88 protein-coding genes, 4 tRNA genes and 1 riboswitch are annotated in these 89,408 nt (G+C 58.6%); of the genes, 46 read left to right on the forward strand and 46 right to left on the reverse strand.

What is annotated here, in order from left to right; translation table 11 throughout:
• Positions 1-488 precede the first annotated feature (488 nt).
• Positions 489-1,700 carry a site-specific integrase gene (locus BFP96_RS10850; protein WP_065936202.1) on the forward strand — a complete coding sequence of 404 codons (1,212 nt, stop codon included), beginning with the start codon at positions 489-491 and terminating at the stop codon, positions 1,698-1,700.
• Here the strand turns inward: BFP96_RS10850 and BFP96_RS10855 are convergent.
• Positions 1,697-2,221 carry a hypothetical protein gene (locus BFP96_RS10855; RefSeq protein ID WP_065936200.1) on the reverse strand — a complete coding sequence of 175 codons (525 nt, stop codon included), beginning with the start codon at positions 2,219-2,221 and terminating at the stop codon, positions 1,697-1,699. The two genes, BFP96_RS10850 and BFP96_RS10855, sit on opposite strands and share 4 nt — an antisense overlap.
• Before the next feature lie 137 nt (positions 2,222-2,358).
• Here BFP96_RS10855 and BFP96_RS10860 point away from each other — a divergent pair, with 137 nt between their 5' ends.
• The 3 genes from BFP96_RS10860 to BFP96_RS10870 all read left to right on the forward strand — a co-directional run bounded on the left by BFP96_RS10860 (position 2,359) and on the right by BFP96_RS10870 (position 3,703).
• Entirely contained in the window at positions 2,359-2,562 is a 204-nt protein-coding gene (locus BFP96_RS10860; RefSeq protein ID WP_065936199.1) for a helix-turn-helix domain-containing protein, read from the forward strand.
• A gap of 118 nt (positions 2,563-2,680) precedes the next feature.
• Positions 2,681-2,917 carry a helix-turn-helix domain-containing protein gene (locus BFP96_RS10865; protein ID WP_026067396.1) on the forward strand — a complete coding sequence of 79 codons (237 nt, stop codon included), beginning with the start codon at positions 2,681-2,683 and terminating at the stop codon, positions 2,915-2,917.
• A gap of 42 nt (positions 2,918-2,959) precedes the next feature.
• Positions 2,960-3,703 carry a hypothetical protein gene (locus BFP96_RS10870; protein ID WP_256548930.1) on the forward strand — a complete coding sequence of 248 codons (744 nt, stop codon included), beginning with the start codon at positions 2,960-2,962 and terminating at the stop codon, positions 3,701-3,703.
• 210 nt (positions 3,704-3,913) lie between these two features.
• Here BFP96_RS10870 and BFP96_RS31220 read toward each other — a convergent pair whose 3' ends face one another.
• Together BFP96_RS31220 and BFP96_RS10880 are read right to left on the reverse strand one after the other, a co-directional pair.
• Complete coding sequence (locus BFP96_RS31220) at positions 3,914-4,279, reverse strand: hypothetical protein (RefSeq protein ID WP_256548929.1); 366 nt, start codon at positions 4,277-4,279, stop codon at positions 3,914-3,916.
• A gap of 145 nt (positions 4,280-4,424) precedes the next feature.
• Positions 4,425-4,643 (reverse strand): hypothetical protein, encoded by a 219-nt coding sequence (locus BFP96_RS10880; protein ID WP_065936198.1) that lies wholly within the window; start codon positions 4,641-4,643, stop codon positions 4,425-4,427.
• 288 nt (positions 4,644-4,931) lie between these two features.
• Between BFP96_RS10880 and BFP96_RS10885 the strand changes: the two genes are divergently transcribed.
• Positions 4,932-5,594: a DUF4145 domain-containing protein gene (locus tag BFP96_RS10885; protein ID WP_065936197.1), complete on the forward strand. Its 663-nt coding sequence runs from the start codon at positions 4,932-4,934 to the stop codon at positions 5,592-5,594.
• A 20-nt stretch (positions 5,595-5,614) separates the two neighbouring features.
• Here BFP96_RS10885 and BFP96_RS10890 read toward each other — a convergent pair whose 3' ends face one another.
• The gene (locus BFP96_RS10890) at positions 5,615-5,818 is read right to left on the reverse strand and encodes a hypothetical protein (protein ID WP_065936196.1); all 204 of its coding nucleotides are present in this window, start codon (positions 5,816-5,818) and stop codon (positions 5,615-5,617) included.
• Between the two features lie 312 nt (positions 5,819-6,130).
• Here BFP96_RS10890 and BFP96_RS10895 point away from each other — a divergent pair, with 312 nt between their 5' ends.
• Positions 6,131-7,537, forward strand: coding sequence for a PIN-like domain-containing protein (locus tag BFP96_RS10895; RefSeq protein ID WP_065936195.1), 1,407 nt, complete (start codon positions 6,131-6,133; stop codon positions 7,535-7,537).
• Between the two features lie 261 nt (positions 7,538-7,798).
• On the opposite strand, the gene BFP96_RS10900 is transcribed toward BFP96_RS10895, so the two are convergent.
• On the reverse strand, positions 7,799-8,800 hold the full coding sequence (locus tag BFP96_RS10900) for a restriction endonuclease (RefSeq protein ID WP_065936194.1): 1,002 nt from the start codon (positions 8,798-8,800) through the stop codon (positions 7,799-7,801).
• 687 nt (positions 8,801-9,487) lie between these two features.
• Here BFP96_RS10900 and BFP96_RS10905 point away from each other — a divergent pair.
• From BFP96_RS10905 to BFP96_RS10925, 5 genes are read left to right on the forward strand one after another with little or no spacing between them, the layout of a single operon-like run.
• Positions 9,488-9,904 (forward strand): DUF5681 domain-containing protein, encoded by a 417-nt coding sequence (locus BFP96_RS10905; RefSeq protein WP_017138405.1) that lies wholly within the window; start codon positions 9,488-9,490, stop codon positions 9,902-9,904.
• Positions 9,901-10,332 (forward strand): hypothetical protein, encoded by a 432-nt coding sequence (locus BFP96_RS10910; RefSeq protein ID WP_065936193.1) that lies wholly within the window; start codon positions 9,901-9,903, stop codon positions 10,330-10,332. Before BFP96_RS10905 ends, BFP96_RS10910 begins: the two co-directional genes overlap by 4 nt.
• On the forward strand, positions 10,319-10,528 hold the full coding sequence (locus BFP96_RS10915) for a hypothetical protein (RefSeq protein ID WP_139113388.1): 210 nt from the start codon (positions 10,319-10,321) through the stop codon (positions 10,526-10,528). Before BFP96_RS10910 ends, BFP96_RS10915 begins: the two co-directional genes overlap by 14 nt.
• A 4-nt stretch (positions 10,529-10,532) precedes the next feature.
• Positions 10,533-11,366 (forward strand): hypothetical protein, encoded by an 834-nt coding sequence (locus BFP96_RS10920; RefSeq protein ID WP_065936192.1) that lies wholly within the window; start codon positions 10,533-10,535, stop codon positions 11,364-11,366.
• A gap of 53 nt (positions 11,367-11,419) precedes the next feature.
• Entirely contained in the window at positions 11,420-12,016 is a 597-nt protein-coding gene (locus tag BFP96_RS10925; protein WP_065936191.1) for a tail assembly protein, read from the forward strand.
• A gap of 150 nt (positions 12,017-12,166) precedes the next feature.
• On the opposite strand, the gene BFP96_RS10930 is transcribed toward BFP96_RS10925, so the two are convergent.
• Positions 12,167-13,366, reverse strand: a complete 1,200-nt coding sequence (locus BFP96_RS10930) for a hypothetical protein (RefSeq protein WP_065936190.1) — start codon at positions 13,364-13,366, stop codon at positions 12,167-12,169.
• A 227-nt stretch (positions 13,367-13,593) separates the two neighbouring features.
• On the opposite strand from BFP96_RS10930, the gene BFP96_RS10935 reads away from it, so the two are divergent.
• On the forward strand, positions 13,594-14,205 hold the full coding sequence (locus BFP96_RS10935) for a recombinase family protein (protein WP_065936189.1): 612 nt from the start codon (positions 13,594-13,596) through the stop codon (positions 14,203-14,205).
• Here BFP96_RS10935 and BFP96_RS10940 read toward each other — a convergent pair.
• Both BFP96_RS10940 and BFP96_RS10945 read right to left on the reverse strand, forming a co-directional pair.
• Complete coding sequence (locus tag BFP96_RS10940) at positions 14,202-15,500, reverse strand: hypothetical protein (protein WP_065936188.1); 1,299 nt, start codon at positions 15,498-15,500, stop codon at positions 14,202-14,204. The two genes, BFP96_RS10935 and BFP96_RS10940, sit on opposite strands and share 4 nt — an antisense overlap.
• A gap of 146 nt (positions 15,501-15,646) precedes the next feature.
• Positions 15,647-15,723: transfer RNA gene (locus BFP96_RS10945), tRNA-Arg, on the reverse strand.
• Positions 15,724-16,042: 319 nt separating this feature from the next.
• Here BFP96_RS10945 and BFP96_RS10950 point away from each other — a divergent pair.
• The 3 genes from BFP96_RS10950 to BFP96_RS10960 all read left to right on the forward strand — a co-directional run bounded on the left by BFP96_RS10950 (position 16,043) and on the right by BFP96_RS10960 (position 17,181).
• Positions 16,043-16,270 (forward strand): hypothetical protein, encoded by a 228-nt coding sequence (locus tag BFP96_RS10950; RefSeq protein WP_065895870.1) that lies wholly within the window; start codon positions 16,043-16,045, stop codon positions 16,268-16,270.
• An 11-nt stretch (positions 16,271-16,281) separates the two neighbouring features.
• Positions 16,282-16,461 (forward strand): PA3371 family protein, encoded by a 180-nt coding sequence (locus tag BFP96_RS10955; RefSeq protein ID WP_065884436.1) that lies wholly within the window; start codon positions 16,282-16,284, stop codon positions 16,459-16,461.
• A gap of 393 nt (positions 16,462-16,854) precedes the next feature.
• A complete protein-coding gene (locus tag BFP96_RS10960; protein WP_065884435.1) occupies positions 16,855-17,181 on the forward strand; it encodes an Arc family DNA-binding protein in 327 nt (108 codons plus the stop codon).
• A 96-nt stretch (positions 17,182-17,277) separates the two neighbouring features.
• Here the strand turns inward: BFP96_RS10960 and mgtE are convergent, their stop codons facing one another.
• The 8 genes from mgtE to ltaE form a co-directional block, all read right to left on the reverse strand.
• Positions 17,278-18,720: a magnesium transporter gene (mgtE, locus tag BFP96_RS10965; protein ID WP_065892684.1), complete on the reverse strand. Its 1,443-nt coding sequence runs from the start codon at positions 18,718-18,720 to the stop codon at positions 17,278-17,280.
• A gap of 348 nt (positions 18,721-19,068) precedes the next feature.
• Positions 19,069-19,145 (reverse strand) — tRNA-Arg (locus BFP96_RS10970).
• A gap of 73 nt (positions 19,146-19,218) precedes the next feature.
• Positions 19,219-19,295: transfer RNA gene (locus tag BFP96_RS10975), tRNA-Arg, on the reverse strand.
• 108 nt (positions 19,296-19,403) lie between these two features.
• A tRNA-Ser gene (locus BFP96_RS10980) sits at positions 19,404-19,494 on the reverse strand.
• Positions 19,495-19,556: 62 nt separating this feature from the next.
• Positions 19,557-19,745 carry a carbon storage regulator CsrA gene (gene csrA / locus BFP96_RS10985; protein ID WP_003175645.1) on the reverse strand — a complete coding sequence of 63 codons (189 nt, stop codon included), beginning with the start codon at positions 19,743-19,745 and terminating at the stop codon, positions 19,557-19,559.
• 174 nt (positions 19,746-19,919) lie between these two features.
• Positions 19,920-21,161, reverse strand: a complete 1,242-nt coding sequence (locus BFP96_RS10990) for an aspartate kinase (protein WP_057723714.1) — start codon at positions 21,159-21,161, stop codon at positions 19,920-19,922.
• A gap of 97 nt (positions 21,162-21,258) precedes the next feature.
• Complete coding sequence (gene alaS, locus BFP96_RS10995; protein WP_065936187.1) at positions 21,259-23,877, reverse strand: alanine--tRNA ligase; 2,619 nt, start codon at positions 23,875-23,877, stop codon at positions 21,259-21,261.
• 146 nt (positions 23,878-24,023) lie between these two features.
• The gene (ltaE, locus tag BFP96_RS11000; protein WP_065936186.1) at positions 24,024-25,028 is read right to left on the reverse strand and encodes a low-specificity L-threonine aldolase; all 1,005 of its coding nucleotides are present in this window, start codon (positions 25,026-25,028) and stop codon (positions 24,024-24,026) included.
• 190 nt (positions 25,029-25,218) lie between these two features.
• Positions 25,219-25,388: riboswitch (FMN riboswitch) on the forward strand.
• Positions 25,389-25,485: 97 nt separating this feature from the next.
• On the opposite strand from ltaE, the gene BFP96_RS11005 reads away from it, so the two are divergent.
• Positions 25,486-25,995, forward strand: a complete 510-nt coding sequence (locus BFP96_RS11005; RefSeq protein WP_057723717.1) for a 6,7-dimethyl-8-ribityllumazine synthase — start codon at positions 25,486-25,488, stop codon at positions 25,993-25,995.
• Between the two features lie 131 nt (positions 25,996-26,126).
• On the opposite strand, the gene astE is transcribed toward BFP96_RS11005, so the two are convergent.
• The 7 genes from astE to BFP96_RS11040 all read right to left on the reverse strand — a co-directional run bounded on the left by astE (position 26,127) and on the right by BFP96_RS11040 (position 33,873).
• Positions 26,127-27,131, reverse strand: a complete 1,005-nt coding sequence (astE, locus tag BFP96_RS11010; RefSeq protein ID WP_065936185.1) for a succinylglutamate desuccinylase — start codon at positions 27,129-27,131, stop codon at positions 26,127-26,129.
• Positions 27,132-27,142: 11 nt separating this feature from the next.
• Positions 27,143-27,430: a topoisomerase II gene (locus BFP96_RS11015; RefSeq protein ID WP_065884430.1), complete on the reverse strand. Its 288-nt coding sequence runs from the start codon at positions 27,428-27,430 to the stop codon at positions 27,143-27,145.
• Positions 27,431-27,456: 26 nt separating this feature from the next.
• Complete coding sequence (gene astB / locus BFP96_RS11020; RefSeq protein WP_065895867.1) at positions 27,457-28,803, reverse strand: N-succinylarginine dihydrolase; 1,347 nt, start codon at positions 28,801-28,803, stop codon at positions 27,457-27,459.
• Positions 28,804-28,891: 88 nt separating this feature from the next.
• The gene (gene astD / locus BFP96_RS11025) at positions 28,892-30,361 is read right to left on the reverse strand and encodes a succinylglutamate-semialdehyde dehydrogenase (protein ID WP_163001579.1); all 1,470 of its coding nucleotides are present in this window, start codon (positions 30,359-30,361) and stop codon (positions 28,892-28,894) included.
• Positions 30,358-31,383 carry an arginine N-succinyltransferase gene (astA, locus tag BFP96_RS11030; RefSeq protein ID WP_065884427.1) on the reverse strand — a complete coding sequence of 342 codons (1,026 nt, stop codon included), beginning with the start codon at positions 31,381-31,383 and terminating at the stop codon, positions 30,358-30,360. Before astA ends, astD begins: the two co-directional genes overlap by 4 nt.
• Before the next feature lie 51 nt (positions 31,384-31,434).
• Entirely contained in the window at positions 31,435-32,454 is a 1,020-nt protein-coding gene (gene aruF, locus BFP96_RS11035) for an arginine/ornithine succinyltransferase subunit alpha (RefSeq protein ID WP_065884426.1), read from the reverse strand.
• Between the two features lie 198 nt (positions 32,455-32,652).
• Complete coding sequence (locus BFP96_RS11040; protein WP_065884425.1) at positions 32,653-33,873, reverse strand: aspartate aminotransferase family protein; 1,221 nt, start codon at positions 33,871-33,873, stop codon at positions 32,653-32,655.
• Between the two features lie 295 nt (positions 33,874-34,168).
• Here BFP96_RS11040 and BFP96_RS11045 point away from each other — a divergent pair, with 295 nt between their 5' ends.
• A complete protein-coding gene (locus tag BFP96_RS11045; protein WP_065936184.1) occupies positions 34,169-40,054 on the forward strand; it encodes a leucine-rich repeat domain-containing protein in 5,886 nt (1,961 codons plus the stop codon).
• A gap of 6 nt (positions 40,055-40,060) precedes the next feature.
• On the opposite strand, the gene BFP96_RS11050 is transcribed toward BFP96_RS11045, so the two are convergent.
• The 7 genes from BFP96_RS11050 to acs all read right to left on the reverse strand — a co-directional run bounded on the left by BFP96_RS11050 (position 40,061) and on the right by acs (position 48,006).
• Positions 40,061-41,041, reverse strand: a complete 981-nt coding sequence (locus BFP96_RS11050; RefSeq protein ID WP_065884423.1) for a GlxA family transcriptional regulator — start codon at positions 41,039-41,041, stop codon at positions 40,061-40,063.
• A 144-nt stretch (positions 41,042-41,185) separates the two neighbouring features.
• Positions 41,186-41,950, reverse strand: coding sequence for an ABC transporter ATP-binding protein (locus BFP96_RS11055; RefSeq protein WP_065884422.1), 765 nt, complete (start codon positions 41,948-41,950; stop codon positions 41,186-41,188).
• A 27-nt stretch (positions 41,951-41,977) separates the two neighbouring features.
• On the reverse strand, positions 41,978-43,090 hold the full coding sequence (locus BFP96_RS11060) for a succinylglutamate desuccinylase/aspartoacylase family protein (protein WP_065936183.1): 1,113 nt from the start codon (positions 43,088-43,090) through the stop codon (positions 41,978-41,980).
• Between the two features lies 1 nt (position 43,091).
• Positions 43,092-43,790: an ABC transporter permease gene (locus BFP96_RS11065; RefSeq protein ID WP_065892692.1), complete on the reverse strand. Its 699-nt coding sequence runs from the start codon at positions 43,788-43,790 to the stop codon at positions 43,092-43,094.
• Positions 43,787-44,476: an ABC transporter permease gene (locus tag BFP96_RS11070; RefSeq protein WP_053257623.1), complete on the reverse strand. Its 690-nt coding sequence runs from the start codon at positions 44,474-44,476 to the stop codon at positions 43,787-43,789. The genes BFP96_RS11065 and BFP96_RS11070 overlap by 4 nt, the downstream gene beginning before the upstream one ends.
• A gap of 92 nt (positions 44,477-44,568) precedes the next feature.
• A complete protein-coding gene (locus tag BFP96_RS11075; protein WP_065892694.1) occupies positions 44,569-45,354 on the reverse strand; it encodes an ABC transporter substrate-binding protein in 786 nt (261 codons plus the stop codon).
• A gap of 696 nt (positions 45,355-46,050) precedes the next feature.
• The gene (gene acs / locus BFP96_RS11080) at positions 46,051-48,006 is read right to left on the reverse strand and encodes an acetate--CoA ligase (protein ID WP_065892695.1); all 1,956 of its coding nucleotides are present in this window, start codon (positions 48,004-48,006) and stop codon (positions 46,051-46,053) included.
• Positions 48,007-48,406: 400 nt separating this feature from the next.
• Here acs and BFP96_RS11085 point away from each other — a divergent pair, with 400 nt between their 5' ends.
• Positions 48,407-48,676, forward strand: coding sequence for a DUF2790 domain-containing protein (locus BFP96_RS11085; RefSeq protein ID WP_065884417.1), 270 nt, complete (start codon positions 48,407-48,409; stop codon positions 48,674-48,676).
• A 148-nt stretch (positions 48,677-48,824) separates the two neighbouring features.
• Here BFP96_RS11085 and vapB read toward each other — a convergent pair whose 3' ends face one another.
• A complete protein-coding gene (gene vapB, locus BFP96_RS31230; protein WP_065936201.1) occupies positions 48,825-49,058 on the reverse strand; it encodes a type II toxin-antitoxin system VapB family antitoxin in 234 nt (77 codons plus the stop codon).
• Positions 49,059-49,559: 501 nt separating this feature from the next.
• Here vapB and BFP96_RS11095 point away from each other — a divergent pair.
• The 4 genes from BFP96_RS11095 (at position 49,560) to BFP96_RS11110 (ending at position 53,239) form a co-directional block, all read left to right on the forward strand.
• Entirely contained in the window at positions 49,560-50,810 is a 1,251-nt protein-coding gene (locus BFP96_RS11095) for a ribonucleotide-diphosphate reductase subunit beta (protein WP_065936203.1), read from the forward strand.
• Positions 50,811-51,127: 317 nt separating this feature from the next.
• Positions 51,128-51,706, forward strand: a complete 579-nt coding sequence (locus BFP96_RS11100) for a BRO-N domain-containing protein (protein ID WP_065894992.1) — start codon at positions 51,128-51,130, stop codon at positions 51,704-51,706.
• A 99-nt stretch (positions 51,707-51,805) separates the two neighbouring features.
• Entirely contained in the window at positions 51,806-52,519 is a 714-nt protein-coding gene (locus tag BFP96_RS11105) for an HNH endonuclease (RefSeq protein ID WP_065936204.1), read from the forward strand.
• 72 nt (positions 52,520-52,591) lie between these two features.
• Entirely contained in the window at positions 52,592-53,239 is a 648-nt protein-coding gene (locus tag BFP96_RS11110; protein ID WP_065936205.1) for an HAD-IB family hydrolase, read from the forward strand.
• A 123-nt stretch (positions 53,240-53,362) separates the two neighbouring features.
• Here BFP96_RS11110 and BFP96_RS11115 read toward each other — a convergent pair whose 3' ends face one another.
• The 3 genes from BFP96_RS11115 to BFP96_RS11125 form a co-directional block, all read right to left on the reverse strand.
• Entirely contained in the window at positions 53,363-53,650 is a 288-nt protein-coding gene (locus tag BFP96_RS11115; RefSeq protein WP_370737809.1) for a type II toxin-antitoxin system RelE family toxin, read from the reverse strand.
• Positions 53,640-53,927: a type II toxin-antitoxin system Phd/YefM family antitoxin gene (locus BFP96_RS11120; RefSeq protein WP_065936206.1), complete on the reverse strand. Its 288-nt coding sequence runs from the start codon at positions 53,925-53,927 to the stop codon at positions 53,640-53,642. Before BFP96_RS11120 ends, BFP96_RS11115 begins: the two co-directional genes overlap by 11 nt.
• Before the next feature lie 253 nt (positions 53,928-54,180).
• Positions 54,181-55,140: a LysR family transcriptional regulator gene (locus BFP96_RS11125; protein WP_065936207.1), complete on the reverse strand. Its 960-nt coding sequence runs from the start codon at positions 55,138-55,140 to the stop codon at positions 54,181-54,183.
• A 193-nt stretch (positions 55,141-55,333) separates the two neighbouring features.
• Here BFP96_RS11125 and argH point away from each other — a divergent pair, with 193 nt between their 5' ends.
• The 7 genes from argH (at position 55,334) to BFP96_RS29075 (ending at position 62,171) form a co-directional block, all read left to right on the forward strand.
• Positions 55,334-56,761: an argininosuccinate lyase gene (argH, locus tag BFP96_RS11130; RefSeq protein WP_065936208.1), complete on the forward strand. Its 1,428-nt coding sequence runs from the start codon at positions 55,334-55,336 to the stop codon at positions 56,759-56,761.
• A gap of 145 nt (positions 56,762-56,906) precedes the next feature.
• Positions 56,907-57,785 carry an amino acid ABC transporter permease gene (locus tag BFP96_RS11135; RefSeq protein ID WP_065896444.1) on the forward strand — a complete coding sequence of 293 codons (879 nt, stop codon included), beginning with the start codon at positions 56,907-56,909 and terminating at the stop codon, positions 57,783-57,785.
• Between the two features lie 25 nt (positions 57,786-57,810).
• The gene (locus tag BFP96_RS11140) at positions 57,811-58,575 is read left to right on the forward strand and encodes an amino acid ABC transporter ATP-binding protein (protein ID WP_065887758.1); all 765 of its coding nucleotides are present in this window, start codon (positions 57,811-57,813) and stop codon (positions 58,573-58,575) included.
• A gap of 25 nt (positions 58,576-58,600) precedes the next feature.
• The gene (locus BFP96_RS11145) at positions 58,601-59,422 is read left to right on the forward strand and encodes an ABC transporter substrate-binding protein (protein ID WP_065894998.1); all 822 of its coding nucleotides are present in this window, start codon (positions 58,601-58,603) and stop codon (positions 59,420-59,422) included.
• A gap of 89 nt (positions 59,423-59,511) precedes the next feature.
• Positions 59,512-60,681: an MFS transporter gene (locus BFP96_RS11150; RefSeq protein WP_065936209.1), complete on the forward strand. Its 1,170-nt coding sequence runs from the start codon at positions 59,512-59,514 to the stop codon at positions 60,679-60,681.
• A 54-nt stretch (positions 60,682-60,735) separates the two neighbouring features.
• Complete coding sequence (locus BFP96_RS11155) at positions 60,736-61,683, forward strand: hypothetical protein (RefSeq protein ID WP_065936210.1); 948 nt, start codon at positions 60,736-60,738, stop codon at positions 61,681-61,683.
• 107 nt (positions 61,684-61,790) lie between these two features.
• Positions 61,791-62,171, forward strand: coding sequence for a helix-turn-helix domain-containing protein (locus BFP96_RS29075; protein ID WP_083208132.1), 381 nt, complete (start codon positions 61,791-61,793; stop codon positions 62,169-62,171).
• Here the strand turns inward: BFP96_RS29075 and BFP96_RS11165 are convergent.
• The 4 genes from BFP96_RS11165 to BFP96_RS11180 all read right to left on the reverse strand — a co-directional run bounded on the left by BFP96_RS11165 (position 62,101) and on the right by BFP96_RS11180 (position 66,350).
• Complete coding sequence (locus BFP96_RS11165) at positions 62,101-62,658, reverse strand: AAA family ATPase (RefSeq protein ID WP_065936212.1); 558 nt, start codon at positions 62,656-62,658, stop codon at positions 62,101-62,103. The two genes, BFP96_RS29075 and BFP96_RS11165, sit on opposite strands and share 71 nt — an antisense overlap.
• A gap of 136 nt (positions 62,659-62,794) precedes the next feature.
• Positions 62,795-64,246 (reverse strand): amidase family protein, encoded by a 1,452-nt coding sequence (locus tag BFP96_RS11170; RefSeq protein WP_065936213.1) that lies wholly within the window; start codon positions 64,244-64,246, stop codon positions 62,795-62,797.
• A 199-nt stretch (positions 64,247-64,445) separates the two neighbouring features.
• On the reverse strand, positions 64,446-65,183 hold the full coding sequence (locus BFP96_RS11175; RefSeq protein WP_170876000.1) for a hypothetical protein: 738 nt from the start codon (positions 65,181-65,183) through the stop codon (positions 64,446-64,448).
• A gap of 108 nt (positions 65,184-65,291) precedes the next feature.
• Positions 65,292-66,350, reverse strand: a complete 1,059-nt coding sequence (locus BFP96_RS11180) for an MBL fold metallo-hydrolase (RefSeq protein WP_065936214.1) — start codon at positions 66,348-66,350, stop codon at positions 65,292-65,294.
• 121 nt (positions 66,351-66,471) lie between these two features.
• On the opposite strand from BFP96_RS11180, the gene BFP96_RS11185 reads away from it, so the two are divergent.
• The 3 genes from BFP96_RS11185 to BFP96_RS11195 all read left to right on the forward strand — a co-directional run bounded on the left by BFP96_RS11185 (position 66,472) and on the right by BFP96_RS11195 (position 69,288).
• Positions 66,472-67,092, forward strand: a complete 621-nt coding sequence (locus BFP96_RS11185; RefSeq protein ID WP_065936215.1) for a TetR/AcrR family transcriptional regulator — start codon at positions 66,472-66,474, stop codon at positions 67,090-67,092.
• Positions 67,093-67,375: 283 nt separating this feature from the next.
• Positions 67,376-68,695 carry a methyl-accepting chemotaxis protein gene (locus tag BFP96_RS11190; RefSeq protein ID WP_065936229.1) on the forward strand — a complete coding sequence of 440 codons (1,320 nt, stop codon included), beginning with the start codon at positions 67,376-67,378 and terminating at the stop codon, positions 68,693-68,695.
• Positions 68,696-68,769: 74 nt separating this feature from the next.
• Positions 68,770-69,288 (forward strand): DUF1003 domain-containing protein, encoded by a 519-nt coding sequence (locus BFP96_RS11195; RefSeq protein WP_065895005.1) that lies wholly within the window; start codon positions 68,770-68,772, stop codon positions 69,286-69,288.
• On the opposite strand, the gene BFP96_RS11200 is transcribed toward BFP96_RS11195, so the two are convergent.
• On the reverse strand, positions 69,285-70,169 hold the full coding sequence (locus tag BFP96_RS11200) for a LysR family transcriptional regulator (RefSeq protein ID WP_065895006.1): 885 nt from the start codon (positions 70,167-70,169) through the stop codon (positions 69,285-69,287). The two genes, BFP96_RS11195 and BFP96_RS11200, sit on opposite strands and share 4 nt — an antisense overlap.
• Before the next feature lie 80 nt (positions 70,170-70,249).
• Between BFP96_RS11200 and BFP96_RS11205 the strand changes: the two genes are divergently transcribed.
• Together BFP96_RS11205 and BFP96_RS11210 are read left to right on the forward strand one after the other, a co-directional pair.
• Positions 70,250-70,957 (forward strand): CTP synthase C-terminal region-related (seleno)protein, encoded by a 708-nt coding sequence (locus tag BFP96_RS11205; RefSeq protein WP_065936216.1) that lies wholly within the window; start codon positions 70,250-70,252, stop codon positions 70,955-70,957.
• Complete coding sequence (locus tag BFP96_RS11210) at positions 70,954-71,274, forward strand: antibiotic biosynthesis monooxygenase family protein (RefSeq protein ID WP_065936217.1); 321 nt, start codon at positions 70,954-70,956, stop codon at positions 71,272-71,274. The genes BFP96_RS11205 and BFP96_RS11210 overlap by 4 nt, the downstream gene beginning before the upstream one ends.
• A gap of 45 nt (positions 71,275-71,319) precedes the next feature.
• Here BFP96_RS11210 and BFP96_RS11215 read toward each other — a convergent pair whose 3' ends face one another.
• Positions 71,320-71,643, reverse strand: coding sequence for a DUF2025 family protein (locus tag BFP96_RS11215; RefSeq protein WP_065895009.1), 324 nt, complete (start codon positions 71,641-71,643; stop codon positions 71,320-71,322).
• A 232-nt stretch (positions 71,644-71,875) separates the two neighbouring features.
• On the opposite strand from BFP96_RS11215, the gene BFP96_RS11220 reads away from it, so the two are divergent.
• The 5 genes from BFP96_RS11220 (at position 71,876) to BFP96_RS11240 (ending at position 77,599) form a co-directional block, all read left to right on the forward strand.
• Positions 71,876-73,027, forward strand: coding sequence for a glycerophosphodiester phosphodiesterase family protein (locus BFP96_RS11220; protein WP_065887746.1), 1,152 nt, complete (start codon positions 71,876-71,878; stop codon positions 73,025-73,027).
• A gap of 91 nt (positions 73,028-73,118) precedes the next feature.
• Entirely contained in the window at positions 73,119-73,427 is a 309-nt protein-coding gene (locus BFP96_RS11225) for a PepSY domain-containing protein (RefSeq protein ID WP_065936218.1), read from the forward strand.
• Positions 73,428-73,574: 147 nt separating this feature from the next.
• Positions 73,575-74,747: a sensor histidine kinase gene (locus tag BFP96_RS11230; protein WP_065936219.1), complete on the forward strand. Its 1,173-nt coding sequence runs from the start codon at positions 73,575-73,577 to the stop codon at positions 74,745-74,747.
• 121 nt (positions 74,748-74,868) lie between these two features.
• On the forward strand, positions 74,869-75,897 hold the full coding sequence (locus BFP96_RS11235; protein WP_065887744.1) for a transporter: 1,029 nt from the start codon (positions 74,869-74,871) through the stop codon (positions 75,895-75,897).
• A 97-nt stretch (positions 75,898-75,994) separates the two neighbouring features.
• A complete protein-coding gene (locus BFP96_RS11240) occupies positions 75,995-77,599 on the forward strand; it encodes an inorganic phosphate transporter (RefSeq protein WP_065895012.1) in 1,605 nt (534 codons plus the stop codon).
• Between the two features lie 177 nt (positions 77,600-77,776).
• On the opposite strand, the gene BFP96_RS11245 is transcribed toward BFP96_RS11240, so the two are convergent.
• Positions 77,777-78,673 carry a LysR family transcriptional regulator gene (locus tag BFP96_RS11245; RefSeq protein ID WP_065936220.1) on the reverse strand — a complete coding sequence of 299 codons (897 nt, stop codon included), beginning with the start codon at positions 78,671-78,673 and terminating at the stop codon, positions 77,777-77,779.
• 105 nt (positions 78,674-78,778) lie between these two features.
• Here BFP96_RS11245 and BFP96_RS11250 point away from each other — a divergent pair, with 105 nt between their 5' ends.
• Positions 78,779-79,540, forward strand: a complete 762-nt coding sequence (locus tag BFP96_RS11250) for an SDR family NAD(P)-dependent oxidoreductase (RefSeq protein WP_065936221.1) — start codon at positions 78,779-78,781, stop codon at positions 79,538-79,540.
• An 11-nt stretch (positions 79,541-79,551) separates the two neighbouring features.
• Here the strand turns inward: BFP96_RS11250 and BFP96_RS11255 are convergent, their stop codons facing one another.
• Positions 79,552-79,989, reverse strand: coding sequence for a multidrug/biocide efflux PACE transporter (locus BFP96_RS11255; protein ID WP_065936222.1), 438 nt, complete (start codon positions 79,987-79,989; stop codon positions 79,552-79,554).
• Positions 79,990-80,077: 88 nt separating this feature from the next.
• Here BFP96_RS11255 and BFP96_RS11260 point away from each other — a divergent pair, with 88 nt between their 5' ends.
• From BFP96_RS11260 to BFP96_RS11270, 3 genes are all read left to right on the forward strand, one after another.
• Positions 80,078-80,932, forward strand: a complete 855-nt coding sequence (locus BFP96_RS11260) for a LysR family transcriptional regulator (protein ID WP_065936223.1) — start codon at positions 80,078-80,080, stop codon at positions 80,930-80,932.
• Between the two features lie 93 nt (positions 80,933-81,025).
• Complete coding sequence (locus BFP96_RS11265) at positions 81,026-81,520, forward strand: GNAT family N-acetyltransferase (RefSeq protein WP_065895140.1); 495 nt, start codon at positions 81,026-81,028, stop codon at positions 81,518-81,520.
• A 156-nt stretch (positions 81,521-81,676) separates the two neighbouring features.
• Positions 81,677-82,852: a hypothetical protein gene (locus BFP96_RS11270; RefSeq protein ID WP_065896433.1), complete on the forward strand. Its 1,176-nt coding sequence runs from the start codon at positions 81,677-81,679 to the stop codon at positions 82,850-82,852.
• 60 nt (positions 82,853-82,912) lie between these two features.
• On the opposite strand, the gene BFP96_RS11275 is transcribed toward BFP96_RS11270, so the two are convergent.
• Entirely contained in the window at positions 82,913-83,395 is a 483-nt protein-coding gene (locus BFP96_RS11275; RefSeq protein WP_065936224.1) for a GyrI-like domain-containing protein, read from the reverse strand.
• 195 nt (positions 83,396-83,590) lie between these two features.
• Here BFP96_RS11275 and alaC point away from each other — a divergent pair, with 195 nt between their 5' ends.
• Positions 83,591-84,808 carry an alanine transaminase gene (gene alaC, locus BFP96_RS11280; RefSeq protein ID WP_065895020.1) on the forward strand — a complete coding sequence of 406 codons (1,218 nt, stop codon included), beginning with the start codon at positions 83,591-83,593 and terminating at the stop codon, positions 84,806-84,808.
• A gap of 345 nt (positions 84,809-85,153) precedes the next feature.
• Here alaC and BFP96_RS11285 read toward each other — a convergent pair whose 3' ends face one another.
• The 3 genes from BFP96_RS11285 to BFP96_RS11295 all read right to left on the reverse strand — a co-directional run bounded on the left by BFP96_RS11285 (position 85,154) and on the right by BFP96_RS11295 (position 87,558).
• A complete protein-coding gene (locus tag BFP96_RS11285; RefSeq protein ID WP_065936225.1) occupies positions 85,154-85,480 on the reverse strand; it encodes a hypothetical protein in 327 nt (108 codons plus the stop codon).
• Positions 85,481-85,589: 109 nt separating this feature from the next.
• Positions 85,590-86,942 (reverse strand): GntP family permease, encoded by a 1,353-nt coding sequence (locus BFP96_RS11290; protein ID WP_065887726.1) that lies wholly within the window; start codon positions 86,940-86,942, stop codon positions 85,590-85,592.
• An 82-nt stretch (positions 86,943-87,024) separates the two neighbouring features.
• Positions 87,025-87,558: a gluconokinase gene (locus tag BFP96_RS11295; RefSeq protein ID WP_065887724.1), complete on the reverse strand. Its 534-nt coding sequence runs from the start codon at positions 87,556-87,558 to the stop codon at positions 87,025-87,027.
• 213 nt (positions 87,559-87,771) lie between these two features.
• Here BFP96_RS11295 and BFP96_RS11300 point away from each other — a divergent pair, with 213 nt between their 5' ends.
• Positions 87,772-88,803: a LacI family DNA-binding transcriptional regulator gene (locus BFP96_RS11300; protein ID WP_163003364.1), complete on the forward strand. Its 1,032-nt coding sequence runs from the start codon at positions 87,772-87,774 to the stop codon at positions 88,801-88,803.
• A 312-nt stretch (positions 88,804-89,115) separates the two neighbouring features.
• The gene (locus tag BFP96_RS11305; protein WP_065936227.1) at positions 89,116-89,355 is read left to right on the forward strand and encodes a DUF6124 family protein; all 240 of its coding nucleotides are present in this window, start codon (positions 89,116-89,118) and stop codon (positions 89,353-89,355) included.
• The last annotated feature ends 53 nt before the right edge of the window (positions 89,356-89,408 follow it).

Genomic DNA, 89,408 nt, shown 5'->3' on the forward strand with positions numbered 1-89,408 from the left:
TGCTGTCAAGCGGTAATTTTCAGAAGTTTTCGAAGATTTCTTCAACAACTTCAACCACTTGCGCTTGCGATCTCTCGTAAGCGGGAGGCGAATTCTACAGAATCCACCAAGGGCGTCAAGCGCCTAAACCAAAAAAATGGAGATTTCCTTCCAGTTCGCCGTCCCTCTATATAGAAGAACAAACCAGACGTATCAAAAAGCGGTAGTTTCCGGCCCCATGAGCTGAATACCTCCCCTCTTTTCGGGAGAGATGATGGCCAGGCAAGGGAGCGAAGGTCTTGTGTATGGCGAACGCCAATAACATGAAGCGCAGAAGATGGTGTCCCAGGGCCGGTTCGAACGGCCAACCTTCCCCTTAGGAGGGTCAATTTAGACCCAACAGGTACAGCCACAAGCCCATGATTACTGGGCCTTTTAGTCCCATTGAGTCCGTGAATATCGAGCGGTATAGTGCTTTTTGCTGCCACCCTGCTGTCACGGTCGAACCCTTGAAAACCAAAATCACTCAGAAGCTTATTGGCAGCCTAGCCGCCGAGGCGAAAGCATACCGCGTGCATGACACCGCGCAACCCGGTTTCTTTATTCGCGTACTGCCCAGCGGTCATAAGTCCTACATGGTCACGTGGGGCCGAAACAAGAACGCCACCCTTGGGCGTGTCGGCGTGCTTACTCTTGACCTAGCCCGAACCGAGGCCGCCCAGTACTTAGCCGATGCCCACGCCCACGGCGAGCCCCTGGCCATCGCCCAGGGCCGTAAGGGGTCAGCCCTGCCCTCACTGCGCGATTTCATCGACGACACCTATATGCCGTGGTTTAAGGCTCATCACAAAGGCCACGAGAAGACGCAGCACACCCTCAGCAATAACTTCGACCCAATCATGTCCCAGCGCCTGGACGCGATCACCGGACGAGACCTGGAGCAGATCCGCACCGGATGGATGCAGGCCGGCAACAAGGCCTCGACGGTGAATCGAAAAATGGGCTCGATCAGTGGTGTTTTCAGTCGTGCCGTTGAGTGGGAGTACATCGACACACACCCGCTTGCCAAGCTGAAACAGCTCAAAGTCGATTCAAAGGGGGTGATTCGCTACCTGGCTGCCGACGAGACCAAGCGCCTACATGAGGCCTTGGACGCTCGACAGGATGAAATGAGGGTCGAGCGTGAGAGTGCGAACACTTGGCGGACAGACCGCAACAAAGAGCCGATGCCAAGCCTCCTGCAACTGCCCTTCACCGATCACCTGAAGCCAATGGTGTTGATATCGTTGAATACCGGCATGAGGCGCGGAGAGCTGTTCGACTTGGAATGGTCAGCGGTGAACTTCAACACGAAGACAATCACAGTCGCCGGGGCCACCACCAAAACAAGCGATACGCGCCACATCCCGATGAACAAGGAGACTATTGGTGTGCTGGAAGCCTGGAAGAAGCAGGTGAGCAAGTCGACGTATGTCTTCCCAGGTCAGGGCGGCGGTCGATTTGAGGACATCAAAAGCGCCTGGCTCAAGTTGCTTGAGCGGGCGCAGATCGACGGATTCCGCTGGCACGATATGCGTCACGACTTTGCGTCACGCCTGGTAATGGCCGGCGTACCGCTCAACACGGTACGGGATCTACTGGGGCACGCCGATATCAAAATGACGCTGCGCTACGCGCACTTGGCGCCAGGCACCAAGGCCGCCGCGGTAGAGCTGATTTAGAGAGGCGGCTCAAAGGGCACGATGGTGCGGCTTTCTTTGTTTTCCTCAACGTGAGCCAGCAAATCAGGCCACCAAATTCGGACGCTATGCTTGTCAATGTATCCAACCCCTGGAACATCCCAAAACTGAGCGTTTTCTTCGATGCCATCGGTTAGAAAGACTTTGGACGCTTTAATCGTTTCCCAAATCCGCTGCTCCTCGTAAGTAATCAGAGAAGGAAGGTGGGTGCATAGGTGGATAAAGCGCTCACTTTCATCTGTCGACCATATTTCGCTCACTGCGCTCAGCAGAGACATAGGCCATGGCTCGCCCGCCGATACGACCGGGGCGTCTAAATCAAAAGCGATTTCCTCGATCGCAGCTTCCACCACGCCGGTGATGGACTGTCGTCGAATGCGAGAGATGAGCTCGATCATCAGCTTAACCTTGGGGTCGAGACGTAAAGTCAAGGTCTCTGTCTTCCGTGCGCCCTGGTTGGGCTTGTTCTTAGCCATCTCATCTGCACTCATCAATTTACGCATAAATCGAATCGTACCTTTTGCGTCCGCCGAAGTCCATGCGTTCACAATCAGCTTATGATTGCAGTTGACTACATGCAAATACCGCAATAGGATTCTCACATTGCCCAATCACTCTCGATGGGCATTTGGAGAATCCTATGGAACAAGCACCTCAAAAAATGGCGCCGCTGTCGTTGAGCGTCGAGGAATCTGCCCGAATCTTGGGCATCTCTCGCTCCGCCACATACGAGCTTATCGCCCAAGGCGAAATCAAGACTTTCAAGATCGGGCGCCGGCGCCTGGCTTTGGCATCCGAGCTGAAGGCGTTCGTCGAGCGCGCAGCAAAGGTCGGCGCACGGTGAAGTGCGAAAAGAATAAGGAGTGGGGATTGCGCAGGACTGCGCGGGAGATTGCCAAGGCGGTGCTAGAACACCGCCTTAGCGAAAACACACTGGATAGCACCAACGTGAAGGGCAAACTATGACACGCCATTCTTCAACTGAGCAAGACCGCAAGATGATGGAGGCCCTGCGAAACGGGCCGGTATCGACCATCGAGGCCGCAAAGGACCTGGATATTGTCCAGCCACCAAACACCATTCGCCGACTCAGGAAAAAGGGTCACGAAATCCGCACCTACTGGACGCATCAGTCCACTGAGCCAGGCCGGCCGCCACACCGCGTTGCCAAGTACATCCTGATGCGCGAAGCGTCGTAATCCGGAGACCACAAAGGACGCCGCTAAATTGCGGCGTCCTTTGTGCCTGCCTGCGAGCTGCTGGCGGGCTTCGGCCCGTTGTTTATCCAGCCGAATTACGCGGAGGTCGATTCAGTGGAATGCCTAGCCACAAAACTACTTAGCCGCGGTGACGCGGTGAGCATTGAGCTTGGGCAGCTCGTCATTCAACCGGCGAGCGGCAAGCCTGTACCGCCTGAGTGGATGAACGCCAATGCGCGGGAGATCTGCCGATCGGTATTGGTTGCGGCAGGCATTGACGCCTACGAGTACGTGGGACACCGCACTGGTCACTACGGGAAGCGCAGAGCTGCAGGTTTGACTCTAATTTTCGCATCGGTGATCACAGGTGAACCCGCATACGCCATCTTCAACGTGGACCTGGCTAGAAAGCGGACCACGGCGGGCGGCAAGGCCGGTGATCCTCTTCCTGCTGGCGAGTTCCGTGTGGGTGAGCGGAGCCACTTCTACAAGTTCTGGCTGGCCATGGGTTTGCAGATGCCAGATCGGATGCAGCGGTTCCACAAATGCATGGGCAAGCTATCCAGTTTCTTGCTGGCGGGCAGCGTAACCAATGAGCGCCTTGACGTGCAGTCAATCCGACACGTGACCATCGATGCTGATCAAGCGCGGTCGGCGATTTTAGGGCACAAGGAGGGCACAAGGAGGGCACAACTCCAGGGCACAAGGAACCTGCTACAGAGCACGATCTACAAGGGTTTCAGCCGAATTCAACTACGTGCGTTGAAAACCACGGAAACAAGGTAATAAGGGAGGACGGTAACAAGGTACGTCCTCACTCCCCCATACACACACCTAAGCCACCACAGGACCAGAGTGTTGATGAGTGGTTGGAGGCATACAGCTCGACCTGACCACCTTGCTGAGAATTCACCCGCCGCCCACAAATGAAAAAGGGCACCACCCTGTTTCGGGGTAGTGCCCTCGATGCTGCAAAGGTTTCGTTGCTTACCTGCCCTACTCCAACATCACCGCGCGGTATTGCTGATCGCCGCCCAGGTCATCCGAGCCGAACAGAGCCTGATTGACGGCCTTCCTACTCTCAAGCAGAAGGTCATGCTCATCATGACTGCCAATGTCCGCCGCAACCCACTCAGGGAGCTCCTGACGCCGCCGCATCTCACTTAGGTGCGTCCACCACCGGGTAGCGTGGCGACGCTCTGCCAGGATGAGTTCAACCACTAAGGTTCGTTGATTGTCGGTGAAGATAGGCAGGCGTAAGACGCTAGAGTCTTCCGCCTCCATGCCTACCGAGCCCTCTCCGTCAAATTCGGACTTATCTTGGCCTTTAAGAGTGTTACTGGTACTTTGGTAAAGTTGCATGACGTGTGCCTCTAAGCTTCGTCGTGTGATCGCCAGGCCGCTGTTGACGCAGCGGCTTGGCACCTCTTTTGAGATGGCCCAAATCAGGACCATCGATTCAATCGGCTACGGCTTAAGCCGATCGACATACGGGATTTCCCCGTATCTACTGCTTACTCTTCTCGCTGATCCAGCCTGCCGCCCAACTCAAGGGGTCTTTCGACTCCATCGGCTCAAGTGGCTTCCCATCGCGTGCCGCCTGCTTGCCTTCCTGCTCCGTCTCTGTGTGAATCCACACCGTGGTGTTCTTGTAGCCCCCTGCTTTCTGACGCTCCTTGAATGCTCGCTGGCGCAACGTGTTCGGGCTTTCGGGTTTGTCTGCCATCTGAATTCCTCATTACCGGTAACGTGAATCATACCGTCACGGCATTACCGGTAACGCAATGGGGTGTGCAAAATAATTGCATCCCCCAAATCTGGGGTATCTGCACGGCCGAGATAACACGGGTTCGCGTGGCCTCTACTGAAATCCCGGTAGTTTTGCGAGGGAGTCGTAAAAGGGTTCCGCTCCCACAATCAACACCAGCTAGGAAATTCAGCGCTATTGCTAATACACAGGAAGGCAAGCGAGTATCGATGCAGAAAAATCGCCAAGACGGAAAGGGAATTGAACATGACGAGGCTTTTGGAAAAACGGTTCGGCGAACTTGAGGTGCAACTCGAAGCTATCGAGGCGACCAAGCGGATGGAGCAAGGCGCTCTGAGCGGATCCCCATACCCGCACATTAACGCCGACCTAATTCTCAACTGGACTGTCAAAGCGAAGTCGCTTTTATCAAATGCGTGTGGCGAAAAATCGTATCATTTGTCCGCTTTCGTCGAAGCAGAGAGGCCGCGCCCCTACTCAAACAATTTCGAAACGCTTCAGCGCGTTAAGGCCGTCTTTCTGGCAGCCAAAGAAGATTATGAAGGTGGCTACCTCAACAGCGTTCGCAACCTGGTGCAGGCAGAAGTGTTCACCAGCGAACTGGAGCAAGCCGAGGAGCTGCTCAAATCTGGGTATGCAACAGCTGCAGCGGTCATTGCAGGAGTTGTGCTTGAGACGACCCTGCGCGATCTATGTACAGCGCACGGGATAGAGCACGGCAGCCTCAACAAAATGAATGACGATCTGGCTAGAGCGAACGCTTACAACGCCACTCAGAAAAAACGAATCACGGCCTTGGCAGGAACTCGCAACAGCGCGGCTCATGGCAAGCCGGAAGAATTTACGGCTGCAGAGGTGAAGGGGATGATTGACGACGTTGAGAGATTCTTGGCTATGGCCCTGCAATGAGCTCTCGGACGGCATGGGCGTTATAATCTCAGCTGCCTGATCACCTGGCGCGGATCGGCGCCGGCGGATATTGCTGAGATAGCGTCCTTGGTCAACTGGTCCAGGGCCTGCTGTTCGAACGCCTCGGCCATAGGTGCAGCCTTGCGCACGATCAGCAGCGCCAGTTCGGGCGGGAATGTGGTCTTGGATGGGTCGGGCAGGTAATCGCAATCGATGACTGACATAGGGGCTCCGGAGATGTCCTGACTTCTCAGGGTATCTCGACGCCGTGCCAGGTGAAAACCCTACATACACGCGAAAAGGCAGTGAATTATCTCACTGTGTGACGATTTGGTCTCACTGGGACATCGAAAATTTCGCGAATTGCCTTGAAAGCCATTTGCCATCCTCATACCGTGGCTCGAGTCAGGGACGCCCCTGTCGCAAATTGATGAGTCAGACCAAACGGTCCGACTCGGACGAAATGGACTGTCTCAAACAGAGCAACAATTTAGCAGCGTAATCTGAACGCTTTATCGATATCGCCTGGAGGGCAAATGAAAGGACTCTTTCCACAATATGACCAAAACAACTCGGCTGACTATGCTGACATTTGGAAACATGCAATTTTTGTTTTTGACACTAACGTTCTCCTTAACCTGTACAGATACCAAACCAGTACATGCGAAGAACTCTTAACTGTCCTAGCGCAGTTATCCGAACGCATTTGGATACCACACCACGTAGCACTAGAATTTCAACGTAACCGCTTAAAAGTTATTGCTGGCCAAGGAAAGCGATTTTCTGAAATCCGAAATATCATTGACCTATCAAAAACAACTCTTTCGAAAGAGATTGAAAAACTTAGACTGCACAAAAGGCACGCATTGATCAATCCAGATCCTCTTATAAATGGATTTGAAACACTTACTGAAAACTTTTTAAGCGAACTGAATAAATTACAGCAAGCGCAACAAACCCTTACATCTCCAGACCCACTGAAAGAACGAATTGAAACATTATTCAATGAAAAAGTCGGAGCTGCATACACATCCCAACAAGACATTGACAACTTAAACAAAGAAGCAGAGAACAGGTATAAACTGAAAATCCCTCCTGGCTATAAAGATGAAGGAAAGGACAAAGACGGACCTGACGATTTCATACATGAAGGAATAATATATAAGAGAAAATATGGCGATTATATCGTCTGGAGCCAAATTTTAAAAAAAGCAGAAACTTATGCATCCAAAAAGCTAATCTTTGTAACTGACGACTCCAAAGAAGACTGGTGGTCGCAGATTGATTTCGAAGGAATCAAAACAACTGGTCCTCGCCCAGAGCTAATTGATGAAGCAATAAGAATCGGAAAGCTCGAGTCATTTTTAATGTATAAACCTGAAGGATTCTTACAGTATGCAAAAGAATTCCTAAAAGTAAAAATTTCCGAAGATGCTTTAAACGAAGTAAGAGAGGTCTCTTCAGAAAACAAAGCTTTTCTCGCACGAAGGCTGCGCATTCTTGAAAGCAAAAAAGACGTATCCGTAATCATTCAAAACTGGTTAACAAATAGACATAGCATCCTAGAGATACACGACGATGGCTTTTTTGACGCCATAGGAATAGATAATCACGAGCGCAACGCTTATGATATAAGATTCACAAGTAGCATAGACTCAGAAAGGGTGGAGAAAATTATAAACCAATCTCTCCGCATGCGAGACGCCTCAAACTTTACCAAGATTTCAATTTTATTCGTAACCGACTCAGCAGAAGAGGCTGAAATCCTATTAAGCACGATAAAATCAATAAAGGCAGATATCAACACCAATAAAATAAATATAATAGTCTCCTTCTACGAACCTCCATCTGACAAAATTCAAATATTCATTGAGGCGCCGCTCAAAGACCTCGTTGTAAATACCTCTTCAGATTTAGAACCCGGTGCGACACCGCCCCTGTAGCGATTGCCGACAAACTCTTCAGTTAGGGCAAAGACCGCATTTCAGTATATTCTGCAAAAATGCGGTCTTTGTTTAAATTTTGGTGCTAAACCCTGAGTCGCCTCTACGTGTAAAAATCCGCGTATGATTTAGCAATCAACACGGTCAGGCCCCCTCAGATCGGAGATATTCTCTGACTCCAGGTCAAACTACCAATTCTGGTAATTTCGATTGTTTCGAGACAGTCGGGATGTTCTGTCTCGGCTCAGATAATCGGTTTGATCAACGAGGAAGTAGAAAGTCCGGCATGGTCTCCGGTTGCTGATTGAAGATATGGGATACAAATTTTTCCCGAAACGCCGCCTCCAAAGCGGCGGAAAAGCTCTTAACGTTTGCAGTAATCTGTTCCCTCCGCAAGAAGCCTCTCCAGTGCAGTCGATCGTCACTCGGCGACTCCCAACCCAGCAACTGAACTAAAGCCTTATGAGCGAACTGTATACCTTCTTTCCCTGCAACAAATCGCAGGTGAATATGGGTGTCGGTATGCTCCTCTTGCGACTCTAAATTCCAAGCGGTAATCAGCGATTGGACTTCACCATCTACGTCTTTGCGGCGGTTGCCGTCACGATCGGTGAAAACCACGTCGTCAATTGTCATCATCCATTGCTCCGTGCTGCCGTCCTCGGTCTGCACCGTATTGACTAGCTTGTCTTTGCGGAATCGAAGATGCAAGCCAACACCGACGCCAAACCTATACGCAACATCGCCAGCTAGAACACCGAGAAGATTTTCCCGCATGGCCGAACTAAGCGTGATGTTGAAATTCGTTTTGGCCTTCGTCATATGGCGCACTTCGAATAGCATCCAGACGCTATGGAATTTCCAAGCAACCAACAAAGGCATCGCCATCAGATCTGCATAGTTCTGCAAACGTTTTAGGTAGTCGGGCGTGAAAGAAAGGACATTGGCCTTTTTCGACTTCACTTCAATCAGGATGGGAGATTGGTTGGCCTGAGTCGAGAACCTGGCTATAAGATCAGGCACCTGATATTCCTGCTTTGAGGCGACCGGCACCTGCTGCTGGTCAAGTTTGTGCATTAGCTGGCATTTTCCCAGCCATGCGCAGACTACTGAGAACTCGTCCTCTGCCGGCAGACCAATATCGAGGCGTCGGACCCCTTCGGCGACAGACGCAGCGTCTGCATCCCACCCCAGTTCTGCCACCACATCCTGAATTAGTCTGGCCCCATCCACTGGCATTGGTTTCTTATCGTCTATCGGCATCGCATCGTGCTCAGTAATAGAAAATGAAAAGATAATAGCTGCAGGTGAGATAACAATTCGGACTTTTCGGCGAGGTATACCACTGCATTCCACTGCTTCGCAACCGACCTGACAGCAGGCTGGAACAGGTGTTGCGATGACAGGAACACCCGATTGAACTGACTAGGATTGCTCGGTAGTTACGCCGCGGCATCAGATATCCGTGCCACGTTTTCACATCTCGCAAAACGTGGCGCGGATACCTGAGATACCAAAATGGTAGGTCAGCCCTCCCTGCTCCATCCTCAATCTGAGTTCGGACTGAGCTGAAATCCCAGCCCTGTATCACTTTGCCTACCCTCGATTTACTGCAACAAAAACACCCTCTCCAATCCCGTCAAAATCAACTATTTCAGTCCCATTCAATCCCGTTATGTGTAGCACATTAGGTTTACCTAAAAAGCACTGGATAAATGATCAGATCATGCCTAATGTGAGTTTTTGAGCCACTCAAAAACCATTCGAGGCAGCACCTATGAACACAGCTAAGCCCGCCCGAGGACGCCAGCACAAACCAACTCGCTCCGAAGTTGCTGCCGCCTGGGGCCGCCTTCGCGAAGCCGCAGCAGACGGAAGCGTTCAAGCATCCGCCCTGCTGATAGCGCTCGCTGAAAACAAACCGGTCATCGCTATGGAATCGCCCACCGCATGACTGATCGCGATAAAGCCGGCAAATGGAAGCCGGGGCAGTCAGGTAATCCCGGTGGTCGCTCTGGCCAAACGCAGGAGCTGCGCGCCCGGCTCGCAGAAGGTGCGGACGCCGTGACAAAAAAGGTTCTGACAGCAGCCAAGAAGGGCGATATGCAGGCTTGCCGACTGATCCTTGAACGCCTGGTGCCGCCAATCAAGCCAACTGCCGAGACAGTGTGCTTCGAGCTCGACGATACCGACCTACCCAGCGCAGCCAAATCAATCCTACGCGCAGTTGCCGCCGGCGAGCTACCGCCCGACCAGGGCAAAGCATTAATCGAAGGGCTGGGCGCTGTTGCCCGGGTTATCGAAGTTGCAGAGCTACAGAAGGCCGTCGAAGAACTCCGCGAACAGATGGAGGGAATGCGGCAATGAGCATTAAGTGGATGCGGGCCGAGCTCAAGCGAATTGCAGAGAAGATCGGCACCGAAGACGAAGAGACAGTGCTCGTTATGTTGACGGTGGTGGACTGCAGGGTTGACGCGGTTGAGGAGGAGATGGACTACCCCAAGACAGTAGGCCATTCGTTCAACTATCCCGTCCTGGGCGTACAGACGGTGATGCACTTCCCACTCTGCACCATGAACAGCTATGACGCGGCCAATCTAGCAGAGGCGTTCATTCTCCACGTCCGCGCAATTGAAAGCCTCCGCCGTCCCGCTCCAGTAGGTGTGATGGATATGCGGCCATTCCCAAGCGCTAGCGCTTGGATCTTCCCGCCATTGGCTGATGGGCAAGACATCAAAGACCACGTCGCAGAACAGTACCAACTGATCATCGAGGCCCGCCATGAACATCCGTAGCCAGGTGGCCAAGCTGCGTCAGCAATCCGGGCTCACTCAATTCAATCGTGACGTGCGAGAGATCAGCGCCCTTATGGATGAGTTGCACCTAGCAGCAGCCGGCGGTGGCACCCGACAAAACGTTTCCCTACTCGAGATCCTGAGCGAAGCCTCAGACCAAAACCGGCCGAACCACGGCCAAACAATCAAAAGGTAACTCAATGAAAATCGGCAAACGATCCGTCCTCAAAGTTGGCTTGGCCAACCTCCATTACTCCGAATACGAGCACTCCCAGGTAGAGGCAAGAACCTTCAATATTCAGCGCCCCGATGGCACCAAAGGAACCTGGCAGGCCGGTGGCTTGCTGAAGTCGGTTCGCCATTTGCAGGGCTTGTCGCTAGAGGCGTTCAAGGACCTCGGAGAAGAAATCCTCTCGATTCGCGAGAACAAGGACCTCAACGCCGCTGCCATTGAGCGCAAGGGCAAAGAACAGATTGATGGAATCATCCCCGCCCTGATGCCTGCGATGGAGAAGGCGGCAAAAGATATGCTCACGTTGGCCCAAACAGTGGCCAGCGGCTTTGCAGCGGTCACGCCACGCGCTAGCTCGGACGTTGTTGGTTTCCTGGCCGACCAGGAGCTACGAGCCATTGTGCGTAGCCTCAAGCCGGAAGAGCGCCAGCGATTAGTCGCTGAAGCGCGCGCAGGCAGTCACCCTGATGTTGTAGAGGCGGTGCTAAGGGCAAACCCAATGCTCTCCGGACTATCACCAGAGGCGGCTGACAGTCTTTCGCGCGCAGGTATTGCCGCGTCCCGCGCCGAAGACATTGAAGGGCTCAAGCAGATGCTAGCGATCTACGATGACGTGCTGGCCACCGCCTCCAATGCCGGTGTCGCACTGAGCGGTATGGTCGCCAATTCGAATGGGTACACCGGTCGGTTCGAGAAGTGGAGGTCGGGCTGCGAAGGCTCCGAGGCGCTTCGGGAATGGCTGGCGAAAATGCCCACTCGCAGCTCCGCGAAAGCGTCTCCTGATCAATCCGAAGCGGGCTAACTACCCATTCGCCTTGGGCTTCCAACCCCTTCGCCCAATCCATAGGAGGCCGCATGGCCGCTACAGCAATCGAATACGCCCCGCTCACCACCATCAAACTGTACGGGCAGCTACGGCAGTTCGGTAAGTCCTACCAGTTCTCCGTCCGAACGCCGGCCGAGGCCATCAAAGCACTGTCAGTGCAGATCCCTGGGTTTGAAAGGTTTCTGTCTAACGCGAAGTCTCGCGGGCTTGTATTCGCGGTCTTTCGAGGCAAGAAAAATATCGGTGAGGGCGAGCTTGGGTTTCAAGGCAAAGGCGACATCATCATTGCCCCTGTAATCGTAGGCAGCAAACGCTCGGGAGTTCTGCAAACCGTCATCGGCGCCGTGCTGATCGCAGCGTCATTCTTCACGTTCTGGGCGCCTCCAGTATCAGCCGGCCTGTTTGCATCTGGCGTGGGCATGGTCGCAGGCGGCGTCATTCAAATGCTCAGCCCCCAGGCTGGCGGCCTGAAGACCAGCGCCGCTCCAGAAAATACGCCTGGCTACGCCTTCGGCAGCGCGAAGAACACCACGGCATCCGGAAACCCGGTACCGCTGTGTTACGGCAAGCGGCGGGTAGGAGGCGCGATCATCAGTGCCGCGATCTACGCCGAAGACCAGATGTAGGCCAAAACGCCCTACGCCTTGGGCGGCACTAATAACACCGCGGCCAGCGGCGAGCCAATACCAATCTGCATCGGTAAGCGCCGCTGGGGGGGGATGATAATCTCGACTCTGATCCACACTAAGGATCAAGCTTGAAAACCTCATCTATGTTCAGGAGGCGGTACCAAAAATCACCTTTTCCGCAACAAACCTAACGATCGGCAAATATTCCTCGATGATACTTTCAGAGTCTGTTAATGGTATGTGGCAGTCTTCACGCTTGTAACGATCTGTTGAGTGGACAATTGCGTTTCTGACTTGCTTGAGAACTTTTGCCGTATTCGCCAACGCATGCGACTTATTAATAACAGCGTCCTTCTGCCCAAACAAAGTACGTGATTTCGTGTAGACTTTGTCGCCACACTTCTCCTCAAAAGTTGTTATAAACTCGACTAAATCCTCTTCAGAAATATATCGCGCAAGCACGTTACGAAGCATTTCCGTCTCATCATTACGCGAATCATGCCCTCGAATTGCAGATATAACCTTATCTAGATTATTCCGAGTTGCGCGAAATTTGGTCTCATTCAGTATAGATGCCAAGCGATCATGAACCACCAGCTCTGAGACCTTAAGGAATTGATATTCCAAAACATGATAAAACGCTAGGAAACTTTGACTCGGAAAAGGACTCGCTTTAGCAAGCTTGTAATAATTTACAACAGTCTCATCATAATCCGCCTCCGACAGGCACTCGTCATCGACCACATCCCCCCAGAATATCGAGCGATTTCGCTTCTTCTTAGGCTTCCAGACCACCATGCAATCATTTTGCTCAACGGCGAGTTTGAAAAGTGCTCGCTCAATGACTCGTAGCGCTACAGCGCTCAAGCTTGGCTGTATCTTTCTACCTTTTGCAGAATAAGTAACTGTTTGAGGCATAAACAACAGCTGCTTCACCGTACGCCGCTTTATTCTGCTCGCAAGTCGACGTTTAATCCTTATCTCAAAAAACCTCTCATATTCTTTTGAGATAAAAAAGGCCACAGCAAATATTGAAGAGCAATCACCAACAGTAACGGTATTTTGCCCCTTATCCTTCAGTGTATACGACTCATTATATAAGCCAGCAGTAGCTAGACGCGAAACTTGCATCTCCACAGAATTATTTAAAACCAGCAGCCTAGACTCAGAATCGTAGTTAACACTTCGCGCAGTAACAAATGCCTTATAACTGGCCTCCCACTCATCACTCACGGTGACTACAGTTACAAAGCCATCCTCAGCGGTGACCGTGATACTACTGCCTTCAAATTCGCAATTTAATCCTAGTTCCACAAAACGATTTTTAACCACTTCGACGAACGTCATGCCAGCTCCCTGATTACAAAAACAAGCGTTTTCCAAATACCCACGCAACGCAAACGATAGCCAAACGCCATACTTATACGAGAAAAACGCTGGTTAGATACGTATTTTTTTGCGTATGCCTATCCAGATACAGGCTTATTTTGCCTTTTTCGGGCTTTCCGCTTGATAAGTAACACCCAAAGTGTGACAGTGTTAGTAGAACGCCCTAACTGATACAGGCACCCATCATGTTCATCCGCGCATACCTCCGAGCCTCCACCGACGAACAAGACGCCGGCCGTGCCCGGGCTTCGCTCGAGCAGTTCGCCAGCGACCATAACAACGTAATAGCAAGCGTGTACCTGGAGAACGCCAGCGGCGCCACCGCCGACCGGCCCGAGCTGCTGCGCCTGCTGAAGGATGCCCGCAAGGGTGACGTGTTGCTGGTGGAGTCGATAGACCGCCTCTCCCGCTTGCCGGTGGAGGATTGGCAAAAGCTGAAGGCCGCTATTGACTCCAAGGGCCTGCGCATCGTCGCGCTCGACCTGCCGACCAGCCACCAGGGAATGCAGGACACTAAGGGCGACGAGTTCACCGGTCGGATGCTGGGGGCCATCAACTCAATGCTGGTGGAAATGATGGCCGCCATTGCGCGCAAGGATTACGAACAGCGCCGGCAGCGTCAGGCCCAAGGCATTGAAAAGGCCAGGGCTGCCGGAAAATACCAAGGTAGGCCCATCGACTTAGATCTGCATGGGCGCGTTAGAGAGTTGCTTAACGCCGGATTGGGGATTCGAGCAACCGCACGACACGCCGACTGCTCGACAACGACAGTTTTAAGAATCCGCGATCAAAACTAGGCCTTGGCTTCCTCTACTGGAGATGGGTCGTTCGACGCAACTTTAGGGGGCTCGATCTTTCCTTTTCGCTCAAGGGAGGACGCCGCCAAGTCTGTGACTTTTTGCATAAAGCCAGGAACGCTTTTGGCAGCGTCCTTGATGATTCCAGACGACAGAAACTCATGCCATGGGCTACCGAAACTGTCGGTTTCTACAAGCCTGAGTGGCTGCTCATCAAACCTAGACAGCGCAGACTTCAGGAGCTGCTTTTCCAGATCTGGATCAATCTTCGCAGCTTCCCGACGATAACCTTCATAAGCACGAGAAATGGATGCTTTGAATGCATAATCTTCAGAAAGCCGGAAGCGCTGTCCAATTTGCTTCGTTGACAGCCATGCAAACCATACCGGCGCACCCACAGAAAGCACCGCTAGCACCAGGTTAACGGTGATCGAAAAGCCACTCGCTGACGAGTCACCGATCATTCGTCCAAGCCGCTCCACTTGAATTGACCCGAAAAAGCTCCCAGCCCCCAGAGCGACAACAAGCCCAAACACCCAGCCCCACATTGAAAAATCTAATGCGCGGGATCGCTCAGTGAACGCAGCCGCAAGCCCCGTACTTGTGGCAGAAGCATAAGCCTGCTCACAAAGCTCAGTGACATTCCGGGCATCTTCAGCGGCTTTTGATATTGTGACCTCTAACTCTTCAATCCGTTTTTTGGCAGCTTCGATAGCTGCCTTGTCGGAATCGGCGCCTTTAACAACGATGTCGACCCGCTGCCTAGCCTCCTTCAGCAACTGAAGATCGGCAGGTAATTCCTCGGCTGCACTATTGGCGTTTTCGATACGCGCTACCTGCTGATCTAAGTCCAACGACCTCTCAGCTAAATCGCCAACACGCGCCTCGATAGCTCGAACCTTCTTAAGCGACTGCTGAATACTCTTCGATAGGTCGTGCTCGCTCAGAAGGATCGGCTCAAGAGCCTGCTCCAAGCCTTCTAACGTCAAAACATAGGCAGGCACCGCCTGAGAAGCGTTGTCCCACATATTCGGGACAGTTGCTTTCCTGAGGTACTGCAGGCGTTTAGGGTAGCTCGCAAGGTCCTCTTCATAAGATCCAAGAAAATCGCCCCCCCTATCAGTGATAAGGCGTTCGAGCCGGTGCGCCTTGCTCATTAGCTCAGTGCCAGTGAGACCAGGAAAGGACCAGTTCGACTGGAATGTTGAAAGGGGCTCGTCACTTGGAAATTGATCGGCAATCTCCTGCGCTAGCAACTCAAGCTCACTACTTAATTCTTCTAACAACGGGTGCATTTTGCCTCCTGCATATATGCGTGAACCATAAACGTAAAAGCCCCGCGCAAGGAGTTGCGCGAGGCTCTAATCGGATCGTTGCACCCGCCATGCACCCACGGATCAAAAACAGAAGTGTTGTGGGAGTGCTAAATCATTGAATTATATGGTGTCCCAGGGCCGGTTCGAACGGCCAACCTTCCCCTTAGGAGGGGGATGCTCTATCCAATTGAGCTACTGGGACATGTCGCGATCGTCGGGCCAAAGGCTCAGCGACGGACGGCGTGCATGTTAACGGCCACGGTAAAGTTTGTCATGTCATCCGTTGGCTTTTTGATCGTAGGCCAATCCTGCAAGCATATACGTGGCGCCGCACTACATTCGCTCGCCCCGCCCCATCGTGCAGATTGCATCCCAGCAAATTGCCATCATTGCAAATTGCAATGCACCACAACCTCGACTGACCCGCAAGCCATTGTTTATATTGAACTAATAGGTTGGCACGAGAGCTGCAATAGTTCTTCTACTAACCCGATTTGATACAGGCATACGGAGAAGAAATCATGAACAGCGCCCTTTTGCTCGGCCTCAACGCATTGGCACTGGCCGCGCTGGCAACCTTTCACTTCCAGCCTGCCGATTTCCAAGACACTGCTCAGATCAATCAACCCGTCCCCCACCATCTGCAGCAACGTCCACAGTTGGCGGTCATGACTGCCAATGCCCAATCGCCCATTCGCTTGGCCCAAGGCACCCAAGAAGCCCCAGCATCCGAACACTGGGTATTTTGAGAGCGCTACTCATGTCCAAATCCGCATGGTTATTTCTTTGCCTGACGCTTCTCACCGCTCTACTGGGTTTGAGTAACGATATGCGGGAAAGCGCGACCCTCGCATTTATCGCCAGCGCTGTGTTCGGCTGCCTGCTGATCGTGTCGCTCGCCATTGGTCGTCGTATCAAATTCGACCCCGTGCTGCGCTAGCCCTCCCCGCCTCAAACCCTGCCCTACCTTACGTCGCCCTGCGCTAGTAAAACAGCAAACTGCCACTACCCTCGTAGATGAGGGCAAAAGGCCATATTGCTTCTGGCGCGAGCTCTTCAACCCGATGCGGGATAAGGTTTGCGCGAAGATCAGGAATGTCCGATCCGAGCAAAAACTTTTCCAACCAGTCCGCAAAAATGCAAATCAGTGCTGGCATAAAGCCTGTAGGCGGTTCAATATTTGTCACAGAATTGACGCCAAGGAAATGTCAAATCTGAGGCATGATGCGGCCTCTTTGCAATTCGGGTTGAACTTTGGTCGTGAGCCTTGTCTTAACACACATCCTTGCGGCCAATTCCAGAAACCGCTCCCCTGAACTAACCGGTTAAATATATGCGCCCATTGAAACAGGCAATTTATTCCAGCCGTACGGCTGACAAGTTCGTCGTACGTCTGCCAGACGGAATGCGGGAACGCATTGCCGATGTGGCCCGCAATCATCATCGCAGCATGAACTCGGAAATCATCGCTCGCCTGGAACAGAGCCTTATTCAGGAAGGTGCTTTGGGTGAAGAGCTAAGCATGCGCCTGGACAGTCCGGAGCTGTCACTGCACGAACGCGAACTGCTGCAGCGTTTTCGTCAGCTTTCCCACCGCCAGCAAAATGCTCTCGTTTCGCTGATCGCGCACGACGTAGAGGCGGCCGCAGAAGCTAATTGATTTACACTTGAAAGCCGAAGCCAGCTATATGCTGGCTTTTTTTTGTGTGGGATTTGAGCAAGGGAGGCGAGGGCAGAATTGCCCTCGCAGGGAAGGTCAGAGCAGGAAGATGGTGGCCAAGCCCAGGAAGATGAAAAAGCCCCCACTGTCGGTCATGGCCGTAATCATCACGCTGGCCCCCATCGCAGGATCGCGCCCCAAACGCGCCAAGGTCATGGGAATCAGAACCCCCATCAAGGCAGCCAACAATAAATTGAGAGTCATGGCAGCGGTCATCACCACGCCCAACGACCAACTGCCATATAGCAAGTAAGCCACCACCCCTATCACTCCGCCCCATACCAGGCCATTGATAAGGCCCACCGCCAATTCCTTGCGCAACAGACGCGAAGAGTTTGCGGTACTGACCTGATCCAAGGCCATGGCACGTACGATCATGGTGATAGTCTGGTTACCGGAATTGCCGCCGATGCCAGCCACTATCGGCATCAAAGCTGCCAAGGCCACCAACTTTTCGATGGAGCCTTCAAACAGACCGATCACGCGGGACGCGATAAACGCGGTAATCAAATTGACGGCCAGCCACGCCCAGCGGTTATGCAACGAACGCCAGACTGACGCAAAAATGTCTTCCTCTTCACGCAAACCTGCCATGTTGAGGACTTCGGTTTCACTCTCTTCGCGAATCAAGTCGACGATTTCATCGATTGTCAGACGGCCGATCAGCTTGCCGTTCTTGTCGACCACCGGAGCCGAGATCAAGTCGTAACGCTCAAAAGCCTGGGCCGCGTCGTAGGCATCTTCATCCGGATGAAAGCTCACGGTATCGCTGGCCATCAGGTCAGCAACCCTCTTCTCCGGATCATTTACCAGCAGGCGCTTGATGGGCAATACGCCCTTGAGGATGCCTTCGTAGTCGACCACAAACAGCTTGTCGGTGTGGCCAGGCAGCTCTTTGAGACGACGCAGGTAGCGCAACACCACTTCCAGGCTGACATCCTCGCGGATGGTGACCATCTCGAAGTCCATCAGCGCGCCGACCTGGTCTTCATCATAAGACAGTGCCGAACGCACACGCTCACGCTGCTGAGTGTCCAACGCCTCCATCAGCTCATGAACAACATCACGCGGCAATTCAGGCGCCAGGTCGGCCAGTTCGTCCGCGTCCATCTCCTTGGCCGCAGCCAGGAGCTCATGATCGTCCATGTCGGCAATCAGGGTTTCGCGAACCGAATCGGATACTTCGAGGAGAATGTCGCCGTCGCGATCAGCCTTGACCAGTTGCCAGAGCGTCAGCCGATCATCCAACGGCAAGGCTTCGAGGATGTAAGCGACGTCGGCGGAGTGCAGGTCATCCAGCTTACGTTGCAACTCGACAAGATTTTGCCGGTGAACCAGGTTTTCGACGCGGTCATGGTGCGGACCTTCCTGGCGGTGCGTGAGGTCTTCGACCACGCGCTGGCGCTGCAGCAGCTCGATAACTTGAGCCAGACGATCCTGCAGGCTTTCTTGTGTTTTCTTTACTTCTACTTCGGTCATAGGCGAACTCCACCCCCAGCAGCGGAGCGCGCCGGAAGGATCAATCAGTCAATTCATGATTGGTAAAGCGGGGTACTGAGTAACTACTGGGTAAGTCCATGGAGGCAGTCCATAAGCCCCGGCGGGGCTGACCGGCGCATGATACACCGACCAACCGCTTTTAACGTCAAAAAACTGGAAAGAACAAGCGCTTGCAAGCCAAAGTTGAGTATTGGCTGCATCCATGAACTGCGACGACACAGCCGGAAGGGAAAACACACGGAAAATCGAAAAAGGCCTGCGCCAGGATAAAACCTACACAAACCCCAGACGGCAAAAAGCCCGCACTAGGCGGGCTTTTTGTTTGTATGGTGCACTCGACAGGATTCGAACCTGTGACCGCTCGGTTCGTAGCCGAGTACTCTATCCAGCTGAGCTACGAGTGCAGATTGTGCTTTTTAGACCAGATCACAACTGGTTGGAGCCAAGTCACCTGCATTACTGCAACCAACTCTTAAATGGTGCACTCGACAGGATTCGAACCTGTGACCGCTCGGTTCGTAGCCGAGTACTCTATCCAGCTGAGCTACGAGTGCATTTGTTGCCGCGCATTATAGGCCGTTCAATCTCTATGTAAAGCTATTTTTTCGAGTATTTTCAACAACTTACCGAAAAAACCAGATTGCAACGTACTAAGCAAATAATGGCGGAGAACGGGGGATTCGAACCCCCGACACCCTTTTGAGGTGTACTCCCTTAGCAGGGGAGCGCCTTCGGCCACTCGGCCAGCTCTCCGCAACACGGGGCGTATATTAACCACGTTCCTCCCCGTTTGCAAACATAAAAAACGATAAAAATTAAAGGCTTGGTTCTTCGTCCTTCTCTTTCTTGATCCGCAGGTAGATTTCCTCGCGATGGACCGCTACCTCTTTCGGAGCGTTAACCCCGATACGCACTTGATTGCCTTTGACGCCGAGCACGGTCACGGTGATTTCGCCATCACCGATAATCAGGCTTTCTGCGCAACGACGAGTCAGAATCAACATACCTTTCACCTCACGCAATTCATTTCAGGAACAACAGTCTGCAAAAAAAAGGCATTGGACCTACAACCAGACGGCCATAGCCCTACCGCCTAAGTATTGTCGAGCCCACGCAAAAGAACATGCGCTCAACAAAAAAATGAAAGGCGCGGTAAGCCGCGCCTTTCTGGCATCGCATCACTCGCCCTGTCGGGCCGGAGCGTCCAGCTCAAAAGCGGTATGCAGCGCGCGCACAGCCAGCTCCAGGTACTTCTCCTCGATCACCACCGAGACTTTGATCTCTGATGTAGAGATCATCTGGATGTTGATACTTTCCTTGGCCAGCGCCTCGAACATGCGGCTGGCAACACCTGCGTGGGAGCGCATGCCCACGCCCACGATCGATACCTTGGCGATCTTGGTATCACCGATCACTTCACGGGCGCCGATCTCCTTCGCCGTGTTCTGCAGGATACGCTCGGCCGCATCGTACTCGTTGCGGTGCACGGTGAAGGTGAAATCGGTGGTGTTATCGTGCGAAACGTTCTGCACGATCATGTCGACTTCGATATTCGCACCGCTGATAGGGCCGAGGATCTTGAAGGCCACACCTGGAGTGTCTGGCACGCCACGGATCGTCAGCTTGGCTTCGTCGCGGTTGAAAGCGATGCCGGAAATGATCGGCTGTTCCATGGATTCCTCTTCATCAATAGTAATGAGGGTGCCCGGACCCTCCTTGAAGCTGTGCAGTACGCGCAGCGGAACGTTGTACTTGCCGGCGAACTCCACCGCACGGATCTGCAACACCTTGGAACCAAGGCTGGCCATTTCCAGCATCTCTTCAAAGGTGATCTTGTCCAGGCGCTGGGCCACGGACACAACGCGCGGATCAGTGGTGTAGACGCCATCCACATCGGTATAGATCTGGCATTCGTCGGCCTTGAGAGCCGCTGCCAGCGCCACGCCCGTGGTATCCGAACCGCCACGCCCGAGGGTGGTGATATTGCCCTGCTCGTCCACCCCCTGGAAACCGGCTACAACCACCACGCGTCCAGCCTTCAGATCGGCACGAATCTTCTGATCGTCGATCTGCAGGATGCGCGCCTTGGTATGCGCGCTGTCGGTAAGAATGCGCACCTGGCTACCAGTGTAGGACACCGCCGGCACACCGCGCTTGTTCAACGCCATGGCCAGCAACGCAATAGTCACCTGCTCACCGGTGGACACAATGACATCCAGCTCACGCGGCAGCGGCTGTTGATCACCGCTGATGGCCTTGGCCAGGTCGATCAGGCGATTGGTCTCGCCGCTCATGGCCGACAGCACGACCACCAGGTCGTCGCCGGCATCACGGAACTTCTTAACCTTGTCGGCGACCTGCTCGATTCTTTCGACAGAACCGACCGAGGTGCCTCCGAATTTCTGTACGATCAAAGCCATTTCTAAGCCGCCTCAGCCCGTAAAGGGGCGCCCAATAAACGAATCTTCCAGCAACCGAGCGAGCCCACGACTAAACCATGGGCTCATTAACAGCGCCTTAAATACCTGCCTCGACAAACGGCACGGCCAAGGCCAGGGCCGCGTCCAGGGCGCCGGCATCCACACCACCGCCTTGCGCCATGTCCGGACGACCACCGCCCTTGCCGCCCACTGCCGCAGCAGCTTGCTTCATCAAATCACCGGCTTTGAGTTGGCCAGTCAGGTCCTTGGTTACACCGGCAACCAGAACGACCTTATCCTCATGGACACTGCCGAGCAGGATCACTGCGCGGCCGAGCTTGTTCTTCAACTGATCGACCAAGGCCAGCAACGCCTTGCCGTCCTGACCGTCCAGGCGCGCCGCCAGGACTTTTACGTCCTTGACGTCAACCGCCGAGGCCGACAGATCGTCGCCCGCGGCACTGGCTGCCTTGGCCTGCAACTGCTCCAGCTGTTTCTCCAGCGCGCGGTTGCGCTCAAGCACGGCGGACAGCTTGTCGATCAGATTGTCGCGGCTGCCCTTGACCAGGCCGGCCGCTTCCTTGAGTTGTTCTTCGGCGGCATTGAGGTAGGCCAGCGCCGCGGCGCCGGTCACCGCCTCGATACGGCGCACACCCGAGGCCACGCCGCCTTCGCTGATGATTTTCAACAGGCCGATGTCACCGGTGCGATTGGCGTGGATACCGCCACACAGTTCCACCGAGAAGCTGCCGCCCATGCTCAGTACGCGCACTTGGTCGCCGTATTTCTCGCCGAACAGCGCCATGGCGCCTTTGTTCCTGGCGGTCTCGATATCCGTTTCCTCGGTTTCAACCGGGCTGTTCCTGCGAATTTCCGCGTTGACGATATCTTCCAGCGCCTTGATCTGCTCAGGCTTGATCGCTTCGAAATGGCTGAAATCGAAACGCAGGCGCTGGCTATCGACCAACGACCCCTTCTGCTGGACATGCTCACCGAGCACCTGGCGCAACGCAGCGTGCAGCAAGTGAGTGGCCGAATGGTTCAGCGCGGTTGCATGCCGTACATCGGCATCGACCTGAGTATCGACCGGCGCACCCACGACCAGGTTGCCCAGCACCAACACACCATGGTGCAGGAACGCACCACCGGTCTTGGTGGTGTCGCGCACCTCGAAACGACCGGACGTCGAACCGAGGAAACCACAGTCACCGATCTGGCCACCCGACTCAGCGTAGAACGGCGTCTGGTCCAGGACCACGACCGCTTCATCGCCCTCGTTCAGCACATCGACTGACTTGCCGTCTTTATAAATGGCAACGATTTTGGCGGAGCCGGCGGTTGCCTTGTAGCCGATGAACTCGGTGGGTACATCAACCTTGACCAAGGTGTTGTAGTCCAGGCCAAACGAGCTGGCCGAACGCGCGCGCACACGCTGGGCCTCCATCTCGCGCTCAAAACCTACCTCATCGACGGTCAGCTCGCGTTCGCGGGCGATGTCGGCGGTCAGGTCCATTGGGAAACCGTAGGTGTCGTAAAGCTTGAACACCACGTCGCCCGGCACCACCGTACCCTTGAGCTCAGCCAGGTCCTGCTCGAGGATTTTCAGGCCATGCTCCAGGGTCTTGGAGAACTGCTCTTCTTCAGCCTTGAGCACCCGCTCGATGTTGGCTTGTTGCTGCTTGAGTTCCGGAAAGGCGTCGCCCATCTCGGCCACCAGCGCAGCCACGATCTTGTAGAAGAAGCTGCCGGTCGCACCCAGTTTGTTACCGTGACGGCAGGCGCGACGGATAATGCGGCGCAGCACATAGCCCCGGCCTTCGTTGGACGGCAACACGCCATCGGCAATCAGGAAACCGCAGGAACGGATGTGGTCCGAGACCACCTTGAGCGAAGACTGGCTCTCATTGGCGCAGCCAATGGCCGCAGCCGAGGCACTCAACAGGTTGGTAAACAGGTCGATTTCATAGTTGGAGTGAACGTGCTGCATGACCGCACTGATGCGCTCCAGCCCCATGCCGGTGTCCACCGACGGTGCCGGCAACGGATGCAACACGCCATCGGCGGTGCGGTTGAACTGCATGAACACGTTGTTCCAGATTTCGATATAGCGGTCGCCATCTTCATCCGGCGAACCCGGCGGGCCGCCCCAGATGTCGGCGCCGTGATCGTAGAAAATCTCGGTGCAGGGGCCGCACGGGCCGGTATCGCCCATGGTCCAGAAGTTATCGGACGCGTAAGGCGCGCCCTTGTTGTCACCGATGCGGATCATGCGTTCGGCGGGCACACCGATTTGCTGGGTCCAGATGTCATACGCTTCGTCATCCGTCGCGTAGACGGTGACCCAGAGCTTTTCCTTGGGCAGCTTCAGCACGCCGGTCAGGAAGGTCCAGGCAAAGGTGATCGCGTCTTTCTTGAAATAATCGCCAAAGCTGAAGTTGCCCAGCATTTCGAAGAAGGTGTGGTGGCGCGCGGTGTAACCGACGTTTTCCAGATCGCTGTTCTTGCCGCCGGCGCGTACGCACTTCTGACTGCTGGTGGCGCGGGTGTAGGCGCGCTTTTCCTGGCCCAGGAAGCAGTCCTTGAACTGGTTCATCCCCGCGTTAGTGAACAGCAGGGTTGGGTCATTGCCTGGGATCAAGGAGCTTGAGGCTACACGGGTGTGGCCTTGCTCTTCGAAGAAGCGAAGGAAGGCTTCACGGATTTCTGCGCTTTTCATTAGGTTCTTCCACGGAGGCTGCGGCCAAAGGCCAGTGCGCAACATCATCAGACGAAGCGACGGCAAAGGGCCGCATTATATCGGCCCTTTGCCGGTGGTACAGCGTGTTTATGTGATAGAAACAGTCAATTAGACGGCCTGCACTGTCATTTCCGCGAAAATGCGACGAATGTCTGCACGACTTGCTCAATCTGGGCCCGACTGACATCCAAATGCGTGACCATGCGCAGACGCGGCGCGGCGCTCAACTTGATCCCGTGCTCGGCGGCAAAGCCTTTCAGGGCCTGCGCCCGATCGCCCATCTGCACATAGACCATGTTGGTCTGTACCGGCTCGACCGTATAACCGGCCTGGCGCAACGCATCCCCCAGCCACTGCGCATTGGCGTGGTCATCGGCCAAACGCTGCACCTGGTGATCCAGGGCATACAGGCCCGCCGCCGCCAGGGAACCGGCCTGGCGCATGCCGCCGCCGACCATCTTGCGCAGGCGCCGCGCCTTGGCGATCAACGCGGTGGAACCGCACAGCACCGAGCCGACCGGTGCGCCGAGCCCCTTGGACAGGCACACCGACACCGAATCGAAATGCCGGGCAATCTCTCGTGCCTCCACGCCCAATTTGACCGCTGCGTTGTAAAGCCGCGCGCCATCCAAGTGCAAAGCCAGGCCGTGTTCACGGGTAAACGCACGCGCCCGGGCCAGATATTCCAGCGGCAGCACCTTGCCCTGCATGGTGTTTTCCAGCGCCAGCAAGCGCGTACGGGCGAAGTGGAAGTCGTCGGGCTTGATGGCGTCGAGCACGTGATTCAGGTCGAGGGAACCGTCGGCCTGCACTTCCAGCGGCTGCGGCTGGATTGAACCGAGCACGGCCGCCCCGCCGCCTTCGTATTTGTAGGTATGGGCCTGTTGCCCGACGATATATTCCTCGCCGCGCTCACAGTGGGCCATCAACGCCAGCAGGTTGCTCATGGTGCCGGTGGGCACGAACAGCGCAGCGTCGAACCCCAGGCGCCTGGCCAGTTCAGCCTCCAGTTGGTTGACGCTGGGGTCTTCGCCGTAGACGTCATCACCGCTGACGGCGCTGGCCATCGCATCGAGCATACCGGGGGTGGGTTGAGTCACGGTGTCGCTGCGCAGGTCGATCACGGTCATGAAGGGGGCCTCTAACGGAATGGATAAGTCCTTTTGTGAGTGATTACTGCGGGCAAAGCCACGCAATATCAAGTCCCCGCTGCACTCAATCGAATACCCACCAAACAAACCGATATAGCTTATCGATACGGCAACCGTGCAGTTTTTGAAAAACCATGTTAAAAACTCTGCGCCGCCAGGGTTCTGGCGGCAACGTTCTCAGGGCGGGGTGTAATTCCCCACCGGCGGTAATTGCGCGCAATGTGCATAGCCCGCGAGCGCTTGGCGCCTCGAACTGCTCAGGCAGGACGGCGACAAGGTCAGCAGACCCGGTGTGATCCCGGGGCCGACGGTCATAGTCCGGATGAAGAGAGAACGGGATTGGCACCTAAGGGCCGCGCGCCTGTTCGCGCACGCGTACCCTTAAATCCCATTCGATTCATAACGCCCTGTTTTTTTCTTAAACAGGAGTCAGAACATGCAACCCACCGCAATCGACAGCAAAAGCAAAAACCATCACGGCGAGCGTGTCGCGTTTATCCAGGCCTGCTGGCACAAGGATATTGTCGACCAGTCGCGCAAAGGCTTCCTCGCCGAAATGATCGCCCAGGGCTACCAGGAATCGGACATCGATTTCTTCGAAGTCGGCGGCGCCTTTGAAATGCCCCTGCACGCCAAGCTGCTGGCCAAGACCGGCCGTTACGCCGGTATCGTCGCCGCCGCGCTGGTGGTGGACGGCGGCATTTATCGTCACGAATTCGTCGCCCAATCGGTGGTCAGCGGCCTGATGCAGGTGCAGTTGGAAACCGAAGTGCCGGTATTTTCGGTATCCCTGACTCCCCACCATTTCCACGGGGGCAGCGAACACACCACCTTCTTCTACGAGCATTTCGTGCACAAGGGCCAGGAAGCTGCGCGTACGTGTGCCGACACCCTGCACAAGGTGCGGGCGATCCGTCGTAGCGAGCCGCGTGCTGTAGCGGTCTAAGCAACACCGCAAAACGAGTGTGGGAGGGGGCTTGCCCCCGATGGCGGTGTGTCAGTCAGCTCATCTGTAGCTGAAACACCGCTATCGGGGGCAAGCCCCCTCCCACATTTGAAGCCAGTCAGGCCTGAGATCTATGCAAGGCCAGCTTCTGTGGTCGGCACGATGAGAATTCCCGCGCGCAAACCATTCTTCACCTTCGGGTTGGGGAAGATGATGCGTACGCCCTCCTCCTCGATCACCCAGCGGGTCTGGGCCACATCTTCGGCCAGCAGATACCCCTTTTCCAATTCCGAAAAGTTTTCCACGTCCGCCGGCAAATGCAGTAGGAACGCGTCGCTGTGCTTGATGATTTCCCGTGCGACGGCGAACAGCTTCAAGCCGTCGAGGTCGCCTGTCTCAGGCTCGGTGCCTTCGATGATGTGCTTGAGGCGCGTCTCCAGCCTGGACACATCCACGCTCTGGTTCTGGCCGAAAGGACGGGCCTTGCCCAGCTCCAGGGTGAAGGCCTCGGCGTCGAGTCGTTCGTAGGTGAACGCCGTGAAGGTGATAGAGGCTTTGTTCTGCAGCAGCACCGCCTCCATTCCGGCGGCGCGCAGGCGCTCCAGCTCACGGCGCGAATGCTGGCGCCCTTCTTTCCACGGGTACAGCGCAAATTGCTCGATCTTCGAGCCGCGAATCGCGGTGTGCAGGTCGTAATGCAGGCGCGAACGGCCCGGCTGGCTGAAAAAGCTGCGGGCCAACTGTTCAAGTTCGGCGGCGCGCATGGCTTCGGGACCAATGTTGCTTTCATGCCGGCCGTTGAACAGCCGGTTGATGTCCAGTTCAAGGTAACGCTCGCCGCGACGCATGGCCTCGGGGTTGCCGAACAGGAACAGAATACGGGTGCGGGGCTTGATCTCCCCACGGGCGATGCCATGCAACAGGCGGTCGAGCAGTTCGATCGGCGCGGTTTCGTTGCCATGGATGCCGGACGACAGCAGCAGGTCGCCGCCATTGTCCCGGGCTTCAGGCGGGCGCACTTCAAGCGCGCCCTCACTGAGCCAGCGCATTTGCACGCCGTCGACAGTCAGTTGAATTTTTTGCGCCGGTTCGCGACCGGCGAGGGTCAGTTCAAGCAGTTTGCCGAGGGCGAGCATAAGCAGCTTCCTTAGTGGTTGCAGCCTGGGCCGTGGACGTGATCGTCGTCATCTCCTTCGACGTCAGCCGGTTCCATTTCCAGTTCCAGGCTCATCAGGTTGGTCGCCAGCGGGCGCATCAGCAGGTTGGCGTACTCGGCGTCGCCCTCTTCCACATCCACACCGATCAGCAGTTGGCCACGGCCGTCATGCTGGATCCAGATCTCCTTGCCCTGCCAGACCACGGCAACGCGGGTGCAGGAGGTTTCCAGCTGGGTGCCGTCGGTGTCTTCAAGGATCAGCTTCAGGGTGTCGGTCATAAATAAAATATCTCAGCCGTAGGGCGTTAATTGATCTGGAAAGGATAAACCGAGCCCAGTTTAAGGATTTGCGTCAGTTCATCCAGTGCCGTCCGGCACTCAAGCAGCAATTGCGGGTCAGCCAGGTCGGTTTCGCGCAGGCTGTCGCGGTAGTGCCTGTTGACCCATTGGGTCAGGGTGTCGTACAGCGGCGCGGTCATGATAACGCCTGGATTCACCGCCGCCAGTTCGGTTTCGTTCAACGCCACACGCAAACGCAGGCACGCCGGGCCGCCGCCGTTCTGCATGCTTTGCTTGAGGTCGAACACCTTCACTTCGCGGATCAAGCCGCCGCTGGCCGTGAGGTGCTGCAGGTACGCCCAGACGCGCGGGTTGGCGCGGCATTCTTCCGGCACGATCAGCAGCATCGAGCCATCGGGACGTGTCAGCAACTGGCTGTTGAACAAGTAGGAGCGCACCGCATCTTCGACGCTGACCTGGGAACGCGGCACACACACGGACTGGAAGTTGCCGCCCCGCTTGCCCAACTTGCCCTGCAGTTCGGCGAGCATCTGTTCGGTGTTGAGGAACGCGTCCTCGTGGTAGAACAGCACCTCGCCGTTGCCGACCGCGATCACGTCGTTGTGGAACACACCGGCATCGATCACCGCCGGGTTCTGCTGGGCGTAGACCACGCCGTCATCCTTCAGGCCGTGCAGACGTGCAACCGCCTGGGACGCCTCGAGTGTCTGGCGCGCTGGATATTTTTGCGGGGCCGGGTAGCGAGCATCGAACGCACTGCGGCCAAACACGAAGAACTCGACGCCGGCCTCACCGTATTCACGGCAAAAGCGCGTGTGATTGGCCGCGCCCTCATCGCCAAACTGTGCCACCGCCGGCAATGCCGCGTGGTGGGCGAAGTGCTTCTGGTCGGCGAACATCGCCCCCAGCACGCGGCTGGTGGTCGGGTGTTCGATGCTGCGGTGGTATTTGCAGTTGAGGTTGGCAGCGGTGAAATGCACGCGGCCATCCGCCGTGTCGGCGCTGGGACTGACCGTGGCGGCGTTGGCCACCCACATGCTCGACGCCGAGCAGCTCGCCACCAACAACGGCATGGCGTGCCTGGCCGCCTGCTCGATGACCTGAGCGTCGGTGCCGCTGAAACCGAGGTTGCGCAGAGCGGCCACATCCGGGCGCTCCTGGGGCGCGAGTACGCCTTGCACAAAGCCCATGTCCATCAGCGCTTTCATTTTTTGCAGCCCCTGCAACGCCGCTTCCCTGGGGTTGGAATGCTGCTGGCTGTTGCTCTGGGACGCGACGTTGCCGAAGGACAAGCCGCCGTAGTTATGGGTCGGCCCCACTAGACCGTCAAAATTGACTTCATAGGATTTCATCGGCGAGGCTCCACGAACATCTGTTCTTATAGGCAATCTTCAACACACCACAGATTCAGTGTGGGAGGGGGCTTGCCCCCTCCCACATTCAAATAAGCGTAATGCCAGGTGTTAGCGTGGCGGGCACCGCCAACGTTGGGGTCTCCAGCGACGCCACCGGGTACGCGCAATAATCGGCCGCGTAATACGCACTGGCGCGATGGTTACCCGAGGCCCCGACCCCGCCAAACGGCGCGGTGCTGGCGGCGCCGGTCAGCTGTTTGTTCCAGTTGACGATACCGGCGCGGCTTTCCAGCCAGAACTGCTGGTAACGCGCCTCGGAATCCGACAGCAGGCCTGCGGCCAGGCCGTACTGGGTGTCGTTGGCCTCGGCAATCGCCGAAGCAAAATCTGCGTAGCGAATCACCTGCAACAGCGGGCCGAACAGTTCTTCGTCTTCGCGCTCGGTCACTGAGGTCACGTCGATGATGCCCGGGGTCAGCAAGGCGGCCTGGTCCCGGGGTTGGGTCATTTCCAGCAGCGCCACAGCGCCATTGGCCAACATCAGTTCCTGGGCGTCCATCAAGGCTTTGGCGGCAGCCAGGGAAATCACCGAGCCCATGAATGGCGGCGGTTGCTGGTCGAACGCGCCCACTTCAATGGCGGCGCTGACCGCTACCAGACGTGCCAGCAACGCATCGCCCCAGGCGCCTTCCGGCACCAGCAAGCGACGGGCGCAGGTGCAGCGCTGGCCGGCGGAGATAAACGCCGACTGGATGATGGTGTACACCGCCGCATCCACGTCGGCCACTTCGTCTACCACCAGCGGGTTGTTGCCACCCATTTCCAGGGCCAGGATCTTGTCCGGACGCCCGGAGAACTGCTGGTGCAGGTGGTTGCCGGTTCGGCTGGAACCGGTGAAGAACAGACCGTCGATGCCTGGGTTGGCCGCCAGCGCGATACCGGTTTCCCGCGCGCCTTGCAGCAGGTTCAATACACCCGCCGGTAAACCCGCTTCGATCCAGCACTGCACGGTCAGCTCGGCAACTTTGGGCGTCAGCTCGCTCGGTTTGAACAGCACGGTGTTACCCGCCAGCAGCGCCGGGACAATATGCCCGTTCGGCAAGTGACCGGGAAAGTTGTAGGGGCCGAACACCGCCACCACACCGTGAGGCTTGTGGCGCAGCACAGCGGTGGCGTCGCCCAGGGCGCCGCTCTTCTCGCCGGTACGCTCGCGATAACTTTGCACCGAGATGGCGATCTTGTTGGCCATGCTGGTGACTTCAGTCGCCGATTCCCACAGCGGCTTGCCAGTTTCCTCACCAATGCAGCGGGCGATTTCATCAGCGCGGCTTTTCAGCGTGGCGGCGAAGGTTTCGAGCACACCGATGCGCTCTTCCAACGACTGCCGAGCCCAGCCTGGAAACGCCTGACGCGCAGCCTGCACGGCGGACTCGACCTGTTCGGCCGTCGCGCCATTGCCGCTCCACAGCACTTGCTGGGTGACCGGGTTACGCGACTCAAACAGTTCACCCTGGCCAGCCAGCCAGCTACCTGCGATGTACAACGAATTCATTATTTCGACTCCCGAGCAGCAGACAACGCAACAGCACGCACTTGATCACCGACCACCAACTGCAGGCGCCTGGCGGTCTGGGGATCGACCACCAACGTGCCCGCAGCCAGGCGGGCCGGTGCGGCCGTGATGCGGCAGTCTTCGCGTTTGCGGTTATGGATCAGGAACGGCGTGGCGTCGTCCCCCGGCGTGCCGATTGCCAGCACCAGCGCCTGGCTGTCGCGCACCGCACGAATCTTGCTGGTTTCACACTCCACCGCCGGGCCCGCGTCGAAAATATCCACATAGCCCTGGTAGCTGAAGCCTTCGCTCTTGAGCATGCTCAGCGCCGGCTCGGTGTCCGGATGCACCTTGCCGATCACGTTGCGCGCGTCTTCGGAAAGAAAGCAGCTGTACAGCGGAAACTTCGGCATCAGCTCGGCGATAAACGCCTTGTTGCCGACGCCGGTGAGGTAGTCGGCCTGGCTGAACTCCATCTTGAAGAAGTGTCGGCCCAGGCTTTCCCAGAACGGCGAGCGCCCTGCCTCGTTGGACACGCCGCGCATCTCGGCAATGATCTTGTTGCCAAACAATTGCGGGAATTCGGCGATGAACAACAGGCGCGCCTTGGCCAGCATGCGGCCATTGAGGCCGTTGCGGTAATCGGCGTGCAGGAACAACGAGCACAGCTCGGAATTGCCGGTGAGGTCGTTGGCCAGGAACAACGTCGGAATTTCGCGGTAGATATTCAACTCCTGGGAGGCGCTGACCGTCAGGCCGACCCGGAAGTTGTACCAGGGCTCGCGCAGGCCGACGGCGCCGGCAATGGCCGAAATCCCCACTACCCGACCTTCGTCGTTTTCCAGCACGAACAGGTAGTCCGCATCGCCGCGCCCGGCTTCGCCGCGAAAGGTTTTCTCCGCCCAGCCCACGCGATGGGTCAGGCGCTCTTCGTTGGCCGGCAAGGTGGTGAGGCCGGTGCCGGTGCTGCGCGCCAGGTCAATCAGGGCCGGTAAATCGCTGCTGCGTACGGGACGAACGATCATGCTATCTCCTCGAACGGGCCGCTGTGGTCAGCCACCCGCGAAACTCTCTTTTTAAACCGCAACCAGGCGCACACTCGCACCTTCGCCCACACCCAGGGCTTCAGCTGCCTCCAGGTCCAGAATCACTGGCTTGCCCGGCGCGTAGTCCAGCTCCAGCATCACCGCGCGGTAATCCTGCAACTGCGCGTTGCTCACCAGGTACTGGCGACCGACGCCCTTGGCCATCTCGCCGATTTTCACCGGCACCACGCGGCTCTGGGCAATCGAGCGAATCCCCGACACCCGCGCGTGCAGCGTCGGGCCGCCGTCGAAGATGTCGATGTAGTGATCGGTCTCGAAGCCTTCGCGCATCAGGATGTCGAAGGTGATCTGTGCACGCGGGTGCACCTGGCCCATGGCCTCCTGGGCTGCGTCCGGCAGCAGCGGCACGTAGATCGGGTAATGCGGCATCAGCTCGGCGAGGAAGGTACGGCTTTTCAGCCCGCACAGGCGCTCGGCGGCGGCGTAGTTGAGGTCGAAGAAGTTGCGACCGATGGCGTCCCAGAACGGCGAATCGCCGTTTTCGTCGCTGTAGCCAACGATCTCGGTCACCACCGAATCGGCAAAGCGCTCCGGGTGGCTGGCGACGAACAGCAGGCGACCACGGGAATTGAGTTCCGACCACGGCGAACCGACCAATGCAGGCTTCACGTAGAAACTGGTGAGCAGGCTATTGCCGGTCAGGTCGTGGCACTGGGAAAGCACGTGGATCTTGTTGTGGATCTTCAGCTCGCGGGAGGCGTGCACAAAGGTTTCGTTACGAAAACTGTAGAACGGCTCGGAGTAGCCGGCTGAAGCAACGATGGCCGAGCAGCCGGCGAGCTTGCCGGTGTCGGTGTCTTCAAGCACGAAGAAATAGCTTTCTTCACCGTTGAAACTCACTTCGGCCGCGAAGGACGCTTCACTGGCGGCGATCTTGTCGCTCAGGCGTTCCACATCATCCGGCAAGGAAGTCACACCAATCGGGCTGTCCGCAGCCAGACGCTGTACCTCGCCCAGATCAGCCATTTGCGCGGGGCGCATCACCAGCATGGTGTCACTCCTTAACTCGAAAAACTCATAGGAAAAAATACCGGACACGGGAACTGAGTTCACACAGATCCCACGTGGGAGGGGGCTGGCCCCCGATAGCAGTGTGTCAGTTGATAAATCAGGGGACTGATCCACCGCCATCGGGGGCAAGCCCCTTCCCACATTTGGAAACGGTCCGACCTGCCAAATGTGTTGCTATCAGGCTTGGGTCAACGTCTTCACAGCACGTTCAAAACGGTCCAGGCCTTCCTTGATGTCCGCCTCTTCCACCACCAGGCTTGGCGCAAAGCGCAGCACGTCCGGGCCGGCTTGCAGGATCATCAGGTTCTCTTTCTCGGCGGCGTTGAACACGTCCTTGGCCCTGCCTTTGAATGCATCGCTGAGCACACAACCGATCAGCAAGCCCATGCCGCGCACTTGCGTAAAGATGCCGTATTGCGTGCCGATCTGCTCCAGGCGCGCCTTGAACAGCGCGTGTTTGGCATTCACGCCGGCCAGCACTTCGGGGGTGTTGATCACGTCGATCACGGCTTCCGCCACCGCGCACGCCAGCGGGTTGCCGCCATAGGTGGTGCCGTGGGTGCCGACCACCAGGTGCTTGGCCAGGTCTTCACGGGTGAGCATCGCGGCAATCGGGAAACCGCCGCCCAGGCTCTTGGCGCTGGTGAGGATGTCCGGCGTCACGCCGTAATGCTGGTAGGCGAACAGGTGACCGCTGCGGCCCATGCCGGTTTGCACTTCGTCAAATACCAACAGCGCGTCGTGGGCGTCGCACAGTTCGCGGGCGCCTTGCAGGTAAGTCAGTTCGGCCGGCAATACACCGCCCTCACCCTGGATCGGCTCCAGCACCACGGCGCACGTCTTGTCCGACACAGCGGCCTTCAGTGCAGCCAGGTCGTTGTAAGGCACATGGGTGATGCCAGTGATTTTCGGCCCGAAACCATCGGAGTACTTGGACTGGCCACCGACGTTGACGGTGAACAGCGTACGGCCGTGGAAGCTGTTCAGCGCGGCGATGATCTCGTACTTCTCGCTGCCGAAACGGTCGAACGCGACGCGACGGGCCAGCTTGAAGGCGGCCTCGTTGGCTTCGGCGCCGGAGTTGCAGAAGAACACGCGCTCGGCAAACGTGGCGTCGATCAGCTTATGAGCCAGGCGCAGCGCCGGCTCATTGGTGAACACGTTGGAGACATGCCACAGTTTGTTGGCCTGTTCGGTCAGCGCACCGACCAGCGCCGGATGGGCGTGGCCCAATACGTTGACCGCGATGCCGCCGGCAAAATCGATCAACTCACGACCCGCCTGGTCCCACACGCGCGAACCTGCGCCACGCACGGGAATAAAGGCGGCAGGTGCATAGTTGGGCACCATGACCTGGTCGAAATCGGCACGTTGCACCGGGGCTTGCTCAACGGACATCGGAGTCTCCTGAAGAGGAACGCCTGCCTGGAACTGGCGGGCGATGCAGGGATTGTAAGGACAGTTTTCGGCTGGGCCTTGTCGCCAAGCGACAACTTCTTATAGCGCCAACCCGCGTTTTTCGGGGGTTTACGCCAATGCGACAAATAGCGTCGCAATGGCGCAGTTTAAACGGTGCATCAGGTTTGCGTCAGGATATCCGGTGAAAGGGTGGCGACGCGCTAACTATCTAAAGTTCGCCGCCCGGGACCGGCTGGTTAACTGCAAGCCTTCATGACTTGCACGGACCCGCTCCATGACGAACATCGACTATTCCGATACCCGCCTGCCTGACAGCCACTATCAACTGTTGACCGGCACCCTGCCCCCCTGGCTCGGCAATGCCTCTGCCAGCAAACGCCAGGCGCTCAAAGCCGTCCAGCCGCTGCAGTTGCAGGGCAGCGCTGAACAACGGGCCGCACTTGCGCGGCTGACCGGCGCCCACTGGGAGGCGCAAAACAGCGTAGACCTGGGGTTGCAAAGCCTGCAGGACATCAAGGCGTTCGCCACGCCGATACTCGAACAGGCACTCAAAGCCGACTTCAACCTGGTGCTGGATGTCGAGGCGACCTATCTGCGCCTGTACATCCCCGATCACATCCCCTGGTTTTCGATACGCTCCGGCGCAGCGCGAACCTGGACGGTCTCGCTATTGGACGCCGCCCTGCATAATTTCGAACACAAGGAAACCCTGGTCGACGCCTACGCACCGGCCTCGACCTTTATCACAAAGCCCTCGGCCAGCGGCCAATTCGACACCCTGGCGCAGATCAAGCGTGTGCTTTCAATTCCGGCGTTCACCAGCCTGTGCCGTGACCTGGATATCGGCGCCCGCTACGCCCGCTACCTCAACGAAGCGCTGGGCATGTCCAACCCTGTGGCCGCTGCGGTCTTGCGCCTGAAGGTCGATGCCAGCCAGAAAGCCGCTCTACGGGCAGCCCTGCAATTGGCCCGGATCAACGCAGATATCAGCGATGACTACGCTGACGTGATCGAAAGCTTGATCGCCGGCACACCCGACCCCAGGCTCGACGGCGCGCGCCTGCGCTGCCAGGATTTACGCATGATGGGGATTGCGCTGACGGGCATTCAACTGTTCGCCCCCGAGCTTGAAAGCCCGCGGTCGCCGCAACGCCTGGTGGCGTATGTTCCCGATGATCCGCAGCACCCCGTCAAGGAATATGCGTCACCCCTGGCGTTCAAGCAGGAGCTGACCCGACAACTGCGTGACCTCGACTACCAAACCTTTTTCAGCCGCTTCGTGCCCCACGCTCAACTCGGGGTGTTTTTTTCCGGCTTGAGCCAGCATCTGGCACGGATCACCTGGCACCCGCCGGTCAAGGGCAGCGGCCAGGCGCCCTGGCGCAGCACGCCCATCGACGACCCCAAGCTACAGTTTGATGCCCAGCCCATCACGGGCGATCCCTGGTTGCACCTGTACCATCGCAAACTCGACAAGATCCTCAACGACGCCCGCACGCTGGCGGTCTCCACCGCCAGCGTCGATCGTGAGGCGCGCTGGCGGCTGTGGGACTCTTTCGTCGATGTGGCGGCCTCAATCCTCAATGCCGCACTGATGGTGGTGGCCCCCTTCGTCCCGGGGCTGGGCGAATTGATGCTGGGCTACATGGCCTATCAACTGCTTGAGGACGTGTTCGAAGGCATCGTCGACTGGGCCGAAGGCCTGGGCAAGGAGGCTTTCGGTCACCTCATGAGCGTGCTGGAATCCCTGGTGCAAATGGGTGCTTTCGCAGTGGGCGGCCAGATTGGCCCGGCCGAGTTGCGCAAAGTGCTGCCCGAACCCGTCCTCGCGTACATCGACAGCTTCAAACCGGTGAGCCTGGCCAACGGCGCCCAACGCTACTGGAAACCGGACCTGGCGCCCTACGAATATCCATCCGCCTTGCCGCCGCGCATCGGCATCAATGAGTTGGGCCTGCACGAGGTGCGCAGGGAATCGATTTTGCCCCATGAAGGCAAGCTGTACTCCGTGGAAAAAGACGCCGACAGCGAGTTCTATCGCATCAAGCACCCAAGCCGTCCTGAAGCCTACCGCCCCGTGGTGCGGCACAACCAGGCCGGCGCCTGGCATACCGAGCTTGAACAACCGCTGGCGTGGGACAGACCTACGCTGTTGCGTCGGCTGGGGCACAGTGCCCAGGCACTGAGCGAGGCGGACCGGGAACTGGCCCTGGACATCAGCGGCGTTCCCGAAGACGCCGTGCGCAAGATGCACGTCAACAGCGAACGCCTGTCGCCCCTGCTGGACGATACCTTGAGCCGCCTGCGCATCGACCGCAGCCTCCAACGGCTGATCGAGCAGCTGCGCAGCGACGACCCGGCGGTGCATCACCAGATCGACCCTCAAGACACCTTGCAGTTGCTGACCACCCACGGGCCATGGCCGCGTACCAAAGCCTTGCGCATCATCGATGACAAGGGCCAGATCGCCTGGGCGTTCGGCGACAGGAACGTGCCGGTGATCCAGGTACACGAAGCCCAGCTGGAAAACGGCGACTTGCTCAAAACCGTCTTGCGTGGGCTGAGCCCCGAGGAAATTCGCGCCCAATTCGATGAACGCGCCAGCGACCCCGAGCTGAGCCTGGAAAACCGCAGCCGCCTGCTGCGCCATAGCCTGGCCGATATTGCCGAGCGTCAGCGCAGCGCGTTGTTCGAATCGCGCTATGCACCGCTGCGGGCCTCCACCGCCCCCCTTACCCAACAATTGCTCAGCACCACACCTGAATTGCCCGCAAGCGTTGCGCAAACCCTGGTGAACCAAATGACCGGCGCCGAGCTTGCGCTCCTGCATGACGGCAACACCCCGCCACGCCTGGCCGAACTGGCACGCACCGCAGTGAGCGAAGTCCGGGTCAATCGCGCCTACGAGGGGCAGCATCTGGACGCACCGCGCGCCCTCGACACCGATCGCCTTGAATTGAACAGCCTGCGCCTTCTGCCGGGCTGGTCGAGCGAGATACGGCTCGACGCTCGCCATCACTCGCCGACCGGCCCCACCTGGCTGCAGATCGGCCCGACTGATGCGCCCATTCACCGCACACTGGTGCGCACTGAAGCAGGGCGCTACATCCCCTGCGACGAACAGGGCGAGCTTTCGAGTGAAACAGACCTGTATTCGGCCATCTTGAGTGCACTGCCCGATCAACAACGCGATCAGCTCGACCTGCGGATTCACCAGGGCGGCGAACTCAAGAGGCGCCTGCGGCAACATTCATTGCCCCGCGATGAACTGCGTGTGCTGCTCACGCCTGATATCAAACCGCAGAGCGTCACGGAAACCCTGCGCCTGTTAGGCAGCGACAACGGCTACCGTGCCCAGGCACCGGCACCGCTGGGCCCGCCGAGCCTGCTGGACCGCGCGCGCGCCCTGTACCCCGAACTTCGCGAACACCCATTGACCACGCTGGTGAACCACTTGCACTCACAGACAGGTGGCGCGCTCGCGGGCCTGGAAGCGCTGGGCATCGAATACCGCCAACTGGAACGTGACCTCAGTACCTGGCAACGCAATATCCCGCTTCAAGACCCCGCAAACGGCTCCCTGCTCAGCCTGCGCCAGCGCCAGTACGAGCAACGCAATCGCGAACTCATTGCCACTGAACTCAAACGCTGCTGGCGCCGGGAGCTGCCCGTTGATGATTACTTCGAAGACCCTGCGCGCGACGGCTACCGGCTGAACCTTCACTATCACATTCGCGGCGAACTTCCACGGCTATCGGCCAACTTCGATCACGTCTCGATGCTGACCCTCTCAGGCAGCCACCACACACAGGGCGCCGCCGGGTTTCTGGCCCTCTTTCCCCGCCTGCGCCATCTGAGCGTTGACAGTATTCCCTTGGGCAGCGTGCCGCCGGTCGTGTTTCAGATGCACAACCTGAACGTACTGAGCCTGAGCGACTGCGGTGTCACCCTGACGCCCAACAGCCAGGCCCGGCTCGCCTCAATGACCCAACTGCAAACCCTGGACCTGCATAAGAACCCTTTGGGCCGGGTGCCCAGCGTCGAAGCAATGAACGAGTTGAACACCCTGGACCTGTCCGAAACCGGCATTGATCGCCTCCCTCCCGGCATGCTCACCCGCAACGACCTGAGCGCGGCCTTTCTCAGCGGCAACCGGATCAGCGAATTACCTGAGGCGCTGTTCGAACTGCCCTCACATACCAGCGTTGCCTTCGACCTGTCTGACAACCCGCTGTCATCGGCCACGCTCGAGCGCGTTAAAGCCTACTACCAGCAACATGGCACCTACTGGGAGGCCAATGCGCCAGCGGTAGATGTGCGTGACGCACAACAGCTGTACCCCTCGCTGGACATCAACCAGATCAACCAGCTTATCTACAGTCTCCCGGGCGATCTGGAAGCGGGTAAGCGCGAGCTGGCAAGATTGGCGGGGGAATTGGGTACGCTGCAGTCAGAACTCAACCATTGGGCGCAACAACCGCAGCTGCCGCCCCCGGAAGCCACCCGGCGCAGCCAGCTTAACGCCTTGCTTGAACGAAGCTGGCGCAGGGAAATCCCCCAGGACACTCAATTCGTCCATGCCCTGGAAATCCCCGCAACACTGGCGGGCGAGTTGCCCACGCTGAGCGCGCGCTTCAAGCATGTTGGCTCACTGACCATCAAAGGCAATGGCGGCCCAATGCAATCGTCGGCCTTGATCGACAGCTTCCCGGCCTTGAGCATCCTGCACCTCGAAAACGTTGCGCTCGGCGACATGCCGGCACCGGTGTTCAACCTGCCGGCACTGACCGTACTGGGACTGCCACGCTGCTCGATAGCACTGAGCCCCGCCAGCGCCGCGAAGTTGCAAGGCATGAGCCGCCTCGAATACCTGAACCTGGATCACAATCCACTGGTAAACACCCCGGACTTCAGTCACTTGCCCAGACTGAGCAGCATTTCACTCAAGGACACCGGATTGACGCAGGTCCCCCAGAGCCTGCTGGGCGACCCGCCACGCCAGTCGATCAACTTGAGCAAAAACGCTATCGAGCAACTGCCCGACGCGCTGTTTTCCATGCCGGCCTCGAGCACCAGTGGCCTGGACCTGTCGGAAAACCCCTTGGCACCCCAGGCCCTGGAGTCGATCAAACGCTACTGCCAGCGCACCGGCGAAAGCTTCGCCGCCCAGGCACCCGTGGCCCAACGCCGGCGCACGCAGCAGCTATACCCCTCGTTCCTCGACACCGAGGCAGACCGTTTCATCTTCCACCTGCCCGGCGACTTGGCGGCAGTGGACCCAACGCTGACGCACCTGGCGGCCGAGTACGAACAACTAGGCAATGACCTGCAACTGTGGGTGCAGGCCGTTCCGGACCGCCATCCGATCCTGGATGTGCCCATTGACGAACAAACCCGTGCCCAGGACCAACTGAGGCGACGCAACTTCAAGACACTGCTGGAACAGGCCTGGCGACGAGAAAGCCCCGAGGATGAAGACAGCCTGGACGATGAGCTCACCCATCAAGTCATACTCGACACTCCGGTGATGGGCGATTTACCAGCATTGAACGCCAACTTCGACCACGTGACCTTGCTCCAACTGGACGGGAACGGCACCACGACCGGCGTCGACACGATGTTGCGCAGCTTCACCCACCTGCAAACACTCAGGCTCAGCAAATGCTCCCTGGGCGCCCTGCCCGAGGCGCTCCAGCGCATGCCCAAGCTTTCCACGCTGGACATGACCGAATGCGCGATCCGATTGACCCCCGAAACCCGTGGCAGGCTGACCGCCCTCACCGAACTTGAGTTCGTCAATCTGAGCAACAACCCCTTGGGCCTTACCCCTGACATCAGCTCATTGCGTGAACTGACCTCGCTGCACTTGAGCAACGCGGCACTGAACGAAGTTCCGCAGGGCGTCTTTGGCCTGGATCAACTGCAAACGCTGGACTTGAGCAACAACGCCATCCAGGAGATACCGGCGGACTTGCTGGAGACCTCGGCAGCCTTCAATGGCGACAGCGATTTGAGCGGCAACCCCCTGTCGGCGCAAAGCCTGCTGCGCTTGCGTCAGTACTATCAGCGCACGGGCGTGGACTTCCAGGTGGCGGCCGCCACCGTGGACAATCAAGGCAGACCCCTGGTAGTGGCCAGGCCTGTCCCCGACGAAGACTGAGGTCGATCAACCGCGCTCGGACGGTACCGACGACAATTCAAACGGGCTGCTGCTGCGGCGCTGGTTGCGGTCTTCGCGCGGCGTAGCGCCGAAGAAGTTACGGTAGGCGCTGGAGAAGTGCGGCCCCGAGGAAAAGCCGCACGACAGGCCGATCTGGATGATCGACTTGCTGGTTTGCATCAGCATCTGGCGGGCCTTGTTCAGGCGCAGCTCCAGGTAATACTGACTGGGGACGCGGTTGAGGTATTGCTTGAAGATGCGTTCCAGTTGTCGTCGGGACACGCACACGTGCTGGGCGATTTCATCGGTGGTCAGCGGTTCTTCGATATTCGCTTCCATCAATAGAACAGCCTGGGTCAGTTTCGGATGACTGGAACCCAGGCGGTTCTGCAAGGGGATGCGCTGGCGCTCGCCGCCTTCACGGATGCGCTCTACCACCAGTTCTTCGGAGACCGCGCCGGCCAGTTCGGCGCCGTGGTCACGCGCGAGTACCGCCAGCAGCAGATCGAGCACCGACATGCCGCCGCAAGCGGTCAGGCGATCACGGTCCCAGTCAAACAGATGACTGGTGGCGATGACCTTGGGGAAGCGCTCGGCAAAATCGTCCTGCCAGCGCCAGTGCACGGCGGCGCGATAGCCGTCGAGCAAGCCGAGCTGGGCCAGCGGGTACACGCCCGCCGATAATCCACCGATCACACACCCTGCCCGGACCAGTTGCTTGAGCGCAGTGCTGAGCTGGGAAGCGATGACGGTGGGCGGCTCGTCCGCCAGCAGGAACAGTTTCTGAAAGCCGTCCAACTTGCCGGCCCACGGCTCGCCGGGCAACTGCCAGGCCCCTTCGGTTTGCGGCTCGGCCTGTAGAAACGATAACTCGTAGACCACCTCCGGATGCACCCGCTGAGCAACGCGCAAGGCCTCCTCAGCCAGCGCAAGCGTGAGTGCTTTTGTGCTGGGCCAAATCAGGAAACCAATTTTATGGGCGGTCATGGAGTGCTATCCGAAGCGAGTAACGGTAATGAAGACAGAGGCCAATGCTAGCCGGTAAACCGACACAAATCTCAAAAACAATGGTGATCAAATGTGGGAGGGGGCTTGCCCCCTCCTACATAAAGCAGCTCCAACAGCAAAGGACTATTTCAAGCTGCCGGAGAGGAACTGCTGCAACCGTACGGACTGCGGGTTCACCAGCACTTCGCGCGGGTTGCCGCGCTCTTCGACAATGCCTTTATGCAGAAACACCAACTGGTTCGACACCTCACGGGCAAAGCCCATTTCATGGGTCACCACCACCATGGTGCGGCCTTCCTGGGCCAGGTCCTGCATCACCTTGAGCACTTCACCGACCAACTCGGGGTCGAGCGCCGACGTCGGTTCGTCGAACAGCATCACCTCAGGTTCCATCGCCAGGGCACGGGCAATGGCCACGCGCTGCTGCTCGCCGCCGGACATGTGGCCGGGGAACGCATCCTTGCGATGGCCCACGCCGACCTTGGCCAGGTAGTGCTCGGCCTTTTCACGGGCTTCTTTCTTCGACACGCCCAGCACATGCACCGGCGCTTCCATCACGTTTTCAATCGCGGTCATGTGCGACCACAGGTTGAAATGCTGGAACACCATGGACAAGCGCGAACGCATGCGCTGCAGTTGTTTGGGGTCGGCGGCCTTCATCGCGCCGTCTTTGGTCGCGACCAGTTTCAGCTCTTCGTTGTTGAGCAGGATCTTGCCGGCGTGGGGCTGCTCCAGCAGGTTGATGCAGCGCAAAAACGTACTTTTGCCCGAACCACTGGAGCCGATGATGCTGATCACATCACCAGCTGCGGCGGCCAGGGACACGCCCTTGAGCACTTCATGACTGCCATAGCGTTTATGCAGGTCTTGGACTTCAAGCTTGTACATGCGGTCGGTTCTCACAAAAACAGGTGGTCAGTCGTTGAGCAAGCGCCCGTGACGCAGCGCTTCGCGCCCCGCCACCTTGGCCAGCCAGAAACCCGCTTGGGCATAACGCAGCCGTTCAACGGCAAACAACACCCCGGACGTACCCGCGCAGATAATGCTCACGCGGTCGGCCAGGGGATCAATCACTTCAAAAATGGGGTCGCCCTGCTCGACCCAGTCACCGGCCTTACGCAGGTAACTGATCACCCCGGCGTGGGGAGCGAACAGCAATTCGGTGCCTTCGAACGGCATGCCTTCGCACGCTTCGTGTTGCGGTGCCGGCCATTCGCCCTTGATCAGGCCTTGCTCGGCCAGAAACGCCAGGATGCCTTCAGCGTGGAAGATCGCTTCATCGCGGCCGGTGTCAGCCTGGCCCCCCAACTCCAGCGTCGTCGCCAGACAGGCCAGTGGAATCTGCGCGTCGGGGAACGTGCGCGACAAACGCAGCCAGGGCAACGAACAGGCTTCATCAAACGAACTGCCGCCGGAATCTTCCGCGAGCAGGCCGACCTTCACATGCAAATGCGCCGACAGCGAACGCCACTGCGGCCAGTGCTGGGGCAGTGCGTACATGTGCAGCGCGGCCTCGGCGTCGCAATGCAGGTCGAGCACCACGTCGGCGGTGCAGGCATGGCTGAGCAGGATACGTTGCATGCCTTGCAACTGGCTGCTCGGCGCGGGCAAGGCCGTGAGCACATCGCTCATGGCCTGGCGAATCATGCGCACATTGGCATGGGGGTCATCGCCCAGCTTGCCTTGCAGCCGCTCGGCGACCGGCTCGCTCAGCTCAACGAAATCGCGGTTGAAATTCTTGCCGCTGCCCACCTCGAAACGGCCCTGATGGCTGCCTTGCAGCAACTGGCCCAGGCCCATCGGGTTGGCCACCGGTACCAACTCGATCACGCCGTTAAGCGCGCCTTGCTGTTCCAGTTCGCTGAGGCGCTTTTTCAGCTCCCAGGCCGCGCGCATGCCGGGTAATTCATCGGCATGCAGGCTGGCCTGGATATACGCCTTGCGCTCGCCACTGCCGAAACGAAACACGCTCAGCTGGCGTTCACAGCCCAGGTGACCCCAGGGCAACAGGTGATCGATACGTTCCATATCAATGCTTCCGTGGAGCCAGGTAGCTCAGCCAGCGGCGCTCGGCCAACTTGAACAGGCGCACCAGGATGAATGTCAGGCACAGGTAGAACACACCGGCGGTGATATAGGCTTCGAACGGCAGGTAATACTGGGCGTTCACCGTGCGCGCGGCACCGGTGATATCGATCAGGGTGACGATGGAGGCCAGGCTGGTGGTCTGCAGCATCATGATCACTTCGTTGCTGTACTGCGGCAGCGCGCGGCGCAGGGCCGAAGGCAACAGGATGCGGCGGTACAGCTTGTAGCGCGACATGCCCATGGCCTTGGCCGCTTCGATCTCGCCATTGGGCGTGGCCTTGAGGCTGCCGGCGATGATCTCGGCGGTGTAGGCGCTGGTGTTGATCGCAAACGCCAGGCACGCACAGAACGTAGCGCTGGACAGCAGCGGCCACAAGAAGCTTTCCCGCACCGCTTCGAACTGGGCCAGCCCGTAGTAGATCAAAAACAGCTGCACCAGCATCGGCGTGCCGCGAATCACATAGGTGTACAGCCACGCCGCACCATTGACGATCGGCTGCTTGGACACGCGCATCAGGCCCAGGGGCAAAGCGGCGAGCAGGCCGAAGAACAGCGCAATGGCGAGCAGTTTGAGGGTGGTCAGCAGGCCGCCGAGGTACAGCGGCATGGCCTCCCAGATGACGTTGTAGTCGAAGATCATAGATCAGCCGCCCTTACGCCTACCGAGTAGCGCTTCTCAAGGTAGCGCAGGGCCAGCAACGACACGCTGGTAATCACCAGGTACATCGCCGCCACTGCGAGGAAGAAGGTAAAAGGCTCGCGGGTGGCGTCGGCCGCCTGCTTGGCCTTGAACATCATGTCTTGCAGGCCCACCACTGAAATCAGCGCAGTCGCCTTGGTCAGAACCAGCCAATTGTTGGTGAAACCGGGGATCGCCAGCCGAATCATCTGCGGCACCATCACCCGGAAAAACACCTGGAAGCTGCTCATGCCATACGCCAGGCCGGCTTCAGCCTGGCCCTTGGGAATGGCCATGAAGGCGCCGCGGAAGGTTTCCGACAGGTAGGCGCCAAAGATGAAACCCAGGGTGCCGATACCGGCGGCCAGGGGGTTCAGGTCGATATAGTCGTCGTAGCCGAGCAGCGGCGCGACGCGGTTGAGCAGGTCCTGACCGCCGTAGAAAATCAGCAGGATCAGCACCAGGTCGGGGATCCCGCGGATCACCGTGGAGTACAAGTCACCCAGCCAGGCCAACCAGCGCACCGGCGACAGGCGTAACGCGACCCCGATCAGACCCAGAACAATGGCCAGGGCCATGGACGACAAGGCGAGCTGAAGCGTCAACCATGCGCCATCGAGGATAACGGCCCCGTAGCCTTTCAACATGATTCAGGTCCTCGAAAAGGGGGATGAAAAAATGGCGCAAACTTCAGAGTGTTCTGTTGCTTGCGCCATTTCAGACAGACAGCTGCGACGATTTACTTGGCTTCAGGCCCGTAAATGTCGAAGTTGAAGTACTTGTCCTGGATTTTCTTGTACTCGCCGTTGGCACGGATCGCTGCGATAGCGGCGTTGATACGGTCCAGGTTTTCCTGGTCGCCCTTGCGTACCGCGATGCCTACGCCGTCGCCGAAGTATTTGACGTCGGTGAACGATGGGCCGGTGAACGCGTAGCCTTTGCCGGCGGGGGTGTCGAGGAAACCTTCCTGCAACAGGGTGGCGTCAGCCACGGTGCCGTCGAGGCGACCGGCTTCCACGTCCAGGTAGATTTCGTTCTGCGAGCTGTAAGGCACAACCGTGGCGCCTTTGGGAGCCAGCACTTCCTTGGCGAAACGATCGTGGATCGAACCGCGCTGCACACCAATCTTCTTGCCCTTGAGTTCATCCAGGCTGTCGCTGACCGTGGTGCCTTCCTTCAACACCAGGCGCGCCGGCGTCAGGTAGTAGCGGTTGGTGAAGTCGACAGACTTCTTGCGGTCTTCCGTGATGGACATGGACGACAGGATCGCGTCGATCTTGCGCACTTTCAGCGCCGGGATCAGGCCGTCGAATTCCTGCTCGACCCAAGTGCACTTCACGTCCATCTGCTTGCACAGGGCGTTGCCGATGTCGTAGTCAAAACCGACGATGCTGCCATCCGGCGCCTTCGAGGCAAACGGAGGGTAAGCGGCTTCAATACCAATCTTCAGTGGCTTGCCTTCGGCGAAAGCCTGCATGGACAGCACGGACAGCGCCAGGGCGCCCAACAGCACGAGTTTCTTCATCTTGGGACTCCATCGGTATAGGGCAAAACAGCAGTATGAGCCATGGCCCACGATGCGGCGAAGGTGAAACCGAATAGCGTTGCAGCGTCCTGCGCCAGAGAGTGCCAGCGACGACGAGCGAGTGATCGGCATTCTAACGACAGGCGGAAAGCCGATATTTCCTCAATGCGACAACAATTTACAGAAGCACCGAGAAAGCGGTTCCAGCCCATTGACAGCCTCTGGATTTTATGCAGAGACAAAAGATATTAAACCAGCTAATGCTGCAAATTGCGGGCCTATTATTCGCAAACCCTTCTGGCACGGCAAGTGTGGCGTTTAATCTTATTTGCGGGGGTGTCTGAAACGCGATTTTTCGGGGCGCGGATGTAGCCGTTCGCCTCATGCCAGGGCGCAGGGTTACACATTTGCGTTCGACGGTAACATTCAGAAATATCCTACTGCGCAAATCGATATTTATTGGCTTGTTGGTTATGCGGGTCTGTCAGACCACCCTCTGCACACGCCTTGAAATGCAATCCAAATGTGGGAGGGGGCTTGCCCCCGATAGCGGTGTGCCAGCCGATACATGCTCCACTGACCCACTGCCATCGGGGGCAAGCCCCCTCCCACAAGGGATCTTCACTGTGTGCAAGATCCCATAAAAAAGCCCCACCCGGCCTGCACCGAATGGGGCTTTGTCCCACCTACCCCGCCTTACGCGACGTTCATGGTCTTGTGCGTCTCAATCAACTGCGCAACCACCCCCGGGTCGGCCAGGGTGGAGATATCCCCCAGCCCGTCATATTCAGCCGTGGCAATCTTGCGCAGAATGCGCCGCATGATTTTCCCCGAGCGCGTCTTCGGCAAGCCCGGCGCCCACTGGATCACGTCCGGCGAAGCAATCGGGCCGATCTCCTTGCGCACCCAGTTCTTCAACTCCAGGCGCAATTGCTCGCTGGGCTCTTCGCCGCCGATCAAGGTGACGTAGACATAAATGCCCTGCCCCTTGATGTCATGCGGCACCCCCACCACCGCCGCTTCCGCGACTTTCGGGTGGGCGACCATGGCGCTTTCGATCTCGGCGGTGCCCATGCGGTGGCCGGACACGTTGAGCACGTCGTCTACACGCCCGGTGATCCAGTAGTAACCGTCCTCGTCACGTCGCGCACCGTCACCGGTGAAGTACATGCCACGGAAAGTCTTGAAGTAGGTGTCGACGAAACGATCATGGTCGCCGTACAGCGTACGCGCCTGGCCCGGCCACGAATCGAGGATCACCAGGTTGCCTTCAGCCGCACCTTCGATCAGGTTGCCCAGGTTGTCCACCAACGCCGGTACCACACCAAAGAACGGACGCGCGGCCGAACCCGGCTTGAGCGCATGGGCGCCCGGCAACGGGCTCATCATGTTGCCGCCGGTTTCGGTCTGCCACCAGGTGTCGACAATCGGGCAACGGGATTGGCCGACGTTCTTGTAGTACCAGTCCCAGGCTTCCGGGTTGATCGGCTCGCCCACTGAACCCAGCAGGCGCAGGCTGCTGCCGTCGGCGCCTTCGCAGGCGGCGGTGCCCGACGCCATCATCGCGCGGATCGCGGTCGGCGCGGTGTAGAGGACGTTGACCTTGTGCTTGTCGACGATCTTCGCCACCCGCGTGATATCCGGGTAGTTCGGCACACCTTCGAACAGCAGCGTGGTCGCGCCGTTAGCCAGCGGGCCGTAGACGATGTAAGTGTGGCCAGTGACCCAGCCGACGTCGGCGGTGCACCAGTAGATTTCGCCCGGGCGGTAGTCGAACACGCGCTCATGGGTCAGGGCTGCATACAGCAGATAGCCGCCGGTGGTGTGCTGCACGCCCTTGGGCTTGCCGGTGGAGCCGGAGGTGTAGAGGATGAACAGCGCTTCTTCGGCGCCCATCTCCTTGGGCGCACACACGGTGCCCGCCACTTTCATCAGGTCTTCGTACCAGATGTCGCGATGCTGGTTCCACTTGATCGCGCCATTGGTGCGCTTGCACACGATGACCTTCTGGATGCTGCTGGTTTCCGGGTTGGTCAGGGCGTCATCGACGTTGGCCTTGAGCGGAATCTTCTTACCCGCGCGAATGCCTTCGTCAGCCGTGATAACGACCTTCGACTTACAGTCGATGATGCGACCGGCCAGGGCTTCCGGCGAGAAACCACCGAACACCACCGAGTGAATCGCCCCGATGCGGGTACAGGCCAGCATGGCGACCACGGCTTCGGGGATCATCGGCATATAGATAGTCACCACATCGCCGCGGTGCACATCCTGGCCGCGCAGGGCGTTGGCGAACTTGCAGACTTGTTCATGCAGTTCGCGGTAGGTGATGTTGCGGCTCTCGGCAGGGTCATCGCCCTCCCAGATGATCGCGATCTGGTCGCCGCGCTCGGCGAGGTGGCGGTCCAGGCAGTTGTAGGAAACGTTCAAGGTGCCATCGGCAAACCACTTGATGTCTACATGGTGATCGTCGAACGACGTCTGCTTCACCGTGGTGAAAGGCTTGATCCAGTCGAGACGCTTGGCTTGCTCGCGCCAGAAACCATCGGGATTGACCACCGACTGCTGGTACATCGCCTTGTAGGTCGCCTCGTCGGTCAGCGTGTTGGCTGCTACTTCGGGACGAACGGGGTACAGGGAAGCCGCACTCATCTTTCTTACCTCGGTGACAATAGTTGTTGTTGTATGGCCCCTGTTGTAGCCGGGGTAGGCCTATAGAACCATTCGACGATGGTAGTAACAAGACCCTACAAATTGCCCAGCTATGCCGGTATCCCGCTCTGGCCCGCGTCCTGTGGCGCTTGGCGGCCTGCTGAAAAAACCTCCATCGAGGGATTGTTACAAAAACCGTCAAAAGTGTTTATCAAAACCACGGGTATATGAATATAACTCGGGCGCCTAAAATCAACTCCGCCAACCAAGGCACTGTGATTAACACCGTAACAGCCCCCACGAAGGCAACGTTAATCCGAACTTCCCAACTTTCAAGTGACACACGTGGCCTCACAAGGGCCCCGTGACCCCTTTCGCCCTGAAGAAGGTAAGTAGAGAAATGAAAGCTTTAGTAGTATTAGCCCTCAGCAGCCTGTGCGCCACCGCCGCCCTGGCCGACGAAGCCCCGACGGAGCTGGCTGGCGGCAACGCGCCGATTGTCGAGGACTACACCTACAGCACCCACCTGGACGTCGCCAAAGTAGTGTCCATGAGTGACATTCCACAAGTGTGTGAAGTAGTACCGGTGAAGATGGAATATGAAGACTCGCAAGGTCAGCGTCATATTCTTAATTATCATGTGATGGGGAATGGTTGCTCTAACGGATAATAACTTCGTTATTTAGCTTTAACCCGGATCTTGGTCGCCGCAGGAAATCGTTCTTGCGGCCAAGAACCCACCTCGAATGCACCACAGATCAAATGTGGGAGCGGGCTTGCTCGCGAAGACGATAGATGCTGCACCACTGCAATCCGCTCTAAGCGCCCGAATTGGGCTTCACACGCTCAATGACATCTTTCCTTTCTTGCAAAAAAACCTCATCCACCTTAGGCAAATCGACCAGCGACAACCAACTGGGCCTGACTGGCCTCAGAATAATTGTGTCCCCCTCCCTGAGAATTTCCAGCTCATCCACCCCGTCGTAAGTCATATCCGCTGGCAAATGGATCGTCTGACCCTCTCCACTCCCAATGATCGAAACAGTGCGCATAACAAGTTGCCTCCCCAACGTAGCTGACTGCTGCAATTTAAGGGAGCTCCTCGTCGCAGAGCAACGCAAATGCCCACAACCTGATCACCTCTTCCCCCCTCGGTAAAATACCGACACCTCCCGTCAAAAACTTCCTACCCACCAACCCCCCGTAATCCCTCACTCTGGCCTAAATATCCACCTTTTTGTCCGCCCACCGGGACAATCCGCCACAACACAAACCCGTTTTTTTCCCTATAATGCGCGGGTAAATCGGGCCTGCAATATCCCTTTACACAGGGATGAAGAGCCAGACCTGAGGCCTCCGCTGGAGCCTGCACCTACCGCTCCGCACCTCAAGCCTCATGCAGTACCCGTTACGCAATTTCCGTTTATTTGCCTGCGCGAGCTGCTGCAACAAACGATTCCTTAAGATCCACCGCGGCCTCAGGGCCGTGTGAACACCCCACTATCCGGTTTCACACGGGCACCTTTGAGCCCTCACGCAGGAGACGACACGTCATGCTGAGCTGGGACGAATTCGACAAAGAAGAAGAAGGCGAAGTAGCCACCAAGGGCGCCAACGCCGGCCACGCCACCGAAGCCAACATGGACCGCCTCGACGGAGCCGGCGCTGCTGCCGCCGTCGAAGCCCGCGCCGTCACCGCCAATGACTCCGCCGCCATCGCACGCGCCAAGGCCGAACTGGACAAACTCGACGTCGCCGAAGGCCTCGCCGAACTCGAAGGCGCCTCCGCCCGCGTCGCCGTCGACGAAAAGCGCATGATCAACTGCCGCGCCGACCTCAACCAACTCGTGCCCTTCAAGTACGACTGGGCCTGGCAGAAATACCTCGACGGCTGCGCCAACCACTGGATGCCGCAGGAGGTCAACATGACCGCCGACATCGCCCTGTGGAAAAACCCCGAAGGCCTGACCGACGACGAACGTCGCATCGTCATGCGCAACCTCGGCTTCTTCTCCACCGCCGACTCCCTGGTGGCCAACAACCTGGTGCTGGCCGTGTACCGCCTGATCACCAACCCCGAGTGCCGCCAGTACATCCTGCGCCAGGCCTTCGAAGAAGCGATCCACACCCACGCCTACCAGTACTGCATCGAATCGCTGGCCATGGATGAAGGCGAGATCTTCAACATGTACCACGAGATCCCATCGGTCGCTAAAAAAGCCGCCTGGGGCCTGAAGTACACCCGCTCGATCTCCGATCCGAAGTTCGAAACCGGCACCGTCGACACCGACAAAGAGCTGCTGCGCAACCTGGTCGCCTACTACTGCGTGCTGGAAGGCATCTTCTTCTATTGCGGCTTCACCCAGATCCTGTCCATGGGCCGCCGCAACAAAATGACCGGCGTGGCCGAACAGTTCCAGTACATCCTGCGCGATGAGTCGATGCACCTGAACTTCGGGATCGATGTGATCAACCAGATCAAAATCGAAAACCCGCATTTGTGGGATGCCGAGATGAAGGAAGAAGCGACCCAGATGATTCTGCAGGGCACGCAGCTGGAGATTGAATATGCGCGGGATACCATGCCGCGTGGGGTGCTGGGGATGAATGCGGCGATGATGGAGGACTATCTCAAGTTTATTGCTAATCGTCGGTTGTCGCAGATTGGTCTTAAAGAAGAGTATCCAGGGACGACCAACCCGTTCCCGTGGATGAGCGAGATTATGGATTTGAAGAAAGAGAAAAACTTCTTTGAAACCCGCGTGATTGAGTATCAGACGGGTGGGGCGTTGAGCTGGGACTGATTTCCAAGCCAATTAACACTAAAGAGCCCTGACTTGTTCAGGGCTTTTTTATGCACGCTGACTTGAATAGGACCCCTCCTACAAGACGATCATCCATGGAAGGGTTGATGCGAATGTCGATGTTACCTAGGCTCATCCGCCGGTGCCTAAGAAACGCCCAACGTAGAAGCAAGCCTAACTCACACAGCAAAAATTCCGCTCGATGTCAGTCATGCGGAATTCACGCTGCAATGAGGCTTGGTCGGTTGGAGTTTCTTAAAACCCCACTCTCTACGCTGGGTTCTGGCCCTTCAGAAACCACGTAGAGGTCATAGGGAATGTCCAAACAACATCAATCCAACTTACCGGTCGCTGAAGAAGCAGTCGCGGCTGAACCGTTTATCGCCATTGTTTTCACTCGTCACAGTCTTCATTTACATACTCTTCTGCTGGAAAACCAACCTTGGTTCTGCGCTCGCGATCTTGGTCGTTTGATGGGATGGCGCTTGGATCAGCGAACGACTCGCAAGCTTGATGAAGATCAAAAAAGAACCATAAACCTGCTATTCCACGGTCAGCCGGAAGAAATGTTAATGATCAGTGAATCCGGCGCCTATGCATTACTGGTCTATCACTACATACCGGGAAACCGCTTACTACGTAGCTGGCTGACTCACGAAGTTGTTCCGACGTTGCGAGACAATCGCCAGGCACGAACGATGGAGCGCCCCTTATTGAGCATGCTGGATTGGCCCGAGATGTCGTTGAACCTGTTGCATTGGCAGGATGAGGGCTGGATTCGTCTTCGAGACATGCCGTATTTGCTGGTGAATAGAACCTACCGGAAAGAGACCGAGAACACGCCGTGGTGGCGCAAGCTCATACAATCGCTCCGAATCAGTCAGCGAGTCTACTGACATATTCGCCCGGCGTTTCCTACGGACAAGTAGGAAATTTCGTAGACGCCATAATGGCTACTCAGTATCGTCCGAGGGTTTTCCACCCTCGGCGGCTGCATGGACATTACGAAAGACAAAACGGATTGGAGCGACGCGGAGCTGGCAGCGGCGGTCGAGGCGTATCTAAAGATGTTGGCCTGGGAAAAGAGCGGCCAACTTTTCAACAAAGCCCTCGAGAACCGGCTTCTACGCGAAGGCCCGGTGGCAGGCCGTGCGAAGGGCTCCATCGAATTCCGTATGCAAAACATTTCCACCGTGCTGGTCCGTATGGGTTGGGATCGTATTGAGGGCTATAAACCCGCCAAGAACGTGGGCTCCGGCGTAGAGCAACGCATCCGCCACGCCCTCACTGCACAGGGCGTGTTCGAATCCGAAGACGCTGCCCAAACCGCCGATGAGCAAACGCTTATCCGCCGCGCGTCCAAACTGCAGCAGCAAACCTTCTCAAAACTCCCGGACGGCATTGCCCAACCGCAGAAGGTATCCACGTTCAGCACAGCCTTCGTTCGCGACCCGAAAGTACGCGCTTGGGTGTTGAAAGAAGCCAACGGCATCTGCGAAGGCTGCGGTTCAAACGCGCCGTTCGAGGTCGACGGTCTGCCATTTCTTGAAGTACATCACGTCAAGCACCTCGCCCAGAAGGGTTCGGATCGCATCACCAATGCTGTAGCCTTGTGCCCCAATTGCCATCAGCGTTGTCACCGGTCGAGCGATCGGGAGGCTTTCACCGAAGGGCTTTACGCCAAAATCGGAAGATTGGCACGGGAGTAGACTCCTGCTGTCACACCTGATGCACATTCAAAAAATACTAGATAGGACCGAGGCCAACCCGTGAACCCAGACATGCTCGAAGCCGGCCCCATCGACGCCAAAGTACTCTCCGTCTTTGACTTCGACGGCACCCTCACCCACCACGACAGTTTCGTGCCCTTCCTCAAGTTTGCCTTTGGCACTGGCGCGTTTTATGGCCGGATGGTGAAGCTGGCCGTGCCGGGGCTGCGTTTTTTGGTGCGGCAGATCAGCCGGGATGAGTTGAAGGCGCAGTTGATTCGCTCCTTTATGACCGGGGTGGAGAAGGCGTGGGTGCAGCAGAAGGCCGAGGAGTATTGCCAGCGCAATTGGGCGCGGTTGATGCGTCCGGCGGGGGTGTTGTCGGTGGAGCAGGAGTTGGGCTCGGGCGCGGTAGTGACGCTGTGTTCGGCGTCGCCGGCGTTGGTGTTGCAGCCATTTGCCGATCGGCTGGGGATCCGTTTGATCGGGACTGAGCTTGAGGTGGTGGACGGGGTGCTGACCGGTAAGCTCACGGGGAATAATTGCCGCTGTGAGAACAAGGTGCTGCGGCTTGAAGCGGTGTATGGGGACCTGGGGGAGTATCGGCTCAGGGCCTGGGGCGATACGCGTGGGGATCGGGAGTTGCTGGCGGCGGCGCAGGATGCGCATTTTCGGCATTTTCATGCGAAGAAGAAAAGGCGGGCTCGGTTGCAGCGGTGATGCGGCGTCTAGACGAACAGCGAAAAGCTTTCCGGCCCCTCAACTTTCTGAAATAGCCGGGTGAACTCTACCACCGGGTTACGTAGCGTACGGAGGGGCTGTGAAACAGACCTCGTCGGTTGCTTATCGGCTCTTGGCCGAATCGTAGACAGTGCTACGTTCCCGCTTACCCACCGCTAATACGAGGATGACTATTCGATCGCCTTCAACACGGTAGACCGGCCGAAAGCCGGCACCACGTAATTTGATTTTGTAGCAATCCTTCATTCCATAAAGCGCGTCAGCTGGAACCCGCGGGTGATCTTGGCGCTCCTGAAGTTTGCGCAAAAACTGATGACGAATTGTACCGTGCAGCTTCTTGAGTTCCTTTAACGCCTTCGGATCCCACTCAATACTAAACTCAATGCCCATTGGCGATATCCGCCTCTGCCTCAGCAATCAGCTCATCAAGGGACACCCGAATCGGTGCCTCCTTGGCGTCCAGCCTCTCCTTGACCAATTGCACCAGTTCCAGCTCATCAAGGCGCTCAACCATCGCCTCGTATACGCTAGCCGGGACCATATAACCCATCACGCGATTATGGTTGAGGACAGCCACCGCCGAGCCGTTGGCTCCTTTCATGACGGATGAAGGGTTCTTTTTGAGTTCGGATACGCTGACGGCCACGTCAGCCAAAACAAGTTGCATGGAGATCTCTCCTTTTAAAACAGGTCGTTATTTTGGTCTTTTTTCGATTACCCACAAGCGGCTGACGGAGAGGTTCCTTGAAGTGATTTGTGTGATGCATAGACACCCTCCTACGGGATGTTGAAGACAATAGGCTTGCCGCCTATGCAGAAAATATGTCGCTACACATAGCGCGCTCGCCAGCTAGAACGCGGTGATCCCATCGCAGCCTCGCTGAAGCTCCACCCCTACCACATTTGATCTTTGACGGGGCTTAGAGCGGCGTCTTCAGGTCCACGCCCAGCGCCGTGGCGAAGGCTTTGACCATCGGGCTTCTTGGCGCGTTGTGGCGCAGGATCAGGTTGAACGCGGTACTCAGGTGGACCCGCTCCGGGCACAGGGCGCGCAGGCGCCCTTCCCTTACCAACGACGCGGCGTAGTGTTCCGGCAGAAAGCCCAGGAAGCGGCCGGTGAGGATCAGGATGGCGACGGCTTCCACTTGGGAGGCTGAGGCGGACTGGCTGTCGTGGTTGACGAAGTTGGGCTTGTCGCGGTGGATCGCGTAGCGGTGGTTGACCACTTCGTATTGGCGCAGTACCTCGGGCGGGATGTCGGTTGCGGTGAACAGCGGATGTCCTACGGCGCAGTAGGCGTGGGCCTTTTCTTCGTAGAGCGGGAAGTAGTCGAATTCTTCGCGACGCTGGTACACCGGGACGATGCCGGCGACCAGGCGCCCTTCCACGACGCCGCGTTCAACTTCATCCAATTGCGAGGCGTGCAGGCGCAATCTGATCTTTGGCGATTCGCTGTGCAAGGTGCGCAAGGCGGCAATAAGCGGCGAGTTAATGTCGGAGACGGTGTTATCAATAACGCCCACACTAAGGTCGCCAATAAGCTCGTTTTGCGCTGAACTAAGCTTGTCGCGAAAACTGTCCACTGAGGTAAATAACTCAATGGACGCTTGATACACCAACTTGCCTTCTTCGGTCAGCCCGAAGCCTTCCCGGCCGCGTGTGCACAGGCGCATGCCGATGCGAATCTCGAGGTCGGAGATCTGTTTGCTGATGGCCGCCAGGCCCACGTTCAGCTCGTTCTGCGCGGCACTGAAACCGCCGGCCTCGACCACGGCCATGAATACCCGCAGCAACTTGAAGTCCAGCCCGCTCAGTTGCAGCGGTGGTCGTGTGCCGGGTTTGGGGGGCAGGTTTCCAGAAGTGGAAAGTGGGGTTTCCATAATGCGCGTTGACCTCGAGTGCCATATTCAACAGGCTTGAACCCAATCCTTGAACATAGCCAGGCGGCGATAATGAACATAAACATCCGCCCTTGGCAACCTTGAATACGGCGCGTCAGACGCCGGTTCCAACGCGTTGAAATTTTCTTGTTACTGCCTCCGACTCTTCTAAAAACAAGCGTGAGGAATACCCATGTCCCAGCCCACCGACCGCCTTTGGGGCGCTCGTTTCAAGACCGGTCCGTCTGCGGCATTGGCCACGTTGTCACGCTGCCCCGAGCCTTATTTTCGCCTCACTCCCTACGATCTGGCCGGCTCCCGTGCCCATGCCCGTGAGTTGCAGCGCGCCGGGTTGCTGGATGAGTCGGAGACCCTGCGCACGCTGGAAGCCCTGGACCGTATCGGCGATGACTTCGCCGCCGGCCGCCTGCATCCAACCCTGGATGACGAAGACGTTCACACCTTTATCGAACGCGTATTGACCGAGCGCCTCGGAGCCCTGGGCGGCAAGCTGCGCGCCGGGCGTTCGCGCAATGACCAGACGGCCAACGACCTGCGCCTGTTCCTGCGTGACCATGCGCGCACCATCGCCACCGAGGTGCTGGGGTTGCAGCAGGCATTGGTCGAGCAGGCCGAGCAGCATATTGAGAGCATCTGCCCCGGCTTCACCCATCTGCAGCAGGCGCAGCCGATTGTGTTCGCCCACCACTTGCTGGCCCATGCGCAGTCGATGCTGCGCGATGTGCAGCGCCTGGTGGATTGGGATGCGCGTACGGCGTTGTCGCCCCTCGGCGCGGCGGCGATGGCGGGTTCGGCGATTGCACGCCAGCCGCAGTATTCGGCCAAGGAAATGGGTTACACCGGGCCGTGCGAAAACTCCATCGACGCTGTCGCCAGCCGCGACCATGTCGCGGAGTTTCTGTTTGTGGCGGGCATGCTCGGGGTGAATATTTCGCGGCTGTCGGAGGAGTTTTGCCTGTGGTCGTCGCGCCAGTTTCGCTGGGTGGTATTGGATGATGCCTACGCTACCGGTAGCTCGATCATGCCGCAGAAAAAGAACCCGGACATTGCCGAACTGGCGCGGGGCAAGGCCGGGCGTTTGATTGGCAACCTGACCGGGTTGATGTCGACGCTCAAGTCGTTGCCGCTGTCGTACAACCGTGATTTGAGCGAAGACAAGCACAGCGTGTTGGACAGCGTGGACACCTTGCTGTTGGTGTTGCCGGCGATGGCCGGGATGGTCGCGACCATGAAGGTGCAGGTCGACGAACTGCGGCGGCAGGCGCCGATGGGTTTTACCCTGGCCACCGAGGTGGCGGATTGGCTGGCCACCCGGGGCGTGCCGTTTAAAGAAGCGCATGAGATTACCGGCGCGTTGGTGCAGGCCTGTGAGAAGCATGAGATTGAGTTGTGGGAAGCCTCACCGGCGATGCTGGCGCAGGTGGATTCGCGACTCACACCTGAGGTGCGCGATTGCTTGACCCTGGAGGCGGCGATTGCGGCGCGCAGCGGGTGGGGCGGGACGGCACCGGAGCGGGTGAAGGAGCAGATTGGGCGGTTGAAGGTGGCGTTGGCTGAGCAGCAGGTATGGGCTGGGAGTTATCAGGGATTCAGGATTTGACGATCGTTCCCACGCTCTGCGTGGGAATGCATCCCGTGACGCTCCGCGTCGCCACATTATGCGCGGGACGCGGAGCGTCCGGGGCGGCATTCCCACGCAGAGCGTGGGAACGATCAGCATCAAGCAAAATTTTTGGAGAATCACCATGAACCAAACCCCGGCCGAGCGCTTGGAGATAGAGCGCAAGTTGTCCGAGAATCAGTTCGATATCACCCAGTACGAGCACGTACCGCGGCGTTATTATGGACGAATGTTTTTTGCCACGTTGATCGTGATTGCATTGGCGGCGCTGTTGCGCGCGTTTGCCAATGGTCAGATCGAATGGTCCTACATCGGGCAGTTCCTGACGTCTGAAGCCATTCTTTGGGGCCTGGCCAATACCATCATCATGTCGATCCTGGCGATGGCGCTGGGCGTGATCATCGGGGTAATCACGGCGATCATGCGCATGTCGGCCAACCCGATCCTGCGCTACGTGGCGATCACTTACACCTGGTTGTTCCGCGGTACGCCGTTGATTCTGCAACTGCTGTTGTGGTTCAACCTGGCGCTGATCTTCCCGGTGATTGCCATTCCCGGCCTGTTCAGCCTCGACACCGTCGACCTGATGACGCCGTTCGTGGCCGCCCTGCTCGGCCTCAGCATCAACCAGGGCGCCTACACCGCCGAGGTGGTGCGCGCCGGGCTGTTGTCGGTGGACACCGGCCAGTACGAAGCGGCCAAGTCGATCGGCATGCCGAGCCTGCAGGCGCTGCGCAGGATCATTCTGCCGCAGGCCATGCGCGTGATCATTCCGCCGGTAGGCAACGAGTTCATCAGCATGGTGAAAATGACCAGCCTGGCCAGCGTGATCCAGTATTCGGAGCTGCTGCACAACGCGCAAAACATCTACTACGCCAACGCGCGGGTCATGGAGCTGCTGATGGTGGCCGGCATCTGGTACCTGGCGGTGGTGACGGTTCTTTCATTTGGTCAAAGCCGCCTCGAGCGTCGTTTTGCCCGCGGCGCCGGCAAGCGTTCGTAAGTCTGGGTTGAGGAGATTTGCCCCCATGAGAAGCATCGTCAAGGCCGTCAACCTGAACAAGTATTACGACCAGTATCACGCGCTGCGCGACATCAATATCGAGGTCGAGCAAGGCGAAGTGATGTGCATCATCGGCCCGTCCGGCTCGGGTAAAAGCACCCTGCTGCGTTGCGTCAACCAGTTGGAAAAAATCGACAAGGGCGGCCTGTGGGTCGACGGCGAACTGGTCGGTTACCGGGTGGTCGGCAACAAGCTGCACGAGATGAACGAAGTGCAGATCGCCCGGCAGCGCCTGGCCACCGGCATGGTGTTCCAGCGTTTCAATTTGTTCCCGCACATGACCGTGCTGCAAAACATCATCGAAGGCCCGTGCCAGGTGCTCAAGCGCTCGCCCAAGGAGGCCACCGAGGATGCGCTGGAGTTGCTGGCCCGCGTGGGCCTGGCGGACAAGCGCAATGCCTACCCGGTGGAGTTGTCCGGCGGCCAGCAGCAGCGTGTGGCGATCGCCCGCGCGTTGGCGATGCGCCCCAAGCTGATGCTGTTTGACGAACCCACGTCAGCCCTCGACCCGGAGCTGGTAGGCGAAGTGCTGTCGGTGATGCGCGATTTGGCCACCACCGGCATGACCATGATCGTGGTCACCCATGAGTTGGGCTTTGCCCGCGAAGTGTCCAACCGCATGGTGTTTATGGATGCCGGCCAGATTGTGGAAGCCGGCAGCCCCGAAGACATTCTAATAAGCCCACAAAACCCGCGTACCCAAAGCTTTATTTCTGCCGTTCGCACTTAACTAAAAAACTAACGAGAACGCCCCCATGAAAAAGATGTTTATTCCTTCGTTGCTCGCCGGCCTGATGGCTTCCAGCGCGGTGTTCGCGGCCTTGCCCGCAGCCATCAAGGACAAGGGTGAGATCAGCGCGGCCATCGTGCCGAACTACCCGCCGATGGATTTCAAGGACCCGGCCACCAATAAGCTCACCGGCTTTGACTTCGACCTGGGCAACGCCCTGGCCGAACGCCTGGGCGTGAAGATCAAGTGGCAGGAAACCGGCTTCGAGCAGATGCTCAGCGGCCTGACCACCAAGCGCGTCGACATCGTGCTGTCGGGCATGAGCGACACCGCCGAGCGTCAGAAATCGGTGACCTTTATCGACTACTTCACCAGTGGCCCGCAGTTGTACACCCTGGCCAAGCGTGAAGAGATCAAGGAATTGACTGACCTGTGCGGTAAAAAAGTCGGCACCAGCCGCCGTACCACCTGGCCGTCGGAAATTGCCGCGTGGAGCAAGGAAAACTGCGAAGCGGCGGGTAAGCCGGCGATCGTGGTGATCGGCACCGAAGGCTCGGCCGATGCGCGCGCGCAGTTGCAGCAGAACCGCCTGGATGCGGCGATGCAGGGCAGCGAGACGATTCCTTATCTGATGTCGCTGGACAAGGGCAAGTACAAGCCGGTGGGGCTGGCGATTTCCAAGCAGTTCACCGGGCTTGGGATCGAGAAGAGCAATACTGAGTTGGTCGCCGCGATCAGTGAAGCATTGCAGGGCATGATCGATGACGGGACCTACGGCAAGATTTTGAAGAAGTGGGATCTGGAGCAAGGTGCGGTCGAGAAGATCAGCATCAATGCGGGCCAGTAGATACAAGGTCTGAAAATGTGGGAGGGCAAGCCCCCTCCCACATTGGATCTGTGTGATCTTAAGCAACAACAAGGATGCTCTCCCCCACCGTGGCCACCTACTCCCTGGTAATTCGCCGCCTGTTGATCTGCTCGGTGACCATCGTGGTCAGCCGTTCCATGACCAGCCCACTGCTGGCCCTCTGGCTGAGTACCCGCCTGGGCCTCAACCAGCAGGACATCGGCCTGCTGATGGGCATTGCCGTGTTTATCGCCACGTTGCTCGGTCTGTACGGCGGCTACGTCATCGACCGCCTGGAAAAGCGCAAGCTGATGATCCTGGCCATGCTCTCCAGCTCCATCGGTTTTCTGTTGCTGACGTTTGCCAGCAACCTCTACCTCACCACCCTGACCCTGGTGATCACTGAAGCCGCGTCGGCGCTGTTCCTGATCGGTTCCAAGGCGATCATCAGCGAAAACCTCGCGGTGGGTGAGCGCGCCAAAGTGTTTTCCCTGCGCTACACCCTGACCAACGTCGGCTATGCCACCGGCCCCATGGTCGGCGTGGTGATCGCCGGCCAACTGCCCTGGGCGCCGTTCCTGATCGCCAGCGCGATTGCTTTTGGCAGCCTGTTCCTGATGGTCGGCATTGCCCCGACCGCACGGGATACCCGTCATAAACCGCAAAGCTTTCTGCGCACCCTGCAGACCTTGCGCAGCGACCGCACGCTGATCCTCTTCACCAGCGGCAGTTTGTTGAGCACCATTGTCCACGGGCGCTACACCCTGTATCTGTCGCAGTTTCTACTGGTTGCCTACAAGCCCGCAGCCGCCTTGAAGATTCTGTCCGCCGTGCTGGCCTGCAACGCCATCACGGTGATTTTGCTGCAGTACCAGATTGGCCGTTTTCTCAAACGCGAGCAGTTACGCCACTGGATTGCGCTGGGCACCTTGCTGTTTATTCTCGGGTTGATGGGGTTCAGCCTGGCCGACAGCCTGGTCAGTTGGTGCCTGGCGATGTTCGTATTCACCTTGGGCGAGATGATTATCTACCCCGCAGAATTTCTGTTTATCGACACCATCGCCCCCGATGCACTGCGGGGCAGCTACTACGGCGCGCAGAACCTGGCGGCGTTTGGCGGAGCGATGAGCCCGGTGATGTGTGGGTACCTGCTGATCAATGCGACGCCGGCCAGCATGTTTTATGCCCTGGCGGCATTGACCGCCGCCGGCGGAACCCTGTGTTTCCTGAGTGGGCGACGGGTTGCAAGTTCTTGCTGATATTTGCACAGGTTCTCGCTATTAATAGCCAAACCTCTCACGGACCCGAGCCCCATGAAATTCGATACGGCCTACAGCCTGAGTCTCGATGACAAGCTGTCGATCTATGACGTACGAGACCTGAATTTCGACGAAACCGCCGATTTCGATTCCGACACAGACCACTTTCTGTGCCCCAACGATGTCTGCCGCGCGGCGTTCGATACCGTCAATACCCTGAGTACGTTCAACGCAAAGAACCTCAACTACAAGCGCACGCCGCACTTCAAGAACAAGACCGGCACCCGGCATATCGAAGGTTGCCGCTACGCCAGCGTGCACCGGAACGCGGCCGGAGAAAGCGATGACGATCGCGAGGAAAACTTCCCGTCGGAGTTTGTGCTGACACGGCGCCAATACGAACGTAAGAGCCACCTGACAGGCACCGAGAACGTCGCCCTGCAAGAATCAACGAAGCCCCCTTCAAATCGCGTCGCCACATCCCACGGCCACAACGACACCACCCCGGACAAAACCAGCGTATTCGCCCACCCGGTGGAGTGCTACGTGTCAAATATCGATGACAAGGACAAGCTCAAATCAATGCCGTTGAAAATCGGCGAGCACACGGCGACGTACTGGACGTTCTTCAAAAAAATCGAATACCTGCAGGACAACAAGGGCCTGATCTACTGGGGCAGGATCAAGGCCATCAAGGACTACACCAGCAGCTTTCGCATCGACTTCGAAAAGAAGGTATGGCTCGACAAAAAGCCCTACGCCGTCAACGTCTACTTGAGCAAAAAGCTCATCGAGCACTATCGCAAGCGCACGGCATTTCTGGAGCAGATCAAGGCGGCAGCTGCCAGCGAACAAGCGCTGTATTGCTTTTTCTATGGCGTCACGCCGCAGCTCAAGCACGTGCCGAGCAAGAAGAACCCCGAGCAGACGTTCGGGGTATTCAGTGCCAATATTGAAAACCTGGATCACCTGATCATTCGCGAGGCGCCCGGCGTGGAGTAGGCGCAAGCTGGAATGCCAGCCATAGCCCTGAGTTGATGAGCGGTAGGAACAACTGTATAAAAACACAGTATAGTTGTGCCTCCCCTGTCGAACCTGGAGAAATCCCCATGTCCTCTCTGGCAATGAGCTCTTTCGTAGAACAGCAGATCGTCCTTCATCAATTCACCGCCAAACACAGCGCCCAGGCCCGTGTCATGTTGGGCTGGAGCCGCGAAGAACTGGCCCGCCAGGCTGACGTGGCGGTGCAGGCCGTTCAACAACTGGAGAGCCACGGCGACGTGGATGATGAAACTCGACTGGCCCTGGCGTTTTGTCTGGAGGCCCAAGGGCTGGTGTTTTTCCCGGGGTTTGCACCCGGATGGGGAATGAGCAAACGCCGGTTCGACGTCGTATCGGCTGAGCCTGCCACACCTGGCATTATCTCCCGGTTGCTGGGCTCACCCACTGCATCAATTGAGTCAACAACGCCTCAACCGAATGGCGCGTAGAGTCCAGCCGGATCACCGGGCAACTCAGTGGTTTCAACCAGCTTTCATGCCGACGCAAACTGCGCAGGCTGTGGTTGCCGTCGTCGTAACGCGCGGCCCAGTCAAGAAATGCGGCGCTGTTTGCATGGCGGCTGCCGCCTTCGAGTATCTGGTCGCCGTAGCGCTGCTGTTCTCGCACGCGCAGGCGATGCAGGCGGACGTCGGGGTCCAGGCGCAGAAAGACCACGTGGGTGAACAGCGGGATCATGGTATCCCCCCATCCGCATAGCGAGCCGGACAACACCCAACCTTCATGGCGTGCGGTGTGTTCCTGCAGCAGGCGGATGCGCTCACCTTTGGGTCGGGCAGCAGAGAACGGCTCCGGGGTTTGCTGCCAGTAATAGAAGTCCGAGTCGAAAAAGGCCACATCCAGGCAGTCGGCCAACGCCTTGCCCAGGGTGGACGTACCGGCGCCCGCAGCGCCAAGGATGTGAATTCTACAGGCCATGGTTTTCTCTCCATGACATTGAGTTCAAGCCACGCCGACGTTGGGCCAGCAGTGGCGCAGCCCTGTGCATTATTTGTCGATTGGCCGCACAGGAACAACCTCTGCCGTATGCCGTCGGGCAGAGGTTGGATCACATTCAGACGTTGCCTGCAGATACCTCAGCGGCGCTATCTGCCGCTACGGGTGCCGGCGTAAACGGAGTGCCGGGAAGGAATGCCGGTTCTTTGATCGCCTGTGTGGCTTGCTCATAAACGTAGGCAGCCGACAGTAATGTCGCCTCGCTGTTGGCCGCCCCGTAAAGGTAAAGTGCAGTTGGCATACCTTCGTCATCCATGCCGGACGGAACGGACATTCCGGGGTAGCCTGCCGCTGCGGTGAAAAAATAATTGTTCGAGAGGAAATTCGACACCATGGCGTCGAGCTTGTGCTCTTTCATCGGATCATCGATGGTTTTCTGAAAAAGAGGGAGGACGCTCTCCCACAGCTCATCGCGCTGGTCCTGAGTCGTTTCCAGGCCATTGATAATCTCAAGCAGCTTGTGATCAGGCTCACCCGGTTGCTGGGTACGCTGATTGAATGCAATCAGATCGCTAATCGATTTGACCGGCAAGCCTTCGCGTCCGGCGAGATACTCTTCCAAGTGATGCTTGACGTCTGAAAACAACGCTTCGTTGTAATCGCTGTAGGTTTGCTCTTCGACGCCCTCCTCGAGGGTGCCGACGGGCACCAGGATCGCACCTTGAGACCGCAGCACCTCAAGCGCCTCTGCGTAATGCTTGCTGTCGGCGCGCTTCGCGGGGTCCTTTGCATCCTCTTCGGACAATTCAGGCACCGGCGTGTAGCCGATGCGCTTGCCCTTCAACGCATCGGAGCGCAGGCCTTCGGTGTACACACGGGTCTCGGCCATGGCGTTGAGCGCTTCTGCCGCGTCGCAGACATTGCGGGTGAATGTGCCAATCGTATCCATGCGTGAACTGGTCATGACACCTTCATTGCTCAGCAAGCCTACGGAGGTTTTCAAGCCAAACACGCCGTTATAAGCCGCTGGCGTAATGACCGATCCGCTGGTTTCCACCCCCAACGCCAGCGGGACATGCCCCTGGGCAACTGCCACGGCGGAGCCTGAACTCGACCCTGCTACCACCCCGCCCAGGCGATGTGGGTTCAGCGTTTGGCCGCCTCGCGAACTCCAGCCATCCACGGGCATTTCAGAGCGGAAGTTGGCCAGTTCGCTCATGTTGGTTTTACCGACAACCACCACCCCCGCCCCCAGCAAGTTGTCCACAACCTTGGCATTTTTAGTCGCCGCCTTTCCCACCAAAGCCCTGGAACCACCGCTTGTTTGCATACGGTCCCTGGTTTCGAACACGTCCTTGAGGGCAATGGGAACGCCGTGCAAATACCCGCGCACATGGCCTCTTTTACGTTCCAGATCGCGAGCCCTGGCGTCGTTGAGGGCATCCGGGTTGGTTTCTACAAACGCGTTACCGCCCTGCAGGCCACGGTCAATATTAGCGATTTGTCTGAATGAGTCCTTCACCAGCGACTCTGAGGTGACCCCGCCCTGGCTGGCCATCTCCCCTGCCATTTGACAGGCGCCTTTGAAGCCCTGCGGCGGATTTGAAAGTTCTTGCAACAGGCCTGACGCCCACCCACCTGCCGAAACGGGTCCGATCATGAAATACCCCTGTAAGTGACTGAATGAGGGTTATCTTGCGATAACCCGACAGCAGTCTAAGAGGTCATTCCGGCAGCGCTGTACAGGCTAATCCTACCGCCCGGTATGATCATTCCATAACCGCTGTAGGTGCGCGGGGTGATATGAGCTGAGCATAAGTTCGCAGCACAACCCTCACCCGCTCACTTGCCCAGCGAGCCCCATAAAACCAGAGCCTGGCCCCGTCTTCCAGTGCCTGGCAACCACTGGGGTAGCCGCTTCTGCAGGCGGCATGAAACGCCTGGCTTTGCTCGTCTGATATCAAGGCATCCAGACGATGGCGGGTCGCAAGCTCATCAATGGCCGTGCCGGATTCAAGCGGGTCGCTCGTACACTGCGCGTCCACTGCCACCAACTGCACGCCCGCTTGGCGCAGGATGACGAACGCTCGCTGCAGGGTCGCACTGTGGTCGGCAGGTTCGATATGACCACCGCGTACATAGCGGCTGGCATAACCGATACGCCACCCCTCCAGTACCAGGGATGCACGCGAAGCACTGTTGTTTTGCACCAGGGGGACTTCAACCATCACAGGCTCAGTGGGGTCGACACCACTGATGGCGATCAGTGATAAAGCCGGGTCGCGCGGGGGTTTGATCATGGGCGCCAACGCATTGTAGCCGGGTATGAGCACCGCGCCCTCAGCGCGTGCGGTACCGAAGACGATAGCACCGGGGTTGGTGTTATCGGTATGCGCCGCCGTGGTGCTGGCAGAGCCAGGATCAACGCTCCCCTGCTCAACGGCGTGCGACGCCGCCGAGAAGCAGGGTATGCCCAATCGCCATAGTTTCTTGCAGTCGTCGCTCATGACAACGTCTCCCCGAAATTAAATTTCCGAGGGATCATCGCACTCCCTTCCGACGTTTGTCGCAGCGTTGAAACACCCTGAAAATACCTTTTTCCACACGCTCTTCAATTAGCCCGCAGCGTGTTCTTTTGCATCATGACTCTCTACTTCCAGCCACCACGCATGCCCTCGCTCGGGCTGGTTGAGCCTGAACGCCTGGCCCATGGCCGGGGTAGTGATCGACACATTGCGTTCCCAGGCCAGCGCCATGATGCGGTCGAACGGCTCGTGCCAGGCGTGGAACGCCAGGTCGAACGTACCGTTGTGAATCGGTAGCAGCCAACGGCCCTTGAGGTCGATATGCGCCTGCAATGTCTGCTCCGGCTGCATATGCACGTGAGGCCAGTCGACGTTGTAGGCCCCGGTCTCCATGAGGGTCAGGTCAAACGGTCCGTATTGCTCGCCGATCCGCTTGAAACCGTCGAAATAACCCGTGTCGCCGCTGAAAAAAATCCGCCGCGCGTCATCGATCATCACCCAGGAACACCACAGGGTCTGGTTGCCATCAAACAGGCCACGCCCGGAAAAATGCTGCGCCGGCGTGGCAACAAAACGAATGCCATCGACCTCGGTGCCCTGCCACCAGTCCAGTTGCCGCACTTTGTCGGCATCCACACCCCATTTGACCAGCGTGTCTCCCACGCCCAAAGGCGCCAGGAAGTAGCGCGTCTTGTCGGCCAGTTGCACGACCGCCGCGCGGTCAAGGTGGTCGTAGTGATTGTGGGACAGGATCACCGCCTCCAACGGCGGCAACTCTTCAAGGCTGATAGGCGGTTGGTGGAAACGCTTGGGGCCGGCCCAACTGAACGGCGAGGCGCGCTCGGCGAATACCGGGTCGGTGATCCAGAACTTACCGCGCATTTTCAGCAACACGGTGGAATGGCCCAGGCGGAACACACTGTGATCGGGGGCTGCCACAAGGTGCTCGCGGGTCAGGCGCTGTACCGGGATGTTGCCCACAGGCCGTGTAGTACGCGGTTTGTTGAACAACATGTTCCAAAAGATACGCAAGGTCTTGCCAAAGCCACCGTGCGGCACCGGCGCATCGTTATGAAAATGCCCCTGCTCCCGCTCGGCAGGCTTGCGCGCAGTGGGTGCGGGATCGAGACGGGTTGAAAGGGTGCCCATTACACAGTGACTCCTACGTCTGCTGATGAATTACACTGCACAGTGTAGTTTCTACATTGCAACAAAATCCTGAACAAGTAAACTACCGAGTGTAACTTCATCTTCGAGCCGAACGCCCTCCATGAATGCCTCCCCACGCCTCACCGACCGTAAACGCGAAGCCATCGTAACGGCGGCCATTGCCGAATTTCGCGCGAATGGCTTCGAGGTCACCAGCATGGACAAGATCGCCGCCACTGCCGGGGTTTCCAAGCGTACGGTGTACAACCACTTCCCCAGTAAAGAAGAGCTGTTTGCCGAAATCATGCACAAATTGTGGGCCAGCAGCGCCGCGCAACTGGATGTGGCCTACAGCCGCGACCAACCCTTGCGCGATCAATTGCGCCAGTTGCTGGAAGCGAAAATGAAGATGATGTCGGATACCAACTTCCTCGACCTGGCGCGCGTGGCCATTGCGGCCACCATTCATTCGCCGGCACGTGCCCAGGACATGGTCAACCGCCTGAGCGCCCGTGAAGAAGGCTTTACCCTGTGGATACGCGCCGCCCAGGAAGACGGCCGGCTGAGTGGCGACGACCCGGCGTTCGCCGCCCACCAGGTACAAAGCCTGCTCAAGGCCTTCGCATTCTGGCCGCAGATTACCCTTGGCCAACCTACCCTCGATGCAGCGTCCCAGGCCCATGTGATCGAATCGGCAATCGATCTGTTCCTGGCAGGTTATGAGGTCAATGCTCACCGCTGACGGTGCGCCGTCCGGCCTGAGTCGTCTTACAACGCTTCGTCTGAATTTTATTCCGCCAGCCTGCCGCGATAGCATAATGCCGCCATTGGTCGCATGGTCATGAAATACGCCCCCAAAGCGGCGAACTTCTCGGCCGGCCGATCACTCTGAACCCGTTGTTCCACCCCTCTGTCAGCACAAGGAAGCTGGCAATGAGCAAGTCAACCGTGAGGCCCAGATGCCCTACGGGGTCAGGCGCATCTACATGGAATCCTCATACGCATGCCTGCTCGAGCTTCCGACCATGCTATTCAATGCTTACAAAAAAACCATCACCGCCTTGCAACACACCAATGCCCAACAAGCCAGCCTGCTGGACGCGATCGAGCGCTCCATGGCGGTCATCGAATTCGACACGCAGGGCACGGTGCTGCGCGCCAATGACAATTTCCTCAAGACCATGGGCTATCGCGCCGAACAGATCCTGGGCCAACCCCACCGCCTGTTCTGCACACCGGCGTTCGCCCGTAGCGCAGAGTACAACCAGCTGTGGACGCATCTACGCAACGGCCAATTCGAGTCGGGCACCGTTGAGCGAGTGGGCGCCAATGGCCAATCGGTGTGGCTGGAAGCCAGTTACAACCCGGTAAAGGATGAAACCGGCCGCGTGATCAAAGTGGTGAAATACGCGATGGACGTCACCCCACGCCTGCAGGCCGAAAGTGAAGCCAACGCCAAGCTGCAAGCCATCGACCGCGCCATGGCGATGATCGAGTTCAACCTCGATGGCACCATCATCACCGCCAATGCGAACTTCCTGCAGCGCATGGGCTACAGCCTCGCGCAGATCCAGGGCAAGCATCACCGCCTGTTCTGCACACCAGAGCTGGCCGACAGCGTTGCCTACAGCGAATTCTGGAAACGTCTGAACCAGGGTGAACTGTTCAACGGCCAGTTCGAGCGCGTGGACAAACACGGCAACACGCTGTGGCTCGAAGCCAACTACAACCCGGTGTACGACGCCAGCGGGCGTCTGTGCAAGGTGGTGAAGTTTGCGTCGGACGTCACCGCCCGTGTGCAACAGCATGCCGCTGACGCGCAAAGCGCTGCGCAGGCGTATCACCTGTCGCTCAATACCCAGGACATGGCCGAAAAAGGCGCCGACGTGATTCAGAAAACCGCCACCGGCATGCGCGAAATCGCCGTGGATATTGACGCTTCCTCGCAACTGATCGCCAAGCTGGGCGAGCGCTCGCAACAGATCACCACCATCGTCAACACCATTCGCGGGATCGCCGACCAGACCAACCTGCTGGCCCTCAACGCCGCCATCGAGGCCGCCCGTGCGGGCGAGCAAGGCCGTGGCTTTGCCGTGGTCGCCGATGAAGTCCGCCAATTGGCGGCGCGTACCAGCGGCTCCACGACGGAAATTTCCGGCATGATTGCCATGATCCAGGACGAAACCCGCCAGGCCATCGACAGCATGGACGCCACCCGCGACCGTGCGGCCCAGGGCGTGGAGCTGGCCAACCAGGCCGGTACGGTGATCCTGCAGATTCGTGAAGGCACCAGCGAGGCGGTGCAGGCGGTGAGCGCGTTCGCCAACGAGCGGGGCAATCGCTGACGGCTTCTTCATGTGCCTGGCCGGGAGGCTCGGTCTATAGTGCGTAAGCCTTACGCCCTCGACTCGAGCCTGCCATGACCTCAGATAAACCCGACCCGATCCCTGTCGACCACCTGCGCTTCCATCGCCACCACGCTCACCTGGCGCCGACCTTTGGCAACGATACCTTTGCCCTCAAGGCCGAAGCCTTCGCGCGCTTCTTTGGCACCCCAACGTTCCTTGGCGCGCAAACCGCCATTGTGGTGCTGTGGGTGGTGCTGAACGCGACCGGCATCACCCACTTCGACGTCTACCCCTTCATCCTGCTCAACCTGGCCTTCAGTCTGCAATCGGCGTATGCCGCGCCGCTGATCCTGCTGGCCCAGACGCGCCAGGCGGCGCGCGACAAAGCCCAGTCCGACGCCGACGCGCAGCACCGCGAAGCCCTGGCCACCGCCAATACCGCACGCCAGGCCCAGGCCGAACAGACCACCCAACAGCTGCTGGAACTGTTGGAGCAGAACACGCGGTTGACGCAAATGACCAAACAGCTGACCGAGCGTATCGAAACGCTGACCAGTGAAATGCATGAGCACTTTGTGCGCAAAACCTAACGGCGCAGCCAGCGCACGTGTCGCCCCAGCTCATCAAACAGCGTCACCACCGAACGCAACGCCCGGCAATCAGGGCGCGTCAACAGCCAAAGCGCCGTGTCATGTCCTGCCAAAGCGGGGCCCAGCCGTTGCAAGCCATCGTCGATCAGGAAATCCGGCAACGCCGCCACCCCAAGCCCGGCGCGTACCAATTCCGTCACCGACTGCATGCTGTTGCAGCGATAACCGGGACGCACGCCCGGCAGATGCTCACGGCGCCAGGCCACGGTGGGGTGGTCGGGCAAAAAGTCATCCGGCGCGATCCAGGTCAGATCGGCCAGTTCATGGCCTGCATGCCGACGGGCATAGTCGGCACTGGCGCACACCTGATACGTCACCGTGCCCAGGCAACGTCCGACAAGATGCTCCGGCGGGTTCCTGGTCAGGCGCAGCGCGATATCCGCATCGCGGCGGCTGAGGTTGGCGAAATCGTTGGAGGTGCTCAGCTCCAGGATCAACGCCGGATAGTCCGCCATGAAGCTGGCCAGGGCGGGTAGCAGCAGACCTTGCAGCACCGAGTCGGAACAGGTCAGGCGCACCGTGCCGCTGATCACTTCACCGCCCTGCTCCACACCGATGCGTGCAGCCTCCAGGGCAAGCTCCGCGCGCTCGGCCTGTTGCGCCAAGTGGTTGGCCAGACTGGTGGGCAGATAGCCGGCGCGGCTTTTTTCAAACAGCGGTTGGCCCAGGGCTGCCTCCAGGCGCCGTACCGCGCGGAACACCGTGGACACATCCACGCGCAGCAACCCCGCCGCCCGCGCCAGCGTGCCGCCACGCACCAGAGCGAGGACCAGCGACAGGTCGTTATAGTCGAGCTGATAGTGCGTGGCTGCATTGACCATGTGGGAAAACGCCAATATCGATTGCGTGAGCGCCAATCTATAGTGCCCACCAGGACACCACAAGCCATGGGATGCATACGATGAACGACACCCCGCTGCACCTCGCTCTGATCGGCGATTACAACCCCGACGTGATTGCGCACCAGGCCATCCCGGTAGCGCTGCAAAAAGCGGCCCAAGCCCTGGAACTCGACATCAACCTGCACTGGCTCGGCACCGACACCCTCACCTCCACGGCCTCGCTGCACGGGTTCGACGGCTTCTGGTGCGTGCCTGCCAGCCCTTATCGCGACATCGAAGGCGCGCTACGAGCCATCCGCTTTGCCCGCGAACAGCGGCGACCTTTCCTCGGCACCTGCGGTGGTTTTCAGCACGTGGTACTCGAATATGCCCGCAACGTGCTGGGATGGGCGGATGCCGAACACGGCGAGTTGGTACCGGACGCCGAACGCGCGGTCATTACGCCATTGAGCTGTGCGCTGGTGGAAGCCAGCGACACCGTGCGCCTGCTACCCAATACGCGTATCGCCCAAGCCTACGGCAGCCTGGATATCCACGAAGGTTATCGTTGCAGCTACGGTATCAATCCGCAGTTCGCTCACGCACTGCTCGACGGGGCGTTGATCCCCGGCGGCCATGACGCGACTGGCGAGCTTCGCGCGATAGAGCTGCTGGGCCATCCATTTTTCGTCGCCACCCTGTTCCAACCCGAACGCGCCGCCCTCAAAGGCACCACGCCGCCGCTGGCGATAGCCCTGCTCAAGGCGTGCCGGGAGGCTTCGGCATGATCGCCAAGACACCGACGCCACCTTACTACGCGGTGATTTTCAGCTCACTGCGCACCGAGGGCGACCAGGGCTACGGTCAGGCCGCCACGCGCATGCTGGAACTGGCGCGTGAACAGCCGGGATTTCTCGGCGTGGAGTCGGCGCGGGAAGAGGGTCTGGGGATCACCGTGTCCTACTGGAGCAGCGAAGCGGCGATCCTGGCCTGGAAACAGCAGGCCGAGCATCGACAGGTGCGGGAGCAAGGGCGTTCCCTCTGGTACACCGCGTTTCAAACTCGCGTATGCAAAGTAGAACGCGACTACGCATTCCCGACGTGAGCCCCAGGCCCGCGCCCCCAGGTTGACCTGCACACAGGTGCAGGTCTAGCTGACCAGGCTACGCAACGCACTGATCTGCGGAATCTCGACCCGGCGCATATACACCCGCAACGGTTCGCTGATGTTGAGCCGGTCGTCGATATTCTGCTCCAGCAGTAACTGAATGCGCGCGCGCGACAGGATCATGCTGTGGTCGGCAGCCGGGACCCAGACGAACTCGGCGGTGGGAATGATGCCGTCATCGGCCACGTCCATGCCGAAGGCATCTTCGCTGAAACGCACGATGTACTGGCCAGTCTTGCGATTCAGGCCAACAAAACCGTGGAGTTGGTCGGCGGCCTGGCAGATAAGCTCGGAAGTGATGCGCATGGTAAACCTCACTGAAAAGTCCCACAGGGACTGGAAAGATGGTTTACACGCGTGGCAAAAAATACCGCCCTCTGACGGGGCAGCTGTGGCCAAGAGTACTGCAATACATCACAGAAAAACCCTAAAAATTGTCCCGCGCGCAGGTTAATGTCGGTTTGGTGATAGCGCCTTTCGCAATCAATTGTTAAAAAGGACGCCTTCTCAAAGTTACCTCCACGAAAGGACTTCCCATATGCCTGTCACGTTAACCAACGGCCTGGTGCGCACCACGATAGGGAGTGCCGTGCTGCTGGCGCTGATGCTCGGCCTTGCTCCCGCACAGGCTGCCGACCCGATCAGCCCGGCTGAATTGGCGACAAACGAAGGCATCCCCTACCCTGCGGTGATCGCCCACCGTGGCGCGTCCTATGACGCCCCCGAGTCCACCGCCGCCGCTTACAAGGTCGCGCGTGACCTGGGCGCCGACTACCTGGAACTGGACCTGCAGCGCAGCAAGGACGGCGTATTGTTCGCCCTGCACGACAACAACCTGCAGCGCACCACCGACGTGGCGACCAAGTTCCCCGAGCGCAAAGACGCGCCGGCCAACGAATTCACCTGGAAAGAACTGCAAAGCCTCGACGCCGGCAGCTGGTTCAACGCCGCCTACCCGGACCGTGCACGCCCGGGTTTCGTCGGCCTGAAAATCCAGAGCTTGGATGACATCATCAAGATCGCCGAAGGCAATCCGCAACATAAGCCGGGCCTGTACATCGAGACCAAGGAGCCCAAGCAATTCCCAGGCATCGAAGCCGACCTGAAAAACAAGTTGCTCGACAAGGGCTGGTTGAGCTCCGCCGGCTCCAAGCTGGGCAAGAGCAACACCGGCGTCGGCCAGGGCAAGGGCCGTGTGGTGCTGCAAACCTTTGAGGTGGCCAGCCTGAAAGAACTGCAGAAAGAAATGCCCAACACGCCGAAGATCCTGCTGTTGTGGGTCGGTGAAGGCAGCATTGAGCCCAAGTCCAAGGTGACGTTCGCCGAATCCGGCGAGGCGACCAAAGCCGCCTATTACGCCAAGCAGGAACCGAAAGACGCGGCCGAATTCGAAAAATGGGTCGACCAGGCCAAAAGCCTCGGCGCCATCGGCACCGGCCCTTCGGCAGAGCTGACCGACCATGGCGACCAGAGCTACACCGACCTGGTCAAGCCTGAGATGAACAAGCTGACCCACGACAAGGGCCTGTTGGTGCACGTGTACACCGTCGACGAGCCGGTCGACTTCGACAAGGTGATGAAGGCCGGCGTCGATGGCATCTTCACCAACCGTGCCGCCGAACTGTTGAAGTTCTACAAGCGCTGGCCGTCGTCCAGCGTGCAGGACCTGTTGAGCGATCATAAATACTGAGGCGTTGGTGTCAGTGAGCCATTAAGGATGAGTTAAGTTGCGCCGGTTAATCTGGCGCCACTTAAACAGCTCAACCAGAAGGACACACACCATGAAAACCCTGACCGCTTTGTTCGCCGCCACTGCCCTGACACTGACTGCGGGCCTGGCCCAGGCGGATATTCGTCCGGACCAGATTGAAGGCCTGCTCAAGTCCGGTGCCGTGATGCCATTCAAAAAACTCAACGCTGCGGCCGTGGCCAAACACGCTGGCGCAACGATCAACGACACCGAGTTGGACCACAACAACAGCGGCGTACTGGTCTATGAAGTTGACCTGACCGACACCGCCGGCAAGAACTACGAAGTGAAGCTCGACGCCAAGACCGGCGCTGTGCTGGAAGACAAACTCGATACCTGAGTTCAATCCAAAAAAACGCGCCACCTTCGGGTGGCGCTTTTTTTTGCCCTGCCAAAGATCAAATTCACCCTACACCCTGCAAGGTCGTTAAACTCACCGACATCGACCGAGCACTACGCTGCCGTCATCGCCAATATGAGAACGTCCATGGGGCAGAAAACCGCCGACATCGCCACCATCGGCCGAATCAGTGCCGTGCCCGCGATGCTTCGCGTCATCAGTGACATGACCGGCCTGCGCTTTGTCGCCGTCGCCCGAGTGACCGACAACACCTGGACCGCCTGCGCCGTGCTCGACCAACTGGCGTTCGGCCTGGACGTGGGGGGCGAACTGGACCTGACCACCACCATTTGCCATGAAATCCGCGGCTCCCATGTGTCCGTGGTGATCGATAATGCCAGTGAGGACCCGCTGTACCGCACACATCACACCCCACTGATGTACAGGTTCGAAAGCTACATCTCAGTCCCCGTGTTCCGTACCAACGGCAGTTTTTTCGGCACCATCTGCGCCCTCGATCCGAACCCCGCGCCGCTGCGCAGCAGCACCATCCAGTCCACCATGGAATCGTTCGCACGGGTCTTATCGCTGCAAATCGAAGCCGAGGAAAACCAGCAGAGCACCGAAGACACCCTGCGCGAAGAACGCAACACGGCGCAGCTGCGCGAACAATTCATCGCGGTGCTGGGTCACGATCTGCGCAACCCGCTGTTCGCCATCAACGTTGGCGCCGAACGCCTGCTGCGCAAGCACCCCCACCCTGCCACGGACAACATCGTGCGCCATATCCTGGCCAGCGGGCGCCGTGCGGCGCAGTTGGTAGAAGATGTTCTGGATTTTGCGCGCGGGCGGCTGGGCGGAGGTATTCCATTGCAGCTGGGCAACTGCGAAGACTTGCAAACCGCCCTGCAGCAGGTGGTGGCGGAATTGCAGAGTGTGCATCCCGAGCGTGACATCCGTGCGCAGATTGGCAGGGTCGAAGGCATCAGGGGTGACCGTGACCGATTGGCACAATTGCTGTCCAATCTGGTGGCCAATGCTGTCAGCCACGGTGATCCTGACGGGCCCATCGAAGTGAGTGCGACAGTTGAACAGGCGCACTTCGAACTGGTGGTGAAAAACGCCGGGCAGATCAACCGACAGGCGCTGCTGAGGCTGTTTGAACCCTACGCACGCCCCGCCACCGAAGGCCCGCAGGCCGGCCTTGGCCTGGGACTGTATATCGTCAAACAGATTGCTGACGCCCATGGCGGCGAACTGAGCGTTTGCAGCAGTGAACTGCAGGGCACGGTGTTCACCTTCCGCCTGCCAGTGGCGTGAGCCAGCACCCAGGCGCGCCGCCCGCGCCTGGACAAGCCGTCATAAAAACGTCAGATTTGCCTGCAATGATGGGCCACGCGACCTGTGAAATGTCCTACAGGCTTTTTCTGTGCGAGCCCCCATGAACCACAGCATTGATCACGCCCACCAGGATCCCGACCTGTTTGGCCTGCTTTACGGTTTCCGCTTTCTGCCCGGCGAAAAAGGCCAGCAGATTGATTCCGCTACCGCCCTGCAATGCCTGCAACAACCCGGTGACCCGCAGGAATTTCTCTGGCTGCACCTGAACCTGGCCCATGCCGCCTGTGAACGCTGGATGCAAGCGCACCTGGAACTGCCCGAGGAGTTCTTCGAAGCGCTGCACGAAGGTTCGCGCTCCACGCGCATCGAGCATGTCGATTCGGCCCTGCTGGCGGTGGTCAACGATGTGGTGTTCAACTTCAGCAGCATGGTCTCCTCGGATATATCCACCTTGTGGGTGTGTGCGCGCAGTCGCCTGCTGATCAGTGCGCGCCTGCAACCGCTGCACTCGGTGGATAAGTTGCGCTCGTCGGTGAAGGCCGGTGAACGTTTTCGCTCGCCGCTGGAGTTGCTGGTGCATTTGCTGCGCGACCAGGGCGAAGTGCTGACCCAGATCGTGCGCAAGACCAGCCTCAGCGTCGATCATATCGAAGACCAGTTGCTGTCCTCGCGCCTGTCCACCAACCGCGCCGAACTCGGTGCCGCGCGCCGCGTGCTGGTGCGCTTGCAACGCCTGCTGGCGCTGGAACCGGGTTCGCTGTTGCGCCTGCTCAACCGGCCGCCGCAATGGCTGCAAAAGGAAGACGTGAAGGAGTTGCGAAAATCCACCGAAGAGTTTGCGCTGATCATCAACGACCTGACGGCCCTGGGCGAACGCATCAAGCTGTTGCAGGAAGAGATCGCCGCCAACCTCAACGAGCAGAGCAACCGCACGCTGTTCACCCTCACGGTGGTGACGGTGCTGGCGCTGCCGATCAACATCATCGCCGGTTTTTTCGGCATGAATGTGGGTGGGGTGCCGCTGTCCCAGGACCCGGAAGGCTTTTGGATTTTGGTCGCGCTGGTGGCAACCTTCACCCTGATTGCCGGGCGCTGGGCATTCAGAAAGCGTAAGGATTTAATGAACTGAAAGGCCCTCCCCCACCTGAACACTGACCTGCCGCAGCATCTCTGTAACAATTTGCAATGATCATGAACGCCATCCTCCTCACACTGGATGCTCCGGCATGGCCACCCCTTCCCTGACAGCCTCACCCTCCGCCCCCAAACCGCGCCTGGACACCAAGCCCGGCCTGGTTACGGTGATCATGTTCTTCGCCGTGCTCGCCATGGGCCTGCTGTTCACCGCTTACAGCCTGATGCACGACATGCACGAAATGGGCGCCCAGCTCACCACCTGGACGCCGTTCCTGCTGCTCGGCGTGGCGCTGTTGATCGCGTTGGGCTTTGAGTTCGTCAACGGCTTTCACGACACCGCCAATGCGGTGGCCACGGTGATCTACACCAACTCGCTGCCGCCGCATTTCGCGGTGGTGTGGTCGGGCTTTTTCAATTTTCTCGGCGTGCTGCTGTCCAGCGGCGCGGTGGCGTTCGGCATCATTGCCCTGCTGCCGGTGGAGTTGATCCTGCAGGTGGGCTCATCGGCCGGCTTCGCCATGATCTTCGCCCTGCTGATCGCCGCGATCCTGTGGAACCTCGGCACCTGGTGGCTGGGTTTGCCGGCGTCGTCGTCCCACACGCTGATCGGCTCGATCATTGGTGTAGGCGTGGCGAATGCCTTGATGCATGGCCGCGATGGCACCAGTGGCGTGGATTGGAGCCAGGCGGCCAAGATCGGTTACGCGCTGCTGTTGTCGCCGCTGATCGGCTTTGCGTTTGCCGCCTTGCTGTTGCTGGCGCTGCGCGCCTTCGTGAAGAACCGCGCGCTGTACAAAGCGCCCAAGGGCGACACCCCGCCGCCGTGGTGGATTCGCGGCATGCTGATCGTCACGTGCACCGGTGTGTCGTTCGCCCACGGCTCCAACGATGGGCAAAAAGGCATGGGCCTGATCATGCTGATTCTGGTGGGCACGTTGCCGATGGCCTACGCGCTGAACCGCACCATGCCGGCCGATCAGTCACTGCAATTTGCAGCGGTGGCGGAAGTCACCCAGGCCGCATTGGTGAAATCCGCACCGCAGCCGGCTCCCGGCGATTCACGAGCAACCTTATCCACTTACGTGCGCACCAAAGAAGCCACCCCGGAACTGGTGCCCGCCCTTGCCGCCATCACCGGGCACATCGGCGCCGAAGTCAAAGGCTATGGCTCCCTTGCCGCGGTACCGGCTGAAGCCGTGGGCAACGTGCGTAACGACATGTACCTGACCAGCGAAACCATTCGCCTGATGGACAAGGGCAAGGTCGGCAATTTCGACGCCGACACCCAGGGCAAGCTGCAACTGTTCAAGCAACAGATCGACAGCGCCACGCGGTTTATCCCGCTGTGGGTCAAGATCGCAGTGGCCATCGCCCTGGGGCTCGGCACCATGGTCGGCTGGAAGCGCATCGTGGTGACGGTGGGCGAGAAGATCGGCAAGACCCACCTGACGTACGCCCAGGGCGCCTCGGCCGAGACCGTGGCGATGCTGACCATTGGCGCGGCGGACATGTTCGGTTTGCCGGTCTCGACCACCCATGTGTTGTCATCGGGCGTGGCCGGGACCATGGTGGCCAACGGCGGCGGCCTGCAGATGCGCACCATCCGCAATTTGCTGATGGCCTGGGTACTGACGTTGCCGGCGGCGATTGTGTTGTCGGGCAGCCTTTACTGGCTGTTCACCCAACTGTTCTGACCCACCCTCAATCGAATGTAGGAGCGAGCTTGCTCGCGAAAAACTTACAAGCACCGCGCTCATTCAGAAAGCACGCGTTATCGTTGACGTTTTTCGCGAGCAAGAGCTAGGCGCCCCCCTCGCTCCTACAGAAAGCGTGATAGGGCAAGCCCTTTCCCACATTGTTGGCGGCGCAAATTAAAGATGGGCTTGCAGGGTGGCCGCCAACCACTCCATGAACACCCGCACGCGCAACGGCAAATGCCGCTGGCCGGCGTAGAGCAATGACACGTCCAAAGGCGGTGCCGGGTAATCGGCCAGCACCGCGACCAATTCGCCACTGGCCAGCAAGTCGCGGATGCCCAGCCGGGGCACTTGGATAATGCCAAAGCCGCCCAGGCACGCCGCCTGGTACGCATCGGTGCTGTTGACGGTCACCCGCCCGGCCATTGGCAGCCGCAGCACCTTGTTGCCTTGCACGTACTCGAACCCCGCCGAGCGTGCGCCCAGCGGTCGTACGTAATGCACCAACTGATGCTGTTGCAGGTCAGCCAGAGTGTGCGGAATGCCGTGGCGCTGCACATACCCCGCGCTCACGCAGTTGACCATCGGCATGCTGCACACCCGCCGCGCCACCACGCTCTGGTCGGGCTGGGCACCCACGCGCACAACACAGTCGAAGCCTTCGGCGATCAGGTCCACCTGGCGGTCCGAGCTGCCGATTTGCATCTCGATCAGGGGGTGGCGCTCCATGAACGGGGGCAAGTTGGGCACGATCAGCGTGCGCGCTATCACGTTGGGCATGTCCACCCGTATGCGCCCGGCCAACTGGGTTTCGTCCTGTCGAAACAAACCCTCCAGTTCCTCCATGTGCGCCAGCAAATCCTTGCTGCGCTCATACAACACCTGGCCGTCCTGGGTGGCCTGCACCTTGCGCGTGGTGCGTTGCAACAGGCGTGCACCGAGCAGTTCTTCGAGGGCGCGCACCTGTTCGGACACGGTGGAGCGCGGTAAGCCAAGGCTTTCACCGGCCTGGGTAAAGCTCGACAGCTCGGTCACGCGCACAAACGTGCGCAACAGCTCAAGTTTATTCATGGGATTGTTCGCCCTGTCCGACCAGTGATTCCGGTATAGCGCTGTTTATCACGTTATGGGCGGACAAATACACTCAGTCCCATCATCACCCAAGAGGACTGCACCATGACCCCACGTAAAATCGCACTGATCACCGGCGCCAGCCGTGGCCTGGGCAAAAGCGCTGCACTGCACCTTGCCGCCCAGGGCGTCGATATCCTCGGCACTTACCACAGCAAGGCCGATGAGGCGCAGGCGTTAGTGACGCAAATCGAACAACTGGGCGGCCGCGCGGCGATGTTGCAACTGGATGTGAGCCAGAGCGCGACGTTCGCAGGTTTTGCCGATCAAGTGACTGACGCGCTCAAGGATGTGTTCGCACAGGATCAGTTTGATTTTCTGGTCAACAACGCCGGTATCGGTATTCACGCAAGCTTTGCCGAAACCACCGAAGCCCAGTTCGACCAACTGGTCGCGATCCAATTCAAGGGGCCGTTTTTTCTGACCCAGAAGCTGTTGCCGTTGATTCGCGACGGTGGGCGCATTCTCAATGTGTCCAGCGGTCTGGCGCGCTTCAGCCTGCCGGGCTATGCGGCCTACGCGGCGATGAAAGGCGCGATGGAAGTGCTGACCCGCTACCAGGCCAAGGAGCTCGGCACGCGTGGCATCAGCGTGAATATCCTCGCCCCTGGCGCGATTGAAACCGACTTCGGCGGCGGAGCGGTACGCGATAACGCCAACCTCAATGCCATGGTCGCCAACAACACCGCCCTGGGCCGCGCCGGTTTGCCCGACGATATTGGCGGGGCCGTGGCGCTGCTGCTGGCCGATGGAGGCCAATGGATCACCGGCCAGCGGATCGAGGCCTCGGGCGGCATGTTTCTGTAAGCGGCTGGCGACTACAGGGCGATTGGCGTTTTGCGGGTGACTCGTTCCCGAATCACGTCATACGCCCAGTGGTACACATAGGTGTATGGCAGGAAGAACAGCAGCACGCCAATGTCGAGGATGAACGCCTCCAACAGGCTGGTCTTCATCAATGCGGCAATCAACGGCACCGCCAGCAGGATCAACCCGCCTTCGAACAGCAGCGCGTGCAGCACCCGCGTGCGGCCACCGTTGGACAGGTGCAGGCGCACTTTAAGGCGGTCGAACAGGCTGTTGAACATGACGTTCCAGCTCAGCGCCAGCAAGCTGACGCCCAAGGTCACCGTGCCCATTTCCAAGGCCGGTCGACCGGTCACCCAGACCAGCAAAGGCGTACAGATCAATAAGGCCAAACCTTCAAACCCCAAGGCCTGGAAAACACGTTCAGTAATCGACTTGGTAGGGTGCATGACCCGGCTCCGTGAGTGACGATGGTTGCCATGATCACGTCCCAGGCCGATACTTCATAACCAATAACCATCGATCAAGGCGATAGTCATGGCCTCCCATGAAGTGCTCCAGGCGTTTGTCCAGGCCGCCACCCAGGGTTCGTTTTCCGCCGCGGCCCGCAAGCTGGGCAAGAGCCAGTCCACCATCAGCGCAGCGGTGGCCAGCCTGGAAATCGACCTGGATGTGGTGTTGTTCGATCGCGGCAGCCGCAAGCCGACGCTGACCCCGGCCGGCCATGTGTTGTTGCAGCGTGCCGAACAGGTGCTGGAGGCCAGCAGCCGGCTGGAACTGGCGGCCAGTCAATTGGCCCAGGGGCTGGAGCCGAAGCTGAGTATCGCCATGTCCGATACCTACCAGTCCGACCGTTTCGAAGTCGCCCTCAGCGCCTTTGAACAACGCTACCCGGACCTTGAGTTGGAATGCCTGATCGCCGAATGCGAAGACCTGATTGCCCTGGTGCAAAGTGGCCGGGCGCACATCGCGTTTATCGAGCAGCAGCAGGTTTACCCCCCGGACCTCAGTTGCTCGACGATTGAGGACAGCACCGAGATCGCCCTGTTCGTCTCGCCCAGACACCCGCTGGCGAGCCAGGCCGGTCTTGATCCGCATACCCTGCAAGCACATCGGGAACTGCGCCTGGCAAGCGTCATCAACCCTGACGAAAACCGTGGCGCCCAACGCGTGTGGTCGGCACCGAGCTACCTGATGCTGATGGAGATGGCGCAACTGGGCTTTGGCTGGGCCCCCATACCGCGCTGGTTGGTGGAGCGCTTCGGCGACGACCGGCTGGTCGAGCTCAAGGTGCGCGGTTGGCCACGCTCGGTGGCGGTGGATGCGCTGTGGTCGCGGCAACAACCGCCGGGCCCGGCGGGGAGTTGGTTGTTGGCAAAGATGCTCGAGTGAGCCATGAGGACCGGCGTATGCAAGGGGCACGAGCGCTATAAGCGGATGAGGTAGAATTCCCGCCCCTTGGTAGGATTTTTGGATATACCGCCCATGCAAACCCGCCTCGCCCCCTACGAAACGCTGAACGTTCTGCAAAAACAGCAACTGGACGGCCTGACGGTGCACCCCGAGCAACTGGCGTACTCCGGTGATATCTATTGCGCCCTGAACAGCCTGCTGGTCAATCCCAACCCCGACAGCGTCAAAGGCTTCGCCCTGCTCGCGGGCGACGTGCCCGTGGCGTTCCTGCTGCTCAAACGCCCACCGTGCCTGCCCCATTGGGCAGATGAACACAGCGCCACCTTGCATGCATTGCAGGTGGATCGGCATCAGCAAGGGCGCGGCTACGGCAAAATCTGTCTGCAGATGCTGCCTGCAGCGGCGCTACAGGCATGGCCGCAGATCAAGGCGCTGGAATTGTCGGTGGATGCGGACAATGTGGCGGCGATGGGGTTGTATCTGGGGGCTGGTTGGGTGGACAGCGGTGAGGCATACAAAGGGCGGGTCGGGTATGAGCGCAGGTTGAGCTGGGAGTTTGCAAGGTGAGTGGCGATCCAACCCGAAGATCCCTCGACTTGTCTACTGTGATGGTTGCCAGCTGCGCATGAGGGCCCACCCGTTGTTCAATAGGACTCCATCGTCGTCGCGTTGAGCGGTTATCAAGCAGGTATGGAAACCTCTACCCCCTCAAGGAGCAGACTCATGAGCATTCCAGCCAGACGCTCGAACATCGATGCCAATTCCGCAGGCAGCAAGGATCTGAGCTTCGGTAATACCCTTCCTAAAACAGGCGAGAGCTTTTTTTCGCAGATCACCGGCATTTCTGCATTACGAGACGATGGTTCAATTATCACGGCAGGCATTTGCTATTTTGAAAACCTGCCCTACATCGCCGTGTTCATCCATAACGCCGACGGTGAGCTCGACCCCGAGCATTCACCCATGTTTATTCCAACCACTGGTTTCGCCAGACTATTCAACCTGATCATCCAACCGGACGGTAAGCCCCTGCTTCTCTTCTCTTTGGGCGACGCTGCAATAGCGATGGTGGCCCGGTTCAATAAGGATGGAACCCTGGATACCGAGTTTGGTGTTGAAGGTACAAGCTCGCTCAATATCCGAATCCACGCCGGTCTGCTGCCCAGAAGTGGCCTTGCCGTCAGGCACGATGGGGCCATCCTGGTCGCTCACACCAGTACGCAAGAAAGCTATATCCATGAATTGAATAGCAACGGCACGGCGACCAACTTTGGAAAACCAGGGCCTGTCAAACTGGATGGAACGGCCGCCACGTCCTTGATAATCAGCTCCACGGGATTCGTAGTAGGCGGTGACAGGGCAGGCCAAGCCATGCTTCTGGGCTATGACGCAAGTGGTGAGCCTGATGTCGAATTTGGTGAAAGAGGCGAGAAAACCCTGGGGCAAAACCTCACTGTCTCGGCTCTGGCTCTCGGCCCTCAAGGCTCTATTGGGGTCGTAGGGGCGAGTCGCTTCCCCCCCGATGAGCAGAATTTCATCACGAAACTCCAGCCCAATGGCTCATTCAGCCAGGAATTCAACAACGGCTCCCCGAAGGTCACCGATGACAATAATACGGGTGCTTACACAAGTCTGATATTTCAAGACGATGGAAAAATGGTTGCCCTGGCCAGGGACTACGCAAGGGGCAGCTACGTCAATCTGGTCAGGCATACGCTGGGCGGATACTGGGACACCCTGTTCGGTATCGGCGGCGTCGCCGAGGCCTATAGAGTCCCGCAAGGCCGTCCCCTGACCGCCTTCGTGGACAAGCTTGAATGGGTTTCGGGCCACGGCAAGCTGCAGATTTCCGGCGATGTGTCCGGGGGATCGTTCATTGGGCGCGTGCTGAGTGTGTAGAGCCCGTCTCACTGCCCGACCAGGCACTGACAGGGGCCACTCCATCGGCCCCTGTTCCGATCAGACCTTTTGCCCAACCGGCAACCAGATCTCCACCGTCCCGGTGCCCTTCCTCGCATCAAAATCCGCGCTATAGCGCTCGAAATCCGCCCCCATCACCTTGTAGCCCGAGTGCGGCAGCCACTCGAACATGATGCGCTCGTAGGTTTGCTCAAGCGCCTGCACCGCCCCGTGATGAGGGAACACGGCATAGTTCAGTGGTGGAATTTCAATGAACTGGAAATTGCCCGGTACATCGCTTTTGCTGGGGACTTCAACACCGGCCATGTAGTCGAATTCGTCATGCCTGAGATTATGGCAAACACCATAGGTCACGCCGCCGACGCGCTTCTCGAAGTCCTTGATACAGCTGTCGAACAATTCCCGTAGCCGCGGAATGTCCCCCACGGTGGCTTTCGAATAACGCCCCTGGACGCCTGCGATCACCAGGGCCTTGCCGGCTTCCATGCGTGGTTCCAACGGTTGTCTTGTCTGCTGATCCATACGAACAGTCTCCTTCTTATGAGGGAACAAACCCGCAACGAGTATAGGGGCATATCCGCGCCGTACTCCATGCAGAAATTTTTCCTACGCATATGGACAACTTGCCATCATCGACCGTATTGTCTGCCCCGCAGGCCACCGCAGTGGCCGACGTCGCTCGGACGGTTCCGGGCGCTTACGTACCTCGAGGCAACAATGGCAGACCAAGGTTCGCCGCGCCGCTTTGCGCGCATAGATCGACTCCCCCCTTACGTGTTCAATATCACTGCCGAGCTGAAGATGGCTGCGCGTCGGCGCGGCGAAGACATCATCGACTTGAGCATGGGTAACCCCGACGGCGCCACGCCACCGCACATCGTCGAGAAAATGGTCACCGTCGCCCAGCGCGAAGACACCCACGGCTACTCCACCTCCAAAGGCATTCCGCGCCTGCGCCGGGCGATTTCGCGCTGGTACAAGGACCGTTATGAAGTGGATATCGACCCCGAAACCGAGGCCATCGTCACCATCGGTTCCAAGGAAGGCCTCGCGCACTTGATGCTGGCCACCCTCGACCAGGGCGACACCGTACTGGTGCCGAACCCGAGCTACCCGATTCACATCTACGGTGCCGTGATTGCCGGCGCCCAGGTGCGCTCGGTGCCGCTGGTGCCCGGCGTGGACTTCTTCGCCGAACTGGAGAGGGCGATACGCGGTTCGATCCCCAAGCCGAAGATGATGATCCTGGGCTTTCCGTCCAACCCCACCGCGCAGTGCGTGGAGCTGGACTTCTTCGAGCGCGTGATCGCCCTGGCCAAGCAGTACGACGTACTGGTGGTGCACGACCTAGCCTACGCCGACATCGTCTACGACGGCTGGAAAGCGCCATCGATCATGCAGGTGCCGGGCGCCAAGGACATTGCGGTGGAGTTTTTCACCCTGTCCAAGAGCTACAACATGGCGGGCTGGCGCATTGGCTTCATGGTGGGCAACCCGGAACTCGTCAACGCCCTCGCGCGGATCAAGAGTTACCACGACTACGGCACCTTCACCCCGCTGCAGGTGGCCGCGATTGCGGCGCTGGAAGGCGATCAACAGTGCGTGAAAGACATCGCCGAGCAGTATCGCCAGCGCCGTAATGTGTTGGTCAAGGGCCTGCATGAGCTGGGTTGGATGGTGGAAAATCCGAAGGCATCAATGTATGTCTGGGCCAAAATTCCCGAGCAATATGCCGCCATGGGCTCGCTGGAGTTTGCCAAGAAACTGCTGCTGGAAGCCAAGGTGTGTGTGTCGCCGGGGATCGGCTTTGGCGAGTATGGGGATGATCACGTGCGCTTTGCGCTGATCGAAAACCAGGACCGGATTCGCCAGGCGGTGCGGGGGATTCGCGGGATGTTCAGGGCCGATGGAATAGCACCGAAAGCCAGCGTCTGACTCGGTCAACATGTGGGAGGGGGCTTGCCCCCGATGGCAGTGGTTCAGTCACCAGATACAGTGACTGACACTCCGCTATCGGGGGCAAGCCCCCTCCCACATTTGACTGGGTGGCCACATAGGAAGCTGCGGTGCGGCCTACACCACCAACGACAGTGGTGGAGAATCCCAAAGCGTCGATGTATGGCTGGGCCTGAATTCGCCAGGCGGTGCGAGGGATTCGCGGGATGTTCAGGGTCGATGGGTTAGTTACAAAAAAGGCGGGTAAGCGACGCAATGAGGGTTCTGTCAGGCCCTTACTGGCGCGGGCCTGACAGATTAAAGAGTCGCCGTATGAACGCCCGTTCAAATCACTTCAAATGACAGGGGATTCGTTGGATGGGAAATCTGCGGTCCAGAATGCGTATAAGCACTGATCTTGTACGACCCCGGCCCCATGGAATGCTTGCTCAAGGAAAACTCCCACTCAGTCGGAAACGTAACCTGCGCAGTACCAAATTGTTGATAGGGCGAGTTGCTATTTTTCACCACGACTGCCGCTCCGGCAGGAGAAGCCCACCCTCTTATCACGAAATCTGCAGCGACCCTGTCCCCCTCCTTCAGGTTTTGAATAATAGGCGTCGGCACTAAGACTTTTGAGTCACTTTCTGGCTTATAACTGTCGTTTTCCATGATTTTTCCTCCAATGCTCGTCAAAAATGACGAGCTTCGGAGTCGTTTTAGAAGTCTTCGTGATCCCTCGATACTGTGAAAACTACCGGTTGCGACAGGTGGTTGAGGCCTACACCACCAACGACAGCAACATGATGAAGATCAGCGCCACCACCGACAGAATGGTTTCCATCGCCGTCCAGGTCTTGAACGTCTCGGCCACGGTCATGTTGAAGTACTGCTTGACCAGCCAGAACCCCGCATCGTTGACGTGAGACAGGATCAACGATCCCGCCCCCGTCGCCAGCACCAGCAATTCACGGTTAACCCCTGGAATCATGCCCACCACCGGCACCACGATGCCCGCGCCGGTAATCGTCGCCACGGTGGCCGAACCGGTTGCCACGCGAATCACCGCCGCCACCAGCCATGCCAGCAGGATCGGGTTGATCTGGGCGTTTACCGCCATGTGGCCGATGACGTCACCCACGCCGCTGGTCACCAGCATCTGCTTGAAGCCACCACCGGCACCGATGATCAGGATGATCGCGGCGGTCGGCGCAAGGCTGGCGTCGAGCAGTTTGAGGATCTGCTTGGAATGGATGCCCTGGCGATGGCCGAAGGTGTACAGCGACAGCAGCAATGCCAGCAACAGCGCGGTGATCGGGTGACCGATCATGTCCATCCAGTTGCGCACCACGTTGCCTTCGGCAAAGGCGATGTCGGCGAAGGTTTTGAGCAGCATCAGGAACACCGGCAGCAGCACGGTGACCAGGGTGATGGCGAAGCTGGGCAGCGCCTTGTTATCGGTCTCGCGGGCCAGTTGGTCGACCAGTTCCTGGGACGGGTTGCCCGGGATGTACTTGGCGATGAACGTACCGAAGATCGGGCCCGCAATGATGGCGGTCGGCAAAGCGACGATCAGGCCATACAGGATGGTCTTGCCGATGTCCGCGCCAAACACGCCGATGGCCAGCAGCGGGCCCGGGTGCGGGGGTACCAGACCGTGTACGGCCGACAAGCCGGCCAGCAACGGGATGCCGATCTTGATCAGCGACACACCGGTACGCCGCGCCACGATGAACACCAGCGGGATCAGCAGCACAAAGCCGATCTCGAAGAACAGCGGGATGCCCACCAGGAACGCGGCGAACATCATGGCCCACTGGACCTTTTCCTTGCCGAAGGCGCGGATCAGGGTCTGGGCGATCTGATCGGCACCGCCGGACTCGGCCATCATCTTGCCGAGCATGGTCCCCAGCGCAAGGATGATGCCGACAAAACCGAGCACGCCGCCGAAGCCGTCCTGGAACGCCTTGATGATCTTCTCCACGGGCATGCCCGAGGTCAGGCCGAGGAAGCCGGCCGCGATGATCAGTGCGATGAACGGGTGCACCTTGAACTTGGTGATCAGAACGATCAGGCCAATGATAGTGACGACTGCATCCAGCAGCAGATACGACTCGTGGGACATGCCAAACATGGGGATCTCTCCTGTTTGTTGTTGTTATTAAAGCGGGTGTTGAACTTCCTGCCGGGGATAGCGCTATCTTTCCGGCAAAAAATTAATGGGTAGGTTCAAAGCCGTGCTCGCGCCACCAGGCATTGGTCTGCTCGGCCAATGCCTCGACGCTGTCTTCGCTGGCATTGAGGGCCAGGGTCAGCGGCTCGCCCTTGGGCGACTCGAGGGTGGCGAACTGGCTGTCGATCAGGCTTGCCGGCATGAAATGGCCGGGGCGATGGGACACGCGGTCGGCGGCCACTTCACGGGTCAGCTCCAGGAATACAAAGCCCAGGCCCGGTGCGGCTTCGCGCAGGTGGTCACGGTATTTCCTTTTCAGCGCCGAACAGGTGAGCACTGGATGTTCACCGGCCTTGAGCGAGCGGCGCAATTCATCGCAGAGGATGTCGAGCCAGCCGGCGCGGTCGTCGTCGTTGAGGGGGTGGCCGGCGCTCATCTTTTCTATGTTCGCGGCGGGGTGAAAGCTGTCGCCTTCAATGGCGGTGGCACCGTTCAGGCGGCACAAGGCCTCGCTGACGCTGGACTTGCCACAGCCGGAAACACCCATGATGACCAGGGCGGTAACAGGTTGACTCATGAAACACCTCAGGACGCAGATAGCGCTACCTTTGCACAGCCTAAGGCTAGTGCAAAAACAGGCTTTTCCCGCGCCGTCTTGTCTTTTTTTATGGAGTGACGCGTGCATCCGCTCCAATCATTCGAACGGGATCAGGCAACCCAACGTTCAAGCATTTGCAGCCGTTTGGAGACAGCGCTACCTTAGTGCCTCGATTTTTGTTTGGCAAGCCGCCTGATGACCTCCAAGAACGATAAAAATACCCGCACCACCGGTCGCCCCACCTTGAATGAAGTTGCCCGTCTGGCCGGCGTCAGCCCGATCACCGCCTCCCGCGCCCTGCGTGGCATCAGCACGGTCGCCACCGAACTGGTGGAGAAAGTGCAGAAGGCCGCCGCCGAACTCAGCTACGTGGTCAACCCCGCCGCCCGCGCCCTGGCGTCGGCCCAGAGCCATTCGGTGGTGGTCCTGGTGCCGTCATTGTCCAACCTGCTGTTTATCGAAACCCTCGAAGCCATCCACCAGGTGCTGCGGCCCAAGGGCTTTGAAGTGCTGATCGGCAACTCCCACTACTGCCGCGACGAAGAAGAAAACCTGCTGCGCAACTACATGGCCTACCAGCCTCGCGGCTTGCTGCTGACCGGGTTCGACCGCACCGAAAGCGCGCGACGGATGGTCGAGGCCAGCAATGTACCATGCGTATACATGATGGATCTGGACCCTAATGCCGGGGTGAACTGCGTGGGCTTTTCACAGCTGGCCGCAGGCGAAACAGCGGCGGCGCATTTGCTGTCCCGTGGGCGCAAGCGCCTGGCCTACATCGGCGCGCAGTTGGACCAGCGCACCTTGCTGCGCGGTGAAGGCTTCCGCCGGGCCTTGCAGCAAGCGGGCCTGTACGACCCGGCGCTGGAGCTTTTGACACCTCGCCCCTCCTCCGTGGGCCTGGGCGGCGAACTGTTCCTGCAATTGCTGGCGGCGCATCCGGACGTGGATGCCATTTTCTTCGGCAACGACGACCTGGCCCAGGGCGCCTTGCTCGAAGCCATGCGCCACGGCATCAAAGTGCCAGAGCGTGTGGCCGTGCTGGGTTTCAACGACCTGCCCGCCTCGTCGTTCATGGTGCCGCGCCTGAGCAGCATCAGCACGCCACGGGAAGCCATTGGCCGGCGTGCGGCGGAGCACTTGCTGACCATCATGGCGGGCAACCGGATCGCCAAGCCGGTGGTGGATATGGGGTTCGAGTTGCAGGTGCGGGAGAGTACGTAGGACGGCTGTAGGAAGCGGCTGACATTAAGGCAAGCGCCTTGCTCCGTTACCTACGCTTACGTCAGAATCGGCCGGCTTGTGTGCCTGGGTGGCGGTCTTTAAGGTTTGCCGGTCGCTGAATTTCTCGGTGATCGGGTTTAGTAGCCTGAGTTTGGTCACTCCAAGTGCATAAGTCTGCCCGCGTTAATGGCGGCTGTGCGTAGGGCACTTTCGAGTGCGCCGGCTTTGAGTGTCCACCGGTCTACTAACCTGCGTACAGTTGCCACCCTCGTTTAGTAGCGATACGGCGGCAGCCCATTCCAGGATGCTCTCATGATCAAAAAACTCGATACGCCGCCAACCACCCTCTTCACCCTCGTCCCCGATGTTTCCACCGAAACCCTGCTGATCAACAGCTACGAAACCGTATGCTCCGTCAGCACCTTGCTGCTCGACCTGTCCGATGACCTCACCGGCAAACACCGTGACGTGGCCCTGGCCATTCATCAACTGAGCGAGCTGAGCGTCTTGCTGGTGGGCAAAGCCATGGACCAGCACACACCACGCTGTTAAAGCCTGACTCAATCGAAAATGTGGGAGGGGCGGTGCGACGATTCGACTTGCCC

The sequence above is a fragment of the Pseudomonas sp. 34 E 7 genome (assembly GCF_900005715.1).
In the GTDB taxonomy this organism is placed as follows: domain Bacteria; phylum Pseudomonadota; class Gammaproteobacteria; order Pseudomonadales; family Pseudomonadaceae; genus Aquipseudomonas; species Aquipseudomonas orientalis_A.

Excerpts from the sequence above, each read along its gene's own strand:
- BFP96_RS11220 (WP_065887746.1), top strand. The coding sequence starts at position 71,876 with ATGCCTGTCACGTTAACCAACGGCCTGGTGCGCACCACGATAGGGAGT.
- aruF (WP_065884426.1), bottom strand. The coding sequence starts at position 32,454 with ATGCTGGTGATGCGCCCCGCGCAAATGGCTGATCTGGGCGAGGTACAG.
- BFP96_RS11180 (WP_065936214.1), bottom strand. The coding sequence starts at position 66,350 with ATGGGCACCCTTTCAACCCGTCTCGATCCCGCACCCACTGCGCGCAAG.
- BFP96_RS11190 (WP_065936229.1), top strand. The coding sequence starts at position 67,376 with ATGCTATTCAATGCTTACAAAAAAACCATCACCGCCTTGCAACACACC.
- BFP96_RS11125 (WP_065936207.1), bottom strand. The coding sequence starts at position 55,140 with ATGGAAACCCCACTTTCCACTTCTGGAAACCTGCCCCCCAAACCCGGC.
- BFP96_RS10915 (WP_139113388.1), top strand. The coding sequence starts at position 10,319 with ATGAACATCCGTAGCCAGGTGGCCAAGCTGCGTCAGCAATCCGGGCTC.
- BFP96_RS10950 (WP_065895870.1), top strand. The coding sequence starts at position 16,043 with ATGAACAGCGCCCTTTTGCTCGGCCTCAACGCATTGGCACTGGCCGCG.
- BFP96_RS11055 (WP_065884422.1), bottom strand. The coding sequence starts at position 41,950 with ATGTACAAGCTTGAAGTCCAAGACCTGCATAAACGCTATGGCAGTCAT.
- BFP96_RS11225 (WP_065936218.1), top strand. The coding sequence starts at position 73,119 with ATGAAAACCCTGACCGCTTTGTTCGCCGCCACTGCCCTGACACTGACT.
- BFP96_RS10990 (WP_057723714.1), bottom strand. The coding sequence starts at position 21,161 with ATGGCTTTGATCGTACAGAAATTCGGAGGCACCTCGGTCGGTTCTGTC.
- BFP96_RS11060 (WP_065936183.1), bottom strand. The coding sequence starts at position 43,090 with ATGGAACGTATCGATCACCTGTTGCCCTGGGGTCACCTGGGCTGTGAA.
- BFP96_RS11065 (WP_065892692.1), bottom strand. The coding sequence starts at position 43,790 with ATGATCTTCGACTACAACGTCATCTGGGAGGCCATGCCGCTGTACCTC.
- BFP96_RS10895 (WP_065936195.1), top strand. The coding sequence starts at position 6,131 with ATGAAAGGACTCTTTCCACAATATGACCAAAACAACTCGGCTGACTAT.
- BFP96_RS11015 (WP_065884430.1), bottom strand. The coding sequence starts at position 27,430 with ATGACCGACACCCTGAAGCTGATCCTTGAAGACACCGACGGCACCCAG.
- alaC (WP_065895020.1), top strand. The coding sequence starts at position 83,591 with ATGGCAGACCAAGGTTCGCCGCGCCGCTTTGCGCGCATAGATCGACTC.
- BFP96_RS11135 (WP_065896444.1), top strand. The coding sequence starts at position 56,907 with ATGAACCAAACCCCGGCCGAGCGCTTGGAGATAGAGCGCAAGTTGTCC.
- BFP96_RS10905 (WP_017138405.1), top strand. The coding sequence starts at position 9,488 with ATGACTGATCGCGATAAAGCCGGCAAATGGAAGCCGGGGCAGTCAGGT.
- BFP96_RS10935 (WP_065936189.1), top strand. The coding sequence starts at position 13,594 with ATGTTCATCCGCGCATACCTCCGAGCCTCCACCGACGAACAAGACGCC.
- csrA (WP_003175645.1), bottom strand. The coding sequence starts at position 19,745 with ATGTTGATTCTGACTCGTCGTTGCGCAGAAAGCCTGATTATCGGTGAT.
- BFP96_RS10900 (WP_065936194.1), bottom strand. The coding sequence starts at position 8,800 with ATGCCGATAGACGATAAGAAACCAATGCCAGTGGATGGGGCCAGACTA.
- BFP96_RS10890 (WP_065936196.1), bottom strand. The coding sequence starts at position 5,818 with ATGTCAGTCATCGATTGCGATTACCTGCCCGACCCATCCAAGACCACA.
- BFP96_RS11235 (WP_065887744.1), top strand. The coding sequence starts at position 74,869 with ATGAACCACAGCATTGATCACGCCCACCAGGATCCCGACCTGTTTGGC.
- BFP96_RS11255 (WP_065936222.1), bottom strand. The coding sequence starts at position 79,989 with ATGCACCCTACCAAGTCGATTACTGAACGTGTTTTCCAGGCCTTGGGG.
- vapB (WP_065936201.1), bottom strand. The coding sequence starts at position 49,058 with ATGCGCACTGTTTCGATCATTGGGAGTGGAGAGGGTCAGACGATCCAT.
- BFP96_RS11185 (WP_065936215.1), top strand. The coding sequence starts at position 66,472 with ATGAATGCCTCCCCACGCCTCACCGACCGTAAACGCGAAGCCATCGTA.
- BFP96_RS11120 (WP_065936206.1), bottom strand. The coding sequence starts at position 53,927 with ATGCAACTTGTTTTGGCTGACGTGGCCGTCAGCGTATCCGAACTCAAA.
- BFP96_RS11005 (WP_057723717.1), top strand. The coding sequence starts at position 25,486 with ATGCAACCCACCGCAATCGACAGCAAAAGCAAAAACCATCACGGCGAG.
- BFP96_RS11115 (WP_370737809.1), bottom strand. The coding sequence starts at position 53,650 with ATGGGCATTGAGTTTAGTATTGAGTGGGATCCGAAGGCGTTAAAGGAA.
- BFP96_RS11305 (WP_065936227.1), top strand. The coding sequence starts at position 89,116 with ATGATCAAAAAACTCGATACGCCGCCAACCACCCTCTTCACCCTCGTC.
- BFP96_RS11155 (WP_065936210.1), top strand. The coding sequence starts at position 60,736 with ATGAAATTCGATACGGCCTACAGCCTGAGTCTCGATGACAAGCTGTCG.
- BFP96_RS10955 (WP_065884436.1), top strand. The coding sequence starts at position 16,282 with ATGTCCAAATCCGCATGGTTATTTCTTTGCCTGACGCTTCTCACCGCT.
- BFP96_RS10865 (WP_026067396.1), top strand. The coding sequence starts at position 2,681 with ATGACACGCCATTCTTCAACTGAGCAAGACCGCAAGATGATGGAGGCC.
- BFP96_RS10925 (WP_065936191.1), top strand. The coding sequence starts at position 11,420 with ATGGCCGCTACAGCAATCGAATACGCCCCGCTCACCACCATCAAACTG.
- alaS (WP_065936187.1), bottom strand. The coding sequence starts at position 23,877 with ATGAAAAGCGCAGAAATCCGTGAAGCCTTCCTTCGCTTCTTCGAAGAG.
- astB (WP_065895867.1), bottom strand. The coding sequence starts at position 28,803 with ATGAAATCCTATGAAGTCAATTTTGACGGTCTAGTGGGGCCGACCCAT.
- argH (WP_065936208.1), top strand. The coding sequence starts at position 55,334 with ATGTCCCAGCCCACCGACCGCCTTTGGGGCGCTCGTTTCAAGACCGGT.
- BFP96_RS11205 (WP_065936216.1), top strand. The coding sequence starts at position 70,250 with ATGAACGACACCCCGCTGCACCTCGCTCTGATCGGCGATTACAACCCC.
- BFP96_RS11270 (WP_065896433.1), top strand. The coding sequence starts at position 81,677 with ATGAGCATTCCAGCCAGACGCTCGAACATCGATGCCAATTCCGCAGGC.
- BFP96_RS10885 (WP_065936197.1), top strand. The coding sequence starts at position 4,932 with ATGACGAGGCTTTTGGAAAAACGGTTCGGCGAACTTGAGGTGCAACTC.
- BFP96_RS11265 (WP_065895140.1), top strand. The coding sequence starts at position 81,026 with ATGCAAACCCGCCTCGCCCCCTACGAAACGCTGAACGTTCTGCAAAAA.
- BFP96_RS10920 (WP_065936192.1), top strand. The coding sequence starts at position 10,533 with ATGAAAATCGGCAAACGATCCGTCCTCAAAGTTGGCTTGGCCAACCTC.
- BFP96_RS11240 (WP_065895012.1), top strand. The coding sequence starts at position 75,995 with ATGGCCACCCCTTCCCTGACAGCCTCACCCTCCGCCCCCAAACCGCGC.
- astE (WP_065936185.1), bottom strand. The coding sequence starts at position 27,131 with ATGCTCGCCCTCGGCAAACTGCTTGAACTGACCCTCGCCGGTCGCGAA.
- BFP96_RS11250 (WP_065936221.1), top strand. The coding sequence starts at position 78,779 with ATGACCCCACGTAAAATCGCACTGATCACCGGCGCCAGCCGTGGCCTG.
- BFP96_RS11275 (WP_065936224.1), bottom strand. The coding sequence starts at position 83,395 with ATGGATCAGCAGACAAGACAACCGTTGGAACCACGCATGGAAGCCGGC.
- BFP96_RS11245 (WP_065936220.1), bottom strand. The coding sequence starts at position 78,673 with ATGAATAAACTTGAGCTGTTGCGCACGTTTGTGCGCGTGACCGAGCTG.
- BFP96_RS11195 (WP_065895005.1), top strand. The coding sequence starts at position 68,770 with ATGACCTCAGATAAACCCGACCCGATCCCTGTCGACCACCTGCGCTTC.
- BFP96_RS11085 (WP_065884417.1), top strand. The coding sequence starts at position 48,407 with ATGAAAGCTTTAGTAGTATTAGCCCTCAGCAGCCTGTGCGCCACCGCC.
- BFP96_RS10940 (WP_065936188.1), bottom strand. The coding sequence starts at position 15,500 with ATGCACCCGTTGTTAGAAGAATTAAGTAGTGAGCTTGAGTTGCTAGCG.
- BFP96_RS10855 (WP_065936200.1), bottom strand. The coding sequence starts at position 2,221 with ATGCGTAAATTGATGAGTGCAGATGAGATGGCTAAGAACAAGCCCAAC.
- BFP96_RS29075 (WP_083208132.1), top strand. The coding sequence starts at position 61,791 with ATGTCCTCTCTGGCAATGAGCTCTTTCGTAGAACAGCAGATCGTCCTT.
- BFP96_RS11260 (WP_065936223.1), top strand. The coding sequence starts at position 80,078 with ATGGCCTCCCATGAAGTGCTCCAGGCGTTTGTCCAGGCCGCCACCCAG.
- BFP96_RS11285 (WP_065936225.1), bottom strand. The coding sequence starts at position 85,480 with ATGGAAAACGACAGTTATAAGCCAGAAAGTGACTCAAAAGTCTTAGTG.
- BFP96_RS10860 (WP_065936199.1), top strand. The coding sequence starts at position 2,359 with ATGGAACAAGCACCTCAAAAAATGGCGCCGCTGTCGTTGAGCGTCGAG.
- BFP96_RS31220 (WP_256548929.1), bottom strand. The coding sequence starts at position 4,279 with ATGCAACTTTACCAAAGTACCAGTAACACTCTTAAAGGCCAAGATAAG.
- BFP96_RS11290 (WP_065887726.1), bottom strand. The coding sequence starts at position 86,942 with ATGTTTGGCATGTCCCACGAGTCGTATCTGCTGCTGGATGCAGTCGTC.
- BFP96_RS11050 (WP_065884423.1), bottom strand. The coding sequence starts at position 41,041 with ATGACCGCCCATAAAATTGGTTTCCTGATTTGGCCCAGCACAAAAGCA.
- BFP96_RS11040 (WP_065884425.1), bottom strand. The coding sequence starts at position 33,873 with ATGTCCGTTGAGCAAGCCCCGGTGCAACGTGCCGATTTCGACCAGGTC.
- BFP96_RS11110 (WP_065936205.1), top strand. The coding sequence starts at position 52,592 with ATGCTCGAAGCCGGCCCCATCGACGCCAAAGTACTCTCCGTCTTTGAC.
- BFP96_RS10880 (WP_065936198.1), bottom strand. The coding sequence starts at position 4,643 with ATGGCAGACAAACCCGAAAGCCCGAACACGTTGCGCCAGCGAGCATTC.
- BFP96_RS11295 (WP_065887724.1), bottom strand. The coding sequence starts at position 87,558 with ATGAGTCAACCTGTTACCGCCCTGGTCATCATGGGTGTTTCCGGCTGT.
- BFP96_RS11070 (WP_053257623.1), bottom strand. The coding sequence starts at position 44,476 with ATGTTGAAAGGCTACGGGGCCGTTATCCTCGATGGCGCATGGTTGACG.
- BFP96_RS11165 (WP_065936212.1), bottom strand. The coding sequence starts at position 62,658 with ATGGCCTGTAGAATTCACATCCTTGGCGCTGCGGGCGCCGGTACGTCC.
- BFP96_RS11145 (WP_065894998.1), top strand. The coding sequence starts at position 58,601 with ATGAAAAAGATGTTTATTCCTTCGTTGCTCGCCGGCCTGATGGCTTCC.
- mgtE (WP_065892684.1), bottom strand. The coding sequence starts at position 18,720 with ATGACCGAAGTAGAAGTAAAGAAAACACAAGAAAGCCTGCAGGATCGT.
- BFP96_RS11175 (WP_170876000.1), bottom strand. The coding sequence starts at position 65,183 with ATGAGCGACGACTGCAAGAAACTATGGCGATTGGGCATACCCTGCTTC.
- BFP96_RS11105 (WP_065936204.1), top strand. The coding sequence starts at position 51,806 with ATGGACATTACGAAAGACAAAACGGATTGGAGCGACGCGGAGCTGGCA.
- BFP96_RS11210 (WP_065936217.1), top strand. The coding sequence starts at position 70,954 with ATGATCGCCAAGACACCGACGCCACCTTACTACGCGGTGATTTTCAGC.
- BFP96_RS11200 (WP_065895006.1), bottom strand. The coding sequence starts at position 70,169 with ATGGTCAATGCAGCCACGCACTATCAGCTCGACTATAACGACCTGTCG.
- BFP96_RS11170 (WP_065936213.1), bottom strand. The coding sequence starts at position 64,246 with ATGGCAGGGGAGATGGCCAGCCAGGGCGGGGTCACCTCAGAGTCGCTG.
- BFP96_RS11095 (WP_065936203.1), top strand. The coding sequence starts at position 49,560 with ATGCTGAGCTGGGACGAATTCGACAAAGAAGAAGAAGGCGAAGTAGCC.
- acs (WP_065892695.1), bottom strand. The coding sequence starts at position 48,006 with ATGAGTGCGGCTTCCCTGTACCCCGTTCGTCCCGAAGTAGCAGCCAAC.
- BFP96_RS11215 (WP_065895009.1), bottom strand. The coding sequence starts at position 71,643 with ATGCGCATCACTTCCGAGCTTATCTGCCAGGCCGCCGACCAACTCCAC.
- astA (WP_065884427.1), bottom strand. The coding sequence starts at position 31,383 with ATGATCGTTCGTCCCGTACGCAGCAGCGATTTACCGGCCCTGATTGAC.
- ltaE (WP_065936186.1), bottom strand. The coding sequence starts at position 25,028 with ATGACCGTGATCGACCTGCGCAGCGACACCGTGACTCAACCCACCCCC.
- BFP96_RS11230 (WP_065936219.1), top strand. The coding sequence starts at position 73,575 with ATGGGGCAGAAAACCGCCGACATCGCCACCATCGGCCGAATCAGTGCC.
- BFP96_RS11075 (WP_065892694.1), bottom strand. The coding sequence starts at position 45,354 with ATGAAGAAACTCGTGCTGTTGGGCGCCCTGGCGCTGTCCGTGCTGTCC.
- BFP96_RS10960 (WP_065884435.1), top strand. The coding sequence starts at position 16,855 with ATGCGCCCATTGAAACAGGCAATTTATTCCAGCCGTACGGCTGACAAG.
- BFP96_RS11045 (WP_065936184.1), top strand. The coding sequence starts at position 34,169 with ATGACGAACATCGACTATTCCGATACCCGCCTGCCTGACAGCCACTAT.
- BFP96_RS11140 (WP_065887758.1), top strand. The coding sequence starts at position 57,811 with ATGAGAAGCATCGTCAAGGCCGTCAACCTGAACAAGTATTACGACCAG.
- BFP96_RS11100 (WP_065894992.1), top strand. The coding sequence starts at position 51,128 with ATGTCCAAACAACATCAATCCAACTTACCGGTCGCTGAAGAAGCAGTC.
- BFP96_RS10910 (WP_065936193.1), top strand. The coding sequence starts at position 9,901 with ATGAGCATTAAGTGGATGCGGGCCGAGCTCAAGCGAATTGCAGAGAAG.
- BFP96_RS10930 (WP_065936190.1), bottom strand. The coding sequence starts at position 13,366 with ATGACGTTCGTCGAAGTGGTTAAAAATCGTTTTGTGGAACTAGGATTA.